The sequence below is a fragment of the Geothermobacter hydrogeniphilus genome, assembly GCF_002093115.1.
GTDB lineage: Bacteria > Desulfobacterota > Desulfuromonadia > Desulfuromonadales > Geothermobacteraceae > Geothermobacter_A > Geothermobacter_A hydrogeniphilus.
In genome coordinates, this window is record NZ_NAAD01000010.1 from 57,672 (window position 1) to 140,213 (window position 82,542).

The 82,542-nt window shown below is 59.1% G+C and carries 76 protein-coding genes (1 of these 76 cut by a window edge); 36 read left to right on the forward strand and 40 right to left on the reverse strand.

Annotated elements, in window-relative coordinates; translation table 11 throughout:
* Together B5V00_RS09075 and B5V00_RS09080 are read left to right on the forward strand one after the other, a co-directional pair.
* Positions 1-236: the final stretch of a YggS family pyridoxal phosphate-dependent enzyme gene (locus tag B5V00_RS09075; RefSeq protein WP_085010465.1), read on the forward strand. The gene continues 451 nt to the left of window position 1, outside the view; 236 of the gene's 687 nt are visible here — the last part of the coding sequence; its start codon lies beyond the left edge, outside the window; its stop codon occupies positions 234-236.
* Positions 237-288: 52 nt separating this feature from the next.
* Positions 289-1,584 (forward strand): hypothetical protein, encoded by a 1,296-nt coding sequence (locus tag B5V00_RS09080; RefSeq protein ID WP_085010466.1) that lies wholly within the window; start codon positions 289-291, stop codon positions 1,582-1,584.
* 57 nt (positions 1,585-1,641) lie between these two features.
* Here B5V00_RS09080 and B5V00_RS09085 read toward each other — a convergent pair whose 3' ends face one another.
* Positions 1,642-2,502, reverse strand: a complete 861-nt coding sequence (locus B5V00_RS09085; protein WP_085010467.1) for an OmpA family protein — start codon at positions 2,500-2,502, stop codon at positions 1,642-1,644.
* A gap of 127 nt (positions 2,503-2,629) precedes the next feature.
* Between B5V00_RS09085 and B5V00_RS09090 the strand changes: the two genes are divergently transcribed.
* Positions 2,630-2,839, forward strand: a complete 210-nt coding sequence (locus tag B5V00_RS09090) for a hypothetical protein (RefSeq protein ID WP_085010468.1) — start codon at positions 2,630-2,632, stop codon at positions 2,837-2,839.
* Positions 2,840-2,844: 5 nt separating this feature from the next.
* Positions 2,845-3,225 (forward strand): ArsR/SmtB family transcription factor, encoded by a 381-nt coding sequence (locus tag B5V00_RS09095; RefSeq protein ID WP_085010469.1) that lies wholly within the window; start codon positions 2,845-2,847, stop codon positions 3,223-3,225.
* A 72-nt stretch (positions 3,226-3,297) separates the two neighbouring features.
* Here B5V00_RS09095 and B5V00_RS09100 read toward each other — a convergent pair whose 3' ends face one another.
* The 3 genes from B5V00_RS09100 to B5V00_RS09110 all read right to left on the reverse strand — a co-directional run bounded on the left by B5V00_RS09100 (position 3,298) and on the right by B5V00_RS09110 (position 5,400).
* Positions 3,298-3,744 (reverse strand): DoxX family protein, encoded by a 447-nt coding sequence (locus B5V00_RS09100; protein ID WP_085010470.1) that lies wholly within the window; start codon positions 3,742-3,744, stop codon positions 3,298-3,300.
* A gap of 52 nt (positions 3,745-3,796) precedes the next feature.
* Positions 3,797-4,243, reverse strand: a complete 447-nt coding sequence (locus tag B5V00_RS09105) for a MarR family winged helix-turn-helix transcriptional regulator (protein ID WP_085010471.1) — start codon at positions 4,241-4,243, stop codon at positions 3,797-3,799.
* A 305-nt stretch (positions 4,244-4,548) separates the two neighbouring features.
* Complete coding sequence (locus B5V00_RS09110) at positions 4,549-5,400, reverse strand: chemotaxis protein CheW (RefSeq protein WP_085010472.1); 852 nt, start codon at positions 5,398-5,400, stop codon at positions 4,549-4,551.
* Positions 5,401-5,656: 256 nt separating this feature from the next.
* Here B5V00_RS09110 and B5V00_RS09115 point away from each other — a divergent pair, with 256 nt between their 5' ends.
* Entirely contained in the window at positions 5,657-6,403 is a 747-nt protein-coding gene (locus tag B5V00_RS09115) for a DUF4197 domain-containing protein (protein WP_085010473.1), read from the forward strand.
* A 20-nt stretch (positions 6,404-6,423) separates the two neighbouring features.
* Here B5V00_RS09115 and asnS read toward each other — a convergent pair whose 3' ends face one another.
* On the reverse strand, positions 6,424-7,824 hold the full coding sequence (gene asnS / locus B5V00_RS09120) for an asparagine--tRNA ligase (RefSeq protein WP_085010474.1): 1,401 nt from the start codon (positions 7,822-7,824) through the stop codon (positions 6,424-6,426).
* On the opposite strand from asnS, the gene B5V00_RS16945 reads away from it, so the two are divergent.
* Genes B5V00_RS16945 through B5V00_RS09140 form a run of 5 tightly spaced genes read left to right on the forward strand, consistent with a single transcriptional unit; the run spans position 7,823 to position 10,769 of the window.
* A complete protein-coding gene (locus tag B5V00_RS16945) occupies positions 7,823-8,104 on the forward strand; it encodes a hypothetical protein (protein WP_139800716.1) in 282 nt (93 codons plus the stop codon). The genes asnS and B5V00_RS16945 overlap by 2 nt on opposite strands.
* Positions 8,105-8,132: 28 nt before the next feature.
* Positions 8,133-8,393 carry a 4Fe-4S dicluster domain-containing protein gene (locus B5V00_RS09125; protein WP_281249682.1) on the forward strand — a complete coding sequence of 87 codons (261 nt, stop codon included), beginning with the start codon at positions 8,133-8,135 and terminating at the stop codon, positions 8,391-8,393.
* Positions 8,390-9,460, forward strand: a complete 1,071-nt coding sequence (locus B5V00_RS09130) for a 3-methyl-2-oxobutanoate dehydrogenase subunit VorB (RefSeq protein ID WP_085010476.1) — start codon at positions 8,390-8,392, stop codon at positions 9,458-9,460. The genes B5V00_RS09125 and B5V00_RS09130 overlap by 4 nt, the downstream gene beginning before the upstream one ends.
* Positions 9,461-9,474: 14 nt before the next feature.
* A complete protein-coding gene (locus B5V00_RS09135) occupies positions 9,475-10,230 on the forward strand; it encodes a thiamine pyrophosphate-dependent enzyme (protein ID WP_085010541.1) in 756 nt (251 codons plus the stop codon).
* Positions 10,227-10,769, forward strand: coding sequence for a 2-oxoacid:ferredoxin oxidoreductase subunit gamma family protein (locus tag B5V00_RS09140; RefSeq protein WP_085010477.1), 543 nt, complete (start codon positions 10,227-10,229; stop codon positions 10,767-10,769). The genes B5V00_RS09135 and B5V00_RS09140 overlap by 4 nt, the downstream gene beginning before the upstream one ends.
* A gap of 447 nt (positions 10,770-11,216) precedes the next feature.
* Here B5V00_RS09140 and B5V00_RS09145 read toward each other — a convergent pair whose 3' ends face one another.
* Together B5V00_RS09145 and B5V00_RS09150 are read right to left on the reverse strand one after the other, a co-directional pair.
* Positions 11,217-12,806, reverse strand: a complete 1,590-nt coding sequence (locus B5V00_RS09145; protein WP_085010478.1) for a peptide chain release factor 3 — start codon at positions 12,804-12,806, stop codon at positions 11,217-11,219.
* A 115-nt stretch (positions 12,807-12,921) separates the two neighbouring features.
* Complete coding sequence (locus tag B5V00_RS09150; RefSeq protein ID WP_085010479.1) at positions 12,922-14,781, reverse strand: sensor histidine kinase; 1,860 nt, start codon at positions 14,779-14,781, stop codon at positions 12,922-12,924.
* A gap of 348 nt (positions 14,782-15,129) precedes the next feature.
* Here B5V00_RS09150 and malQ point away from each other — a divergent pair, with 348 nt between their 5' ends.
* The 9 genes from malQ (at position 15,130) to cfa (ending at position 28,565) form a co-directional block, all read left to right on the forward strand.
* Positions 15,130-16,656, forward strand: a complete 1,527-nt coding sequence (gene malQ, locus B5V00_RS09155) for a 4-alpha-glucanotransferase (RefSeq protein ID WP_342748516.1) — start codon at positions 15,130-15,132, stop codon at positions 16,654-16,656.
* Positions 16,657-16,958: 302 nt separating this feature from the next.
* Positions 16,959-17,762, forward strand: coding sequence for an OB-fold nucleic acid binding domain-containing protein (locus B5V00_RS17300; RefSeq protein WP_085010481.1), 804 nt, complete (start codon positions 16,959-16,961; stop codon positions 17,760-17,762).
* A 90-nt stretch (positions 17,763-17,852) separates the two neighbouring features.
* Positions 17,853-18,398 carry an isoprenylcysteine carboxylmethyltransferase family protein gene (locus B5V00_RS09165; protein WP_085010482.1) on the forward strand — a complete coding sequence of 182 codons (546 nt, stop codon included), beginning with the start codon at positions 17,853-17,855 and terminating at the stop codon, positions 18,396-18,398.
* A 402-nt stretch (positions 18,399-18,800) separates the two neighbouring features.
* Positions 18,801-20,843, forward strand: coding sequence for a TonB-dependent receptor plug domain-containing protein (locus B5V00_RS09170; protein ID WP_085010483.1), 2,043 nt, complete (start codon positions 18,801-18,803; stop codon positions 20,841-20,843).
* Positions 20,844-20,859: 16 nt separating this feature from the next.
* A complete protein-coding gene (locus tag B5V00_RS09175; RefSeq protein WP_085010484.1) occupies positions 20,860-21,411 on the forward strand; it encodes a TOL_0243 family YfiR-like periplasmic protein in 552 nt (183 codons plus the stop codon).
* Entirely contained in the window at positions 21,408-23,804 is a 2,397-nt protein-coding gene (locus B5V00_RS09180) for a response regulator (protein ID WP_085010485.1), read from the forward strand. Before B5V00_RS09175 ends, B5V00_RS09180 begins: the two co-directional genes overlap by 4 nt.
* A gap of 980 nt (positions 23,805-24,784) precedes the next feature.
* The gene (locus B5V00_RS09190; RefSeq protein ID WP_085010487.1) at positions 24,785-25,708 is read left to right on the forward strand and encodes an SDR family oxidoreductase; all 924 of its coding nucleotides are present in this window, start codon (positions 24,785-24,787) and stop codon (positions 25,706-25,708) included.
* A 105-nt stretch (positions 25,709-25,813) separates the two neighbouring features.
* Complete coding sequence (hemG, locus tag B5V00_RS09195) at positions 25,814-27,226, forward strand: protoporphyrinogen oxidase (protein ID WP_085010488.1); 1,413 nt, start codon at positions 25,814-25,816, stop codon at positions 27,224-27,226.
* 220 nt (positions 27,227-27,446) lie between these two features.
* Positions 27,447-28,565, forward strand: a complete 1,119-nt coding sequence (cfa, locus tag B5V00_RS09200) for a cyclopropane fatty acyl phospholipid synthase (RefSeq protein ID WP_085010489.1) — start codon at positions 27,447-27,449, stop codon at positions 28,563-28,565.
* 21 nt (positions 28,566-28,586) lie between these two features.
* Here the strand turns inward: cfa and B5V00_RS09205 are convergent, their stop codons facing one another.
* The 10 genes from B5V00_RS09205 to B5V00_RS09250 form a co-directional block, all read right to left on the reverse strand.
* A complete protein-coding gene (locus tag B5V00_RS09205) occupies positions 28,587-31,400 on the reverse strand; it encodes a hybrid sensor histidine kinase/response regulator (protein WP_085010490.1) in 2,814 nt (937 codons plus the stop codon).
* A gap of 118 nt (positions 31,401-31,518) precedes the next feature.
* Positions 31,519-32,019, reverse strand: a complete 501-nt coding sequence (gene def / locus B5V00_RS09210; protein WP_085010491.1) for a peptide deformylase — start codon at positions 32,017-32,019, stop codon at positions 31,519-31,521.
* 3 nt (positions 32,020-32,022) lie between these two features.
* Entirely contained in the window at positions 32,023-32,562 is a 540-nt protein-coding gene (locus B5V00_RS09215) for a glycine cleavage system transcriptional repressor (RefSeq protein WP_085010492.1), read from the reverse strand.
* A gap of 472 nt (positions 32,563-33,034) precedes the next feature.
* The gene (locus B5V00_RS09220) at positions 33,035-33,496 is read right to left on the reverse strand and encodes a hypothetical protein (protein WP_085010493.1); all 462 of its coding nucleotides are present in this window, start codon (positions 33,494-33,496) and stop codon (positions 33,035-33,037) included.
* Between the two features lie 234 nt (positions 33,497-33,730).
* Positions 33,731-34,600 (reverse strand): protoheme IX farnesyltransferase, encoded by an 870-nt coding sequence (locus B5V00_RS09225; RefSeq protein ID WP_085010494.1) that lies wholly within the window; start codon positions 34,598-34,600, stop codon positions 33,731-33,733.
* Between the two features lie 19 nt (positions 34,601-34,619).
* On the reverse strand, positions 34,620-35,852 hold the full coding sequence (coxB, locus tag B5V00_RS09230; RefSeq protein ID WP_085010495.1) for a cytochrome c oxidase subunit II: 1,233 nt from the start codon (positions 35,850-35,852) through the stop codon (positions 34,620-34,622).
* A gap of 286 nt (positions 35,853-36,138) precedes the next feature.
* Positions 36,139-36,435: a cytochrome C oxidase subunit IV family protein gene (locus tag B5V00_RS09235; RefSeq protein WP_085010496.1), complete on the reverse strand. Its 297-nt coding sequence runs from the start codon at positions 36,433-36,435 to the stop codon at positions 36,139-36,141.
* A gap of 38 nt (positions 36,436-36,473) precedes the next feature.
* Positions 36,474-37,097, reverse strand: a complete 624-nt coding sequence (locus tag B5V00_RS09240) for a cytochrome c oxidase subunit 3 family protein (RefSeq protein WP_085010497.1) — start codon at positions 37,095-37,097, stop codon at positions 36,474-36,476.
* Positions 37,098-38,720, reverse strand: a complete 1,623-nt coding sequence (locus B5V00_RS09245) for a cytochrome c oxidase subunit I (RefSeq protein WP_085010498.1) — start codon at positions 38,718-38,720, stop codon at positions 37,098-37,100.
* A gap of 7 nt (positions 38,721-38,727) precedes the next feature.
* The gene (locus tag B5V00_RS09250) at positions 38,728-39,531 is read right to left on the reverse strand and encodes an SCO family protein (protein WP_139800717.1); all 804 of its coding nucleotides are present in this window, start codon (positions 39,529-39,531) and stop codon (positions 38,728-38,730) included.
* Between the two features lie 234 nt (positions 39,532-39,765).
* Here B5V00_RS09250 and B5V00_RS09255 point away from each other — a divergent pair, with 234 nt between their 5' ends.
* The 5 genes from B5V00_RS09255 (at position 39,766) to B5V00_RS09275 (ending at position 42,424) form a co-directional block, all read left to right on the forward strand.
* Positions 39,766-40,143, forward strand: a complete 378-nt coding sequence (locus B5V00_RS09255) for a desulfoferrodoxin family protein (protein WP_085010500.1) — start codon at positions 39,766-39,768, stop codon at positions 40,141-40,143.
* Positions 40,144-40,247: 104 nt separating this feature from the next.
* Positions 40,248-40,439, forward strand: coding sequence for a SlyX family protein (locus tag B5V00_RS09260; RefSeq protein WP_085010501.1), 192 nt, complete (start codon positions 40,248-40,250; stop codon positions 40,437-40,439).
* A gap of 2 nt (positions 40,440-40,441) precedes the next feature.
* Positions 40,442-40,951, forward strand: a complete 510-nt coding sequence (locus tag B5V00_RS09265; protein WP_085010502.1) for a rhodanese-like domain-containing protein — start codon at positions 40,442-40,444, stop codon at positions 40,949-40,951.
* Positions 40,948-41,385 (forward strand): MauE/DoxX family redox-associated membrane protein, encoded by a 438-nt coding sequence (locus B5V00_RS09270; protein ID WP_085010503.1) that lies wholly within the window; start codon positions 40,948-40,950, stop codon positions 41,383-41,385. The genes B5V00_RS09265 and B5V00_RS09270 overlap by 4 nt, the downstream gene beginning before the upstream one ends.
* Before the next feature lies 1 nt (position 41,386).
* On the forward strand, positions 41,387-42,424 hold the full coding sequence (locus B5V00_RS09275) for a KamA family radical SAM protein (RefSeq protein WP_085010504.1): 1,038 nt from the start codon (positions 41,387-41,389) through the stop codon (positions 42,422-42,424).
* Between the two features lie 939 nt (positions 42,425-43,363).
* Here B5V00_RS09275 and B5V00_RS09285 read toward each other — a convergent pair.
* The 7 genes from B5V00_RS09285 to B5V00_RS09315 are packed head-to-tail and all read right to left on the reverse strand — an operon-like array spanning position 43,364 to position 54,222.
* Positions 43,364-43,864 (reverse strand): hypothetical protein, encoded by a 501-nt coding sequence (locus tag B5V00_RS09285; protein ID WP_085010505.1) that lies wholly within the window; start codon positions 43,862-43,864, stop codon positions 43,364-43,366.
* A complete protein-coding gene (locus B5V00_RS09290) occupies positions 43,861-44,574 on the reverse strand; it encodes a DUF3800 domain-containing protein (protein ID WP_085010506.1) in 714 nt (237 codons plus the stop codon). The genes B5V00_RS09285 and B5V00_RS09290 overlap by 4 nt, the downstream gene beginning before the upstream one ends.
* Positions 44,575-44,631: 57 nt before the next feature.
* Positions 44,632-47,256, reverse strand: a complete 2,625-nt coding sequence (locus B5V00_RS09295) for an AAA family ATPase (protein ID WP_085010507.1) — start codon at positions 47,254-47,256, stop codon at positions 44,632-44,634.
* A gap of 14 nt (positions 47,257-47,270) precedes the next feature.
* Positions 47,271-48,545: a restriction endonuclease subunit S gene (locus B5V00_RS09300; RefSeq protein ID WP_139800718.1), complete on the reverse strand. Its 1,275-nt coding sequence runs from the start codon at positions 48,543-48,545 to the stop codon at positions 47,271-47,273.
* Positions 48,535-50,172 (reverse strand): HsdM family class I SAM-dependent methyltransferase, encoded by a 1,638-nt coding sequence (locus B5V00_RS09305; RefSeq protein ID WP_085010508.1) that lies wholly within the window; start codon positions 50,170-50,172, stop codon positions 48,535-48,537. The genes B5V00_RS09300 and B5V00_RS09305 overlap by 11 nt, the downstream gene beginning before the upstream one ends.
* Positions 50,166-53,285, reverse strand: coding sequence for a type I restriction endonuclease subunit R (locus B5V00_RS09310; RefSeq protein WP_085010509.1), 3,120 nt, complete (start codon positions 53,283-53,285; stop codon positions 50,166-50,168). The genes B5V00_RS09305 and B5V00_RS09310 overlap by 7 nt, the downstream gene beginning before the upstream one ends.
* Before the next feature lie 22 nt (positions 53,286-53,307).
* Positions 53,308-54,222, reverse strand: a complete 915-nt coding sequence (locus B5V00_RS09315) for a restriction endonuclease (RefSeq protein ID WP_085010510.1) — start codon at positions 54,220-54,222, stop codon at positions 53,308-53,310.
* A gap of 134 nt (positions 54,223-54,356) precedes the next feature.
* On the opposite strand from B5V00_RS09315, the gene B5V00_RS17180 reads away from it, so the two are divergent.
* Entirely contained in the window at positions 54,357-54,524 is a 168-nt protein-coding gene (locus B5V00_RS17180) for a hypothetical protein (protein WP_172399683.1), read from the forward strand.
* A 147-nt stretch (positions 54,525-54,671) separates the two neighbouring features.
* Here the strand turns inward: B5V00_RS17180 and B5V00_RS09320 are convergent, their stop codons facing one another.
* The gene (locus B5V00_RS09320; RefSeq protein WP_085010511.1) at positions 54,672-55,238 is read right to left on the reverse strand and encodes an elongation factor P; all 567 of its coding nucleotides are present in this window, start codon (positions 55,236-55,238) and stop codon (positions 54,672-54,674) included.
* A 203-nt stretch (positions 55,239-55,441) separates the two neighbouring features.
* Here B5V00_RS09320 and efp point away from each other — a divergent pair, with 203 nt between their 5' ends.
* The 3 genes from efp (at position 55,442) to B5V00_RS09335 (ending at position 57,635) form a co-directional block, all read left to right on the forward strand.
* A complete protein-coding gene (gene efp, locus B5V00_RS09325) occupies positions 55,442-56,005 on the forward strand; it encodes an elongation factor P (RefSeq protein ID WP_085010512.1) in 564 nt (187 codons plus the stop codon).
* Positions 56,006-56,007: 2 nt separating this feature from the next.
* Positions 56,008-56,919, forward strand: coding sequence for an EF-P lysine aminoacylase GenX (locus tag B5V00_RS09330; RefSeq protein ID WP_085010513.1), 912 nt, complete (start codon positions 56,008-56,010; stop codon positions 56,917-56,919).
* Between the two features lie 191 nt (positions 56,920-57,110).
* The gene (locus tag B5V00_RS09335) at positions 57,111-57,635 is read left to right on the forward strand and encodes a GAF domain-containing protein (protein ID WP_085010514.1); all 525 of its coding nucleotides are present in this window, start codon (positions 57,111-57,113) and stop codon (positions 57,633-57,635) included.
* A 22-nt stretch (positions 57,636-57,657) separates the two neighbouring features.
* Here the strand turns inward: B5V00_RS09335 and B5V00_RS09340 are convergent, their stop codons facing one another.
* The 5 genes from B5V00_RS09340 to B5V00_RS09360 all read right to left on the reverse strand — a co-directional run bounded on the left by B5V00_RS09340 (position 57,658) and on the right by B5V00_RS09360 (position 61,628).
* Complete coding sequence (locus tag B5V00_RS09340) at positions 57,658-58,068, reverse strand: YkgJ family cysteine cluster protein (RefSeq protein WP_085010515.1); 411 nt, start codon at positions 58,066-58,068, stop codon at positions 57,658-57,660.
* 320 nt (positions 58,069-58,388) lie between these two features.
* Positions 58,389-58,925, reverse strand: a complete 537-nt coding sequence (locus B5V00_RS09345) for a hypothetical protein (protein ID WP_085010516.1) — start codon at positions 58,923-58,925, stop codon at positions 58,389-58,391.
* Between the two features lie 44 nt (positions 58,926-58,969).
* Entirely contained in the window at positions 58,970-60,094 is a 1,125-nt protein-coding gene (locus B5V00_RS09350) for an AI-2E family transporter (protein ID WP_245803941.1), read from the reverse strand.
* Between the two features lie 7 nt (positions 60,095-60,101).
* The gene (locus B5V00_RS09355) at positions 60,102-60,626 is read right to left on the reverse strand and encodes a Crp/Fnr family transcriptional regulator (protein ID WP_172399691.1); all 525 of its coding nucleotides are present in this window, start codon (positions 60,624-60,626) and stop codon (positions 60,102-60,104) included.
* Between the two features lie 141 nt (positions 60,627-60,767).
* Entirely contained in the window at positions 60,768-61,628 is an 861-nt protein-coding gene (locus B5V00_RS09360; protein WP_085010518.1) for a hypothetical protein, read from the reverse strand.
* 203 nt (positions 61,629-61,831) lie between these two features.
* Here B5V00_RS09360 and uvrC point away from each other — a divergent pair, with 203 nt between their 5' ends.
* Positions 61,832-63,685, forward strand: coding sequence for an excinuclease ABC subunit UvrC (uvrC, locus tag B5V00_RS09365; protein WP_085010519.1), 1,854 nt, complete (start codon positions 61,832-61,834; stop codon positions 63,683-63,685).
* Here uvrC and B5V00_RS09370 read toward each other — a convergent pair whose 3' ends face one another.
* Both B5V00_RS09370 and B5V00_RS09375 read right to left on the reverse strand, forming a co-directional pair.
* Positions 63,686-64,720: a hypothetical protein gene (locus tag B5V00_RS09370; protein ID WP_085010520.1), complete on the reverse strand. Its 1,035-nt coding sequence runs from the start codon at positions 64,718-64,720 to the stop codon at positions 63,686-63,688.
* 94 nt (positions 64,721-64,814) lie between these two features.
* Positions 64,815-65,330, reverse strand: coding sequence for a hypothetical protein (locus tag B5V00_RS09375; RefSeq protein ID WP_085010521.1), 516 nt, complete (start codon positions 65,328-65,330; stop codon positions 64,815-64,817).
* A 537-nt stretch (positions 65,331-65,867) separates the two neighbouring features.
* Between B5V00_RS09375 and B5V00_RS09385 the strand changes: the two genes are divergently transcribed.
* Positions 65,868-66,749, forward strand: a complete 882-nt coding sequence (locus B5V00_RS09385; RefSeq protein WP_085010523.1) for a DnaJ C-terminal domain-containing protein — start codon at positions 65,868-65,870, stop codon at positions 66,747-66,749.
* Between the two features lie 17 nt (positions 66,750-66,766).
* Here the strand turns inward: B5V00_RS09385 and B5V00_RS09390 are convergent, their stop codons facing one another.
* From B5V00_RS09390 to B5V00_RS09405, 4 genes are all read right to left on the reverse strand, one after another.
* Entirely contained in the window at positions 66,767-66,946 is a 180-nt protein-coding gene (locus B5V00_RS09390) for a hypothetical protein (protein WP_085010524.1), read from the reverse strand.
* Entirely contained in the window at positions 66,943-67,911 is a 969-nt protein-coding gene (hemH, locus tag B5V00_RS09395; RefSeq protein ID WP_085010525.1) for a ferrochelatase, read from the reverse strand. Before hemH ends, B5V00_RS09390 begins: the two co-directional genes overlap by 4 nt.
* A 202-nt stretch (positions 67,912-68,113) precedes the next feature.
* Complete coding sequence (hemE, locus tag B5V00_RS09400) at positions 68,114-69,139, reverse strand: uroporphyrinogen decarboxylase (protein ID WP_085010526.1); 1,026 nt, start codon at positions 69,137-69,139, stop codon at positions 68,114-68,116.
* Positions 69,140-69,246: 107 nt separating this feature from the next.
* A complete protein-coding gene (locus tag B5V00_RS09405) occupies positions 69,247-70,359 on the reverse strand; it encodes a radical SAM/SPASM domain-containing protein (RefSeq protein WP_085010544.1) in 1,113 nt (370 codons plus the stop codon).
* A 476-nt stretch (positions 70,360-70,835) separates the two neighbouring features.
* Here B5V00_RS09405 and B5V00_RS09410 point away from each other — a divergent pair, with 476 nt between their 5' ends.
* Positions 70,836-72,962, forward strand: coding sequence for a 3'-5' exonuclease (locus B5V00_RS09410; RefSeq protein ID WP_172399692.1), 2,127 nt, complete (start codon positions 70,836-70,838; stop codon positions 72,960-72,962).
* Between the two features lie 210 nt (positions 72,963-73,172).
* On the opposite strand, the gene B5V00_RS09415 is transcribed toward B5V00_RS09410, so the two are convergent.
* Positions 73,173-74,258: an NAD(P)H-dependent flavin oxidoreductase gene (locus tag B5V00_RS09415; protein ID WP_085010528.1), complete on the reverse strand. Its 1,086-nt coding sequence runs from the start codon at positions 74,256-74,258 to the stop codon at positions 73,173-73,175.
* Positions 74,259-74,398: 140 nt separating this feature from the next.
* Here B5V00_RS09415 and B5V00_RS09420 point away from each other — a divergent pair, with 140 nt between their 5' ends.
* Positions 74,399-75,361, forward strand: coding sequence for a sensor histidine kinase (locus tag B5V00_RS09420; RefSeq protein ID WP_085010529.1), 963 nt, complete (start codon positions 74,399-74,401; stop codon positions 75,359-75,361).
* Positions 75,358-76,071, forward strand: a complete 714-nt coding sequence (locus B5V00_RS09425; protein WP_085010530.1) for a response regulator transcription factor — start codon at positions 75,358-75,360, stop codon at positions 76,069-76,071. The genes B5V00_RS09420 and B5V00_RS09425 overlap by 4 nt, the downstream gene beginning before the upstream one ends.
* 1 nt (position 76,072) lies before the next feature.
* On the opposite strand, the gene B5V00_RS09430 is transcribed toward B5V00_RS09425, so the two are convergent.
* Entirely contained in the window at positions 76,073-76,759 is a 687-nt protein-coding gene (locus B5V00_RS09430; RefSeq protein ID WP_085010531.1) for a nitrite/sulfite reductase domain-containing protein, read from the reverse strand.
* 272 nt (positions 76,760-77,031) lie between these two features.
* Positions 77,032-77,601, reverse strand: coding sequence for a rubredoxin-like domain-containing protein (locus B5V00_RS17435; protein WP_085010532.1), 570 nt, complete (start codon positions 77,599-77,601; stop codon positions 77,032-77,034).
* 366 nt (positions 77,602-77,967) lie between these two features.
* Between B5V00_RS17435 and B5V00_RS09440 the strand changes: the two genes are divergently transcribed.
* Positions 77,968-78,966 carry an NAD(P)H-quinone oxidoreductase gene (locus tag B5V00_RS09440; protein ID WP_085010533.1) on the forward strand — a complete coding sequence of 333 codons (999 nt, stop codon included), beginning with the start codon at positions 77,968-77,970 and terminating at the stop codon, positions 78,964-78,966.
* Positions 78,967-79,144: 178 nt separating this feature from the next.
* On the opposite strand, the gene B5V00_RS09445 is transcribed toward B5V00_RS09440, so the two are convergent.
* On the reverse strand, positions 79,145-80,155 hold the full coding sequence (locus B5V00_RS09445) for a PEP-CTERM sorting domain-containing protein (RefSeq protein ID WP_085010534.1): 1,011 nt from the start codon (positions 80,153-80,155) through the stop codon (positions 79,145-79,147).
* Positions 80,156-80,600: 445 nt separating this feature from the next.
* Between B5V00_RS09445 and B5V00_RS09450 the strand changes: the two genes are divergently transcribed.
* Complete coding sequence (locus B5V00_RS09450) at positions 80,601-81,422, forward strand: carbohydrate deacetylase (RefSeq protein ID WP_172399693.1); 822 nt, start codon at positions 80,601-80,603, stop codon at positions 81,420-81,422.
* Positions 81,419-82,483: a GPMC system family 4 glycosyltransferase gene (locus tag B5V00_RS09455; protein WP_085010536.1), complete on the forward strand. Its 1,065-nt coding sequence runs from the start codon at positions 81,419-81,421 to the stop codon at positions 82,481-82,483. The genes B5V00_RS09450 and B5V00_RS09455 overlap by 4 nt, the downstream gene beginning before the upstream one ends.
* Positions 82,484-82,542: the final 59 nt, after the last annotated feature.

Genomic DNA, 82,542 nt, shown 5'->3' on the forward strand with positions numbered 1-82,542 from the left:
CGGGACTGCAGATCCGCGGACTGATGACCCTGCCCCCCTGGGATGAGGAGCCGGAACGGGTGCGGCCCTACTTCCGCCGGCTGCGTGAGTTGGCCGGCGAGATCGAAGCGGCCGGGCTGCCCGATGTCCGCATGGAGGAGCTTTCCATGGGCATGAGCCACGATTTCGAGGTTGCCATCGAGGAAGGAGCGACCCTGATCCGTGTCGGGACGGCCATTTTCGGAGCGCGGGACTAAAAGAGATGAACTGCTCCGGCCGAATTCAAACCGCTCGTCTGCTCCGCTGATCATGGGCCGCCTGCGGCAACGCGACATCGCGCTGTTTTTCTTTCCGCTGCTGCTCAACGTGCAGCTGATGAGCATCTCCCACACCGTCATCAACGGCGCCCTGGCGCGGCTGGAAGACTACGTCACGGCACTGGCCGGTTTTTCGGTGGCGATGGTGATCCATCTCTTCATCGCCTCCCCGTCCTACCAGAACCACACCGTCGCCATCGCCATGGTCAGGGGACGCAGATCGCTCAAGGCGGTGCTGCTGTTCGTGCTGCTGGTCGCCGCCTACGTGTCCCTGATGCTGTCGCTGATCGCCTTCACGCCGCTCGGCAACCTGGTGCTGGAAAGAATCCTCAGCACCCCGCCGCAGATCGCCGAAGAGACCCGCAGGACCCTTCGCCTGCTGGTGCTGCTGCCCCTGTTCACCGGACTGCGCGGCCTCTTCCAGGGGCTGGTGATCCAGGCGCGCCGCACATCCCTGGTCTCTCTGGCCACCGGGGTCCGGGTCGGCTTCCTGTTGCTGCTGCTCACTTTAGGAAACAGCTGGTTCTCCGGCGCCGCGCTCGGGGCCTTCGCCCTGGTCGGCTGTATCATGATTGAGACCCTGTTGATGGGATTGTTCGCCTGGCGGGTTCACCTGCCCCGGGACAAGGAGGCGGTGGAGGATTCCACCGGCAGCATCCTGCGCTACGCCTTCCCCCTCGCCTGGTCCTCCTGCCTGCAGCAGACCGTGCCATTGCTGATCAATGCCATCATCAGCCGCCTGCCGGACGCGCCTCTGGCATTGGCAGCCTTCGGCGTCATCCGCGGATTCCTGTTCCTGCTCGCCGGCCCGATGCGCAACCTGCAGCAGGCCTACCTGACCCTGGTCCGCGGGGATGAAGACAGAGCGGTACTGGTCCGCTTCCACCTGCTGCTGGCCATCGGCATGGGCGCACTGATCCTGCTGGTCGCCGGGCCTTTGAGCGCGACCGTCCTCGGCGGCTGGCTGGGCGTCGCCGACCGGTTGCGCGGCTACATCACCTGGCCGCTGGCCGCCTGCGGCATCTTCCCGCTGCTGTACGGCACCACCAACCTGTTGCGCGGCTGGTTCGCCGGCGCCCGGCAGACCGCCCGTCTCGGACATTCCACGCTGCTGAAGGGTTTCTTCATCCTGCTGCTCTGGCCACTGATCCTCTGGCTGCGGCCCCCGCTTTCCGGCATCGGCGTCGCGATCATGCTGCTGATCGCGGCCGAAATCCTGGAAACCGTCTATCTTGCCCGGCAGCGCTCAAAACTCGGGAGCAGGGTTGAGCATTTGCTGCCACGGTAGTTCAAAGGTGCGAGGTGCGAGGTGCGAGGACCGGCACGGTCGTGCCGGTCCCGGTCTTCAGCGGGTGCCCAGCAACTGCAGCAGCACGCCGACGGCGGCGTCCCCGGTGGCCTCTTCGGCAGCGCCGAACCAGCTGACTTCGATCTGTCGGGCCGAAACCTTGAAGATGTAGAGCAACCGCGAGCGAACCGCGTCGACCCGCCTGCGGGCCAACTTCAGGTCGGCCCGGGTGCCGCGCGAGACCCCCTGAATTTTCAGTTTCCTCGCCGGGTCCTTCTTCAGCGCCGCGGCCAGTTCGGCGATCGCCTCCGTCCCCCCTTCAGGCGTGGTACCGTCGGGCTGGTAACGCAGGGGCACCCGCTTGAGAACCTTCCGCGGGACGACCCGACGAGGGGCCGGGGCCGATTTCACGGCGACAGACTGGCGATGGACCGCCCGCTTCCGGGACTCACCGTTCCGGGCGGACGCGGCCGCCGGGCGCGGTGACGCCCCCCCGGCAAAGGCCTCCGTGGACACGAACGCGATGTCAACCCGACGGTTGCGGGCTCGTCCCGCCTCGCTGCCATTGGCGGCGAGCGGTCGGGAGGAATCGAGCCAGGCGATGCCGATCCGCCCTTTGGCAATCCCGTACTCATTGACCAGCAGATTTCTCACCGCCCTGGCCCGATCGTGAGAGAGGCGAACGTTGAGCGCGTGGGAACCGGTGTCGTCGGTGTGCCCGGCGAGGGCAATCCTGGTCCGGGGGTGGCTCTTCAGTTCACCCGCCAGTCGGGCAACAGCCGCCCGATCGCGCGGGCTGACCCGCGCCGAATTCAGACCGAAATGAACCTGGAATCCCGACAGGTTGACCGCCCCGAAACCGACCGACGGCACCAGCAGTCCTAGACAGCAGCCGATAAGTATCCAAGATCGCAACATGAAATGAATCCTCCCCAGTGTATTTTCAAACCGTGACCGACCCTTCAGGACGACAGGCAACGGTCCTCAGGGTAACACACCAAATGTCCGCAATTCATGAAAAATCGAATTCCGCTATGATGAAGAGATGAAGGAAAAAAAACACCCCTGCCCCGACTGCCGCATGTGCCAGTGGTGTTCGGATGACCGTTGCCGGCTCTGCCTGAAGAGCGGAACCGGCTGCCGCAAAAAACTCTCGATGGCGGAGCAGATTGCGCTGTACGAAGAACTCAACTGCGTTCCCTGCCGGGCGCAGGCCAAAAACAGGTTGCATCATCCGGATAAACGGATAAAATAGCGGACATGCGTGAATATGCCCGTTTTTTCAAGGCTCTCTCCGACCCGACCCGGCTACGGATCCTGCTGCTGCTTTCGCGCGGGGAACTTTCGGTCGGCGATTTGACCCGCAGTCTGAAACTGCCGCAGTCGACGGTGTCGCGCCATCTCGCCTACCTGCGCGGCGCCGGTTGGGTGGATGATCGCCGTGACGGGGTCAGAATCATCTATCAGCTGGTCAAATCGGGCATCGACATGCAGCGCCGGCTGCTGTTCCTGCTGGAAAAGGAACTCTACGACCTGCCGGTGGTGCAGCAGGACTTCAAGGCGCGGGACAACCTCAAGCAGGCGCAACCGGCAAGGCAGGCCCCCACGGCCGGGGTCCCGCCGGATCGCTCCTACCGCTGAACAGCCCTCTGCTACCCTCCTGCACTTTTCAGCCCCCACGAATCCACTGGTTCAGGTTTCCACCTGGCGGACTCAGCCTTCACCGGCAATGGCGCGGTCGATCGACAACCTTCCACCGCCTTTTATCAACAGGGCCAGGGCGATACCGAGAGCCAGCAGGTGGTACTCGAAACCCTCGCCCTGCTGGTTGCCGAACCAGTTCATGAAAAAACCGTTCTGCCAGTGAACCATGGCAATCGCTCCGGCCATCACCGCCGCCACCCCGAGAGCGCCGAGACGAGTCAGGAAACCGACGATCAGCCCCAGGGCGCCAAGGGACTCGGCCAGGATCACCAGCACGGCAACCGCGCCGGGCAGCCCCATCGTGGCGGTGAAGAAACCGTAAGTACCGGAAAAACCATGACCGCCGAACAGGCCCAGGGTCTTCTGCAAGCCGTGCGGCAGGATGACGATGCCAAGGGTCAGTCTGAGCAGCAGCAGGATAATATCATCGCTTGTATGAAGGCATTTTTTCCACATTTGTCTTTCCTTTCAAAGTAGTTTAAATTCAAACTATCTGTCGAACGAAAATTCAGTCGCCGACTCCCAGCTTGCGACAGAGACGCCGCAGCGTCTCCTGTTCTTCGGCACTGAGAACGTCCAGACGCTGTTTAATGCCGGCGACCTGGCGCGGCATGATGCGGGCGATCAGTTCCCGTCCGGAATCGGTCAACGCGACACTGTAATAACGCCGGTCTTCCGCCTGGCGCCGTCGTTTAACCAAACCGCGCTTCTCCAGGTTGTCAACCACGGTGGTCACATTGCCGCCGCTTCTGAGAAGCTTTCTGCCAATGTCCCGCTGACAAAGCGGGCCGAGATGGTAAAGCGCCTCAAGGGTGCCGAACTGACCGACCGTCAATTTTTCCGCGGCAAGATGACGCGTGGTGTCGGCGGTAACCACTTCGCTGCAGCGCAACAGATTGATATAAGTACTGAGTGCCCGTCGTTCAGATGTCGTTCCCGGATACTTCGTCGCCATAGCCAGTTCCATGTCAAATGGTTTAAATTTAAACTATCAGCACCATGAAGCGGTTGTCAAGCCCCGCACCATCAGGCGGAAAACATTTCAGTACCCGGTATGAACGAACATCACCTGGCCGGGAGTGAATTCGTCGTTGGTTTTGCCGAGTCAGCGCCGATGTCACTTCCGCCAAGCAGGTAGATCTTGCCCCACGGCCGCTGCTACGGCTTCAGACATAGATCAAGAAACACGACTACAGCCCTGAATTTGACCTGAATCAGTGGGTTCATGGCGGAGGAAGACGGAGACCCGAGGACAAATTCTCAGCCGTCGGAAGGGTCAACCCGGGCGGCCAGATCGAAAAACAGTTCCTGATCGAGAATCAGCGCCAGACCGTCGGTCTTGCTGCGGCGGCCGATGGCGACAATCCAGTTTTTCCATTCGACGGGGAAGACATCCGCCGCATCGGTGATCAGTTCGGCGGACAACTCCTCGACTGCATCCACCGCATCGACCGAAAAGGCCACCTGCGCGCCCTCATGCTCCAGGATCACGGCAACCTGCCGGCGGGTCTGTTCCCTGACAATCTGGCGGAATGCGGCAAACAGCTCGATCATGACGGAAAGTTCGTGTTCCCTGGTCTGCTCGATGAGGGTGTAAGCAGCCTCGAATTTACCGGCGATCTCGTACTTTTTAACCTTTTCGGCAATCGCGTGGATGGTTCGGTGAGGCGTATCGAATTTTCGCAACAGTCCCTGCAGCACCAGGTCATCGGTGGTGTAGGAATCGTACCACTTGCCGAAGGCGCACTTGTGCGGGTCGGTCGCCAGGGCGAATTCACGCTGTTCCTTGACCGACAGCTCCAACTGGTCAAGCCAGTTGCGATGATCATTTTCCCGCTGATCAATCAGCGAGCAGAGACTTTCGGCCGTCTCGGAAATCGACTTTCGGCCGAGCAGGACACGAAAGTCGACCAGGGGAACAATCTGCCCACGGTGATTGATCGTCCCAGAGAGGTATTGTTCGGTACCGGGCAACCTGGTCAATGGCGGCATCGCCACCATGTCATGGACATCCAGCGCGTTGATCGCAAAACTGTTCTGGTCAATATTGACCACGATCCACAACTGGTTGCCGAATTCAACCTGCTGACGACAGGCGGTTTGCACAGACATGAGGGCTCCCCGGGATAAAGATACAGACAATTGAATATCCTTCCATTCCGTATCGTCATCCGAGAATAAAAGTTTAGGCTGGAATCGACGATCATGCCCGATGGTGTCACAAAACAGGTCACTGCAGCAGCAACGCCGGATCAAAACCGATACGGATCGCGCCCCAGTGGCGGCCGTCAATCTCCACCGGCAGGGAAAGGTCGCTGAGAATTTCTCTGGTATCCCCTTCCGGTCCCGGAGGAGAAAGGAAGCGACCATGCCGACCACCAACATGTTGCCAGGCCTGCTGCTGGCCGTCAGTATCATCTTCACCCCCGGAAACCTGCCGGCAGGATGGTGGGAAGAGGGGCAGAAGCTGCTGGAAAATGCAACGGCGCCACAAGGAAAACCGGCGCTGTCCGAAGCAGAAATCGGTTCGGGTCTGAAAGAAGCCTTGCGGATCGGCAGCGAGCGGGTGGTTGAACAGCTCGGCAGAGCCGACGGTTTCAACGGCGACGAGGCCATCCACATCCCCCTGCCGCCGGAACTGGAAAAGGTCGACAGCGCCCTGACGGTGATCGGCATGGGCAGGATGACCGAAGATCTCGAACTGCAGCTCAACCGTGCCGCCGAAGCGGCCACGCCGAAGGCGAAAGCCCTGTTCAGCCAGGCCATCAGGGAGATGACCATCGATGACGTGATGGCAATCTACAACGGGCCCGAGGATGCGGCGACCCGCTATTTCAAGGGAAAAATGTCGGCGCCGCTGGCCGAGGAAATGCGCCCGGTGGTCGCAGACAGCTTGACCGAAGTCGGTGCTATCCGCAGCTACGACAGCACCCTGGGTGAATACCGCAACCTCCCCTTCGTCCCCGATATTCATGCCGACCTGACCGGCTGGGTGGTGGAGAAAGGACTGGACGGAATCTTCTACTACCTGGCCAAAGAGGAAGCCGCCATCCGCGCCGATCCGGCCCGGCGCACCACCGAACTGCTGCAGAAGGTGTTCGGCGGCGGGAACTGAATCCGTCCGGCAGCACCGGGTCAGAATTCGGCGTGTCCGGGAGTCCGCGGGAAGGGAATGACATCGCGGATGTTCTCCATTCCGGTGACGTACATCAGCAGCCGCTCGAAGCCGAGCCCGAAACCGGCGTGCGGGCAGCTGCCCCAGCGGCGGATATCCCGGTACCACCAGAGCGGCGCGGCATCCATCCCCAGCTCGGCCATGCGGGCATCGAGCCGGTCAAGCCGTTCCTCGCGCTGCGAACCGCCGACGATTTCCCCGACCCGCGGCACCAGCAGGTCCATGGCGGCCACGGTGCGGTCATCGTCGTTCATCCGCATGTAGAAGGCCTTGATCTGCTTCGGGTAGTCGGTCACGAACAGCGGGCCGCCGACCACCTCTTCGGTCAGGAAGCGCTCATGTTCCGACTGCAGGTCGGCCCCCCACCGGACCGGAAATTCAAATGTTTTTCCCGACTTTTCCAGTTCCGCCACCGCCTCGCTGTAGCTCATGCGGGCGAACTCCGCCCGGGCCAGGGCTTCGAGCTTGGCGATCAGGCCCTTTTCGATCTGCTGATCGAAGAAATCAAGATCCTCACGGCACTCCTCAAGCACCGCGGTCACCATCGCCCGCATGAAATCCTCGGCCAGGTCGCAGTTGCCTGCCAGGTCGCAGAAAGCGATTTCCGGCTCAATCATCCAGAACTCGGCGGCATGACGGCTGGTGTTGGAATTCTCGGCGCGGAAGGTCGGGCCGAAGGTATAGACATTGGAGAAAGCGGTGGCGAACAGCTCGGCCTCCAGCTGCCCGGAAACGGTCAGACCGGCCTGCTGACCGAAAAAGTCACGGCGGTAATCGACCCCCCTCTCCCCCTTCGGCGGCTTCTCCATGTCGAGGGTGGTGACCCGAAACAGCTCACCGGCCCCCTCGCAGTCACTGGCGGTGATGATCGGCGTCTGCACGTAGAGAAAGCCGCGCTCCTGGAAGAAGCGATGCACGGCATAGGCCAGGCGGCTGCGCACCCGGAAGACCGCGCCGAAACTGTTGGTGCGGGGTCGCAGATGAGCAATGGAGCGCAGAAACTCGAAGCTGTGCCGCTTCTTCTGCAGCGGGTAATCCTCGCCGGTGGGACCGATCAGCTCAATGGCGGTGGCCTGCAGCTCCCACGCCTGCCCGGCCGCCGGGGACGCGACCAGGTTGCCGCGGACGGCGACGGCCGCCCCGGTCCCCAGCCCGTCCGGCAGGACCTGCAGCAGCTCGGTTGCGGCGACCACCTGCAGCGCGGCGAAACAGGAACCGTCGTTGACAGCGATGAAACTGACCTCCTTGCCGCGCCGGAGGGTACGCACCCAGCCGCGGACGCAGAGATCGGGCTGGACTTCATTCCGCCGCAGCACCTCCGCGACGGACCGGACCTTACTGTTGTCGATTGCAGTCGGCATGAACAACTCCTGGACCGGCAGGATTTCAGATCAGAAAACCCTGCCGAATGTTTATTGTTATCAAACTTATTTCTTGGCGCTGCAGATTATCTCTGTTCAGGCCCCCGGACTCAAGAAATTTTCCGTCCACAACCCTCATTCAGGCCTTGCAGAGTTCAAGGATACTACAGTAAAATCCGGTTTTCTGAAACCGGACTTGCCCTCGACAGCCAATGCACGCATCCCCTCCGCCCGGACCGTGCGCGGCCCGGACCGGCCAGCAGTGAAGATTCCTTCCTGAACCAAAGCCAGTCCGCACGCAGGGAAACATCCGCCCGCCACGCGCGCGGCGACAAGGAACAGGCATGAAGAAACTGACGATCGATGAAACCTACTGCAAGGGCTGCGGCCTCTGCGTCGATGCCTGCCCGAAGGGGCTGCTCGCGCTGTGCGAAGAGATCAACCGCCTCGGCTTCACACCGGCCACCATCAGCCCGGAAAACCTTGAAGCCTGCGTCAGCTGCGCGCTCTGCGCCCAGGTCTGTCCGGACGTGGCCATCCGCGTCGCCAGAGAGGTGAAGGAGAAATGAGTCAATCGACACCAGCACGCGTCTTCCTGAAAGGCAACGAAGCGGTCTGCTACGGCGCTATCGAGGCCGGCTGCCGCTACTATTTCGGCTACCCGATCACGCCACAGAGCGAAATCCCGGCCCTGATGTCCAGCGAACTGCCGAAGCACGGCGGCCAGTTCCTGCAGGCCGAAAGCGAGGTCGCCTCGATCAATATGCTGCTCGGCGCCAGCGCCTGCGGCGCCCGGGCGATGACCTCGTCCTCCAGCCCCGGCATCTCACTCAAGCAGGAGGGAATCTCCTACCTGGCGGGCAGTGAGCTGCCCGGGCTGATCGTCAACATCTCCCGTTCCGGCCCCGGGCTCGGCGGCATCGACGCCTCCCAGGCCGATTATTTCCAGGCGGTCAAGGGCGGCGGTCACGGCGACTACCGGATGATCGTCCTGGCCCCCCATTCTGTGCAGGAAATGTACGACCTGACCATGCACGCCTTCGATCTCTCCGACCGCTACCGGATGCCGGCCATGCTGCTCGGCGACTCCCTGGTCGGCCAGATGAAAGAGGCGATCGAACTGCGCCCCCGCCCTGAAGTCGAGCTGCCGGCCAAGGACTGGATCGTCACCGGCAAGGGCGGACGCGAGGAGCAACGCATCGTCAAATCACTGTTTCTCGGCGACGGCGAACTTGAAGCCCACAACCGGCACCTGCAGGCCAAGGCCCAAGCCCTGCGGGCCAACGAGGTGATGGCCGAGGAGGTCGCCCTGGAGGACGCCGAACTGGTCCTGGTTGCCTTCGGCGCGGCAGCGCGGATCGCCAAAACCGCGGTGCGGATGGCCCGGGAGGCGGGGCTCAAGGTCGGCATGCTGCGACCGATCACCCTCTTCCCCTTCCCCGAACAGCACCTTGCCCGGCTGGCGGAAACGGCGCGCCGCTTCCTCTGCATCGAACTGAATACCGGGCAGATGGTCGAGGATGTGCGCCTGGCGGTCAACGGCCGGCGTGAAGTCCATTTCTACGGCCGTCCACCGGGAACCGGCTCACTGCCGACCCCCGAAGAACTGTACGAGCAGATCCGAGAAAGTTATTGAGGCCGACCATGACCATGCAAACCGTTTTCGAACGTCCGCAATCTCTGAAAGATGTCCCGAGCCACTTCTGCCCCGGCTGCCATCACGGCCTTATTCACCGCCTGGTCGCCCAGAACCTCGACCGCCTCGGGCTGCAGCAGCAGACCATCGGCGTCGCCTCGGTCGGCTGCAGCGTCTTTCTCTATGCCTACCTGGATGTCGATGTCATCGAGTCACCACATGGCCGCGCCCCGGCCGTCGCCACCGGCGCCAAGCGGGTGCAAAGCGACAAATTTGTCTTCACCTACCAGGGGGACGGCGACCTGGCGGCGATCGGCACCAGCGAGATCATCCATGCCGCCAACCGCGGCGAAGCCTTCAGCGTACTGTTCGTCAACAACACCACCTACGGCATGACCGGCGGCCAGATGGCCCCGACCACCCTGCTCGGCCAGGAATCGGCCACCTCCCCGGGCGGCCGCAGCGCCGAACGGGACGGTCACCCGATCCGCATGGCCGAGCTGCTCGCTCAGCTGGACGGAGTCGCCTATTCGACCCGGGTGGCGGTCGACAGCCCGCAGCATGTCCGCCAGGCCGACAAGGCGATTGAAAAAGCATTCCGCCTGCAGCGTGACGAGGGCAGATTCGCCTTCGTCGAGATTCTGTCGACCTGCCCGACCAACTGGGGGATGGACCCGCGACGGGCCAACGCCCGGGTCGCCGAGGAAATGATCCCCTGCTTCCCGCTCGGGATTTTCAAGGATACCCAGAGCCAGGAGGGCAACCAATGACTTACGATGTTTTCATGGCCGGCTTCGGCGGCCAGGGGGTGCTGATGATGGGCGACCTGCTGGCACGGGCGGCTATCTTCGAAGGAAAGAATGTCTCCTACTATCCTTCCTACGGGGTGGAGAAACGGGGCGGAGCGGCGACCTGCACGATCGTGATTTCTGACCAGGAGGTCGGCTCGCCGGTGATCGGCCGACCGGGCGCGGCGATCATCCTCAACCAGCTTTCCTGCGACAAGTACCTGGAGAAGGTCCGCCCCGGCGGATTCTGCCTGCTCAACAGTTCCCTGATCGATCTGCCCGCCAATCCACGCGATGATATCAACCTGGTTTCGGCCCCGCTGACCGAAATCGCCCGGGAAACCGGCGGCGACCGCCTGCTCAACATGGTCTCCCTCGGCGCCTACGTCACCGCCACCGGCGCGGTCGACGCCGCCAGCCTGGAGAAGGCCCTGGAACAGGCCCTGCCGGAGCGCAATCACCGCTTCATTCCGATGAACATCGAGGCGATCAAGCGTGGTGCGGCGCTGGTAAAACAATAAGAAAATCTTTGGGGCCACCAAGACACCAAGGGCACCAAGAAAGGCAAAATCGTTCTCGCGCCCGTTCGCTGGCGCTCACTTGAGACGCAGAGACGCCAAGGCTGGAGAAATTCATAACTGAAAAAATAACGGCCATCTCCAGGTTCAAGGAGATGGCCGTTTCTCTATTTTGGCAGACAGGTTCAGGGCGGTTGAGACGTGCCCGTATGCAAGGCGCGCGAAGACTGAAACCGCAGGTGTAGCGGCAGCTACATCGAGGATTGAAGGCTGAGCGAACGCAGCAGACGGGCGTGTATCGGCCGCCCTCACACCCGTTGAAGGCGGTCGAGATTCGTGCAGATGCAAGGCGTCTCACGCACTGAGGAATGAGGCGTAGCGACAGCTACGTCGGAATGACGAAGCGCGGGAGCAACGCAGCAGATGTGCGGATATCGGCCGACCTCGCCATCAGCCGCCCTGCTCCCTCGTCTTGTGGAAGACGATCTCCGGCCATTGCTCCTGCACATACCCCAGCCGCCACTCGCTCGAGGCCAGGTAGGCTAGGTTGCCCTCGGCGTCAAGGGCGAGGTTGGCCTGGTTCTTCTTCTGGAATTCCTCCAGTTTCTTCGCGTCCTCGCAGTCGATCCAGCGGGCGGTGGCGAAGTCGATCCCCTCGTAGACGGCGTCGACCCCGTACTCGTTCTTCAGTCGTTCCATGGTGACGTCGAACTGCAGCACCCCGACCGCGCCGAGAATCCAGTCGGCACCGAGCAGCGGCCGGAAGACCTGCACCGCCCCCTCCTCGGCGAGCTGGGTCAGCCCCTTGTCGAGCTGCTTGACCTTGAGGGGGTTCTTCAGCCGCACCCGGCGGAAATGCTCCGGGGCGAAGCTGGGAATGCCGGTGAACTTGAGCGGCTCCTTGCTGCTGAACGTGTCGCCGACCTTGATGGTGCCGTGGTTGTGCAGGCCGATGATATCGCCCGGATAAGCCTCCTCGATGTGGGCACGGTCCTGGGCCATGAAGATGATGGCGTTGTTCAGCGCCACTTCCTTGCCGATGCGGTGGTGACGGACCTTCATCCCCCGCTCGAACTTGCCGGAGCAGATGCGCAGAAAGGCAATCCGGTCGCGGTGCGCCGGGTCCATGTTCGCCTGGATCTTGAAGACGAAGCCGGAGAACTGCTCCTCGTCCGGGCGCACCTCGCGGGTCTCGGTCATCCGCGGCCCCGGCGCCGGGGCCAGTTCGACAAAGGCGTCGAGCAGTTCCCGCACCCCGAAGTTGTTGACCGCGCTGCCGAAAAAGACCGGGGTCTGGCTGGCCTTGAGAAAATCCTCGAGGTCGAAGGGGTTGGCCGCCCCCTCGAGCAGCTCGACATCCCCGCGCAACTCAATGGCCTGGTCGCCGAGCAGCTCGTCGAGCCGGGCATCGGCCAGATCCTCGATGGTGATCAGCTCCTGATTGCGGGTCTCGGCGCCGGGGGTGAACAGGTTGAGCTGCTTGCGGTAGAGGCTGTAGACCCCCTTGAAGCGCTTGCCCATACCGATCGGCCAGGCCAGCGGCGCGCATTCGATCTGCAGTTTCTCCTCGATGTCGGCCAGCAGGTCAAGGGGATCCATCCCCTCGCGGTCAAGCTTGTTGATGAAGGTGATTACCGGGGTGTTGCGCATCCGGCAGATCTCCATCAGCTTCTCGGTCTGCGCCTCAACCCCCTTGGCCGAGTCGATCACCATCAGCGCCGCATCGACGGCGGTCAGCACCCGGTAGGTATCCTCGGAAAAGTCCTGGTGGCCCGGGGTGTCGAGCAGGTTGATCTCGAAGTCGCGGTGATTGAACTTCATCACCGAGGTGGTCACCGAAATACCGCGCTCCTGCTCCATCTTCATCCAGTCGCTGGTGGCGTGGCGGGCGGCCTTGCGCGCCTTGACCGCACCGGCGAGATTGATGGCGCCGCCGAACAGCAGCAGTTTCTCGGTCAGGGTGGTCTTGCCGGCATCCGGGTGGCTGATGATGCCGAAGGTCCGCCGCCGGGCGATTTCTTCCTGGAGTCGTTTGCTCACGAGTCAATCCTTGGGTTCAACTGCCGGAGCGGCCGCGCCGCGCCGAATGACAAAAAAAACCGGGCCGAAAACGGCCCGAGGAAAGCTGGATTCTAGCCCGGAACGGGGACCAGGGTCAATCCCCGCCCCTCTCCGTGGGCACAACCGGCAGGGTGAAAGAGACCCGGGTGCCGACCCCCTCTTCGCTTTCGAGCCAGATATGGCCGCCATGGGCATCGACGATGATCTTCGCCACACTCATCCCGAGGCCGGTTCCGGCAACCGCGGTGGTCGAGGTATCGGCACGGTAAAACCGTTCGAAAACATGGATCGCCTGTTCTTCACTCATGCCGATGCCCTGGTCGCTGACGGTCACCTGCAGGTTATCGTCGACCAGCCGGGCGATGATGGTGATTTCACCACCGTCGGGCGAATACTTGACCGCGTTGCCGAGCAGGTTGGCCATCAGCTGCTCGAACCTGAGCCGGTCGGCATGAAGTTCAATGTCGTCCGGTACGACATCCAGCCGCAGCTTATGACTGCCGGAGAGTCGGGTTGTCCGGCGAACCTGGTCAAGGGCGGCGGACAGGGCGAATGTTTCTTTTTTCAGCGACAGCATCTGCCCGGCCTCGATACGGCTGACGTCGAGCAGATCATCGACCATCCGCGCCAGGGCCTGGGCCTTGTCGTAGATATAGTTGACGAATTCCCGACGCTGTTCCGGCTGAAATTCCTCCAGCGGATGCGTGACCAGCAGTTCGGTGTAACCCATGATGGTGGTGATGGGCGTATGCAGTTCATGGGCGGCCATGGCCAGAAATTCACTTTTCATCCGGTCGAGAGCGCGCTCACGGGAGACATCCTGCATCAGCACGATCTGCCCGCTGATCTCACCGGCCTGGCTCAACAGCGGGGAACAGCGGCCCTGGTAGACACGTTCCGGCCGGTCAGGGTTGCCGGTCTCCCTGCTGAAGTCGAAATGCCCCGGTTGATCCGGATCCGCCAGAGCCTCCTGGAACAATTGTTCAAGCCCCGACCCCGCCAGGGCTTCTGCGAGCGGACGCTCGGCAACAGCGGAAAAAGAGATGCCCAGAGCAGTTTCCGCGGCCGCGTTCATCAGCACCACCCGTTGCTGCTGATCGACAACCAGCAGCCCGTCGGCAACCGAATTGAGGATGCCGTTGATCTTCTCCCGGCCGGCTTCGGTCTCGGCCAGCGCGGCCTTGAGGGCGGCCTGGGCGAGGGTCCGTTCGGCGATCTCGGCGGTCAGCTGCTGGTTGGCCAGCAACAGCTGCCCGGTCCGTTTCTGTATCCGTTCTTCCAGGGCCTCGTTGTTCGACTGCAGATCGATTTCGGCCTGTTCCCGCTGCAGCCAGAATTTTTTCGCCTTGTAAAGCAGCAACAGAACAACCAGCAGCATGCCGCCGCAGAGCCCCAGCAACAACAGGGTTGAACGCCGGGTCAACTGATCGATACGCTGCTGGTTCCGGGTGACATTGTAATAGACTTCCAGCGCCCCCCCGAACCCTCTGCTGTTCATCACCGGAACATAGGTTTCAACCACGTCCACCGGCAGATGCTTGCCTTCAGCGGTTTCCCGGTCTCGGCTGACGACCTTGGAATAGACCCGGCCGCGGGCAACGATCTGGTGAAAATAGGGGCTGCTGTTGATGGTGCCGATTTCCCCGGGGACAGTGGAAAAAATAATCTCTCCCCGCGGCGAGAAGACCCGCAGCTTGACCAGCAGGGAATCCTGCATCAGCAGGCGCGCCTCACGGGTAAAGGTCGGGGCAATCTGCTCCCGGTTGAGGCTGAGGTCTTCCAGCTTCAGGGTACGAACCAGGTAGTTGACGAACCGCACCGCATCATCCTCGGTCTCCTGGGTGAGCAGGTTGCGGTAGGTCGGATAGATATAGAAGAGATCGTAGAGCGGCAGGACCGTCACCAGGACCAGTGACAACAGCAGCATGTTACGCAAAAAGGTGATACGCAGCATAACCCCTCTCCCGCAGGCGATCCCATGCCCACAAAATGACAACCTGAATCAGTGAGTCCCTGTTGGATGGAGAGTGCAAGTGCTTGGTCTGAATGAGATTTCCAAAAATCTGAAGCGCCCCCATAGGTTCGCTGATGATTTTGGGGAAGCTCAGGCAGAGCAATGACTTGTGCCGGCCACCGACAAGGGGCCACTGATTCAGGGATAACTCACATGAACTATCCTGACAGCTGGAAAGGGACTTTGCAACCGGGCAATTTATGGCATACTCCTGAACCAGTGGGTTCATGGTGGATTTGGACTTGTGCTGTTCGCCGGCAATGAATTCACTGATTCAGGATACTGACGATTCGGATATTTTATTTTTCCCCTGGAGTCTCCATGCTGACACAGCGCGCCAGCGGCCTGCTGCTCCACCCGTCTTCCCTCGCCGGCCCCTTCGGCATCGGCGATATGGGTCCTGCCGCCCGGCAATTTGTCGATTTTCTCGTCCGGGCCGGGCAGAGTTACTGGCAGACCCTGCCGCTCGGCCCAACCGGCTACGGCGACTCACCCTACAGCGCCCTCTCGGCTTTTGCCGGCAATCCGCTGCTGATCTCTCCGGAACTGCTGGCAGCCGTCGGCGACCTGGAACCGGCCGATCTCGACCCCTGGCGAAAAAAGGGGGAACGAACCGATTTCAGCTGGGCCGAAAACTGCCGCCGGCCGTTACTCGAAAAAGCCGAAGACACCTTCTTCCGCTTCGCCACGACGGAACGGCGGCGGCAATTTGAAGATTTCTGCCGCAGGCAGGCCTTCTGGCTGGATGATTACGCCCTGTTCCGGGTTCTGCGTGAACAATTTGACCGACAATGCTGGAACAGTTGGCCGTCGGAGCTGCGAGATCGGGACGAGTCCACTCTCGACAAATGGCGACACAGGCTGCGCGCCCGGATTCGACAACACTACTATCAGCAGTTTGTTTTCTTCGAACAATGGCAGGGGCTGAAAAACTACGCCAACAGCCGCGGCGTCAGCATCTTCGGCGACATGCCGATTTTTGTTGCCCAGGATTCCAGTGACACCTGGGGACATCGCCAGTTTTTCCACCTGGATGCCCACGGCAACCCGCCGCTGGTCGCCGGAGTCCCTCCCGATTATTTCAGTCGAACCGGACAACGCTGGGGCAACCCGCTCTTCAACTGGGAAAAACTGGCCGAGCAGGATTATGCCTGGTGGCGACAGCGCATGGCTCGCAACCTGGAGCTGTTCGACCTGCTGCGGATTGATCATTTTCGTGGTTTTTCCGCCTGCTGGGGCATCCCCGCCGACGCCTCAACCGCGCTCGCCGGCAGCTGGCAACCCGGTCCCGGGGATCGCCTGTTCGAAGCTCTGCGGCAGGATCTCGGGCCTCTGCCGCTGGTCGCCGAGGATCTCGGCGTCATCACCCCGGAGGTTGCGGCCCTGCGTGACCGCTGGCAACTTCCGGGCATGAAAATCCTTCAGTTCGCCTTTGATTCGGACGATGACAACCCCTACCTGCCCCGCAACCACCCCGCCAACGCCGTGGTCTACACCGGAACCCATGACAACAACACCACCCTCGGCTGGTGGCGGGAACTCGACCGGACAGCCCGCCGAAGGGTACGGGATCTTCTTGGTGAACCCTGCCGACAGATGCCCCAGGACCTGATCCGCAGCGCCCTGCAAAGCCCCGCGCGGCTGGCCGTCATCCCGCTTCAGGATCTGCTCGGGCTGCCGGCCGACGATCGCATGAACCGTCCAGGTCGGCCGGACGGGAACTGGACCTGGCGCATGGCGGAAAATGTCCTGACTGTTGAACTGGCGGACTGGCTGCGGGAAGAATGTCGGCGCTGCCGGCGAACCGGCACGTGAACCGCCCATAAAAACTGGATCTTCCCAAATCCACCGGCTGTTTTGCGGACCGAGAGTGGTGGGACGGGTGAAGATGCGAGGCGCCGCGCCGCTTCGGGCACAAACATAGCCGAGCTACGTTGAACACCGATGCGGTGACGGCAACGAAGCAGATTCAGCCGTAACGACAGCCGAATCCCGAAATTGCCGGTGGATTTGGGATCTTCTTGTCTGGCAGACACCGCCTGTGCTACATTGCCAGGCGGTGTCGAATCGATTTCGCCCGGGAACCCCCGGGAAACCCAAAAACTGGAGGTTTGATTGTGAACAAACACCTGATGTTGCTTCTTGCCGGAACTGTCGCCCTGCTGCTGACAACCGGTTGTAAAAACGAAACCCCCGCCCCTGAACAGAGTGCCGCCAAACCTGCCGCGGAAACCCCGGCAACGGCGCCTGCCGCGGAACCTGCCGCTGCCCCCCAGCAGGCCGGATGGACCGGCAAGGTGCTGGAAACCATGGATGCCGCGGGCTATACCTATGTCCAGGTTGACACCGGCAGTGAAAAAATCTGGGCGGCGGCTCCCAAATTCAGTGCCAAGGTCGGCGACGCGGTGGTGGTTCCCAAGGGCATGGCGATGAAAAACTACCACAGTAAAACCCTCGACCGCGATTTTCCGGTTGTCTATTTTGTCGACGCGATCATGGTCGGCGGTGCCGACCAGCCCCTCAGCGAAACTCCGGCCGCCGCGCCGGCCGCCGCTCAGCAGAAACATCCCGATGTCACCTCGGCGGCACCGGCTGATGTTGACTTCTCCGGCATCAAACCGCCGGAAGGCGGCAAAACGATCGCCGAGCTTTTCGCCGACACCGAATCCCTGGCCGGCAAACCGATCACCGTTCGCGGCAAAGTGGTCAAGTACAATGCCAACATCATGGGCAAGAACTGGCTGCACCTGCAGGATGGAACCGGTGCCGAGGGCACCAATGACCTGACCGTCACCAGTGCCGACACCGCCAAGGTCGGCGATACCGTTGTCGTCACCGGCAAACTGGTGACCGACAAGGATTTCGGCTACGGCTACAAGTACTCGGTCATCATCGAGGACGCCAAGGTTGTCGTCGAATAGTCGAAACCCTGAAAAATGACCCGATACAAAGCCCCCGGAGCGAACTCCGGGGGCTTTGTCGTCAGCACTGATTCGGGGTAGACTCTCGTCATGGGAAACGGTCTTCTCAACCTGAGCTGGTTCTACCTGCTGCTGCTCGCCCAGCGGGGCGCCGAACTGTTGCTCTGCGCCCGCAACCGTCGCCGTCTGCTGGCTCGCGGCGGCCGTGAACACGCCCCCCGCAGCTACCGCGGGATGGTGGCCCTCCACCTTGGTTTTCTCCTGCTGTTAGCGATCGAAGCCTACCCCTTCACGGTGCCGGGAGATCTGTTGACCTGGAGTCTGCTGGCCGGCTACGGGCTGGTTCAGCTGCTGCGCTACTGGGCGATCTGGTCGCTCGGCGACTTCTGGAACACCCGCATTGTCGTCATTCCCGGAACGCGTCGAATTCGGACCGGACCCTACCGCTGGATGCGCCATCCCAACTATCTCGCCATGACCCTCGAATTCGCCATCATCCCCCTGCTGCTGCGTACTCCGACCACCCTGCTGCTGTTCATCCCCCTGCTGCTGGTGACCCTGCGACGGCGCATTGCCCTGGAAGAGGAAGCATTGGGGAAAGGGGCCGACTTCGACACTCATTCACGTGCCAATTGACTTAACCAGGCAACCCTCCTAGAATGAGATAATTGCAATTTTGATGCTTTCGCAAGAAAGCAGAAATGGTGTTGGCCAAGCAAAAAACCCGCCAGCAGCAAGGTGCGCGTTTATCGAGCAATGAGGTGTACTTACGTACGTCGAAGCAGCGAGACAAGCGCAGCAACGCAGCTGCTGATGAGTTTTTTCGACGTCATCCATTTTGTCTGACACGGGACATTTTATGACGGGCGCAAGGCCCTGAACGGGAGGGGATCCCACCCTGACAGTGTCAGCCTCAACCCGAAGGGGCAACATACTCCGGCAGGTTCGGAGAACCGTCTTCCATATTCCCCATGCGTATGACAGGCCTGTTGTCTCCAGCCGGACCGCAGGCCGGCGTTGCTGTTCCAGGGAGGTTCCATGACTGACTGCAGGCCACCTCGTCGCCGGCACAGAATCCTGCTGTTCTGTATGCTGCTGGCCGCGCTGGCAGACATCCCGGCGCGAGCTGCCGATCCCCCCGACCTCACCAGCCTCAACCTCGAAGAACTGCTCAACGTCGAAGTCACCTCGGCCGCCCGCCGGCCGCAGGGCATCTATGACACCGCCGCGGCAATCTATGTCATCAGCCAGGAGGACATCCGCCGCTCGGGAGCGACGTCTCTGCCGGAAATCCTGAGGATGGTCCCGGGAATCCAGGTGGCCCGCATCAACAGCAGTGTCTGGGCGGTTTCGGCCCGTGGGCTGAATGACCGTTTCGCCAACAAGCTGCTGGTCATGCAGGATGGCCGAACACTCTACAACCGTATTTTTTCCGGTGTCTACTGGGATGCCCAGGACACCGTGCTGGAAGATATCGAACGCATCGAAGTCATTCGCGGTCCCGGTGCGGCCATCTGGGGTGCCAACGCGGTCAACGGTGTCATCAACATCATCACCAAGTCCGCCGCCGCGACCCGGGGAAGCCTGCTCAGCCTGACCCTCGGCAACGAGGACCGCGTCATCGTCGAAGCCCGCCAGGGAGTCGCACTGAACGAGAACGCCGATCTGCGCGTCTACGCCAAAGGTTTTGAACGTGCTTCCGGCAGCGACGCCGGGGGGAACGACAATTCAGACGACTGGCGCACCCTGCGCGGCGGCTTTCGTTTTGACCGTGAGCAGGCGGGGAGGAGACATCTGACCCTGCAGGGAGATATCTACCGTGGAAGCGTGGGGGAAACCTTCACCCTGGCGACCCTGGCACCGCCCTTCTCGACGTCCCTGACCGATGATACCGACATCTTCGGCGGCAACCTGCTCGGCCGTTGGAAAGAAATCTTTTCCGCGACCTCGGACCTCTCGCTGCAGGTTTTCTACGACAAGGCCCGCAACTGGGATATCGCCAGCGGCCAGGATCAGCAGACCTTCGACATCGATTTTCAACATCGTTTCGCGCCGACCGAGAGACAGCTTGTCGGCTGGGGTCTGGGCTACCGTCATATCTGGGACCGCACCAAGAAGGGACCGGTCATCAGCTTCACCCCGCAGGACGAAAAAAACGACCTGTTCACCGCCTTCATCAATGACCAGATCGAACTGATCCCCGACCACCTCAGGCTGATTGCCGGCACCCAGATCGAGCACAACGACTACAGCGGCTTCGAGATCCAGCCGACCCTGCGTCTGCTCTGGACCCCGCGTCCCTTCTATACCATCTGGGGTGCCATTTCCCGCTCGGTTCGAACCCCGAGCCGCGCCGAAACCGGCATCGACCTGCGGCAGAATGTCGTTCCGGTCACCCTGCTGCCGCCACCACTGAACGGCCTGCCGGCGCCGGCGCTGGGTCAGTTCTCGCTGATCGGCAATGACAATTTCGATTCCACCACCGCCTGGACCTACGAACTGGGTCTGCGCTGCCAACCGGCGGCAGCCACATACCTGGAACTCGTGCTCTTTCACACCAGCTACGAAGGTCTGGCCAGTGTTGATCTCGGCACGCCGGTCAACGAAGGTGCCAACTGGCTGTTGCCCATGGTGGGCAACAACCGTCTTGATGCCGACAGTTACGGAATCGAACTCGCCGCCGACTGGATGCCACGCCGCTGGTGGAAACTGCAATCCTCCTACACCTACCTGAACGTCACCCAGAGTCTGCAGGCGGGCGCGGTCTTCACCGGGTTCAAACAGCGGGCCGACAACAGTCCGCATCATCAGCTCTCGCTGCGATCGAGCATCGACTTCGCCCGCAACTGGGAATGGGATGCCGGTCTGCGGCTGGTTGACAATCTCCCCGGCAGCAACGTCAGCGGCTATCTCGGCATCGACGCACGACTGGCCTGGAAGCCCCGGCCGGGATGGCAACTGGAACTGGTCGGGCAGAATCTGAACGACCCGCACCATCCGGAATTTGTTTCCGAAGTTCTCAATACGACCGCCATTGAAGTAGATCGCAGCCTGTTTCTCAGGGGCACCTGGATTTTCTGAGGGGAAGACAACCCGCATGCGCCGCCGCCCTGCCATCATCGTCCTGCTGTTCTGCCTCCTCCTTGGATTCGGGGGAAGCGCGGCCGCGCAATACACAACCACCCAGGTCAAGGCGGCCTTCCTCTTCAATTTCGCCAAGTTCACCAACTGGCCGACACAACACTCTCCTCAACAGACGGGCGAACTGATCGTCGGCATCATGGGCCGCGATCCGTTCGGACCGGCCCTGCAGCCCTTCCGCGATTACCGGATTCATGGCCGGCCGGTCCGCATCCGGAATGTTTCAACCCTGGCCGAAGCACGCGGCTGTCACATCCTTTTTATTGCCGCCTCTGAATCCTCCAGGCTACGGCAGATCCTGCAACAGTTGCCGCAATCCGGATTACTGACCGTCAGCGACATTCCCGGATTCGCCGTCCGCGGCGGCATGATCGAACTGCTGAAAATTGATCAACGCATCCGCTTCATCATCAACCTCGACGCCAGCCGCAAGGCCGGCCTCACCCTCAGCGCCCACCTGCTCAAACTGGCAAGAAATGTGATCTCCGCCGGGGGGCAAGAGCCATGATCGATCAACAAAAAAGCCGGTTTCGCCGCAAACTGATCGCCACCATCATGCTGACCTGTGCTCTCGCCCTGGCCCTGGCGGCGACGGCCTTCACCACCAGGGACCTGCTCGGACGGCGGCAGGCGATGTTTGACAAGCTGCAGTTGCTGGCCGAAATGCTGGCCGTCAACAGCAGTGCCCCGCTGGTTTTCCAGGACGCCGCCGCCGCCGAGGACAACCTGGCTCCGCTGCAGGTCGAACCAACGATTCTGGCAGCCGCCATTTACGACAACCGGGGAAGGTTGTTCGCAAGTTTCCATCCCCGCAACGAACGACCGGTCAAAGTCCCGGAAATCATCACCCGCCGCGGGCGGAATCAACAACATCTCCAGGCCTTCGCCAACGGCATGCGGCTGGAACTCTATCAGCCGGTCAAACTGGACGACGCGGTGGTCGGCACCATTTACCTGCAGGCCGACCTGGCCCCTCTCAATGCCAGTGTCATCTGGATCCTGCTGACCGGTCTGCTGGTGATGCTGGTCTGCCTGCTGGTTGCCTATGTCCTTTCCAACCGGCTGCAGGGACGACTCTCCCGCCCGCTGCTGGGACTGGTCAACACCATGAAAGAGATCAGCGACCAGCGGGACTACACCCGACGGGCCGAGATCGACAGCGACGATGAATTCTCCGAACTGGTCGACTGTTTCAACCGGATGCTGGTCCAGATTGAAGAACAGGACCGGCGACTGGCCGCCCACCGCGACGCCCTCGAGGACGAGGTCATGGATCGCACCGAAGACCTGCACCGAACCAACCGACGGCTGGAGAAAAGCATTCTTGAACTGCAGAAGGCGAAACAGCAAGCGGAAGTGGCCAACCGCGCCAAGAGCCAGTTCCTGGCCAACATGAGTCACGAGATCCGCACCCCGATGGTCGGCATCCTCGGCATGAACGAACTGCTTACCGACAGCGGACTCAACCCCCAGCAGAAATCGATGGCCGAGGCGATCAACGCCTCCGGTGAGGCACTTTTGAAAATCCTCGAAGAACTGCTCGATTTTTCCCGCATCGAGGCGGGCAAGATGACCCTCAAGCAGGACCCCTTCAACCTCCGCCAGGTCCTCGAAGACGCCTGCTTCCTGCTCGGAGAGAAAGCCCATAAAAAGGGTCTCGACCTGGCCTGCCAGATTGACAACGATATCGAAACGAAACTGATCGGAGATGCCGGCCGCATCCGCCAGGTGGTCCTCAACCTGGTCGGCAATGCCATCAAATTCACCGGCAAAGGAGAGGTGGTGCTGCGCGCCGAACGCGAGAAGGTCAGCGGCAACCGGATCTGGATCAAACTGCAGGTCGCCGACACCGGCATCGGCATGGACAGCAACGAGCAACAGATCATTTTCGACCCCTTCATCCAGGTCGACAATTCCAACACCCGGCAGTACGGCGGTACTGGCCTTGGGCTGACCATTGTCCGCCAACTGGTCGGCATGATGGGAGGGGAGATCAGCCTGCGCAGCGCCAGGGGAGAAGGAACCGTCTTCACCCTGCGCCTGCCGCTGGAAAAGCCGTTTGATGAGGATCCCGGTCCTCATCCTTCCCGGCGGCATTTTACCGGTCAGCGTGCCCTGGTGGTCGAAGCACACCCGGCGAGCAGGCAGGCTCTGGCCGACCAGTTGACTCTGGTCGGCATCCAGGTTGAACTCGCCGACAGCGGCAACGAGGTCCTTCCCCGACTGCGACACGCCGCCGAGCGGGATCCGTTTCAGCTGGTGCTGCTCTCGGTTGACCTGCCGGATATGAACGGCCTTGACCTGGCCGAGAGCATCAAGCAGCGGCCGGAACTGGCGGCAACCCGAATTATCCTGGTCTCCGGTAAGGAGCCCCGGATCGAAGCCTCCGGTGGCGCCAGCTTCAACACCCAGTTGCGCAAACCGGTCCGCTTCAGCCAGCTGCAGGCTGTCCTGAGCGCCGTTCTGCCCGAGGAGAGACTTGTCGTGAAACAGCCCGCCCCCTTATCCAGCGGCACCGCGCCACCCCAATACCAGGCTCGGGTGCTGCTGGTCGAAGACAACCTGCAGACCCAGAACCTGGTCAAGATGATGCTTGAAGCTTTCGGCTGCCGGGTTGATGTCGCCCAGAACGGACGCGACGCCCTGACCATGACCGAAGCCATCGACTACCAGATGGTCTTCATGGATTGCCAGATGCCGCTGATGGACGGGTATGAAACCACCCGCCGCCTCCGTGCCGAAGGCTATCGGCAGCCGATCATCGCCCTGACCGCCAAGGCCCTGCAGGGTGACGCCGAACAGTGTCTTGAAGCCGGGATGGACGATTATCTCAGCAAGCCGTTCAAACAGCAGCAGCTGATCGATATCTTTGAAAAGTGGCTGGATTCACAGGAAAGCTGAAACAAGAACCGGTACCGGCCGCCCTCCTATCTCGTACCGCCCCCGCCGGCATCAAAACCGCCATCCCTTCCCGTCTTGCACCGACGGCACAGGGCGAGGGATTTTTCGTCAAATCAAGGCGCGGCCCGATGAGCGCGGAGACATAGCGGAAGCTATGTCGCACAAGCAAAGAGGGACGCAACGCAGAGTTGGCGGAAAAGCACCGCCCCTCGCAGCAAAAAAAAAGACGCGCCGGTCAGGAGGGAGAACGCGACGCGCCAATGGAGATGAAATCCAAGGATCTATGTCGGCCGACAACCGGCGAAGACGCCCCCTGATGGAACGGGACATCCACCGGCCTGTCGTTTGCGGCCATGCTTATCTATCGACAGGGGATGAAACAGACTTTAGGAGTTTCTCAAGGGACGGGAAAAAGACAAAAAAAAGACGCGCCGCTCAGAAGGGTTGTGACGCTGGTGACCAACTTCGAGGGGGACAGTCCCGCTTCGGGGACAGTCCCCGGCCTCCTCCCTCCCCCGGCCCAAGGGCGAGGGATTTTTCGTCAAATCAAGGCGCGGACTGATGAACGCGGAGACATAGCGGAAGCTATGTCGCACAAGCGAAGAAGGACGCAACGCAGAGTTGGCGGAAAAGACCCGCCCCTCGCAGACAAAAAAAGACGCGCCGCTCAGGAGGGTGAAGGCGACGCGTCAAACAGAAGGGTTGTGACGCTGGTGTTGCTATAGGTGGGTAAGGAAACGAGTTGGACACTCGCACCAGGAACCGCCTGCCACAACGGCTCCTGACTTGTGCTGAACTATATCGGCAATCCCGATCGGCAGCCACGTGTTTTCCCGTATTAGTTTTTCTGCGGATCTCCCCTTGGCGACTGTGCATTTGAACAGTCAGGTCACCGACGGGAAGAACCCTTGCCAGAAGCATATCCGCAAGTTATAAACTGAAGCCACTGCGTCCGAATCTTCCCTTCGGCAGGAGAAACCATGAACGAACCACTTCTGATCATTGGCTGCGGCGACATCGGTACCCGGGTCGCCCGTCTTGCCCTGGCAGCCGGGCAACAGGTCTTCGGTCTGGTGCGCAATGAGCAGAACGCTGAGAAACTTGCCGCGGCCGGTATCCAGCCCCTGCTGGCCGATCTTCGCGATCCGGACTCTCTCAACGATCTGCCGGTCGCCGGCAGCCGGGTTCTCTACGCGGCACCGCCGCCGGGCGGCGGGTTTGAGGACCCGAAGGTCCGGCATTTCTGCGAAGCGATACCGGCGGGGACGGAACCGTCCCGGATTGTCTATCTCAGCACCAGCGGCGTCTACGGCGACTGCGGCGACCGACCGGTCAATGAAGACACCCCGGCCAATCCGCAGACCGCGCGGGCCAGGCGCAGGTTTGACGCCGAAAAAACCATCCGCGGCTTCGCCCTGAGACACAATCTGCCGAGCATTATCCTGCGGGTCACGGGGATCTATGGCCCCTTTCGTTTCGCCCTGCACAGGATTCTCGAAAGGCACCCCCTGTTGCGCGAAGACCAGGCCAGCCTGACCAATCGCATCCATGCCGACGATCTCGCCAGAATCTGCCTGGCGGCCCTTGAAAAAGGTCGCGATGGCGATATTTTCAATGTCTGTGACGGACAGACCAGCACCATGACCCACTACTTCAATGCCGTTGCCGACGCCTTCGGCCTGCCCCGTCCACCGCAGATCGACCGGAACGAGGCACAGAAAGTGATGAACCCGCTGATGCTCTCCTACTTCCAGGAATCACGCCGCATGGACAACCGGCGAATGCTCGAACAGCTCGGGGTCCGGCTGCTCTACCCGACCCTGGAAGAAGGGCTGGCAGCTTCGGTGGCAGAAATGAAGCGGCTCGATCCCGATTTTTTCAAACGTCTGCAGGCCGAACCCTGACCCATGCAACGACAACTGATTCAAGGTAAAATCCGGTTCGCAGCCGGACGATAAGTTCAGATCCGTATCCAGACGATAGCAAACCACAACATACCGGGAACCAGAATGAACAGAATTATCATTATCGGCGGCGGCATCTCCGGCCTTTCAGCGGCCTACGCACTGCAACAACGGGCCGCACGGCAGGGACTGGAAATAACGATCACCCTCCTCGACAAGGACAACCGCGTCGGCGGTAAGATCCGGAGCATCCGTGATCAGGGATTTCTCTGTGAATGGGGACCGAACGGATTTCTCGACAACAAACCACACACCCTGGACCTCTGCGCCCAACTGGCCCTGAACGATCACCTGCTGCGTTCCAACGACAACGCCCGTAAACGCTTCATCTACAGTAACGCGCGACTGCACCAGCTGCCCGAATCAGGGGCGGCCTTTCTCAAATCAAAATTGATCAGCTGGCCGGGAAAAGTGCGCCTGGCCGGCGAGATCCTGATCCCGGCCAAAAAAGATGGCGAGGATGAGACCCTGGCTGATTTTTCCCGGCGCCGGCTCGGCGCCGAAGCCCTCGACAAACTGATCGCGCCGATGGTCTCCGGCATTTTTGCCGGTGACCCGGAGCAGATGAGCCTCGCCAGTTGTTTCCCTCGTATTCAACAACTGGAGCAGGAATATGGCGGGCTGCTGAAGGCAATGATCAGGCTGGCGAAAAAGAAGAAAGCCGAGCGCAAAGCCGGCAAGCAGGTGGCCAGTGCTGCCGGCCCGGGAGGCGTACTGACCTCTTTCAGCGAAGGCATCCAGGAGCTGACCGATGCGCTCGCCGAAGCCTTACAGGGTGACATCCGTTGTGACAGCGAAGTCACCGGCATCAGGAAAAAGAGCGACGGCTACCAGGTGCAACTCGGCAGCGGCGACTCTTTAGAGGCGGATATGGTGCTGTGTACCGCCCCCGCCTATGCTTTGGCCGGAATGACCCGGGAACTGCTGCCGGAACTGAAACCCGTCCTTGATGAAATTCCCTATGCGGTCATGAACGTCGTCTGCTTCGGCTACCAGCGGGATAAAATACCGCTCTCCCTCGACGGTTTCGGCTATCTCACCCCCCGCAGCGAGGGACGACACACCCTCGGCACCTTGTGGGATTCGAGTATCTTCCCCCGTCGCGCCCCGGAAGGGATGGTCATGCTGCGATCGATGCTGGGCGGTGCGACCAACCCGGAGGCCATCGACCTGCCCGAAAGCGAAATCATCCGTCAGGTCCGTGCCGACCTGAAACAGATCATGGCTATCGACGCCGAACCTGATTTTATCAGGATTTTCCGCCACCACCGGGCGATCCCGCAGTACCGGGTCGGGCATCAACGTCGACTGCAGGCGCTCGAAACCGCATTGCAGAACCGGCCCGGCCTGTTTGTCAGCGGCAACGCCTTTTTCGGCGTCGGTCTCAACGACTGTGTTGATGCCGGCAACCGGGTCGCGGAGAGAATCATCGACTTCGTGCGCAGCCGGAATAACTGAGCGGCCTCCATCACCGCTCTGCCGCCGCAATTGCGTGGGCTTTATCCTGAATCAGTGAGTTCCTGTTGGATGGAGAGTGCAAGTGCCTGGTCTGGAGGTTTTCAAGAATCTGAAGTATATATAAGTCGCTGGTGATTTTGGGGAAGATCAGGAAGATCAATGACTTGTGCTATCCACCGACAAGGGGCTCACTGATTCAGGGTTATCCCTGGAGGACATCATGACCGGGGTCAATTACCGTCGCCGACTGGAAAAACTGCTCGCCGCTGCCGATATTCTCATCGACGGCGACCGTCCCTGGGATCTCCGCGTTCACCATCCGGATCTGTTTCGTCGGATTCTGGCACAAGGATCCCTTGGTTTCGGTGAAGCCTACATGGACGGCTGGTGGGACTGTCCGGCCATCGACCAGATGATCTGCCGCGCCATGCGTGCCCGACTTGACCGCAGGCTGCACAGCCTGGCCCTCCTCGTCGACGCCCTGCGGGCGCGCCTTTCCAACCGCCAGTCACGGCGCCGCGCCTTCCAGGTGGGAAAACGGCACTATGATATCGGCAATGACCTCTATCGCCGCATGCTCGACGAGCGCATGATCTACAGCTGCGGTTACTGGCAGGACGCCGACACCCTTGACCGGGCGCAGGAGAACAAACTTGACCTGATCTGCCGCAAACTGCAGCTGGCCGAAGGACAGAAGGTTCTCGATATCGGCTGCGGCTGGGGCGGCACAGCACGCTACCTGGCGGAACGTCACGGCGTTGAAGTCACCGGGATCACGGTCTCCACCGCCCAGGCCGAACTGGCCCGGGAATACTGCCGGGATCTGCCGATCGAAATCCTGGTCCGGGACTACCGCGACCTCAAGGGTCGCTTCGACCGCATCCTTTCAGTCGGCATGTTCGAACATGTCGGCTACAAGAACTACGTGACCTACTTCCGCAAGGTGAGTGACCTGCTCACCGATGACGGTCTCTTCCTGCTGCACACCATTGCCGGCAACGAAACCACAGTGCGAACCGATCCCTGGATCGAACGCTACATCTTTCCCAACGGCATGCTCCCCTCGGCGTCCCAGGTCACCAAAGCATGGGAAGGGCTGCTGGTACTGGAGGACTGGCACAATTTCGGCCCCGACTATGACCGCACACTGATGGCCTGGCAGTCAAATTTCGAGGAGGCCTGGCCCGACCTGCGGAAGAGCTACGATGAACGGTTCCGGCGGATGTGGAACTACTACCTGCTGAGCAGCGCCGGGGCCTTCCGCGCCAGGGAAAACCAGGTCTGGCAGATCGTCCTGTCACGACAGGGCATCCCCGGCGGCTATCGGATAGCCCGTTGAACAGCGGGCAGGCTGCGGCAATCAGCCAACCTGGACAGTCGCTGCGGAGAGGGCCCGACTGACCTGCTCCCGCAATTCCACCAGGGTAAAGGGTTTCGGCACCAGGCCAATCACTCCGAACTCGTGCAGCGACTCGGCGATGTCCTGTTCAGCAGCAACCTGGCCGGTCAGAATCAGGGCCCGCGGAGGGTTGTCGAGCCCCAGGCCTTTCAGCCGGGCAAGAAAATCACGACCACTCATTTTCGGCATCTGCAGGTCAACCAGGATCAGATCCAGCGGCTTCTCACCGGCAATCCGCAGGGCTTCATTCCCGTCGTCGGTCGCTTCGATATTGTAGCCATCGTTACTCAGGACCTGGCAGACGATATCCCGCACCACCTGTTCATCATCAAGCAGCAGAATTCGACTCCGAACAATCGGCGGTGGAATTGTCACCGGCTCGCATTCTGAATCGTCATTCGCCGGAACCCGCGGCAGGGTCAGGGTGAAGCAACTTCCCTTTCCGGGAGTGCTTTCAACACTGAGACTGCCATGATGATTGACGGCAATGGTGTGGCAGACCGAAAGCCCAAGACCGCTGCCCTTGACCAGCGCCTGGTGGCTCTCGGGGGCGGCATGTTCTCCCTTGGTGGAAAAAAAGGGCGTGAAGATCCGCGGCAGATCTTCACGATCAATACCACAACCGCTGTCCTCGACCCGCACCCAGATCTCGTCACCATCCTCACCAGTACTGATGCTGATCCGCCTGGTCGGCTGCCCCAACAGGGCGTGACGGGCATTCAGCAGCAGGTTGAGAACCACCTGCCCGATCTGCACCCGATCAAACAGCAGCGGCGGCATGGGCTTGATCTCCTGCCGCAGCTCAATCCCGTCACTGATCATCTCGCCCTTGACCAGGGACAGGCTTTCCTCCACCACTTCGTGCAGCAGCGCTGGCACCATACGGGTCTGGTTGCGGTTGGATATCGACAGCAGGCTGCCGGTCAGTTCCTTGCTGCGCAGGGCCGCAGCACGTACCAGATCGAAAAAGGCGGCCGCCTGAGGCGGAAGATCCTTCTGCTGAAGACCCAGTTCGGCATATCCGAGAACCCCGGTGTTGATATTGTTGAATTCATGAGCAACCCCGCTGGTCAGGGTTCCGACCGCCGCCATCCGTTCAGCGGCAATCAGCATCTCCTCCTGACGTTTGCGGTCGCTGATATCCTCCACCAGGCCGTCAAGAAATTCCTCGTCTCCGCTGCGGTTGAGGGTCACATGCAGCAGCGACCAGTGAGGTTCACTGCGTCGCAGACTCAGCATCCGCACTTCCCAGTTGCGAACGCTGCCCTGTTCACGCAACAGCTCGATCAGCCGCCGGCGATCCTGCGGTTCGGCGTAGAAATCTTCGATCCGGTGGCGTTTCAGTTCCTCCAGATCCTTGCAACCGGCCATCCGCACAAGCTCCGGGTTGGCATTGACGATACGGCCGTCAAGCCGGGTACGGAAAACACCGACATTGAGATTCTCCACCAGGGAACGATACTGTTCCTCGGCCCGCTGCAGAAACAGCTCGGCATGCCGCCGGCCGAGGGTCTGGTCGGCAAGATCCTGCTGGATGCGTTCAAAACAACTGGCGGTTTCACTGATTTCAAGAAACCGGCTGGCGCTGATGGACGGAACATCCCCGGACACGGGTTCCTGATCACGGGTGGCATAACGTCTCAGCCCGAGAATCGGCCGGCTCAGAGAGGCTGCCAGCCAGCAGGCGAAAAGGCTGGCAAGCAGAGAGATGCCCAGGGCAACCAGGCGGGTTCGATGGCGGGAAGCCTTAAGCGCTCCGAGGTAGTCATCCTCGGGCATGTACATGCCGATCACCCATGGCCAGTGAGGATTTGGAAAGGGAGTGAACATGGCCAGGTAGGAAACACCGTCGTGACTGAACTTGGCATAACGCGCGCGACTGAGGTGCAGTTCCTTGTCCCCCGCCAGCGGCAGGCCGACAGCTGCCACCGCGGCCCGGCTGAGCGGATCGGAGAACTCGTCGATGGTGACCAGGCGCTTGCTGCTGCTCTCCCCCTGCTGATGGTGTTTGATCTGCTCAACGTCGTGGAAGGCAACCACTTCCCGATTGCGATTGAGCAACAGGGCCTGCCCGTGGCTGCCGATACGCAACTTGGCAATAAACGTCGAAAGCTGGTCGATCTCGATATCGACGCCGACCACACCCCGCAGGCTGCCGTCACGGCGATAGGAGGGCCCACTGATGGTCACTCCGGGGTTCTGCGAAGTATAGAAGATATAGGGATCGGTCCAGAAGATACCGCCACTGTCGATGGCCCCGCGATACCAGGGCCGCTGACGCGGATCATAACGATCGTCAGCGGCGGTTTCGGTGCCGACGGCGGCACCATCGGCATCCCACCAATCGAGACGGACCCGTCGGGACCCTGACTTGTCGAAGGTAATCTCCTTGGTCCGAAAACCTCCCGCCGACCTCTGGTTATTACGGCTGACGTAGTAAAACTCACCTTCGGGAGTTCCGAGATAGATACCGGCGATATCGGGATAGATTTTCAGCTGGTTGAGAAAATAGGCTTCGAGGGCGGGCAGGTTGTTCTGACCGAGAACCTTCGATTTGAGCAACCGCTTGGTCAGGTCGGCGGCCTTTTCGGCTTTACCGAGGTAGTTCTGGCTCTGCTCCATCGCGTAGGAGGCGATGCCGTCCATGATCAGGCGGGCATGATTTTCCAGTGTCTTTTCAGAACTGTAGCGGCCAAGCGAGGCCGTGATCAGATAGGTCCCCCAGATCACGACCAGGAAACTGACCAGCAGCGCACTGCGGATGGAAATTTTCACAACGCCCCCTCATGGCACGCTCGCCCCAAAAAGAAAACAATGTTCTATCGCAATTCTTAGTGGAATTACTGCGCCATGTCAACCGAAGAGGGCGTTCCTGGAAGGGAGGCGATAAAAATCATCGCTGTTTACGACGAAAAAGATCGGTTTTGAGGCTCGAAACCCGGTCAAGAAAGAGATAACCGTCGAGATGATCGATTTCATGCTGAATCGCCACCGCCTCAAAACCGCCCGCCCGAATCACTCTCCCGGTGCCACCCCGGTCATGGAACTGCACCAAAACTTCTTCGGCACGGGTCACGTTGCCGGTGTAGTCGGGGACGCTCATGCACCCTTCACGCATGGTCATGGATCCTTCCCGCTCAAGAATCTCGGGATTCACCATCACCAGGCAGCCATGGTTGTTCTTCCGACCCAGCTTGCTGCCGGAGACATCAACCACCACCACCCGCAGGGGCACCCCGATCTGCGGTGCGGCCACACCGACCGAATGACCTGCTTCGTACATAGTGTCAAGCAGATCCTGAATCAGGGGCCCAAGGTCCTGGCCTTCAGGAACCGTGTCACAGACCATTTTCAGCCGCGGATCGGGATAAAGCAGGATATCGCGAACCGCCATCGGTTACAGCTCCACCGGGTTGATGGCGCGAACCGAAATATCAACCTGCAGTTCCCCGGCAACTGCGGCCATCGCCTGCTCAAGGTCCTTGACCGACATTCCAGCCGGCAGCATCGCTTCCAGCATCATGACATACACCGGCCGCTGTTCGCTGCCGATCAGCTTGGTATTGAGATCAGTGATATTGATCTCGCGCTCACCGAGTTCGCGGGCGACCCGGTATACGATGCCCGGCTTGTCCGAACCATACACCGAAACCATGCACAGCTCACCCTGAAGATGCAGCCGGATCTCCCCCCCCGGCCGAAGCGTCCGCAGGAAAACCGAGAGGTTTTCCTCTTCGAGGGGGGCGAAATAGTGCAGCAGATCCTCACCGCTTTCTTCTTCCGGCTGGGAGATGATCAACAGCATGGCAAACTGACCGCCGAGGATCGAGCAGCTTGAGTCGGCGATATTGCACCCCCGGCGATAGAGGATTTCGGTCACCCGGGAAACGATGCCGGGGTGGTCACGACCAATGATGGTCAAGGCGTAATGATTCATGAAGCGTCCCTCCTGGGTGGCCGCAAACCGAAACAACGGAGTCCGGCACCGTTTGTGACGGGGGTACGAGGACGTCCCGGGATATCCCGAAGCCGGCCATCACCCCCGCGACTTTGTTTTGATCCTTTCCTTTTAACACGCACTGCCCGGGATTTCCAGCCTCCGGCAATCGTGCCCGGACAGGAATGTACAACCGCCCCGCTGAGCGGATATCGCCCCCTGCGAAAAAGGAAGGAACCGCCGGGAACCGGCAGCGGATCTGTTGTTCCGAAGGGAACGATGAGGGTGAACAGCCGACGGCTGTTTCCCTGAATCAGTGGATTCATGTCGGATGAGGCGTGTAAGTGCCTGGCCTGAATGCGGTTTTCAAAAATCTCGGGCGCACTCACAGGGTCGCCGGTGTTTTTTGGGAACTGCAGGCAGGTTCATCACTTGCGCGACTCGCCGGCAATGAATTCACGGATTCAGGGTGTCAACTGAGATGAACCGGATTGGAAAACTCTCGGACAACAACAGTGGCGGCCGAGCATTCAGGCAGACTGAATCCCATCTGATTTTCGAAATGGACCGAGGCCGACCACTTGATCCGGGTCGGATAGGCGGGAGCACGCCAGGGAAAGGAGATGCAGCAGTGGCCGTCATCGGCGTCAAGTTCGAAGGGGGCGTCGAATTCGTAACTGACGCCGCGGGCGGTTTCATCACCCCTGAGTAACAGGGTCCCCCGCGCCGGGCGCGAAGAAAAGTTGTTGACATGGACACAGAGATCCTGCCGGGAACGAACCACCAGCACTTCGGGAGCGTCAAGCCGCAACACGCTGGAGTTTTCCCGCGCGGTCCGCTGCTCTTCGCAACTGGCCCGGCGGACATTGCTGTCAATCAGCTTGCCCGCCAATGCGCCCTTGAGATATTCACCCAGCTGGTGTTCACGATCCATGCGGCCCCTCCTCGGGGAGGACTGGAAATAGTGCCATAACAGCCGATTTTGCACTAAATAAGCCAATTCGGCGGCAGGCCGCAAAAAACACTGAAGATCCCTCAGGTCGCGGCAGAATCCCCGGGGGCAGGACCGCCGACGGCAGGGACGTCGCTCTTCAGGTTGGTGATTTAACGGTACCGGATCAAGGCATTTTACTGACCGGCACCCTGCTGCTCCATTGTCGATGAGAATTCAAACCAGATAATCAGCAAGCAGCGCCGCCAGAACCAGCAACATGAAGAGATTCAACCGCATGAAAAACGGTGCCAGGCTGCCCCTCCGGGCCTGGCGCCAGAATCCATAGATCAGCCAGCTGCCGAGCGCCGGCAGCAACAGCCTGCCGGACAATCCCGACGTACCACCGCAAGCGGCCATCGCCAGGGCGGCGAAAGCGGCCGCCAGCGTCCAGGCCGAAATCACCCGCAGCACGCCCCTCTCGCTCAACCCGGCGGCAAAAACCGGCAGACCGGCGCGGGCGTAGTCGTCACGATACCTGAGCGCCAGCAACATGAAATGGGGAACCTGCCAGACAGCCAGCAGTCCGGACAACAGCAGCACCCGGCGGTCCAGCAGACCGCCCCCGGCTGAAACCCAGCCAATCAGCGGCGGCAGGGCGCCGCACAGGGCGCCGGGCAAAACCGCCAGGGACGTCAGGCGCTTGAGAGGTGTGTAGACTGCATTGTACCAAACCACCGCCAGCAGGCCGAGCCCCAGGGCGACCGGGCTGCCCGCAAGCAGCAGCAAGCCCGGCAGCAGCAAGCCGGCACAGAGCCGCAGGGCCGCGGGCACGGACAACCTGCCGGTGGCCAGCGGCCGGTCACGGGTTCGTTCCATCCGCGCGTCGAGACCCCGCTCCTGGACCTGATTGAGCAATGTACCGGCGACAGTGAGCAGGCCGACGGCAAGGACCGCCTGCAGCACCGTCCACGAGGATGCGCTTCCCGGGGCCAGCACCGCGCCGGTCAGGGTCGAGGCACAGACCATCAGCAGCAGTCGCGGCCGCAACAGCAACCGCCATTCGGCAAGAGAGAGATGACCGTTGTTGCTCGTTTTCCTGTTCATGCGATCCCCATGCAAGGGGTTACTCTGTGAGCCCTTCCAGCCATTCGAGAATCGCCTCGACCTCTTCGGGCCGCAGTTGCGGATAGGGAGGCATCACGGGCGGATAGCCTTCCACCACGTCGGCGGTCGGCTTCCGGATCGCGCGGGTCAGGTACGCCTCGTCGGCGATCAGGGTCCGACCTCCCTCCAGCCTGCGTTCACGACCGAAGAGCCCCTTGAAGCTCGGTCCGACCTTGCGGCTGCCGTCGAGCGAGTGACAGCCGAGGCAACCCTGCCTACGGGCGAGACCCGCCCCATCGAGGCCTGCTTCAGACTCTGCGCTTTCTCCGTTTTTCACGGGTTGTCCGATCCGCAGCAGGTAATCGATCATCTCTTCCACCTCCGGTCCGGTAATCTGGCCTGCATAGGAGGGCATGACCGGCGGGTAACCCTTGACCACTGCCACCCCCGGAGCGATCAACGATCGCCTGATGTAATCCCGATCACTGGTGATGACCCGCTCTTCACCATCTGCAATAACAGTCACCTGGCGACCGCCAAGCCCCTTGAAACTCGGGCCGACCAGGTTCGAACCGTCGAGGCTGTGACAACCGAGACAACCGTATCGGGCCAGCAGCGAGCGTCCTTTCTCCGTATTCTGAGAACCGCTCATACCAGCCAGCCACTCTTCGAATTCAGCCGGTGGCACCGCCTCCACGGTGGTATGCATGTCGGCGTGACCGACCCCGCAGTACTCGGCACAGAAAATGTCGTAGGAGCCCTGCTCATCGGCGACAAACCAGACATAGTTTTCCATGCCCGGCACGGTGTCGCGCTTGATGCGGAAGGCCGGGACGAAGAAGGCATGCAGCACATCCTTTGAGAGCAGCCTGACCTTGACCGGCCTGCCAACCGGAACATACAGCCGATCACTGTGCCTGCCGTTCGCATATTCAAAATCCCAGGACCACATCCGTGCCGTGGCCGTGACCTCCATGGCGTCCGGAGGAACCTGGCGCAGGGCCAGGTAACCGGCCCAGCCGTAGTAGAACATCGCCAGAACGATGATGGTCGGCACCACGATCCAGATGACTTCAAGGGTCAGATTACCGTCGCACTGCGAAGTCGGTTCCGGGCAGCGTGAACGCCGGTAACGGATGACGAACCAGATCATGGTCGCAGTGATGGCCAACAGGATCACCCCGGAAATCCCGAGAATAAACCAGAAGACGGGATCAACAGCGTCCTGAGTCGTGATCAGTGCCGGATTCACGTTGCGCGTTCCTTTGCTCTTAAAGTATCCCTTTAGGGGTCAACGGGCGGCATTCACCACTTTCTCCTGGCGAAATCCGTAATCAGGCCCGGGGTCATCCGGACGATCTTCCCCTGCCCCGGCTAGTACCCTGTAACTCATAGGATTTCGTCATATTGCGCCGGGATTTTCCGTGTCGACAAGGCGCGCTTTCCACTGCATAGCCGTAGCTATGAAGCGGTGAAGCGCAACGCAGCTGACGCGGAAAATAACCAGCAAGATGCGAAAGATTATGGGTTACATGGTACTAACGATACATCACATCAAAGAAGGTGAAGCCGATAAACGTCGCCAGGGTGATCAGGGCGATCATCAAAAACAGCTTGAACAGCCGGTTCTCGTACTTCATGTGCATAAAGAAGGAAATCACCAGCACCGACTTGCTGCAGGCGATCCCGAGGGCGGCCCATATATTCAGCATACCGAGATCAATGCGCGAAACCGCCACCGTCAGGATCGTCAGGGTCAGCAGTGCCGCCCAGACGATCACCAGGGTCGCATAGGGAACAATATGTCCCTTGTCGCCATCCGTCTCATCTCTCATCTCTCATCTCTCATCTCTCATCTCTCTCCGTCCCGGTCCTACAGAATCAGGTAATAAAGAGGGAAGATAAAAATCCAGATCAGGTCAACCAGGTGCCAGTAGAGCCCGGCATTCTCCAGGGTCACGTAATCGTCCGGATTGACCTTGCCTTTTTTGATCAGAATCAGCACCCAGATCATAACAAACATGCCGACCAGGACATGGATACCGTGCAGACCGGTTGAAAGGTAATAGATATTGAAAAAAACCTGCTCGCCGCCCGGCATTTCCTTCAAATGCTCCGAACTGGGATAGATGCCGTGCTGGATTTTGGCGCTCCACTCGAAAAATTTGTTGACCAGGAACCAGAGCGCCATGATGACGGTCACCCCGACCAGGTTCGCCGCCTGTTTCACCCGGCCGCGCTGCAGGGCGGTAATCGCCATCGCCACGCTCAGGCTGCTGGTCAGCAGCACCAGGGTGTTACCGCCGCCGAACCAGACATTGAGCTGATCGCCGCCGAGTTTGAAACCTTCGGGATAGCGTTGCAGGTAGACCGCGTAGAGGATGAAAAGCCCGCCGAACAGCAACACCTCGGTAAACAGAAACAGCCACATGCCGAGCTTGGCGCCGAGATAATCCTTCGGATGGGCGGCATGGTTCTCGGGCGTCGAATCGTTCATCTACAGTCCCGCTTTCTTGAAGTCATAGGGTCCGTGAGTCACTTCCGGTTCGGTGACAAAATTTTCCAGCGGTGGCGGCGACGAAGTCTGCCATTCGAGGCTTGCCCCGCCCCAGGGGTTGTCACCGGCCGCCTCACCCTTGAACAGGCCGCGGAAGATATTGACGAAGGTGATGATCAATCCGCACGCCAGGATCCAGGAGCCGATGGTCGCCAGCTGGTTCCAGAAGGTGAATTTCGGCAGGTAGTCATAGTAGCGACGCGGCATCCCCTCCATGCCGACAATCATCATCGACATGTAAAGGACGATGAAGCCGAAGGTCATCAGCGCCCACCCCCAGACCGCCGCCTTCTTGTTGTACATCCGGCCATAGATTTTCGGCAGCCAGTAGTGCATGGCGGCAAAATAGGCAAAGCCGGTGCCGCCGAACATCACGAAATGGAAGTGACCGACGACGAAATAGGTGTCGTGAACATGCACATCGGTCGCTGCCGCCCCGAGAACCAGGCCTGTCAGCCCGCCGATAGAGAAGAGGAAGATGAACGACAGGGCGAACAGCAACGGCGGATCAAGGGAGATCGATCCCTTGTAAAGCGTCGCCACCCAGTTGAAGACCTTGACCGCCGAGGGAATCGCCACCAGAAAGGTCAACAGCGAAAAAACCAGCACCGCGGTGTCGGACATGCCGCTGGTGGTCATGTGGTGCGCCCAGACCACCGAACCGGCGCCGGCAATCGCCAGCGAGGAGATGGCGATCGCCTTGTAGCCGAACACCGGCTTGCGGGCAAAGACCGGGATGATGTCGGTAATCACCCCCATCCCCGGCAGAATCATGATATAGACCGCCGGGTGGGAATAGATCCAGAACAGGTGCTGGTACATGATCGGGTCACCGCCGCGGGTCGGATCGAACAGCCCGCTGCCGACAACCCGTTCGGCGAAAATCAGCAGCACGGTGATACCGAGCACCGGGGTCGCCAGCACCTGCACCCAGGCGGTGGCGTAGAGCGACCAGGTGAACAGCGGGATACGCCACCAGGTCATCCCCGGAGCCCGCATGCGGTGAATGGTGACCAGGAAATTGAGGCCGGTCAGGATCCCGGAAAAACCGATGATGAACACCGCCACCGTCGCCAGCGAAACGTTGGTGGTGGTCCGCACCGAAAAGGGCACGTAAAAGGTCCAGCCGGTATCCGGCGCCCCGCCGGCGGTGAACAGCGAAGTCAGCGCCAGAATCGCGCCGATGGCGTAGAGCCACCAGGAAAGCAGGTTCAGGCGTGGAAAAGCGACATCCTCGGCACCGATCTGGATCGGCATCACCAGGTTGCCGAAAGCCGCCGGAATCCCCGGAATGATGAACAGAAAAATCATCACCACCCCGTGCAGGGTAAAGAGCGCGTTGTACTGTTGCGGGGTGAAAAAATCAGCCCCCGGAGCGAAAAGCTCCAGCCGCAGAGCCAGTCCGAGCAGCGCTCCGACACAGAAAAAGAGCAGAGTCGAATAGAAGTAGAGCAGTCCGATCCGTTTGTGATCCGTGGAAAAGACCCACGCACCGATGCCGCGCCGCCCTCCCGGGGCCTCCCAGAAGCCGCGCGGCTGGGAAGATGAAGCCGTCTGATTCATAGATCCCTCAGGGTTTCCTGCGCCGTTTGCGCCCACCGAATACCAGCACGGCAAACAGGCCGACGGCACTGAGCGTCACGACGATGCCGGTAACACGCAGGATATTGAAAACATAGCCCCGCTGCTCGGGGTCGTAGCTGTAGCAGAAACTGGCCAGGCGACTGATGGTGCTGCCGAGCCTGCCATCAGAGGCTTCCATCAGGGAAAGCGTCAGATCGGTCGGCAGAAAGCGGGTGCCCTCCAGGTAGCGGACGATCCGGCCATCCGCTGAGAGGACCGCCACCGCCACCGGGTGGACGAATTCCGCGCCATCCTGGTAATAACGGTAACCGATGGCGTCGGTCAGGCGGGCAATCGCCTCCCGGCTGCCGGTCAGGAAACTCCAGTTGTCCATCGGAAAACCGCCTTTCACCGCGGCCCGGTAGATTTTCTTGCTGCCGCGCGCCAGTGCCGGAGTCTCCGTCGGATCGAAACTGAAGGAAATCACCCGGATCCGCGACTTCAGATCTTCGTTGAGGCGCGGCAGGGTCTGCGCCAGGCCGCTCTGCAGGACGTTGCAGACGTTGCTGCAGCGGAAATAGACCGGGGCCAGCAGGGTCGGACGATCGACCAGATCGCCGAGCCGCACCTTGCGACCGAGTTCATCGGTGAATTCCAGGTCCGCCGGGATCCGGTCACCGAGTTTCTCGTCCAACCCGACCTTCGGCGGCATTTTCGGCGCCACGCCGTCATCCGCCCCCGCGGAGAGACCGGACAACAGCAGACAGACGACAATCAGGCAGCGCAGACCAAGCATAGTAAGGATAAGCATACCGTGCCCCGGTTGATCTGCAACTGCCGGGAATCTTTACCCGAATGACTGTCCATCAACTCTTCCGTCAATTGAAGACTGTTTTTGTTATTTTTTCTTGCAATCTCCCGCCAGCGTGATAAATCATAGTTCTGAATCGGTAAACTCATCATCCGGCATGAACCTATGCAGATTCAGCACGGAAAATGAGCATCACCGAAAACCCACATTATCCATCAAGGAGGAACACCCGTCATGAGCGAAGAAAGAAGCCTCTTCTGCCAGGTCAACAAGGCCAAGGACAGCAACAACATGACCGACCTGGAGAAGAAACATACCCCGGTGATCAGCGTCCCGGCCGAGATCAGGGCCGGCGAAACCGTCGAGGTGACGGTTGAGGTCGGCAAGCTGCTGGCCCATCCCAACGAGCCGGGGCACTTCATCGAGTGGATCGACCTCTACGCCAACTGGGTTTTCCTGGCCCGTATCGACCTGAGCGCGGTCACCACCCAGCCGACCCTGAAGATTCCGGTCACCATCCCGCACGGCATCGAGAACCTCACCCTGCGTGCCTTTGAACGCTGCAACCTGCACGGCGTCTGGGAAGGTACCGTCGACGTCAAGGTCGCCTGAACCCCGGATCGATCACACCGGCCGCGGATGGTCACCCGTCCGCGGCCCCATACCGTCCCATCCTGCTTGTCGGCACTCTCCGCTTCTGCTAGCATGCTCCCACCATGAATGAACTCGTACAACGACTCATCGAACTCGAGATCCGCTCAACTCACCAGGAACGGATGATCGAGGAACTGAACGAAGTGGTTGCCGCCGAAGACCGCCGGATCGCCGAACTGAAACGCGAGGTCAAGGTTCTGCAACAGGCCCTGCAGCGGCTGCAGCCCGAGCTGACCCCCTCGCCAGACGAATAGCCATGCACGACTATTCCAATCTGCGTCGCGTCCTGCTGGAAGTGCTGGTGATCGTCACGCTGGGTGTGGTCATGGGCCTGAGCGCCAACCTGAAACTGGTGATGCAGGTGCTGCGGGGCTCCCCACCGACCATCCACGTCAGTGACGCCACCGTCCCCACCGGAGACAACACGCCACGACCGATCGACCTGGCAAGCCTGCGCCGGGGCATCGAAAACAGCTCACTGCTGCTGATCGATGCCCGCATCAGCGAACTCTATGCCGCGGGGCATCTGCCCGGCGCCATTTCTCTGCCGCTGGACGAAATCGAAAGCCGGCTGTCGGCCTTCCAGCAACGGATACCCGGCGACCGTTCCCTGGCGATCTACTGCAACGGTTACGGCTGTCCCGACTCCTTCGACCTGGCTGTCAAGCTGCTGGCGGCTGGTTACCGGGATGTTCAGGTCTACGAAGGGGGATTCCCGGAGTGGCGGGACGCCGGGCTGCCGGTGGTGACGGAGAAGACGCCATGAACAGGCTGCTCAAATACCTGTATCACGGCAGCCGGTTGCTGCTGGGAGGTCTGTTCCTGTTCGCCGGGTTCATCAAGGCGCAGGACGTGGTCGCCTTCGCCGGCAATATCGCCGCCTACCAGCTGTTGCCCTACCAACTCAACTACCTGCTGGCGGCCTGCCTGCCCTACATCGAGATCATCGCCGGGGTGCTGCTGCTGACCGGCCAACGGGTTCGACCGGCCGCCCTGCTCTGCGGGCTGCTGACCCTGGTTTTCATCGCGGCGCTGCTGTCAGCCTGGCTGCGCGGTCTCGACATCAGCTGCGGCTGCTTCAGCCAGGACGCGAAAACCGGCATCGGCGAGGCCCTGCTGCGCGATTTCGGGCTGCTGATCCTGGCCCACTTCAGCTTTCACCTGCGCAACCGTTTCACCACGCCCCGCGCGAGCCGCTGACATGGAATCCTGGCAACAAAGCCTGCGTGCGGCCATCACCTCGCCGCAACAGCTGGCCGATCGCTTCGCCATCGACCCGCGCCCGCTGGAAGCGGTCTGCGTCCGCTATCCGTTGCGCATTACCCCCTATTACGCCGGGCTGATCCGCGAGGTCGGTGATCCGATCTGGCGCCAGTGCGTTCCCGATCCGGCGGAACGGGACGACGCCGGGCTGCCGACCGACCCCCTGGCCGAGGAAGCGCATTCGCCGGTCCCGGCCCTGGTGCATCGTTATCCCGACCGCGGGCTGCTGCTGGCCGGCAACAGCTGTGCCGGCTACTGCCGTTTCTGCACCCGTAAACGACGGATCGGCCGCCCCGAGTTCAATATCAGTTTCACCGAACTGCAGCAGGGCATCGCCACCATTGCCGCCACTCCGCAAATCCGCGATGTCCTGATCTCGGGCGGCGACCCGCTGCTGTTGAATGATGCCATGCTGCAGGAACTGCTCGGCCGGCTCAGGGCGATCCCGCATGTCGAGATCATCCGCATCGGCAGCCGGATCCCGGTGGTGCTGCCGGAGCGGGTCACACCGTCACTGTGCCGAATTCTCCGGCAGCATCCGCCGCTCTACCTCAACACCCACTTCAACCACCCGCGGGAGCTGACCGAGCAGAGCTGGCAGGCCTGCGCCCGGCTGGCCGAGGCCGGGGTGGTACTCGGCAACCAGACGGTGCTGCTGCGCGGCGTCAACGACGATCTCGAAACCCTGCTGGAGCTCAACCGCAACCTGCTGCAGATGCGGGTGCGCCCCTACTACCTGCACCAGATGGACCTGACCGCCGGTACCGGGCACTTCCGGGTGCGGGTGGAAAAAGGACGCGAACTGGTCGCCGGCCTGCGCGGCCGCATCACCGGCATGGGCATCCCGCAGTACGTCATCGACCTTCCCGGCGGCAAGGGCAAGGTGCCGGTCAACGGCGACTATGTCGAAACATGGGGGGATGAACTGGTCTTGCGGGCACCGGACGGCACGAAGGTGGTGTATCGGCAAACATAGCCCGGTACGGACACTTGGCCGCTAGGATAATTTCAACGCAGAGATGGAGAGAGACAGAGGCGGAGAGAAAAAATTCAATCTTTTGATTTATACCTGAATCAGTGGGTTTATGCCGGATGAAGCGTGCAAGTGCTTGGTCTGAATGCGCTTTTCAAAAATCTGAGGCGCACCCATAGGTTCGCCGGGGATTTTCGGGAAGTGCAGGCAGGTCAATGACTTGTGCTGCCCACCGACAGGGAACTCACAGGGAACTCACTGATTCAGGATAGCGCATAGACAGACACAAACCTGGTTGCGTGCGGACCAAGACTGCATTAACCATCGCCAACTTCATTGACTTTTCATCATAAATTGACGATATCATAAGCAGCTCATCCACCATGTGTGGAAGGAGTTACGAAGCCGTCCTTCGAGGCGGCTTCAGCCTTTTCAGTCGTTGTTTCGGCGGTATTTTTCATATTCCCTTTGCCATTTGCCGATCAACACCACCCATCAGACATCAGTCAAACAAATCAAAAATCACAACTGCCTGAAGTTACAGGTTGTTTAGTCATGGCAGGCTATTTTCAGGCCTCTTCAGTCAAACAACGGTCAAACAATTTGAATCGATCATCAGGCCCACCACGGTAGATATTTTCGGGCTTTGCTCCCCACGGTTTCGTCATGGCAACGTATCAGCCCGCCCTCAATGGTATCCCTGATGATCCTTGATGCCATCGAGCTGTTTTTATTCTCGATCCCGAATCGTTCTCGCAAGGTGGTATTGGTCATGAAGTCGCGCTGTACATGGCACAGATAGACGCAAACCTGGTTGCGTGCAAGCCTAGACTGCGTTAACCATCGACAATTTTGTTGACTTTTTATCATAAACGACCGATATTTTAAGTAGCTCATCTACCATGTGTGGAAGGAGTTACGAGACCGTCCCCCGGGGCGGTTTCAGCCTTTCTGGGGTCTGTTTTTCCAATAGGCCTCATATTCCTTTCTCAATTTTCTTCTGGTATGTTCCCGAGTAATCAGAAAAGCCGTCCAAGGAAGCAAAAAGCCTTTCCTGTCGGCCAGCACCACAATGTAGTCCTCATCTTCCAGCCAGATGTGAATACGGTTTTCATTGCGCTTCACGGAAACCCACCATTTCACTTTCGGAGCTTCGTTATGCTCAATGACAGGGCGTGGCCAGCGAATGCGCTCACAACGTCTGAAGTCGGGAGTCCGGCTTGCTTCGTCCTTCCCTTCAGAGATCATATGCCAGAAGGTCGCTTCCTTGCCATGAGTCAACGGGTGGCGTTTTAAACCGAGTCGCTTGCCCTGAAATACCGGTTTGCTGTCGATAAAATCCTGCTTGAACCAGCCATAAAGAGCATTAAGGTAACGATCCCAGTCCCCGTCGTAATCTCTGAACAGGACCAGCGGCGGCAGCCAGTCGGTTGCCTCATTCATCCCTGCACCTCCGCCGCGTGCCAGCGGAAGATATTCATTTTTTCTTCACGCAGCAGGGTGGTTCTGGTCAGGTCGTAGCCAGAGCGCCGCCGTATCCGGTCGATGATCGCCATTTTTCCGGCATTCCCTTCGAGACCCCGGGTCAGATAGGCAATTGCGCCAATAAGCAAGTCGGCCAGTTGCAACTGCTCGATCTCGTGAGAGTGGACCAGTTGCAATCGCTCAATCACCTGCCGGGAAAAGTCATAACGATCATTGCAAAGAACCTCGTGCAGTTTGGCCGTCTTTCGTGCGCCGCGTGTGTCCTTGATGTCGAGGTAAATGCGATAACGGGCAGCGGGCCGGAAGATGACTTTGAGCATGTCGAAGTACATTTTGTAATACCAGTTGTCATGATCCTGACCGGGGAAGGCATCGTGGCGCAGCAGCGTCTTGTCGGGCACGATCAAAGCACGAAAGTTCAGGTCGTCATCATCAAAGAAATAATCAACCAGATCCAAGTAAAGTGCTTTGCCGGCAGGCGAAACCTTGGTCCACTTCACTTCAAAATGCGGAGATAGTCCGTGCTTCTGTTTGATCTCCCGTAGGCGGACGGCTATTTCCCGGGTCTTGTCCAGCGGACACCAGACTGCACCTAGTACCATGGTTCTCTGGTGGTCGTTTTCCAGATGGCAGGATTCATCGCAGTAGACGTTGAAAGTTTCACTCATTGCAGTTCCCTTTTATTCCACATCAAGATAATCAAAGATGATTTCCTTTTTTCAGCATTACCCAAGTGCACCGTCTATCTGTGCAAGTGCGGTTACAATTTCACTCACCGAGTGCCGATCAAATTCGGCCCGGTCTGCTTCTTCATGGGTACCTTTATTCAGGTATCGCCACTCCCGTGAGCTGCCGTTTCCACCCAGGCCAAGAAGAGTCTCAACAGGTGTCAAAATACGACTTTTGTCTGGATCACTAAAATCAGCTTTAGCAATTTTAGACCTGAGCTGTTCTGTCAGGTTACGCAACTCAATCTCGGAGGTTATTGAGCGGAATTTCAGGCTGAGATTTCCATCCCCATGCCTTCTCACATAGCTCCACAATTTACCTTTGGTGAGTGATTCCAATGCATTTCTGGATTTAGACAGAGCGTATCTGATTTCATTCTTATCCAGATGGGATTGCGCAGCGATGATATAGTTTCGTGGTGCACAGTTGAAATCGACTCGAATATGCTGTTCGTCAAGTCGCGGCAGGAAAGTAAATGGTTTTGACTCTGAAACTCGTTCTGCGGAAAGCAGATTTTGAATGTCCTTGAAAAATTCTTCGCCATGACAGGTGAGGATAATCTGCTTGCCTGTGAAAAAATCATCGTCAAACAACGACCTGCGAATCGTCTCACGGTGCCCATCGTCAATCGCATTCACCGGGTCGTCAAAGATCAATAGCGGGCAGTTTTCCTTGAGATTTTTGGCAAGTAATATTGCCAGGCCGATGCACCTGATATGGCCCTCGCTCAATACATGCAGGGCGTCGAAAAAAGTTTCCGGGTCAGCAATGAAGGCTATTTTCAGTCGCTGATTTTTCTCCAAAGGCAGGTGGATTGACGCCAGTTGTTCTTTAATAGAATCATTGCGGTTGAAAGCATTGTAGAGGGCAACAACCGTTTCTCCCAGATCCGCAACTAATTGGGCAGGCAATGCGTTTTTGTACTCATTCAGCCTGGAAACAAAGGCAGCGTAGGCACCTGCAATGATCTGGTTTCTGGCGACAATTTCTTTTTCAGCCTCTGCCTCTGCAATGAGCTGGGCATTTTCTGTGTCAAAATCAGTGATAGTTTGTTGGGCTTTTTTGACCGCGTCGTCGGCAGTCTTTCTGCGAGTTTGCAGAACGGTGATCTTCTCGGCGAAACCGCGCAGCCGTTCCAACTCCGTTTGTTTTGTGGCGCGTTGTTGCGCTGCCTGATCTATTTCCTTATCGTTTTCTTCCAGTTGCTGAACCTGGGTTTGCAGATGTTGCCAAGGTGTAGAGCCATCTTGCGAGGGTCGGTGCAGCGAGTTCCACCAGTCGATACCGGCTTTTGCCGGAGGTGCTACCTGGCTGTTGTTAAGTGGATTTTGCGTTAAGCGAGCACAGCATATGTTTACGATTTGCGAAAGCTCAAGCAATGATTGGCCGATTTTACCCTCCAGATCTTTGGCCGTTTGCTGTAACTCAGCTATGTGGTGAAGTTTTTCCAGTTCTTCACCGGCGTGGGTATATGGGTTGACCGTTACCTGGCTAAGTGGTGTTTTACAGGCAGGGCAATGATCCGGGCTACCCTGCTGTACCTGACTTACGGCCTCATATAATTGTTTAAATGATATTTGCTGGCTGGCTTCCGTCAGTTTGCCTTGCTGGATAGTGAGATCAGATAGGTTTGTTTTGATGGACTCTTCAAGCGCCTGTAAGGCTTGAGCGGTTACATTACTTTTGGCTCCTATCTGCTCTTGCAAGTCATTTTCAAGATTCTTAATGGCGCCGGGATGTTCCTCGTCACCATTAAATTCTGTCACCATCTGGGTAAAGGTTATGGTCTCGCGATATTCGTGGGCCAGTTTTCGTTTTTCGTCAGCCAGTTTTTCCAGCTCTTCTTTGTTGTCCTTCAACTGCTCTTTGGAGCCTGCCAATGTCTGACGCTTGTCATGCAATTGTTTGGCCTTAGCACCTTCAAGGTCGATATACTTCCCGTCAATTTCCGGTGTAAAGTTGCGGACAAATTCATTGAAGGCATCGAGACCGAACAGGGTTGAAATCAGCTCGGTTTGCCTGGCCGGGGCCTGGGCCGCGATGCGCGAGAAACTGTCAATACGGTTTTTTTCGACAAAGCAGAAGCGATAGAGGGCTTCATTGGCAACAATGGGCATCTCCTGCCCCTCAGAATTAATCCCGATGAGCTCAGGCTCTTCAAAGGTGTTTTGGTGGGCATTTTCCAAATAATTCCGCAGATTGCGAAAGCGTTTGCTTTCCGCCTCCGCGACATTGCCCAGCAGGCCATATTCCAGGGCCTCGCAAAAGCTGGATTTACCTGTGCCGTTGGGGCCGTAAATCAGCACCAGTTGACTGGCAAGATCGAAAACTTCCTGTCTGGCAAAACCCCGAAAAGGGCCGACTGCGAGACTTTTCAAACGGACAATGGGTGCGGCTTGCTCTGTGATTTGAGCCGGTAGGGGCTGAATCTCGGTGCCGATGCTGTCCCAGGCCGTTTCGGCCAAGGCAACCATTTTCTGAACCCGTTGGCCTCTTGTTGTGGAAAGCGGGATCAAGGCATCCAAATTCTGCAACACTATATTGGCAATTCTGCGCACCTCGGCAGGAATAGTGCCACTGTTGAGTGTTTGCAGAAATCGTAGATATTCAGCCCGGATCATGCGTTACATCCTTGTCATTCCACTGTGACCTGGCCGTTCATCAGCATGGGCAGGAGCCAGTCACGGAGTTGGGTGAGATGCTGGTTTTCCAAGGTATTATTGGCTATTCGCTGGAAGGCCGACTCAACTACTGCTGCAAATCTCTCGACAACGGCAGTATCTGGAATGGCGAGCTTGGTAAATTCGATGTCATTGGAAACGATGGAGTTGAAAACCGACCCGGAAGACTTGACTTCAAGATGATGAATCAGTTCCCTAGTAAGAAAAAATAGGTATGTGTGACTGATACCTGACTTGGCTTGCAGTGCATAACAGGATTGGTTCATGGCCATGTCGACACCGGCCAACACGAGTTTACCAACAGAACCACGCGCCGTGATAAAGACAGTATTCTTCCCAAATAGCTTGGTGCTACTCTTCCTTAACCCTTCTTCGGTAATGTAGTCCGCAGTCGCAAACTTGTAGATGGACCCGTCAGCGTCGGTGGGGGTAAAGAATGGAATAGCACCATTCCAGTATTCGGGCTTTTTTTTCGTCGGGGTCCCACCTCCGAGCAGATCGGCTACAGCAAGAATACTCGAGTCCTCCCACCCCGCCGGAATCTCCCGTTTCAGGGTAGGGTTGTAAACCATTTTGCCGCCGGAGGATTTGTAGGGTCTACCATTTTGGTCGGGGAAGTCGAACTGCACGAACCAGTAGTCGTACAGGGTCTTGGCCATCGCCTCCAGTTCGGCATTGATGCGGTTGTTGCAGTCGATTTTGGCGTCGAACGCGGAGAGAACGGCGGCGATTTTTTGTTGTTCCCCTGTGTTGGGAAGCCAGATGGGGAGTCGATCTAATATCTTCTGATTTAACGAAGGCATAATAGAGCCAGAGCTATTTTGTAGTAGCCACTTGCCCACTGCCGAAGATCTAAATTGATAGCTAACAAAAACGCTATCAATGTCATCAGAAAGCCTCAGACGAATACCATCTGACCCAAGAAACCAGCCAGCTTGGTCCTCCCCAACTATAGCGTTTCGATTAATAGCGCCCTTTCTCCCAAAGACTATATCACCAGCCTTTAAGACAAATTGTGGAAGCCGCTTTTTTGTTGAATCTGAGACTTTAGGGGTGCGGTCGGAAATCAGCAGGTAACCACTTTGAATTTCGCCCACAGAAATTACGGGAACTCCAAAATTTGAATATTCGGCCGCTTTTAACATCGTCCCAAACGGACCGGTTTGAACACTGGCACGACCGTTACGTTGTAGTTCCCCTAAGGATGTCTTTATCCAGTTAGTATTCATACCGCAACCCCGCCAACTGTTTCCGAATCTCCTTCTCCAGCCCCGTCGACTCCTCGAACAGCCTCTCCAGATTATCGGTAAAGACCTGCATCTTCGCCGCAAACTCCTCCGGCGTCAGATCGACATACTCGATCTTCACCTCAAAATACTGCCCGGCACTGAGCGAATAATTTTTGGCGGCAATCTCATCGTAGCCCACCACCACCGAAAAATCCTCCACCGCCTCTTTGCTGTTGAAGGTGGCGATGATCCGGTCTTCTTCCTCGACACTCAAAACGGTTTTCTGGTTTTTGTCTTCCTTGACCTTGGTGCCGAGGTTCGAGGCATCGATCAGCACCACATCTTCAGTATTGGCGCGATCGATAAAGAGGATGGAGACATTGGTGCCGGTGGTGGCGAAGATGTTGCTCGGCATGGAGACCACCCCGGCGAGCATTTTCTCGTCCACCAGTTTTGAGCGGATCTTCTTATCGATACCCGACTGGGCAGTAATGAAGCCGGTCGGCACCACCACTGCCGCCTTGCCGCCCGGTTTGAGCGAATAGATGATGTGCTGCAGAAAGAGCTGGTAGATGGCCATCTTGTCGACGGCCTTTTTGGGCACCTTCGGCACTCCGGCAAAAAAACGGGCCTGATGCTCTCTGCTGTCCAACTGGTTGCGGAAATCGCTGAAATCCATCTTGAAGGGCGGATTACTGACAATGTAGTCGAACTTTTTCAGCGCCTTGCCGTCCCGGTGATAGGGATGCAGGATGGTGTTGCCCTGAATGATGTTGGGGATGGAGTGAACCAGATTGTTGAGGATCAGGTTGAGGCGCAACAGGCTCGACGACTTCTGCGAGATGTCCTGTGAGAAGATGCTGCAGCGCTGCTCGCCGATGGCGTGGGCCAGGTTCATCAGCAGGGTGCCGGACCCGGCCGAGGGGTCGTAGCAGCTGACATTGGCCACCTTGCCGCGCACTTCCTCCGGCACCAGAATGGCGGCCATGATCTTGGCCACGGCGTGCGGGGTGTAATACTCGGCATATTTGCCGCCGCTGTCCTTGTTGTAGTCCTTGATCAGGTACTCGAAAATAGCGGCATAGAAGTCGTATTTCTGGGTAAAGATGCGCTCGAAACTGAACTCCGCCACCTTGTTGATAATGGCGCGGCAGAAGTCGTCGCGCTTCGATTCGTCAGTGATATATTCGCTCACCCGGTCAAACAGGGTGACCTTGGCGCCACCGTCGGTCTTGACCGCGAAGATGTCGTTGTTGGTGATGGCGATATCGCGCAGGGTGTCGTCGAACAGCTTGGCGAAATCGGGCGCGTTCTGGCGGCTGAAGAGATGTGAAATGAAATGTTCCGGTTTCAGGCGGGCGGTGTCCGGCCCCAACTGCAGTTGCAGCATCTCCAGCTCGTCGCTGCTCAGGGCACCTATGGCCTGCGCCCAGTTTTCGGCTGCAGCCAGTTTGGGATCGATGCGTTTCGCTTCAAAGGCGAACTTGTCGTTGAGAAACTTGTAGAGAAAGACCTGGGTGATGATCTTGAACTCGTTACCGTCGTTGCCGAGACCGTAGGCAGCGCAAATCCCCTTGAGGCTGTCGATCAGTTTTCGGGTTCTTTTTTCGAATTCCTGGGTTACCACGTGCGTACTCCTGCTCTGTTGCCTGAGGCAAACTCATTCATATATTCGGCGACCACCAACCGGTTGATAAAGTGAGAGGCGTCGGGGTTGAGGGTGATCTTCTGCCCGTTTTTGAATTCACTGATAACCAGCGGCATCATCATGCGCTCGAAGTAGCTTTCATTGGCGAGCAGCTGGGTGTTCTGCAGCACCTGGTCATCGGCCTGTTGTTTGATGCCGGAGAGTACCTCGAAGATGCGACGTTCCGGTTCTGAAAGGGTGCCGCGCTCCAGCAGGCGTTTGTGAATGCGGGTGTACTTGGCGTCACCCTGGTACCTGGCGCGCAGCTGGTTGTTCTGCCGGTTCAACTCCTTGACCTTGTCGTAGATCTGGTTGAGCGCGCCGATGTTGGCGTTCATCTCATCCTGGGTGACTTCGTTGAGCTTTTTCTTCTTGAACAGCCGCTCCAGTTCTTCCTTCAGGGTGATGAACCTGGGGTCCTGCTGGTCGAAGTTGTCGGCCAGGGCTTCGCGGGTCCGGCGCAGAGTATTCTTCAGCTTGTCCGCCAGCACCAGCTCTTCTTCTCCCACCTTGGTGAACATGAACAGCACCTCTTCGAGGGCGACATTGAGCAGGTTGCTGGTATCGGCGCTGTTTTCGATGTTTTCCTTGAGGTTCAGCAGGTCGAGGTGATTGCAGGTTTCACGGTAGAGCTGGTTGAGCTTCTGAAAATCAAGCTGCTGCAGAAACTCATATTCACCCTGCAGGCGGATCAGGTTATAGAGACTGCGGGCATCACCCAGAGCCTTTTTCAGTGCCAGTACCGTGGCGCGGTCCTGGATCTGGCTGATCTGCCGGGAGAATTCTTCGGCATTTTCGGTGTCGAAGCGGAACAGCACATCCTTGATCTGCTCGATTTCGCCCTGGATCTCCTCGGCGGACTTGAACAGGTGGGAGTAGTGCTCCATCTCGTCGCCCAGTTCTTCATTGAGCTCTTTCAGATAACGCTGGTTCGTTTCTTCAAATTCTTTGCTGATGTCGGCAAAGTCAACCACATAGCCGTAACGGAAATCTCCGTAGGGGCGGTTGACCCGGGTCAGAGCCTGGAGCAGGTTGTGTTTGCGGATCACCCGACCCAGATAGAGCTTTTTCAGCCTGCTGGCATCAAAACCGGTGAGCAGCATGTTGTAGACGAACAGCAGGTCGATCTTGCCGGTCTTGAAATCCTCCACCCAGTCTTTGCGCTCTTCTTTATTGCCGACATCGTGCAGGATCAGGGCGCCGCTGTTGATTTTGTTTGTCTGTTTTCGTCGGGCTGCATAGGGGGATTCGGACTCCGCGGCCAGCGGCAGCTCAGCGAATGCGTTATCAGCCTTGCGGGGCTTCAATGCGCCAATTTCCGCAGCGAGGCGAGCCTGGAAAATTTCAAACATCTGCCGGGCCTGCTCGGCACTGTCGCAGATAACCATACCGCCGATAGTGGCGTCGTTCAGTGCCCCCCGGCTTTTTTCAAAATCATCGATAATGTAGTCGAGCATCGGCTCGACAAAACGCGGATGCGCATAGATGAGCTTGCGGTCGATGTCGCCCTGTTGCAGCTCCACCGCCGCCAGCGCTTCCTGCAGAGAGAGCTTGTAGTTGGTGGCGATCTCTTCGCGGATCAGGCGCAGGGTATACCCGTCGGCGATGGAGGCGTTGTAGTAATACTTGTGGATGTAATCGCCGAACAGGACGCGGGAGTTGTAGTCATCCCCCAACAGCGGGGTGCCGGTCAGACCGATCTTGATGGCGTTCGGATCGGACTGGCTGAGATTGGCGAGAAAGCTGCCCCTGGGGTTGTAGCTCCGGTGGACCTCATCGAGAAAATAGACCCGCTGAATGCTGACATCGTAATCCTCGGTGCGCATCACATCCGGGTCGTCCTTGAACTTCTGAATATTGACTACGGTGATCTCCGGCTTGCCGGAGTGGTTGTGCAGGGCCTGGGTTGCCTTGATGTCGCGGGCGAAGTCCGCGCGGGTGTCGATGGTGTGGACCGTCAACCCCCGGCTGGAAAACTCCCGCTGGGCCTGAATGAGCAGGTCGATCCGGTCGACGATGAAGTAGAACTTGGGGATGATGCCCCGCTTCTGAAAATAGTCGGTCAGGAAGCGGACATTGTAGTAGGCCAGCGCGGTCTTGCCACTGCCCTGGGTGTGCCAGATGATCCCCTTGCGGATGCCTGCATCCAACGTTTTTTCAATCGCCCTGGTGGCGAAGAGTTGGGGATAACGCATGACATGTTTCTGCAGACCGTCGGCTTCATCCACATAGGCCAGGGCGTATTGCAGCAGGAACGACAGGCGATCCCGGCTGAACAGGGAGGTACAGATGCGGTTGGTCGGCGTGTCCGGCGACTTGTTGCTGAGAAACTCCGGGCTGTGCTTGATGACGGTCAGGTTGTTGTCGCGCAGGATCTCGTCTTCGATCGCGTCGTTCTCGTCGGCCAGCAGGTTGGCGAGGCTTTGCTCTTCCTCTTCACGGAAGTAATTGAAGATCGGCGCGTCATAGGAGGGGCTGGCATAAAAGGCCCCCTCGATGGGCTGCGGCGAGCTGTCGTCGTACTCCATATTGTTGGAGAAGATCATCAGCTGGGTGATATTGATAAAGCGACGGAAACGGGGATTGCGACAGCGGGTGATGATGCGGTTGCGCTCGGCCAGAATGCCTTCACGGTTGTTGGGCTTCTTGACCTCGATGAAGACCAACGGCATACCGTTGATGAGCAGGGTGATATCGGGTCGAAACTCGTCATCGCCATTCTTGCAGGGTAGCTCGGTGACGACATGGAAGCTGTTGTTTGAGAAATCGGCAAAGTCGATCAGCCGGGTTCCTGACCGTTCGGTGAGCTTTTCGTAGAAGGCCCTGCCTAGGTCTTCGTTTTCCAGCGAGAGCTTGACGTCAGTCAGCAATCGCTCAATGTCGTCGGCGTCAAGGTCGGGGTTGATTCGGGCGACAGCCTTTCGGAATACGTCCGGGAAGATATTGGTATCTTCATCCCAGAGCGCCTTCTTGAGGGAAAGGTACTGGTAGCCAAGGCGGACCAGATGCAGAATGCAGGGAATTTTTACGCGTGAGTCTTCACTGAATATCATTCGACCTGTTCCCCCTCAAAAGCTACTCATCCCCAAAATAATCCGAATCGACCCGCTTGATCTCGTAAATCGCAGTTGTTGTCACGCCGAGCCCAAAGTCAATCATCAGCTCGGCCAGTTCCACCCCATCGATCAGCACGACCTTGGGGTCGATATTCCTGACATAGTCCCGGGCCTCACTGGAGTAACTTCCGGTGGTGATAAAAACCCCCTTGCGGGCGCGCTTGCCGTGCAGGGCTCCGACAAACTTCTGGATTTCAGGACGCCCCACGGTCCCCTCCCAGCGTTTGGCCTGGAGGTAGATGATGTCGAGCCCGAGTCGGTCTTCGTTGATGATGCCGTCAATCCCTTCATCGCCACTTCTGCCAAGGGCCTTGCCGGCCTCCTTGCGGGAACCTCCATAACCCATTTTGACCAGCAGTTCGACCACCAGTCGCTCAAAGAACGAGGGTGGTGCTGCCTTGATCCGGTTCAGCAGGTCGGCGGCCAGATCGCTGCGAATCTGTTGGTGGGCTGATTCCAGCATCTCCTCAGGGGTTGCGCTCTCGGAGTCCTCTCCAACAACCCTTGACTTGTCTTCGTCAGCCTTCTTTCCAGCTGTACGGAATTTTACGAACTCGGGGAAACGATCAAGCAGTTTGGTGTCGATGCCGGTGGGATTCTCCGCAAGAACCTGTCGACCGCGGTCGGTAATCTGGAAGTGGGCGCGGCGCGGGGCATTCAGTAAGCCCGCCTGCAGCAGGTAAGTCTTGGCCCAGGCAATGCGATTGTCGAATACCGGTTGACGTCCGCTGGGGAGCAGTTCTTCACGTTCTTCGTTGGTCAGTTCCAGATTCGCAGCGATTTGTTCTCGTGCATCACGGATGGCGTGTACCTTCCCGTCGGAAGCGAGAACGAGCAAAGGTAACATCAAGGCCTGGTAATCCGGAATGGTCATGATCCCCCCTAAGGTCATGAAAAAACAGACGAACTGAACACCGGACAGGGTAGCACCTTTCTCTCGATTCCCCAAAAGAAAACAGCCCGGTTCGTATCAGGGGACTGGAGGCAGGGTCAAACCGGAGGCAGATCTTGAATAAAAAGAAACTGACAATTCAAGACCGCAAAATGTTATCCGGTTTTACCTGTAACACAAACGGTCGTCTGACGGTGAAGAAGAGGGAAACACATTTCGAGTTTCTGACCGATGATGAGGTCGGCATGGAAAACGCCGCCCTGGAAGGATACGCAAGGGGCTGAGATGCAACCCGTCCCCTCATTTCACGCAGAGAAAAGCATAAGACCTTTTTGGGATTTTCAAACCCAAAAAGGGTTTTCTCTCCTTCTCTGCCTCTCTCCGCCTCTCCGTTGAGGGAGTTTTGCCCTTCTTGGCGGCCCAGGCTGTATTTACGCCCGCGAGACGAACCGGCACTCGCGGGTATCGACCTTGATCTTGTCCCCCGCTTCCAGGTAGGGCGGCACCTGCAGGATCAGCCCGGTTTCCAGGGTTGCTTCCTTGGTCTGGGCGGTGGCGGTGGCATTCTTCAGCGACGGCGGCGTCTCGGTGATGGTCAGTTCAACGGTCATCGGCGGTTCGACCGACACCACCTGTTCCCGGAACACCCCGAGGACAACCTCCGCACCTTCCAGCAGGTAGCCCTTGACCGGAGCGAAAAGGTCGGGGCCGAGTTCATACTGCTCATACGACTCCAGGTCCATGAAGGTGCCTTCTTCAGCCGCGCCGGCATAGAGAAACTGCCCTTTGCGCTTCTCGAAATCGGCCTCGTCGACCTTGTCGCCCGACTTGAAGGTTTTCTCCAGCACCTGGCCGGTCAGCAGGTTGCGATACCTGGTTTTGACCAGGGTGTTGGCGCCGCGCGCGGTCGGGCTGTGCTGACTGACATCCATCAGAACGCAGGGGGCGTCTTCGAGCTGGATCACCAGTCCCTTTTTAAAATCAGCTGTCGTGTACATTGATCCTGCTTCTCCTTGTTCTCCCGGGGGACAGTCCATCCCGGTCTTATTACCGCGCCTTATATCACAAGGACCGATGCGGGCAAAGGTTTTCCGTGACAAGCCTTTATCCACTATGCTTAAATGCGATGTTTCGGCAATCCTGTACGGGCCGGCCTTTCGGCCGGCTCCCGGAAGAAGAATACCGCCCAAGGAGTTTGTTCATGTACACCTGTTCCGATCTGAAAAAAGGACTGAAGATCCTCATCGACGGCGAGCCGCATGTCATCGCCCAGTTCGACTTCACCAAGCCCGGCAAGGGGCAGGCCCTCTACAAATGCAAGTTGCGCAACATGCTGACCGGCGCCCTCTTCGACCGCACCTACCGCTCCGGAGAGAGTTTCGAACCGGCCAACCTGGTCGAGCGCGACATGCAGTACCTCTACCAGGATGACAACGGCTATGTCTTCATGGACCAGAAAACCTACGACCAGACCACCATCGCCGAGGAGGTTCTCGGCGACGATCGCTATTTCCTGATCGACAACATGGAAGTCAAGGTGCTGATGTTCGGTGAACGCGGCATCGGCGTCACCCTGCCGAACTTCGTCAACCTGCGGGTTACCCAATCCGACCCCTGGGTCAAGGGGGACACCGCCGCCGGCAACAACAAGCCGGCCACGGTCGAATCCGGCTACACCCTGCAGGTCCCCTCCTTTGTCGAGGAAGGCACCCTGATCCAGATCGACACCCGCACCGGCGAATACGTCACCCGGGTCAAGGAGTGACAATGGATTTCAGCGTGGCCCTGGCCCGCAAACAGCAGACCCTGATGCAGAGGGCCCGGATCCTACAGGCGATCCGGGCCTTTTTCATCACCGACGACTTTCTCGAAGTCGAAACCCCGCAGCGCCTGCCGGGCAATGCCCCGGAGATGCATATCGACGCCGAACCCTCCGGCCCCTGGTTTCTACAGACCTCACCGGAACTCTGCATGAAACGTCTGCTGGCCGCCGGCTGTCCACGACTGTTCCAGATCAGCCGCTGCTGGCGGCAGGGAGAGCGGGGGCGCCGTCATCTGCCCGAGTTCACCCTGCTGGAATGGTACCGGGGCGGTGCCGACTACCATGCCCTGATGGAGGACTGCCGGAAGCTGCTGAGTCATCTGGTCCCGGGTGGACGACTGCAGTGGCAGGGACGGGAAATCGACCTGTCTTCCGAATGGCAGCGGCTCACCGTTGATGAGGCGTTTCGACGCTATGCCGGCTGCAGTTGCCTGGAAGCCCTGGAGCAGGACCGTTTCGACCAGCTGCTGGTGGAAAAGGTCGAACCCTGCCTCGGCCTTGAGACGCCGACCCTGCTCTGCGACTATCCTCTCCCCCTCGGCGCCCTGGCGCGCCGCAAGCCGGACGATCCCCGCTGGGCGGAACGCTTCGAGCTCTATGTCGCCGGCATCGAACTGGCCAATGGCTTTTCCGAACTCTGTGACCCGGTCGAGCAGGTTCGCCGTTTCGCTGCGGAAGAAGAGGCCCGACGACAGGCCGGCAAACCGCCCTACCCGGTACCGACCCGGTTTCTGCGTGAACTCGGCCGGCTCGAATCAGCCGCCGGCATCGCCCTCGGCATTGACCGGCTGGTGATGCTGCTGACAGATAAAGAGGATATCGCCGAAGTGGTGGCGTTTCCTCCCGAGGACCTGTAAACTGGCTAGTGTCCCGTGCGGTTAGTTGTGTCAATTAATTCTGAGTCATTTTGGTTGCGGTCAAGGCACGCCGACGCAGGCCTAGCCTGAGTTAAGCCGAGGAGGCGAAACGCAGACCGCGGCCAAAAGGGCCTGAATTAGAAGACAGGATTAACCGCACGGGACACTAGATCAACGTTCCTGGAGGCATCATGAGTGATTATCCCGACTCAGTGAGCGAACTCTGCACCGAACTGCGACAGCAACTGGCTGAGCAGGATGATCTCGACAGCCGCAGCGCGGTTGCCGTGGCCGCCCTCAGCCGACAGCTGCGGGTCGCTGAAGATGAAGTCGCCCTGTTCCTGCTCGATGAGCGCAAAACGGTACTGCACTTTCTCTGGCCGAAACGGTTCCGCCAGATCGGCTTTATCCCCTACTCCTCCCTCGACTCCCTGGCGGCGCGCACTGCCCGTGAGGGCCGTGTCTTCCTCAACAACACTTTCGCTTCGGTCCACCACGCTTCCTTCTTTGAAAAGATCCGCCTCAAGGACGGCATTGCCGACCGTCCCAAGCCGATTCAGAAAATCATCAGCGTGCCGATGGTGGTTGCCGGCGAGGTGCGCGGCGTCATCCAGATTTCACGTAAAGGGGAAGAAGGGGACGAACTCGCCGATTTCGACGATCAGGCGGCGAATGCCCTGGTGGAACTGGCTTCGGTAATCGGCGAAGCACTCTGATCCGTTATTGCACGCCAGCCGTTCAGGTCCGCTGCCGATAGGCGCAGTAACCGGGACGGGGCCCGATGCGGGGATGGTTGCGGCAGGTCGCGGGACGTTTTTCGTAAATGGTGCAGCGCCGTGTCCGTGGATGCAGGTAGATACAATCGGCGTTGGCCCGCCGGGTCAGACTGAAGATCCCGCGTTTGTGATTGAAGTGCTCGATCACCCCTTCCTTACGCAGCCGCCTTGCCAGCAACTTGGCAGAAGTCCCGGCATCGAAGTCATCGATCAGCCCCATTCTCACCAGGTCGGCAACATCGACCTCGACCTCCAGACGGCAACAGCCGGCACTGCAGCTGTCACACAAGCGACCATAATATCTGATCCAGGTATCCGGGGTCTCCGGGCAGACCGGCCTGGTGGTTTTTTTCTGGCGACGTGCTTTTTTCATCGAGGAGAAAAGAGGACCTGAAGCAGTGAGAGACAAGCCAGGCGGAGGCCGCGCAACGGTTGCGGACAGTAGCAGAAAAAAAGTCCCGCTGCAAGGGCGGGACTTTAACCCAAATCCACCGGCTGTTTTGCGGAACGAGGGTGACGAGACGGATGAAGATGCGCGGCGCCGCGCCGTTTCGGGCGCAGACGCAGCCGCGCTACGTCGAGCACCGAAGCGGTGACGGCAATAAAGCAGATTCACCCGTAACGACAGCCGAATCCCGAAATTGCTGGTGGATTTGGGTTTAAACCTGATTCAGGTTTGAAGTAAAAATATTTTCAGGAAGCTCCCTCTTCTCCGGGGGAGATCGTTCCGGCATCCGGCCTCGCCACCAGGCTCAGGGTGGCAAATCGCGTGTTGACCGATGATCCGATCAGAACCACCCACATCCCCGGAAATCGCCATTTCTGCACTCGGTTGCTGATCTGCCCGCCATTGGGGGGCTGCAGCAGGACTGACTCATCAGCCCCCTTGCCCAATACCGGTCTGAGTCGCGAGACCAGATCCTCCACCAGGGCCGGAGAAAATTTGCCGACTACCTTGTAGATCCGATCGTCGACAAAACAGACCTGGAGCCCGACTTCAATATCATCGACCCAGAGATGGTCAATAATGCCGCAGAATTCCCCGGGCCGTTGCGGATTGTCTTCAATCCGCGCAAAGGGCCTGACCGCGCTCGCCTCATCGAAACTCATGCCGATCCGGTAACCGAACAGCGCCAGATTGAACTGCGCCAGCTCCTCGGCCGGGGCGTACTTCGGCAGCAGCATCAGCACCAGGCCCGCAACCAGCAGGCCGCAAAATTTTCTTTTCATTCCCCCTCCGAATATGGCTGGCAACAATCTTTTTCCGAACGGAATCAACCCGGCAGTTCGCCGTCCTGGCTGGCCAATGGCAGGGCAAACGTCCGGCGGTAGTAACGGATTTCGATGATGATGATCTTGATGATGCTGGCAACCGGAACCCCGATAATCATGCCGAGGACTCCATAGAGCTTGCCCCCCATGATGATGGCGATAATCACCCATAACGGATGCAGGTTGGAAACATGGGAGATGAGAATCGGGATGAGAATAAAGTTGTCGAGGATGATCTGCCCGATCAGCAGATAGGTCGCCAGGATCCACCAGAACTGCCCCCCCATGCCGAGGTCGACCAGCGCGATCAGGATCCCCGGGATCATGCCGACAATCGGCCCCAGGTAGGGAACCAGGTTGGTCACACCGGCGAACAGCCCCAACAGGGGAGCGTAGCGGATATCGGTGAAGGAGAGGCCGAACCCGACCACGATTCCGACAATGACCGCTTCGAGAATGCGGCCACGGACAAAATGGCTCAGCTGGCGACTGATCAGATAGGACAGGTCGTGGGCCATTTCATAATAACGATTGGGCGCCAGACTGACCGAAAAACGGATGATCTTCTGCCCGTCACGCAGGAAAAAGAAGGTGAACAGGGGCACCAGCAGCATCAGGCTGCCGAGCCGGAGCGCCGAACCGGTGGTGTGCGACAGTATTTCATTGAACAGGTGTTCAGCCAGAACCCGGCCGCGCCCCGGCAGGTCGAGCCCGGACACGAAGGGGAAATATTCGTTGAGACGCACCTCAAACTGGTTGAGCAATTCGATTCCGCGAGCCAGATAACGCGGCAGATCGGTCCGCAGTGAACCCCACATCGCCAGCCAATGCGGACTCAGCCAGCGTCCGGCGAGATAGACCAGGATCGCGGTCAGCAGGGAAACCAGGAAGATGCTGGCGGTCCGGTTGAACGGCCCGCGTTCAAAACGGCGCACCAGCGGTTCGAGCAGAAACGCCAGCACCAGCGACAACAACACCGGCAGAACAATGCCGGTGGTTGCGACATGCAGCAGTTCGGTAATCCGGGAAGCGGACGTGAACAGGGCCAGTCCGCTGGCGATGCCTGCCGTCAGGACAAGATAAATCAACAGCAGCTGGGTACGGGTCAGTGACAGTTGTTCCGGCATGGCGGCCTCATTCCTCTTCCGTCGGAGCGGTCGATCCGACCTGCTGCAACCGCATCAACTCCTGACCTGCGGCGTGCAGCCGCTCACTCATGACCCGGGTCAGGCCGAGCAGAAGCTTGTTGGCCATGGCCGGATTCTTCTGCACGGTTTCAAGCAGGTCGGCCCGAAAAAGACCCACCAGCTGCGCCTTCTCCAGTGTCCGGGCCGAAGCCACCCGCATCGCCGGCGACGCGAGGGTCGTCTCACCGAAGAAATCCCCCGAGGCAAGGACGGCCAGTTCAATCTCCCGGCCCTGATTGCTGCGGGAAGAAATCCGTACCCGGCCGGTCCGCACAATGTAGAGTCCCGAACCCGGATCTCCCTCGCTGAAGACCGTCTCACCGGCGTCATATTCACGCACATGGACCAACGCTTCGAGACGCTCGAGTTCACGCTCGGTCATGTCGCTGAACAGCGGCAGGGTACCGAGAAAATAGGCCAGTGATTCTTCTTCGGGTTTCTGGCGAAAAATATTGCTCCAAAGCGGACTCACAAATCCCTCCATATCAATAACAACAACCTGGGGACTATAACAGGACTCCGACCGGGGAGCACTGCAAAATCTCCGTTTCACATCCCCAGGGACCGCAGGGAAATGCCGGGCAAGTGAGTACAGAGTTGATTCAGGGCATCATCAGGGAGCCAGCAGTTTGCGTATGTCCCTGGGGAAATCGACATTGACCCGGTAATCAACAAAATCGACCTTGACGACCTCTTTTCTGCCATCATGGAGAACAATCCGCTCCTGGCTTGCCGGCAGCCAGATATCGTCCACCAGTTCAAACCTGGTGGCAAAACGCGTGTCGACCCGACCGTCCAGCGAAGTCAGCATGAACTCTTCCGGCAGCTGCCCGGCGGGCACTTCACGATAACGAACCTCCAGGGTCAACACCTGACCGTCAACCTGGGTCAATTCAAGACGGGTTAAGATTTCCTGTTCGGGATTGACGTCGATCACCAGGCGGGTAACCTGCCGCTGGGGCAACCCCAGTCCATCGGCAAAAAACGCTCCCTTGAGGTCAACCGGGGTCTTGAACTTAAGGGTCGTGGTCTGCAGTTTGACGCCGGCAAGGTCATTGTCGGCAACCTTGACCTCGGCCCGGGCGGCGAAAGCGGCCCGGTCTGCGGAACGACCGGCCGGCAGCAGAAAACTGTAGAGTTCCAGGGCGAAATCACGGGAAAAGCGCTGAACCATCTCCTGCATGTAGGGGAACACATTCGGCCCCTCGGCCCGAAAAAGGCTTTTACCGGTATTGCGCTGCCAGTACTTGCGAACCACCGGGGATTCGGGACGGGGGGCGTCAACCGGCAGGTTGGCGGTCATACGCTCAATCATCCGGGCGATCTGATCAGTCTGAATGGTCACCTGGTAGTTTTCCAGGGCCGGCTGTTTTTTGGCATACGCCCGTGCGACCATTTCAACCGACTGCAGTTCATCAGCCAGGGCGGGCAGGGCGAGCAGCAACAAAACAGGCAACAGCAGCAGGCTTTTCACCCGGGACCTCCTCAGACAGAAGAAAAACGACAACCCGCAACGGGCAGCACACAACCCTGCAGATCACATTCAACCAGACTTGACCATTTGTTATTATAACCGAACCAAAGCTGACAACAAGCTGAAATCACGTACCCTGGATTCTCTTGACAGCATGCACCGGCGCCGCTAACGTCGATTTGTCATCAGCCGGATCGGACCCCATGCCAGAAACATCTCCCTTCAGTTTTGACGCCCGGACATTCCCGACCACGCCGGGTGTCTACCTGATGAAAAAAAACAATGGCGAAGTTCTCTACGTCGGCAAGGCGGTCAACCTGCGCAACCGCCTGCGCAGCTACTTCTCAGCCACCGGCGACGGGCGGGCGCACATCCGTTTTCTGCTGACCCGCGTCCAGGACATCGAGGTGATTGTCACCGACACCGACAAGGAAGCCCTGATCCTGGAAAATACCCTGATCAAGAAATACCGGCCGCGCTACAACATCAACCTGCGTGATGACAAGACCTATGTCTCACTGCGCATCGACCCGCGCGAAGAATTCCCGGGGCTGCAGATCACCCGCAAAGTTAAAAAAGACGGCGCCCGTTATTTCGGTCCCTATGCCTCTTCGTCCGCCGTACGTCAAACTCTGAAAGAAATCTACCGTATCTTCCCTCTGCGGCACTACCCCCTGCAGCGCTGTCGGAAACGCGGCCGTCCCTGCCTGTTCCACCAGATCGGCCAGTGTTCGGCGCCCTGCCACGGGCTGATCGACAGGGATGCCTATCAGCGTCTGGTCGACGGCGTCATCGCCCTGCTGAGCGGCCGCGAGACAGAGGTTGTGGCCGAACTGAAACAACGCATGCAGGCTGCGAGTGCAGCGCTGCGTTTCGAAGAAGCAGCCCGCTTGCGGGATCAGATCAGGGCTATCGAGGCGACCGTGGAGAAACAGAAAGTGGTGTCCGCCACCGATCGTGACCAGGATGTTTTCGGTCTGCATCGCGATGGCGGTGAAGTGGAGATCAGCATCCTCTTCATCCGCGGGGGGAAACTGATCGGACGCCGCAACTACAACCTGGAATGGCGCCTTGACGAAAATGAACTGCTGGCATCGTTTCTACAGGAATTCTACCACCGGGACCTGCTGGTCCCCGACCAGATTCTCCTTCCTTTTCTCCCCGACGCGCACCGGACCATCGCCGAATGGCTGCGGGAGAAACGCGGCAGGAGGGTCGAACTGCTGGCACCGCAACGCGGCGGCGGCCGCGACCTGGTGCTGATGGCCAACCGCAACGCGGAGGAAAATCGCCGAGAGAGAAGCCGGCAGCATGAAAACAGACTCCGGTTGCTGGAAACCCTGCAACAACGGCTGCAACTGCGACGCCTGCCGCGCCGCATCGAATGTTTCGACATCTCCAACTTCCAGGGCCGGCAGTCAGTCGGCAGCATGGCGGTGATTATCGACGCTGAACCGGCCCCGCAACAGTACCGCCGTTTTCGCATCCGCACCGTCACCGGCAGTGATGATTTTGCCTCTCTCGCCGAAGTTCTGCAACGGCGGCTGAGCCGGGGCCTCGAGGATGATGATCTGCCCGACTGTCTGTTGATCGATGGGGGTAAAGGGCAACTGGGAAGGATCAGAGAGGTGGTCAGGACGCTCGGGCTGGAAGAACGGCTCGACCTGATCGGCATGGCCAAGAGCCGGGTCATGGCCAATGTCAGGGGCAATGCGGTGGAACGAAGTGAAGAGCGTTTTTTTCGGCCCGGCCGGAAAAATCCGGTTATCCTGCGTCAGGGGTCGGCGGAACTTTTTCTGCTGCAGCGACTGCGGGACGAAGCACATCGCTTTGCCATTGAATATCACCGCAAACTGCGCGGAAGGACAACTCTCCACTCGCAACTGGAAGAAATCCCCGGAATCGGCCCGGCACGCCGCAAACTGCTGCTGAAGCACTTCGGCAGCCTGAAAAAAATCCGCTCTGCCGGACTGGCTGAACTGGAAGCGGTCCCCGGTCTGCCGAAAGAACTGGCGGCACGCGTCCTCAGGGCTCTGGAAACCACCCCGAAACCTTGATCAGGATGCTTTCGGGGTTGCCACCAGCGCCTGCCAACGTCCCTGAGAAGCCGGTCTCCAGCCGACAAGCTGCCCCTGGTCATTGAGACCGACAATCACGCTTCCCACACCGAGCAGCGGCTCCAGATCGTAAATTCGACCGTTCTGCCAGAGTACGCTGTGTCGACGGCCATCAGCATCATGACTCCAACCGACCACCTGGCCGCGACTGTTGATTGCCAGCGCCTGGCTGTACCGCCCACCCAGGGTTCCGAGATCCCGCATCCGGCCCTGATCCCAGAGAAAAGCATGGCGACTGCCGTCCGCCAGTCGCGACACGCCGACCACCACACCGGCAGCGTTCATTCCTTTCACCAGGGTTTCGCCCCCGCCCAGGTCACCGAGATCGAGATGCTGACCAGTGGGCCGAAGCAGGTAGGATTTCCAGTTCGCGCCGGTTTTCAGCGCGTAAGCCAGATCGCCGTCATCGGTTATTCCTCCAACCCGGAAGCGTTTCGCCCGGGCAAGAATCCGTGCCCGGTTACCGTCAACAAGAACCAGCCGTTCATCACCGGAACCCGTGGCTACCGCGGCAAGCTGCCCGACAAGATTGGTCCTGAGAGTACGACCGAACACAAAGGGCAGAGGCAAATCACGACCGGTTGCATCGAGATACATCGGCCGGGCCCGGTGGACCGGACCATGCCAACCGAGAACCCTGCCGTCCGCGGCAATAGCGGTCGGGCGGGCGGCGCCGGCGAACTTTCGCAGCAGCGTGCCGTCCCAGACGAAAACACCCATCGGGCGTCCGGCAACATGATAGCGGCCGACAACGCGGCCATCCTGATTGATACCGAGAGCGAACAGGTCGGATGCACTGTCGGCAAGAAGGTCCAGCCGGTAGGAACCCGTCTCAGGAAGAGCCGGGATGGCTGTCAGACGGGTGGCATTCGGAGCCGACGGCAAACCAAACAGAAACAGCAGACTGAGAACAAAGCGCCTGAGGACCGGCCCGAAAAAAGACCGGCGGTCGGATGTTACGGTGTCAGCGTTCATTTTCCCCCTCCCGCAGTCCCATCATCGCCGATGATGACTGCTGACAGACCGACTGTTGCCGGTCTGTTCTCTTCGACCTCCTGAACGAAAAATTTTAGTGGCTCATGCCGACATCATTGCCGGTCTGGAACAAGCCCGCTTTCAGCATATCATATTCGGCATCGCTGATATGCCCGGCCTCGCGCAATTTCACCAGGCGTGACAATTCACGCAACCGCTGCGCTTCAGGGTCTTCAAGCCGGGCAGTCGACTCGACAACCGGAGCTTCCAGCACCGGCAACTGTCCACCGGCACTGCCCGGCTGCCCGAGACGCAGGGAAGCGACCCCGCCCAGAAAGCTGATTTCGACGGCCCGGTCCTGCAGTAGCGGACTGTTGAGCAGATCCTTCAGATCGCGCCGGCTGCGACGGATCCGACGCCAGACATACCAGGCGGAAAAGAGGATCAGCAACACCCCGCCGCCAACCAGCCAGGGCATGTAGCTGACCACGCCGCGAAAGAACACCACCAGCAGCGCCAGCATGATGATCACCAGGCCATGCATCAACAGGATCAGGTGGGTCAGAAAGATCCCGCTGACCAGGCCGCTACCCGCTTTATCCTTGGCCATGAAATCTCCTTTCAGTGGCCAAGTTTACCACAATGAAGACTGAAGAGGACACACCTGGGGGGAAATAAAAAAGGGAGCGGCAACCCGGAATCAGGCCACCGGATCAGTCTATGACAATCGGAAAACCGGCAAAAGAAAGGGATTCGCTTGACAAAGGAGCCAAAGCTCCCGTCGGAACGGCGTCACCGGCATCCACCACGAACGCCCTGAAAGAGCAGTCACCGACGACAACTTCGACGCCGGTACCGGCATCAAGGTTCCTGACCGGCAGACCCGGTGCGAATTCATCCCGCGAACGGGCCGGAAAAAGTTCCTGAAATTGCCCCCCCGCAGAGGGGTAACTACGAAAGTTCCGCATTCCGAACCATCTGCCGACAGCGGCAGTCCCACCTGAAAAAGGAAAAATCACAATTCAAAAAGAATAAAAAACACTTTTTTATACCCGGACGATTCACGAACTGTCAAAATCCCTTACCTTGACGATCGTCCGGTCGATACCTATATTGTCTGCGAAAAAACTCTCAAGGAACGAAATCAATGGGCAAAGACTATTACGCCACCCTCGGTCTCGCCAGGGGCGCTGATGCCGACCAGATCAAGAAGGCCTATCGCAAACTGGCCCTGAAATATCACCCTGACAAGAACCCCGGCGACAAACAGGCCGAGGAACGGTTCAAGGATATTTCCGAAGCCTACGCGGTCCTTTCCGATCCGGAGAAGAAACAGCAGTACGACCAGTTCGGGGATGCCGCCTTTCACCAGCGCTTCAGCCAGGAAGATATTTTCCGCGACTTCGATTTCGGTGATATTTTCCGTGATTTCGGCGGTGGTGAAGACCTGTTCAGTCATCTCTTCGGCGGCGGTCGACAGAACGGCTTTCACCGTGGCCGGCCGCGTGGACCGCGACGCGGGCAGGACTATGTCATGCAGCTCTCCATCCCTTTCCGGCTGGCGGTCAAGGGCGGAGAACGCCGCATCGACTATCGCGGCGACCAGGGGGTCGAGCAGATTCAGGTCCGCATCCCGGCCGGGGTCGAAGACGGCCAGCGCCTGCGCGTGGCCGGCAAGGGCGGTCACAGTCCCGGCGGCCCTCGCGGCGACCTGCTGCTGGAAATCCACATCGACCCCGATCCGCTCTTCCGTCGCGAGGGGGATGATCTCTATGTCGAGGTCCCGGTCCCCTTCACCGGCGCCTGTCTCGGCACCAGCCTCGACATTCCGACCCTGGAGGGCAGCAAGCGGGTCAAGATCAGGCCGGGCACCCAGGGGGGAAGCAAGATCAGACTCAAGGGATTCGGCGTACCGCGCCGTACGGGAAGTAACGGCGATCTCTACGCGGTGGTGGTGATCAGTGTGCCGAAGGAGCTGGACAAAGAACAACGCCGGCTGCTGGAGGAGTTGCGGGCAAAAGGGATCTGAGGATCAAAAAGGCCGGGTCAGTCCATGTCCCGCATGTACATCATTGCCAGCCTACCACGGTTCTCAAGACAGCGGGGACAGAGTTCCCCGGCATCGGCGTACATTTCCTTCGCCAGAAAGGCCCCCATCTCCTCGGCGGCAGTCCCGCCCGCCAGCGTGGGATCGAACTCCTGCCGACAGACCTTGCAGACCTTCACAGCCCCTCCAGGTGTCTGTTCACCAGGCCTGCCATGGCGGCAAGAAAGTCCGCCCCGTCATTGAGACTCGGCGCGCGCCGGTAGTTCTGGATGCCGACCTCGAAGGCCAGATCCCGATACTGGATATCAATCTCGTGCAGGGTCTCGATATGGTCGGAGACAAAGGAGATCGGCACCATCAGCAGGGCATTGTGCCCCTCCTCCCCCAGCTTCCTGATCACGTCGACCGTATCCGGTTCCATCCACCTGACCGGTCCACTGCGACTCTGGAAAGCGATCGTCCAGTGCGGATGGGCGACACGCTGCATGACCCCCTCGACCGTTGCCGTCACCTGCCGGAGATACGGGTCACCGCGGTCGATGAACTTCTGCGGCAGGGCGTGGGCGGAAAAGAGGATGCGCACCTCATCGCGCAACAGTTCATGAAACTGGGCCAGCCCCTCCCTGATCCGGGCGGCCAGGGCATCGAGATAGCCCGGCCAATCATACCACTGCTCGATGACCGAAAACGTCAGCTCGGGATAGAGTTGGGCCGCCCGACGACGAAAATCATTGACGCTACTGCCGGAGGTCGCGCCGGTATAATGCGGGTACATGGACAGCACCACGGCCCGCGTCACGCCGTCAGCCTTCATCCGTGCCAGTGTCTCGTCGGCAAAGGGGTGCCAGTAGCGCATGGCGACATAGGGGATCACCTCGCCGGACAGTCGGACGGCAATGCCCGCCGCCTGCTTTTCGGTCCAGTCACGCAGCGGCGAAGAACCACCGATATCCTGGTAATTGAGCCGCACATGGCGACTGCGGAAATGGGAGATCAGCTTCGCGAACGGTTTCTGCAGCAGCCCGCCGCCCGGCAGCCGGATCAGCTCCCGGTCACTGAACAGGTTATAGAGAAAGGGCTCGACCGCCGCCGGCGAGTCGGGCCCTCCCATGTTGAGCAGAACCAGTCCGAGTTTGTCAGACATCTTTATTCACCACTTCAGAAACCCTTTTCGCCACCCGCTCACTCTGCTCGCTCAAGACGCCAAGGGCACCAAAAAAGATCAAAGACAAAAAACTGAAAAAAACAGCAAGAGATCAGAACGATTCCCCTTCCAGGACTCCAGAAGCTGGGACTCCAGGTCTTCTTGGTGACCTTGGTGTCTTGGTGGCCGCCTTAGAAGTCCCCTACTTGCCACTTAATTCATGGACACACTCGACCATGTACTTCGCATGCTCCGGATCAACCGTCGGCAGAATGCCGTGACCGAGGTTGAAGATATGCCCCGGGCGGCCGCCGTTTTCATCCAGAATCCGCTGCACCTCGCGACGGATGTGCTCCTTCGGCGCATACAGCACCGTCGGGTCGAGGTTGCCCTGCACCGCGATGTCGGTACCGAGGATGTCACGGGCGGCACCGAGGTTGACGTGCCAGTCGAGCCCGACCACGTCGGAACCGGCCAGCCTGACCTTGTCAAGCATGGTGCCGGAACCCTTGACGAAATGAATGATCGGCACACTCTTGTCGAGCCCTTCGATCAGCTTCCGGGTGTAGGGCAGAACGTATTTTTCATAATCAAGGGGTGAGACGATGCCGCCCCAGGTGTCGAAGATCTGGATCGCCTGGGCGCCGGCCGCGACCTGTTCGTTGAGATAGAGGCGATCCATCTCGGTGACCTTTTCCATCAACTGGGCGTAGAGTTCGGGAGCGCCGTACATCATCCGCTTGATCTGGGCGAAATCCTTGCTTCCCTTGCCTTCGACCATGTAGCAGGCCAGGGTGAAGGGCGCCCCGCCGAAACCGATCAGCGGCACCCGGCCTTCGAACGCGCGACGCAGGATCCGGATGGTCTCGTAGACATAAGGGACATCCTGCTGCATCTCGGGAATCCGCAGGGCATCGATATCAGCCTGGGTCCGCACCGGGTTCTCGAACACCGGACCGGGAACGAAATCGAGCTTCATGCCCATCGGCTCCACCGGCGTCAGGATGTCAGAGAAGAGAATTGCCGCATCGGCGTCGAGGTAGTCGATCGGCTGAATGGTCACCTCGGCAGCCAGTTCCGGCGTCTTGCAGAGTTCCAGAAAACTGACCTTGGAACGCACCTCGCGGTACTGGGGCAGAAAACGCCCCGCCTGACGCATCATCCAGACGGGAGTATAGTCGGTCTTTTCACCGCGGCATGCTTTAAGGAAGGTATAATCCTGGGACATGGGCTTGTTGCCTCCTGGTAAATTTATGAATTTTGTAGGGGCGCTGCTTGCCGCGCCCTTCTTTTTCATCCGTAAACGGGGCGCGGCAAGCAGCGCCCCGACAATGATTAATCCCGCGGTGCGTTCTCCGCCGTTTCCTTCTCCAGCCGCTCGCGGGTGCGGGCGGGGATATAGTTGCAGAACGGCTCCTCTTCCATGTAGTCGCCATAGACGGCATCGGCCCTGGCGCGGCAACCGCCGCAGGCATTGATGAACTCGCACTCCCCGCACTTGCCCTTGTAGCTGGCGAAATCACGCAGATCCTTGAAGGTTTTGGCATTGAACCAGAGGTCCTTGAAGGGAATCTGTTTGACGTTGCCGACCGAGGAATGGAAATAGGAGCAGGGCTTGAGATTGCCGAAGCAATCGATCAGGCAGATGGTCTGGGCGGCAATGCAGCCCTTGCCGCCGCCGGTCGAAAAGGTCAGGCTGCGACGTTTGAAATCAACCCCTTCGGCCTTGGCCATCTGCGGAACAATCCGGTAGTAATGGGGGGCGCAGGTGGGCCGCATGAGAATCTCGTCCTCATGCTTCTCCTGCTCGTAGTGCCAGGCGAGAATCTCTTCGTAATCTTCGGCTGAGATCAGTTCACTCATGATCTCCTCGCCCCGTCCGGTCGGCACGATCATGAACATGTACCAGGCGGTGGCACCGAGACTCTTGGCCAGCTTGAAGGTATTGCCGATGTCCTGCTGGTTGCGCTTGGTGAAGGAGGAGTTGACCAGGAACTTGATGCCGTTGCGCTTCAGGATCTCGGCACCGCGGATGGTCCCCTCGAAGGCCCCCCTGCAGTTACGGAAGTTATCATGGATCTCGGCGGTCGAACCATCGAGCGAGAGGGAGACCATCTTGATATCGGCCTCCTTCATCTGCCGGCAGACCTCGTCGGTAATCAGCACACCATTGGTGGCCATGCACATGCGCAGCCCCTTCTCGGTGCCGTAACGGGCGATCTCGAAAATATCCTTCCGCAGCAACGGCTCCCCACCGGAAAGAACCATCACCGGCCTGGAAACCTCGCAGATATCATCAATCAGCTTCTTGGCCTCATCCGTATCGAAATCCCCGGCCGCCGCGCTCATGTCGGATGAACAGCGACAGTGCACACAGTTCAGGTTGCAGCGCTGGGTGGTTTCCCAGGCGATCCACTTGGGGATGAATTTTTCTTCCTGAGTACTCATGCAATCTCCTTTGATCGGACTGACACCTGAAATGGCGGCGAAGCAGGGACGGGACAGACCGAAATCCCCGTGCGGCACCTTTCCGGCATGAATTTTGATCATACACCAGCGCCTGTCGGCAGACAAGGATGAAGCGGTCCCAGGCGTTTGGTCAGGGTTTGGGGTTATTGCTTTCTGAACGCGCCGTTGAAGATGACTCAAAAGTGCCCGGATGCAGGGCGCCTTGCGCCCCGGGGAGTGAGGTGCAGCGGCAACTGATCCGCAGCGACAAGGGACGCAGACAACGCAGCAGACGAGTGCTTTTCAGTCGTCGAGGAGACTGGCGGAGCAGGATTGTCAACAGGGCACGGCGGGTGTATGATCGCAAACATTGTTTTGCAGCCGACCGGCCGATAACTTCCGAACTGATTGATACGGAAGCGTTCGTTGCCGATAGAAACCGGACACTTCCACGGTGCCACCGAGCCCTGAGCGATATGAAACCGATTGTCAAATACTGGCTGTTTCTGCTGGCCGTCGTCCTGATCCTGTTCACCATCATCCTCGGCAGTTTTCTCGCCTCCTGGTATCACCTCAGCGGGCAGGAGCAGCATTACTTTGAAAGTCTTTCCGACAAACTGATCCCCTACCCGATCCTCGGCGCGATCATCCTCTGCCTGATTATCGGCGGGCTGGTCAGCCTGCTGTTTCATTTCTACATCATCCCGATTTTGCGACTCGGCGAGGAGACCAAGCTGATCTCCATCGCCAACCCGGAACACCGCATCGAACCGAAAGGGGCCAAGGAAGTTGTTCAACTGGCCCATGTCATCAATGAATCGGCCGAGGCTTACCAAAAGCTGCAGACCGAGGTCAAGGAACAGATCGACAAGGCCCGGGCCGAGCTGCACGCGGAACGCAATCGGCTGGCGGCGCTGATGTCCGAACTGCCCAACGGCGTCCTGGTCTGCAACACCGACGGACTGGTACTGCTCTACAACACCCAGGCGCAGAAACTGCTTCAGCAGCCCGACAAACTGGTCGGACTCGGTCGTTCGGTCTTTGCCGTCCTCGACCGCGAGCCGATCATTCATGGACTGGATGTCCTGCAGAACGCGGTTCGCAATGGCCAGAAAAACCCGACCACCCATTTCGTCATGACTGTGCATGACGGCCTCAGCCTGCGAGTCAACATGGCCCCGGTTTTCGATGAACGCACCGACCAGGTCCGTATTTCCGGCTTTGTGCTGGCCATGGAGGACATGACCGGCCAGCTTTCCGCCGAACTGCAGCGCGACGCCCTGTTCCAGACCCTGACCGAGGCGATGCGCTACTCAACAGGTGAAATTCGCACCGCCATCTCGACCATCCTCAACGCGTCAGACATGTCGCCCGACGAGTTGAACAATCAACGACAGATTATTGACCGGGCCTCCGAGGCGCTGGAAGAACAACTACTCTATGCCAAGGAGGAATATTCCAGGCACCTGATCGCGCCGAGCAAGACCGAGAATATTCTCGCCACTGACCTGCTCGAACTGATTCGCAGACATATGCGAGAACGGCTCCACATGCCGGTCAAAGGCGAAGCGGTTGCCGATCTCTGGCTGCGTACCGGCAGCTACACCGTTCTGCAGGGGATCTCCCAGCTCACCGGGCAGTTGCAGGAGCATCACGACCTGGCCGCCATCGAAATCAGGATCAGGGACTTCAACGAGCAGTTCGCCGCCCTTGAAATCCACTGGTCGGGATGTCATCTCGACATCCGGGAAATCAAACGCTGGCAACGCCGTCCGCTGATCCGCGACGCCCGCGATCGAATGGTCTCGGTCGTGGAAGTTATTGAACGCGCCGGCGGTCGGGTGGAACCGATCCCTGCTGATGCAGAGCTGTGCGAAGGGGTTATGGTCACCCTCTCCAAGGCCGACCCGGAAACCCATTTCGAAAAACAGAACGGCCCCGAACACCGGCCGATCTATTACGAATTCGACCTGTTTCACCAGCCCGGCTGGCAGGAAATGGGACAGATGGAGCTGCGCAAGCTGACCTACGTGGTCTTCGACACCGAAACCACCGGGCTCGCCCCCTCGGAGGGAGACGAGATTATCCAGATCGGCGCCGTGCGCATCGTCAACGGGCGAATTCTCTACGACGAAACCATCGACCAGCTGGTGGATCCCAGGCGTCACCTGCCGCAGACCTCGATTGCCATCCACGGTATCCAGCCGGAGATGCTGCGGGGCCAGCCGACCATCGAAACGGTGCTGCCGCAATTTCATCACTTCTGTGAAGGCTCGGTGCTGGTCGCCCACAACGCCGCCTTTGATATGAAATTCCTGCAGATGAAAGAGGAACTGACCGGCCTCAAATTCGACCACCCGGTCATCGACACCCTGCTCCTCTCCTGGGTCGCCAGCCCCCACCAGGACGACCACAACCTCGACGCCATCGCCAAGCGCTTCGGCATCCCCATCGTCGGCCGCCACACCGCCCTCGGCGACGCGCTGGTCACCGCCGAGGTACTGGTCAAGCTGATCGCCCTGCTCGAATCAAAGGGCATCAACACCCTGGAGGAGGTGTTGATGGCGTCGGCAGCATCCCCCTTCAACAAACTTAAGTTCTGAGGCGGCCGATAAGCATCCGCCTGCAGCGTTTTGCTCCGGCCTCATCGCTGCGGAGCAGCTGCCGCTGCACCTCACTCCTCGGTCGCGAGGCGCCTTGCATCCAGGCACTTTTGAGTCGTCTTCAACAGCGCGTTCAGGTTTATGATAAAAGCCCCGCCGGCAGTTGCCGGCGGGGCTTTTGTGGTTGATATTTCGGAACTGAGTCTGGATTTACTGGTTAACGACTTCTTCGCTTTCCAGATCGAACAACTCGTTGAAAATCTCCTGCACGGTCTCGATGCGGTCGGCCTTCCAGGCGTTGGTGCCGCAGAAGATCAGCCCGGTTTCGACATCGCCGCGCTGGGCGCGGTCGAGGGCGTGAACGATGCAGAAGCGTTCCTGGTTGACCTTGTAGCTGCACTTCTTCAGGCAACCCGAAGGGCAGCGGGTGGCGAGGCGCTTTTCCCGTTCTTCCACCGCCGCGACATTGGCTGTCAAGGCCCGCCCGGGGAGTCCGGCCGGGGACATCAGCAGGCCGATATCTTCCTGGCGGCAGTCGAGATAGGCCTGTTTGAAAGCCGGGTCGGCATCACACTCCTCGGTGGTGACGAAACGGGTGCCCATCTGCACCCCGTCGGCACCCTGCTCCATAGCCCGGAGAAAATCGTTGCGGTCCCAGACGCCACCGGCGGTGATCACCGGCACATCGGCCCCGTAACGGGAAAGAAACAGCTCCTTGACACCGCGCACCGTGGCCATCTGATCATAGCTGCCGTTGCCGATATCCTCCGGCTTGGCGCCGAGATGACCACCGGCGGTATCCGGATCCTCGACGATCACCGCATCGGGCAACCGGTCGTAACCCTTGAGCCACTTACGCACGATCAGGTCGGCCGCCTTGACCGAGGAGACAATCGGCACCAGGGCGACGTCCGGGTAATCGGCCGTCAGTCCCGGCAGGTTGAGCGGCAACCCGGCGCCACTGACAATGACTTTCGCGCCCGCTTCGCAGGAGGCTTGAATCAACGCGTCATAATCGCTGACGGCGACCATGCAGTTGACCCCGACAACCCCGTCCGGGGCAATCTCGTAGGCTTTGCGAATCTCTTCCTTGAGGGCCAACGTGTCGGCGGCCAGGTAGTTGCTGCCGTCATAGAACCGGCTGTTCAGGGCAATCCCGGCCGAGGCGATCAGACCGACTCCGCCACAACGCGCCACGTGGCCGGCCAGGCAGGCGCCGGAAATACGCACCCCCATACCCCCCTGGATCAGGGGAAACGGAACCTGGTGTTTTCCGATGGTCAAAGCTGGCAACATGAGACTCTCCTTGGTTGAATCGCGTGAAATCGGTGATTGATCTTACTTTTCAAGATAAAAGTTAGCAAAATTCACCAACCTCTTCTGTCAAAGTTCTGTAAAACTTGTCGGAAAACCGGGAGGATGCTATATCCAACAGTATGAAACTCTTCCAGAAACTGGTTAATCCCATCTTCACCTTCATCGGCCTGCAACTGGTCTGGATCGTGCTGCTGGTCGGCTGGATTTACTGGTTCATGGGCAAGCACCGGCAGGTGCGGGCACTGGCGGAAAAATACAGCACCGAACTGCCGGCCGGAGGACTGGACTGGATGATCCTGGTAGAGGGCATCCTGCTGCTGGTGGCCATCCTGGCCGGCGTCTATGTCATCTTCATCTACTGGCGCCGGCAGATCAGCCTCAACCGCGCACAGCGCAATTTCATCTCCCAGGTCACTCACGAACTCAAATCCCCCCTCGCCTCGCTGCGCCTGCACCTGGAAACCATCCGCCGGCGCCAACCGGACCCGGATCAACTGGCGTCCTTTGTCGACACCATGCTCGCCGACACTCAGCGGCTCGACACCCTGACCAGCAACCTGCTGACCGTCAACCGGCTCGAACACAAGGGTCTCAAACTGACCCTTAAACCGGGTAACCTTTCAGCCCTGATGAAAAATTATTTCAAGGATCTCCAGTTTTCCCTGCCGCGGGCGGGAAAAATGCGGCTCGACATTCCCCCTGGACTGTGGACGCGCATGGATCCCGAATCGCTGGAAACGGTTTTTCGCAACCTGCTTGAAAACGCCCTGCTCTACTCGGAAGACGCGCCACAGATCAGCGTTTCACTGCAGCGGGAAAAAAAACAGCTGCATATCCGCTTCAGCGACCGCGGGCGCGGCCTGGACGCAAGAGACCTGAAAAAGGTCTTCAAGATGTTCTATCGGGTGCGGGGAACCGGAAAAACCATTCGCGGATCGGGACTGGGCCTGTTCATCGTCAGGGTCATCATCCGCCTGCACAAGGGCAGGGTCTGGCTGGAAAGCGCCGGCAAGGGGCAGGGGACAACGGTCCATATTCTGCTGCCGGCCTGGCAGGGACCGATCGTGGAGGAAGGTGAATGAACCGTCCCTGTATCCTGGTGATCGAAGATGAACAGCATATCGCCGGCGGCCTGGTCTTCAATCTTGAAGCCGAGGGCTACCGGGTGCTGCTGGCGGAAAGCGGTGAGGCCGGGCTGGAACTGCTGCAGCAGGAAAAAATCGACCTGCTGGTCCTCGACCTGATGCTGCCCGGCATCTCCGGCTACGAAGTCTGTCGCCGGCTGCGTGAAAAGCTGCCGCGCCTGCCGGTGCTGATTCTCTCCGCCCGATCCGAGGAACGTGACCGGATCAAGGGACTGAAGCTCGGCGCTGATGACTACCTGACCAAACCCTTCTCCCTGGACGAGTTTCTGCTCAGGGTCGGGGGGATGCTGAAACGCTCCGAGTGGTACCGACCGGACACGACCGGCGAGATCATCTTCGGCAACAACCGGGTCGATCTGTCTGAAGGCCTGGCGGACGGGAGGAGGGGAGAAATTCGCCTGACAGAGCAGGAAATCCGCCTGCTGCAGGTTTTCTTCGAACATGAGGGAGAAATCCTGTCACGCGGCGAACTGCTGCAACGAGCCTGGGGCATGGACCCCGCCACCGAGACCCGCACCCTCGACAACTTCGTCGCCCGACTGCGCAAGTACTTCGAATCCGACCCGGCCGAGCCGCGGCACTTTCTCACCGTGCGCGGACGGGGCTACCGGTTTGTGCCGAACCCGACCGGCGAGCAGGAAAGCTGAGCTACTTCTCCTCGCCCTGCGCCACCCGGCGCAGGGTATCCTCGCCGACCTCGTCGAGCAGCTTGCCGAGCCGGCACTTGCGATCCTGGTGCCGAAACCACTCGACCAACCGGTCAATCATCACCAGCGCCTCTTCGCTGGTCGGAACATGCTGAAACAGGCGCAGGGAAAGTCGCGGCAGGCCGCCGCCGTTGCCGCCGACCATCAGGTTCCAGCCCTTCAGGGTGCCGATCAGGCCGATATCCTTGAGGCAGACCTCGGCGCAGTCGTTGGCACAGCCGGAAACTCCCATCTTGAACTTCCACGGCAGCTGCATACCATGGTAGCGGCGATCGACCTCAAGACCGACCCTGAGCGAATCCTGCTGGCCGCGCTTGCACCAGTCGGTACCGGGACAGACCTTGATCGAACGGACACAGAGACCGAGCGGCGCTCCCGGCTGAATGCCGAGATCCCGCCAGACGGCATCAAGCTGTTCTTCCTCAAGACCAAGCAGGGCGATGCGCTGGGCGCTGGTCAGCTTGATCTGGCTGACCTCGAACCGTTCCGCCACATCGGCGATTTTGCGCAAGACATCGGGGGTAACGATACCCGCCGGGGTGTGCGGCGCCACGCCATAGGTCTGCCGGTCACGCTGTACAATAGCTCCCCTGGCCGGGAGATCCTTTTTGGGCACTTCTTCACTCATGCAACAAACCTCGTAACAACAAAAAGAAGGCGGTCAACGCGAAAAAAAGAAAAAATTAAAACCCTTTGGGCCGCCAAGCTCCCAAGGGCGCCAAGAAATTCAAAAGCTTTCAACGCTGAGACCAGAGGCGGAGAGAAAAACAAACCCCCTTGCTTGGGTTCAAACCCATAAGCCAGATTTGATTTTCTTTGCGCCTCTCCCTCTCTGCGTCTCTCCGTTAAAAGGGTTCTCTTGGCGTTCTTGGTATCTTGGCGGCATTCTTTCAGCCCCTCTCAGCGGCGCGTTTTCCAGTGAAAAACCAGCTTGCCGCCATAATGACCGAGCAGCACCGCACAGGCCATCATCACCGCCAGGCAGAACAGGTAAAGAAACGCCGCCACGCCCCCCCCGGCCGGCAATTCGGGGTGGGCAAAATGCAGAAACAGAGCACCGCAACCGGCCACGAACAGGACGGCCGCCAGGATGATTTTTTTCAAAAAGATGGGAGCCTTTTCACCGCCGTAACGGGTTTTCCAGTCATAAATGCCCGAAGCCAGCGAAACCGGCACCGTCAGCACTGTCAGCAGGAGCAGCCAGAAGACAGCCTCGGCCAACGCCGGCCGTGCCGTGACCCAGAACAGCAGTAGAAAAACCCACAGCGCCGGCACCAGTCCATTGGGAAAATGAGCCATCACCGCGTGCAGGCGGAAAGTATGCCAGAGATCATGGATCAGGTTCGCCGGTTGCGCCTCCAGCGGAATGAACTGGTCCCGGCCGGCACCACAGACCGGGCAGATCTCCGGCAGCTCCGAACCTTCATGGATATAACCGCAGACGATGCACTTCCATTGTTGCTTGGCCATTGACAGATACCTTCATCGGGGATCGATTTTCCCGGCAGAGAGCAAACGGGCACGGAGAACGGTCTTTCAAGATGTTAACGGAGACAATCCTGCCAGGCAAGCGCCATCACCGTGAAAAGCTTGCAAGCAACGGGCAAATGCCTATAACCTGAAGCAGTGAGCTCGTCACCGGCGAATAGCACAAGTCATTGCTCTGTCTGCGCTTTGCAACAATCACCAGCGAACCTGTGGGTGCGCCTCAGATTCTTGAAAAGCCCATTCAGACCAAGCACTTGCACTCTTCATCCGGCACAAACCCACTGATTCAGGTATAATCAAGGCACCTGTGCGCATCATCCTAAATGAGTCTATTCAAGGAGAGAGACAATGAAAGCAGTTTTGATGGACGGCTTCGGCGGGGTCGAAGTCCTGAAAGTCGGAGAAGCCGAGAAACCGGCGCCGAAAGCGGATCAGGTACTGATCAGAGTGGTGGCCAGTTCCATCAGCCGCCCCGACCTGGTACAGCGTGAAGGCAAGTACCCGCCGCCGCCGGGAGATTCGGACATTCTCGGACTCGAAGTGGCCGGCACTATTGAGGAGCTCGGCAGCGATGTCAAGGGCTGGAAGGTCGGCGACCGGGTCATGTCACTGGTCGGCGGTGGCGGCTATGCCGAGTACGCGGTCGCCTATGGTTGCCACCTGATGCCGATCCCCGAAAACATGAGCTTCGAGGAGGCGGCCTGTGTCTGTGAATCCTACATCACCGCGTTTCACAACGTCTTCGTTCTCGGCCGCCTGGCCGACGGCGAAACCGCCATCTTCCATGGCGGTGGCGGCGGGGTCAACACCGCGGCGGTCCAGTTGGCCAGGGCCCTGACCCCGAACAGCAAACTGATCGTCACCACCCACCCCGACAAGGAAGCCCGCGTCAGGGAACTCGGTGTCGACCTGTGCATCGACTTCACCACCACCCCCGACTTTTCCGGCCTGGTCAAGGAATGGACCCTGGCCAACACCGGCAAAAAGGGAGTCGGCATGATCCTCGACCATGTCGGTGCCAAGTACCTCAAGCCGAACATGGATTCGCTCGACTACGCCGGCCGCCTGGTGATCATCGGCATCATCAGCGGCATCAAGGCGGAGCTGAACCTGGCGCTGATGATGGTCAAACGTCAGGAAATCATCGGCTCGGTGCTGCGCTCCCGCCCGGTGCCGGAAAAAGGAGAAATCGTGCGCCTGTTCACCGAACGCGCCCTGCCCGCTTTCGCCGAACGCAAAGTGGTGCCGATCATCGAGCAGGTCTTCCCCATCGAGCAGATCCGGGACGCCCACCGGATGATGGAAGAAGACAGGCACTTCGGCAAGATCGTGCTGAAAATCAGTTGACTCCCGGGGTCTGCCTCCGGCACATAACACAAGAACCGGCAACGGATTATTCCGTTGCCGGTCCTCTTCATGGCCGCCCTGGGGGGATTGTGCAAAAGGCAGCCTGAAACCGGTCCCGACAGACCGTCAACATCATCCCTTTTTCAAATCCATACCACCTCGACGAGACGGAACCAGATCATTCGGATCTGCGCCGCCGTGCCAGCACCAGGCTGGAAAGGCCCGCGCCGAGCAGAAAGAGGGTTCCCGGTTCGGGCACCGGCGGCGGGCCGTCATCACCGCCGCCGAGATATTGCTGGATCTCACCGCCGCCGAGCTCATAGAGATAGGTACCGTTGCCGGCCCAGAAATGGTTCAGGGCGCCGAAGCCCATGCCCTCGACATCCTTGCCCGACGTCCCGAGAATTTCATCATAGGCAAACCTGTTCCACTCGTTCCAACCGGTCTCGGTTGCCTCCGTATCGGGATTGTCGCCCATTCCCCACTGGGCAATGTAGTTGGAGGTCATGTCGGAAACGAACAGATATCCGTTGACGAATTCCAGGCCGTCACCGTGAGAGCCAGCCATGTTGGCCCAGGTGAACTGGTAGGTCCAGTCAGAGTCGCCGGGGGTGAGGCTGTAGACCTCGCGATCTTCATTTCCCACCCACCATTTTCCGCCACCGTAGGAGAGGAGGGAAAAGTTGCCCCACCCCGTGCCGGTGATGGCACCACCGGCCGTGGGCGTACTCGCTACGGTTTCGACATAATTGCCGGTCGCCTTGTCGAATTTGACAACCTCGTTGCGGTAGCCGGCAGCCGTCACATTCTGCTTGTATCCCAGTGTATACAGATAGCTGTCGTCGACATACATCTCGCCGACACTGCTGCTGTTCAGGGAACCGTCGTAACCGGAAAGGCTGATTGCGACCGGAGAGGAGAAGCTCCGGGGCTGGTAGTTGGGATTCAGGGTTGTCCCATCCGCCAGGTAATAGGGTTCATCCGCCTTGGCTGTATCCGCGATCGAGACACTGGTCCGGTAAACACTTGGCCCGCCCCCGTAATAGATTTCGTTGCCGTAGGTTGCGACATCATATACGGAATACGCGGGAACTCCCGTGAAAACAGAAAATTCATAATACCCCACCGCCAGTGCCGACGAAGCCGTCAGAATCATGCCCAGGGCCCACAAAAAACATATTTTCTTCATCGTCCTCTCCTCTTAGGTGCACGACAATCGTGATTGGCAGATGGCCGGTCAACATCGGCCAGACAAACGGTCCATGCTTCCCGGAACATCAAGTTCGATGCCAAAAAGATTTTCATGTATTTTCAGCATGTTGAAAGACTGGAGGAGGGCCGGCAAGAAACTCTGTCAAAAAAACCGACGACAACCGGCCGTAAACCGGTCACCTCCTGAAAACCATTTTATTTCAGCAGCTTCAACGACAGTCAGAAAAACAACGGCGTTTCACGCAACAATAAACATTGGTAGGTTGTAAAAAAAATCGACCCTGAATGCTGAAAAGAAAACTGAACAATTATGCTATCCTTCCGACCACGATGAGAGCGTCAGATCAGGGTGAAGCCACCGTGAACATCAATAACCTGTTCCCATGTCGACCGGGCCCACATCATTCTCGGGGGGGCTGCGCATGCGGCGCCTGATTGTCAACGCCGATGATTTCGGCGCCGGCAGTGCCACCGACCGGGGCATCCTGCAGGCCTTCCGTCGGGGCATCGTCACCAGCGCCTCGCTGCTGGCCAACGCCCCGCACACCAGCGGGGCGGCCATCATGGCCGAGGATGCCGGGCTGCCCGTCGGCGTCCACCTCAACCTGGCTGACGGATACCCGTTGACCGGCCCCATCCCCGGACTGAGCACCGGCAACGGCCGTTTCCCGGGGAAAAAACAATTGCGGCGGATACTGATCAGCGGCCCTCCCGAACCGGATGCCGTCCGCCGGGAGTTGGCCGCCCAGATCGAACGAATCATGGAACTGGGACTGACCCCGGACCACATCGATACCCATCAGCACTTTTTCCTCTTTCCATCGATGACCGGGCTGGTTCTTGATCTGGCCGGCGAGTACGATATCCGGGCGCTGCGTATGCCGCTGCCGGCAGAGGACCCGGCAGACGACCCCGAGGGGGCGTTGGGAGAGGAATTGGCACTCTACCGGCGGCTCGCACCCGCGCTCCGGAAGCCACTTGAACAACGATCCATCCGAACGCCGCGGGGGTTGTTCGGCATGCCCCGGCTCAACCGGTTCGACCGCCCGGCCCTGGAACAGATCATCCGGCAGTTGCCGCCGGGCAACTGGGAATTGATGGTCCACCCCGGCCATGTCGATCGGGAGAATCCCTTCGGCGGCCCGCCGCGCGAAGTTGAACTGCAGGCTCTGCTGGGCCCTCATCTCGACGACCTGATTGCCCAACACGGAATCCGCCTGATCGATTTTGGAGCCTTACAGTGAAGCTGTTGATCGTCATCCCCCGCCAGTCCCGGACCACCGGCAACCATGTCACCGCCTCCCGCTTCGCCGGCCGACTGCGACAACTGGGCTGGGACATCCGGCGGGTGGAAACCGACCCGCAGGATCCCACTCCCATTGTCGCCGAACTCAGGCAACAGCGGCCGAATCTCGCCCTGCTGCTGCATGCCTGGCGCAGCGGCCGGCCCTGGCTGCAGGTTCCGGCCGTCGACCGGGTCCCGTTCGCCGTGCTGATGACCGGCACCGATATCAACCGCGACCTTGACATCCCGGACCGGGCCGCGATCATCCGACAGGTTCACCAACAGGCGGCAACCGTCATCGTGCAGAACCGGATCGCCTTTGAGCAACTGCATAAGAAAGACCTTCCCTGGCTCGACAAACTGCGACTGTTGCCACCGGGCATCGAACTGGGCGCGGACGATTTTCCCCTGCGGGAGCGACTGCAGCTCGGCAGCAAAGATCTGCTGCTGCTTCACCCGGCCAGCATCAGGCCGGTCAAGGGCAACCTGGAACTGTTGCGGATGAGTGCCGCTATCTTCCGGAGCGGAAGACCGGTCTGCCTCGCTTTCTGCGGTCCCATCCTCGACCACAGCTACGGCGCGGCCTTCATCGCCGCGCTCAAGGACCATCCCCGGGCCCGCTACCTGGGCGAAATTCCCTGCGCCGCCATGCCTTCCGCGATGCGCCAGGCCGACCTGGTTCTCAACAATTCGGTTTCTGAAGGGGTTGCCAACGCCCTGGTTGAGGCAGCCACTATCGGCCGGCCGATTCTCGCCCGGGATATCCCCGGCAATCGGGCGGTGGTCCGCCCCGGGCACAACGGCCTGCTCTATACCGACGATGACGAATTTCAACGCCTGGCCCTGAAGCTGCTGGACGATGCTGAACTGCGCCGGATCCTCAGCCGCCCGGACCCGCACAGCTATGCCGCCGAAACCGAAGGTCGGCAGCTGGCTGCCATTCTCGCCGCCATCATGGCCGGCAGCGCCATTCCGGGCGACCGGACCGGGGACGGAGACACGCCGGCAAAACCATGCTAGGAGGCTGTTGATGAAATGGTCTCCCCCCACTACCTAAATCGGCGTCAAGGCGCCATGAT

What these genes read in the sequence shown, in the direction of transcription:
- B5V00_RS09080 (WP_085010466.1), top strand. Translation starts at nt 289, where the DNA reads ATGGGCCGCCTGCGGCAACGCGACATCGCGCTGTTTTTCTTTCCGCTG.
- B5V00_RS09085 (WP_085010467.1), bottom strand. Translation starts at nt 2,502, where the DNA reads ATGTTGCGATCTTGGATACTTATCGGCTGCTGTCTAGGACTGCTGGTG.
- B5V00_RS09090 (WP_085010468.1), top strand. Translation starts at nt 2,630, where the DNA reads ATGAAGGAAAAAAAACACCCCTGCCCCGACTGCCGCATGTGCCAGTGG.
- B5V00_RS09095 (WP_085010469.1), top strand. Translation starts at nt 2,845, where the DNA reads ATGCGTGAATATGCCCGTTTTTTCAAGGCTCTCTCCGACCCGACCCGG.
- B5V00_RS09100 (WP_085010470.1), bottom strand. Translation starts at nt 3,744, where the DNA reads ATGTGGAAAAAATGCCTTCATACAAGCGATGATATTATCCTGCTGCTG.
- B5V00_RS09105 (WP_085010471.1), bottom strand. Translation starts at nt 4,243, where the DNA reads ATGGCGACGAAGTATCCGGGAACGACATCTGAACGACGGGCACTCAGT.
- B5V00_RS09110 (WP_085010472.1), bottom strand. Translation starts at nt 5,400, where the DNA reads ATGTCTGTGCAAACCGCCTGTCGTCAGCAGGTTGAATTCGGCAACCAG.
- B5V00_RS09115 (WP_085010473.1), top strand. Translation starts at nt 5,657, where the DNA reads ATGCCGACCACCAACATGTTGCCAGGCCTGCTGCTGGCCGTCAGTATC.
- B5V00_RS16945 (WP_139800716.1), top strand. Translation starts at nt 7,823, where the DNA reads ATGAACAACTCCTGGACCGGCAGGATTTCAGATCAGAAAACCCTGCCG.
- asnS (WP_085010474.1), bottom strand. Translation starts at nt 7,824, where the DNA reads ATGCCGACTGCAATCGACAACAGTAAGGTCCGGTCCGTCGCGGAGGTG.
- B5V00_RS09130 (WP_085010476.1), top strand. Translation starts at nt 8,390, where the DNA reads ATGAGTCAATCGACACCAGCACGCGTCTTCCTGAAAGGCAACGAAGCG.
- B5V00_RS09135 (WP_085010541.1), top strand. Translation starts at nt 9,475, where the DNA reads ATGCAAACCGTTTTCGAACGTCCGCAATCTCTGAAAGATGTCCCGAGC.
- B5V00_RS09140 (WP_085010477.1), top strand. Translation starts at nt 10,227, where the DNA reads ATGACTTACGATGTTTTCATGGCCGGCTTCGGCGGCCAGGGGGTGCTG.
- B5V00_RS09150 (WP_085010479.1), bottom strand. Translation starts at nt 14,781, where the DNA reads ATGCTGCGTATCACCTTTTTGCGTAACATGCTGCTGTTGTCACTGGTC.
- B5V00_RS09165 (WP_085010482.1), top strand. Translation starts at nt 17,853, where the DNA reads ATGGGAAACGGTCTTCTCAACCTGAGCTGGTTCTACCTGCTGCTGCTC.
- B5V00_RS09170 (WP_085010483.1), top strand. Translation starts at nt 18,801, where the DNA reads ATGACTGACTGCAGGCCACCTCGTCGCCGGCACAGAATCCTGCTGTTC.
- B5V00_RS09175 (WP_085010484.1), top strand. Translation starts at nt 20,860, where the DNA reads ATGCGCCGCCGCCCTGCCATCATCGTCCTGCTGTTCTGCCTCCTCCTT.
- B5V00_RS09180 (WP_085010485.1), top strand. Translation starts at nt 21,408, where the DNA reads ATGATCGATCAACAAAAAAGCCGGTTTCGCCGCAAACTGATCGCCACC.
- B5V00_RS09190 (WP_085010487.1), top strand. Translation starts at nt 24,785, where the DNA reads ATGAACGAACCACTTCTGATCATTGGCTGCGGCGACATCGGTACCCGG.
- hemG (WP_085010488.1), top strand. Translation starts at nt 25,814, where the DNA reads ATGAACAGAATTATCATTATCGGCGGCGGCATCTCCGGCCTTTCAGCG.
- cfa (WP_085010489.1), top strand. Translation starts at nt 27,447, where the DNA reads ATGACCGGGGTCAATTACCGTCGCCGACTGGAAAAACTGCTCGCCGCT.
- def (WP_085010491.1), bottom strand. Translation starts at nt 32,019, where the DNA reads ATGGCGGTTCGCGATATCCTGCTTTATCCCGATCCGCGGCTGAAAATG.
- B5V00_RS09215 (WP_085010492.1), bottom strand. Translation starts at nt 32,562, where the DNA reads ATGAATCATTACGCCTTGACCATCATTGGTCGTGACCACCCCGGCATC.
- B5V00_RS09220 (WP_085010493.1), bottom strand. Translation starts at nt 33,496, where the DNA reads ATGGATCGTGAACACCAGCTGGGTGAATATCTCAAGGGCGCATTGGCG.
- B5V00_RS09225 (WP_085010494.1), bottom strand. Translation starts at nt 34,600, where the DNA reads ATGAACAGGAAAACGAGCAACAACGGTCATCTCTCTCTTGCCGAATGG.
- B5V00_RS09235 (WP_085010496.1), bottom strand. Translation starts at nt 36,435, where the DNA reads ATGAGAGATGAGACGGATGGCGACAAGGGACATATTGTTCCCTATGCG.
- B5V00_RS09240 (WP_085010497.1), bottom strand. Translation starts at nt 37,097, where the DNA reads ATGAACGATTCGACGCCCGAGAACCATGCCGCCCATCCGAAGGATTAT.
- B5V00_RS09245 (WP_085010498.1), bottom strand. Translation starts at nt 38,720, where the DNA reads ATGAATCAGACGGCTTCATCTTCCCAGCCGCGCGGCTTCTGGGAGGCC.
- B5V00_RS09250 (WP_139800717.1), bottom strand. Translation starts at nt 39,531, where the DNA reads ATGCTTATCCTTACTATGCTTGGTCTGCGCTGCCTGATTGTCGTCTGT.
- B5V00_RS09255 (WP_085010500.1), top strand. Translation starts at nt 39,766, where the DNA reads ATGAGCGAAGAAAGAAGCCTCTTCTGCCAGGTCAACAAGGCCAAGGAC.
- B5V00_RS09260 (WP_085010501.1), top strand. Translation starts at nt 40,248, where the DNA reads ATGAATGAACTCGTACAACGACTCATCGAACTCGAGATCCGCTCAACT.
- B5V00_RS09265 (WP_085010502.1), top strand. Translation starts at nt 40,442, where the DNA reads ATGCACGACTATTCCAATCTGCGTCGCGTCCTGCTGGAAGTGCTGGTG.
- B5V00_RS09270 (WP_085010503.1), top strand. Translation starts at nt 40,948, where the DNA reads ATGAACAGGCTGCTCAAATACCTGTATCACGGCAGCCGGTTGCTGCTG.
- B5V00_RS09275 (WP_085010504.1), top strand. Translation starts at nt 41,387, where the DNA reads ATGGAATCCTGGCAACAAAGCCTGCGTGCGGCCATCACCTCGCCGCAA.
- B5V00_RS09285 (WP_085010505.1), bottom strand. Translation starts at nt 43,864, where the DNA reads ATGAATGAGGCAACCGACTGGCTGCCGCCGCTGGTCCTGTTCAGAGAT.
- B5V00_RS09290 (WP_085010506.1), bottom strand. Translation starts at nt 44,574, where the DNA reads ATGAGTGAAACTTTCAACGTCTACTGCGATGAATCCTGCCATCTGGAA.
- B5V00_RS09295 (WP_085010507.1), bottom strand. Translation starts at nt 47,256, where the DNA reads ATGATCCGGGCTGAATATCTACGATTTCTGCAAACACTCAACAGTGGC.
- B5V00_RS09300 (WP_139800718.1), bottom strand. Translation starts at nt 48,545, where the DNA reads ATGAATACTAACTGGATAAAGACATCCTTAGGGGAACTACAACGTAAC.
- B5V00_RS09310 (WP_085010509.1), bottom strand. Translation starts at nt 53,285, where the DNA reads ATGATATTCAGTGAAGACTCACGCGTAAAAATTCCCTGCATTCTGCAT.
- B5V00_RS09315 (WP_085010510.1), bottom strand. Translation starts at nt 54,222, where the DNA reads ATGACCATTCCGGATTACCAGGCCTTGATGTTACCTTTGCTCGTTCTC.
- B5V00_RS09320 (WP_085010511.1), bottom strand. Translation starts at nt 55,238, where the DNA reads ATGTACACGACAGCTGATTTTAAAAAGGGACTGGTGATCCAGCTCGAA.
- efp (WP_085010512.1), top strand. Translation starts at nt 55,442, where the DNA reads ATGTACACCTGTTCCGATCTGAAAAAAGGACTGAAGATCCTCATCGAC.
- B5V00_RS09330 (WP_085010513.1), top strand. Translation starts at nt 56,008, where the DNA reads ATGGATTTCAGCGTGGCCCTGGCCCGCAAACAGCAGACCCTGATGCAG.
- B5V00_RS09335 (WP_085010514.1), top strand. Translation starts at nt 57,111, where the DNA reads ATGAGTGATTATCCCGACTCAGTGAGCGAACTCTGCACCGAACTGCGA.
- B5V00_RS09340 (WP_085010515.1), bottom strand. Translation starts at nt 58,068, where the DNA reads ATGAAAAAAGCACGTCGCCAGAAAAAAACCACCAGGCCGGTCTGCCCG.
- B5V00_RS09345 (WP_085010516.1), bottom strand. Translation starts at nt 58,925, where the DNA reads ATGAAAAGAAAATTTTGCGGCCTGCTGGTTGCGGGCCTGGTGCTGATG.
- B5V00_RS09350 (WP_245803941.1), bottom strand. Translation starts at nt 60,094, where the DNA reads ATGCCGGAACAACTGTCACTGACCCGTACCCAGCTGCTGTTGATTTAT.
- uvrC (WP_085010519.1), top strand. Translation starts at nt 61,832, where the DNA reads ATGCCAGAAACATCTCCCTTCAGTTTTGACGCCCGGACATTCCCGACC.
- B5V00_RS09370 (WP_085010520.1), bottom strand. Translation starts at nt 64,720, where the DNA reads ATGAACGCTGACACCGTAACATCCGACCGCCGGTCTTTTTTCGGGCCG.
- B5V00_RS09375 (WP_085010521.1), bottom strand. Translation starts at nt 65,330, where the DNA reads ATGGCCAAGGATAAAGCGGGTAGCGGCCTGGTCAGCGGGATCTTTCTG.
- B5V00_RS09385 (WP_085010523.1), top strand. Translation starts at nt 65,868, where the DNA reads ATGGGCAAAGACTATTACGCCACCCTCGGTCTCGCCAGGGGCGCTGAT.
- hemH (WP_085010525.1), bottom strand. Translation starts at nt 67,911, where the DNA reads ATGTCTGACAAACTCGGACTGGTTCTGCTCAACATGGGAGGGCCCGAC.
- hemE (WP_085010526.1), bottom strand. Translation starts at nt 69,139, where the DNA reads ATGTCCCAGGATTATACCTTCCTTAAAGCATGCCGCGGTGAAAAGACC.
- B5V00_RS09405 (WP_085010544.1), bottom strand. Translation starts at nt 70,359, where the DNA reads ATGAGTACTCAGGAAGAAAAATTCATCCCCAAGTGGATCGCCTGGGAA.
- B5V00_RS09410 (WP_172399692.1), top strand. Translation starts at nt 70,836, where the DNA reads ATGAAACCGATTGTCAAATACTGGCTGTTTCTGCTGGCCGTCGTCCTG.
- B5V00_RS09415 (WP_085010528.1), bottom strand. Translation starts at nt 74,258, where the DNA reads ATGTTGCCAGCTTTGACCATCGGAAAACACCAGGTTCCGTTTCCCCTG.
- B5V00_RS09420 (WP_085010529.1), top strand. Translation starts at nt 74,399, where the DNA reads ATGAAACTCTTCCAGAAACTGGTTAATCCCATCTTCACCTTCATCGGC.
- B5V00_RS09425 (WP_085010530.1), top strand. Translation starts at nt 75,358, where the DNA reads ATGAACCGTCCCTGTATCCTGGTGATCGAAGATGAACAGCATATCGCC.
- B5V00_RS09430 (WP_085010531.1), bottom strand. Translation starts at nt 76,759, where the DNA reads ATGAGTGAAGAAGTGCCCAAAAAGGATCTCCCGGCCAGGGGAGCTATT.
- B5V00_RS17435 (WP_085010532.1), bottom strand. Translation starts at nt 77,601, where the DNA reads ATGGCCAAGCAACAATGGAAGTGCATCGTCTGCGGTTATATCCATGAA.
- B5V00_RS09440 (WP_085010533.1), top strand. Translation starts at nt 77,968, where the DNA reads ATGAAAGCAGTTTTGATGGACGGCTTCGGCGGGGTCGAAGTCCTGAAA.
- B5V00_RS09445 (WP_085010534.1), bottom strand. Translation starts at nt 80,155, where the DNA reads ATGAAGAAAATATGTTTTTTGTGGGCCCTGGGCATGATTCTGACGGCT.
- B5V00_RS09450 (WP_172399693.1), top strand. Translation starts at nt 80,601, where the DNA reads ATGCGGCGCCTGATTGTCAACGCCGATGATTTCGGCGCCGGCAGTGCC.